Here is an 86033-nt window from a genome sequence, read left to right on the forward strand (position 1 = left end):
CGGTGGCGCCGAGAGGGGCGGGCACCGGGGCGGGTTCACTCGACGCCGACGCCGACGCCGACGCCGACGTCAGCAGCCGCAGCCACCGCCCCAGCGTCCGGCGCAGTTCCCCCTCCGGTACGACCGCGTCCGCCGCCCCCGCCGCCACCTGGGCCTCGGCCGTGTACGCCGACGGGTCCGCGTCCGGCGGCCGGACCCGGGAGCCCGCGAAGCCCACCTGGGCGCCGGGGAGGGCGAGGACCACATCGGCACCCGCGCCGAGGGTGGCCCAGCCGCCGCCCGTGGTGGGGTCGCGCACCACCGCGATCTGGGGCAGGCCGGCCTCCCGGGTCAGCGCCGACTGCCGTGCCACGCGCTGGAGTTGGGTCAGCGCGAGCATGCCCTCCTGCATCCGGCTGCCGCCGGTGGCCACCAACGGGACGACGGGCAGCCGGTGTTCACGCGCGTACGCGTACGCCGCCTCCAGCCGGTCGCCGGTGCGTTCGCCCAGGGAGCCGCCGAGGAAGCCGAACTCGAAGGCGATCAGGACGGCCCGGGTGCCCTCGACGTGCGCGGTGCCGCAGACGACCGACTCCTCCTCACCGGTGCGCTCGGCGGCACGGGCGCGCGAGGCGCCGTAGCCCTGCCAGCCGAGCGGGCCGTCTGGCTTGGACTGCCGTGCGGGGTAAGGGATTTCGGCGAAGTCGTCGGCGACCAGGGCGACGACCTCGCGGGCGGAGGGGCGCTCAGGCATGCAGGGCCCGCTTCATGATCTTCCCCATGTCGTTGCGGGGGAGCGCGGTCAGGTGGTGGAGGACCCGGGGCCGCTTGTGCGGCGCGAGCCGGCCGGCCACGTGGTCCGCCAGCTCCTCCAGCGTCGGCGGCGACTGCGGATCGGCCGGGACGATCCACGCCACGATCCGCTCGCCCAGATCGGGGTCCGGCTCCCCGGTCACGGCCGCCTCCCGCACCCCCGGGTGCTCCAGGAGCGCGTTCTCGATCTCACCCGCCCCGATCTTGTACCCCCCGCTCTTGATCAGGTCGGTGGCCTTGCGGCCGACGATCCGGACATAGCCGTCGGCGTCGCGGACCGCCATGTCCCCGGTCCGGAACCAGCCGTCCGCCGTGAACGCGGCCGCCGTCGCGTCCGGCCGGTTCAGGTACTCCGTGAACAGGTTCGGGCCGCGCACCTGGATCTCGCCCACCGTCTCGCCGTCGTACGCCGTGATCGGCGTGCCGTCCTCCTCCACCAGCCGCAGCTCCACGCCCGGCAGCGGCACGCCCACGGTCCCGGCGCGCGGCTCGCCGTCCGCGCGGACGCTGGTGTTCATGAGGGTCTCCGTCATGCCGTAGCGCTCGACGACCCGGCGGCCGGTCGCGGCCGCGATGCGCTCGTGGTCGTGCACCGGGAGCGCCGCCGAACCGGAGACGAGCAGCCGGGCGTGGGTCAGCGCCTTCACCAACTCCGGGTCCTCCGCCAGGGATTCGGCGATGCGGTGGTACATCGTCGGCACGCCGAACAGCATGGTCGCGCCGGCGTTCAGCTCGCGGGCCACGCCGTCGGTGCCGAAGCGGCCGAGGTGACGGACCGAGCCGCCGCGCCGGAGCGGGCCGAGGATGCCGAGGACCAGGCCGTGGACATGGAAGAGCGGCAGGCCGTGCACGAGGACGTCGTCCGCCGTCCACTGCCAGGCGTCGGCGAGGGCGTCCAGGGTGGTGGCGACGGCCCGGCGGGGGATGACGGCACCCTTCGGCGGCCCGGTGGTGCCGGAGGTGTAGACGACGAGGGCGGGGTCGCCGTCCTGGGCGCGGCTGTCGGGGGCGGCCCCGGTGGTGCCGTGCACGTCGACGTCGACGCGCTCCAAGTGGCTCACTGCTGACGGGAGTTCGGCGCCGGGTGCGGCGAGCAGCAGGCCCGGCGCGCTGTCGTTCAGGATGTGCCCGAGCTCCTTCTCCCCGGACTTCGGGTTGAGCGGCACCGCGGCCGTGCCGGCCTCCAGCGCCGCCACCACGGCCACCGCGGTCTCCAGTTCCGGGGTCGCCCAGACGGCCACCCGCTCGTACCGCGCGAGGGTGCCGGCCAGCGCGCCGGACGCGGCGGCGAGTTCGCCGTACGTCAGGGAACGGTCACCGAACCGCAAGGCGGGACGGTCCGCCGCGGTGCCGCCCGGCTCGGTGCCCCTGAGGGCCGGGAAGAGAGAGGTCACGCTTCACAACTCCTTAACCGTGGTCGCCTGTCGGTCCTACCCGAATCCCGGCACGACCATCACCAGCCACACCACCGCGGGCACCACCGCCACCACGATGCCCCCGTAGATCATCAGCTGCCGGAAGAACCGCTCGCGGTCCACGTCCGGTGCCGCGGCCAGCACCAGCGCGCCGTTCGTCGAGAACGGGCTCACGTCCACCACCGTCGCCGACACCGCCAGCGCCGCGACCATCCCGACTGCCCCTATCTCCCCCTGCGCGAGGAACGGCACCGCCAGCGGGATGAGCGCGCCCATGATCCCCACGGACGAGGCGAACGCCGAGACGATCGCGCCGATGTAGCACAGCAGTACGGCGGCCAGCAGCGGGACGCCGATGCCGCCGACGCCCTCACCGGCCCACTTGATCGTGCCCATCTCGTCCAGGACGCCGACGTAGGTGAGGACACCGCAGATCAGCAGGACCGTGGACCAGGCGATCTGCCCGACCGCCCGGCGGCTGTCGTCCGGCCAGACGGCGCTCAGGAGCACCGCGAGGGTGATCGACGTGAGGCCGGCGTCGAGATCGAAGGCGAGGACGGCGACGACGAGGGCCACCAGGGCGACGAGGGTGGCGGTGCGGGCGGGGGAGAGGCGGACGGGGTCGGGGGTGTTCGGGCGGTCGGACACGGCGGTGGCGGTCGTGGTGCCGGTGGGGGTGGGCTTGAGGCCGGTGCCGGTGCCGGTGCCGGTGCCCGTGCTTGTGCCTGTGCCTGCGCCTGTGCCTGCGCCTGTGCCTGCGCTGGTGTCCGTGCCGGTGGCTTTCGGGTCACCGGAGCCGGTGCCACCGTTCCCGTCCACCGGCACCGCCTCCTGCGACCACAGCTTCAACCCGCCGAACAGCACGAACATCACGCCCGCGATGACGAGGTTGGTGATCAGCGAGGCAAGGAAGAGGAACACCTCGTTGCCCGGGAGGTGCTCGCGCTCGACGATGCCGTTCACGATCGTGCCGTAGATGCTGATCGGTGAGAAACCGCCGCCCTGGGCGCCGTGCACCACCATCGCGCCCATCAGCAGCGGGCTGATCCCGTACCGCGCGGCGAAGCTCAGCGCGATCGGCGCCACGATCGCCACCGCGGCCGGGCTGACCGCGCCGATCGCCGTCAGCGCACCGGTGATCGCGAACATGACCCAGGGGATCAGCGCCACCCGTCCGCGCACCAGCCGGATGGACGCGTGGACCAGCCAGTCGGTGGTGCCGTTGGCCCGTGCGATGGCGAACAGGTACGTCACGCCGACCAGCACGACGAACAGGTCGCCGGGGAAGCCGGCGAAGATCCCGTCCGCGTCGAGGTCGGCGACGAGCTCGCCCACCGCGAAGGCGGCGGCGAAGGCGAGGGCGCCCATGTTGACGGAACGGGTGGTGGCGATGACGAACACCACGACCAGGACGAGGATCGAGATGAGTTCGGGGGACATACGGGCTCCCGTCTTTGGGCCCCGGAGCGATTGGTCAAGTGGCTGAGCCACTCAGCCACTGGGGGATGGCTGGTTAGCGTGGTGCGGGGCGGGCCGGAGGTCAAGAGAGCGCACAAAATTGGCTCAGCCACTTTGCCAATCGGCCGCTTATCCACACGGCCAATTGACCGGCTATGGGGGTGTTACTCTCCCGACGAACGAGAGGGGGACCCGTGACCGACGCCCTGCGCCCCATGTCCAAGCCACGCCTCTACGAGCAGGTGCTGGACCGGCTCCGCCAGTACGTCACCGAGGCCGGGCTCCGGTCCGGCGACCGGCTCCCGCCCGAACGCGACCTGGCCACCCGGCTCGGGGTCAGCCGGGCCTCCGTGAAGCAGGCGATCGTGGTCCTGGAGGTCCAGGGACTGGTCGAGGCGCGGCACGGCGGGGGGACGTATCTCGTCCGGGACAGCCTCGACGTGGAGCCCGTCGAGCGGATGGTCGAGCGGCGCCGGCGCCTGCCCGACGTCCTCGACGCCCGCGAGGCGCTGGAGACCAAGCTCGCCGAACTGGCCGCCGAACGCCGTACCGACGAGGACCTGTTCGCGATGCGGACCGCGCTCGCGAAGATGGCGGGCGAGATCGAGGACGGCGACCACGGCATCGAGGGTGACCGCATGTTCCACGCGGCGGTCACCGCCGCCGCGCACAGCGCCCTGCTCGCGGAGTTCATGCGCTCCATCGCCGACCAGATCGCCGAGAGCCGCACCGAGTCCCTCCGCCAGCCGCACCGCCCGGAGCGCTCCCTCGCCCAGCACCGGGCGATCCTCGACGCGATCGCGCTCCAGCGCCCGGGCCAGGCGGCCTCGGCGATGCGCCGGCACGTCCGCACGGTGGCGAAGGTACGGCTGCTGGACTGGGAGCCCGAGGCCGCCGAGTAGCGGCGACCGGGTCACCGCCGGGCGGCCGGATCGCCGCCGGGCGGCCGGGTCACCCCTGGGCAGTCGGGTCACCGCCGGGCGGTCGTGTCGCGGCCGGACAGCCAGGTCACCGCCGGGCGACCGAGTCACCGCCGGACGGTCGGGTCACCGCCGGGCGGCCGCCAGCACCTCCGCCACCACCCGCGGCAGCGACCCCGGATGCAGGAACAGGAAGAGGTTCGGCTCGACCAGTTCCAGTTCCATCACCCGCGGCCGCCCGTCCTCCCCGTCGACGAGGTCCACGCGCGCGTACAGCAGTTCCGGCGCCTCCGGTACGGCGGCCAGGGCCTGCTCGGCGACGGCGACCTCGGCCGGGGTCGGGGCCCAGGGCTCCAGGCCCGGGTGGGCGACCTTGGCCGCGTCGAAGGCGGTGCCGGGGGCGAGGACCGCCCGTTTGCGGCTCGCGTGCAGCAGCCGGCCCCCGAAGAACTGGAGCGCCCGCTCGCCGCCCGCGTCGATACCCCGCATGTAGGGCTGGACCATCGCCGTGAGCCCCTCGGCGTGCATGCGCTCCAGGTGTCGTACGGCGTCCTCGTGCTGCTCGGGCGTGTAGCGGGCGGCGTAGCGCGCGCCCGCCCCGGAGGTGGGCTTGACGACGTACTCGTGGTCGCCGGGCAGGTCGGCGGGGTCGCCCGGTGTGAGATAGCGGGTCGGCACCACCGGCACGTCCGCCCGGGCCAGCTCCCCGAGGTAGCGCTTGTCGGTGTTCCAGCGCACGACCTCCGCCGGGTTCGCGAGCCGGGTCGCCTTGCCGCACCGCTCGGCCCACGCCACGAACTCGGCCGCCCGCCAGCTGTAGTCCCAGGTGGAGCGGATGACGGCCAGGTCGTAGCCGGCCCAGTCGACGGAGTCGTCGTCCCAGCACACGGCCTGCGCGTCCGCGCCGGCCTCCCGCAGCGCGGCCACCAGCACGGGCAGGTCGGCGTCCTTGCTGGGTTCCGGTCGGGGGTCGTAGGTGACGAGGGCGACTCGGGGCACGGCGGGTTCCTTTCCCAAAGGGGGCGTCGGGCAGGCTAACCGCGGCCGGGGGAACCGCGGCAACCCCTTTACCTTCCCCCTGGGTGAAGCCCCAGCATCGGGATCGAGGAACACGGGATCGAGGAGGAGACCGGATGGAGTGGCTGACGATCGGTGCCTTCGCGCGGGCGTGCCGCCTGTCGCCGAAGGCGCTGCGGCTCTACGACGAGCTGGAGCTGCTGCGTCCGGCCCGCGTCGACCCGGGGTCGGGCTACCGCTACTACACCCCGGCCCAGCTGGAACAGGCCCGCCTGGTGGCGTGGCTGCGCCGCCTCGGGATGCCGCTGGCCCGTATCCGCACGGTGTGCGCCCTGCCGTCCGCCGCGGCCGCCGGCGAGATCAGGGCGTACTGGGCCGAGGTGGAGGCGGAGACGGCCGTACGGCGGGACCTCGCCGCGTTCCTCGTCGACGAGCTGACGGCGGCACCGAGGAAGGACACCACCATGCTCGAACTGCGTTACTCCGCCCACTCGGACCGCGGCCGGGTCCGCGCCGCCAACCAGGACACGGCGTACGCGGGCGCCCGCCTCCTCGCGGTCGCCGACGGCTACGGGCCGGCCGGCGCGCCCGCCAGCAGTGCGGCCGTGGCGGCCCTGCGGTTCCTGGACAGCGCGGAGCTGCTGGCCGGCGACGTCCTGAACGTCCTGGAGGACGCCGTGCACGGGGCGAGCGAGGCGGTACGGGACGCCGGCGACGGCACCGACGAGAACGGCACCACCCTGACCGCCCTGCTGTGGACGGGGTCCCGCCTCGCCCTGGTGCACATCGGCGACTCCCGCGCCTATCTCCTGCGCGGCGGCGCGCTCTTCCGCATCACCCACGACCACACGGTGGTGCAGTCGCTGATCGACGAGGGCCGGCTGACCGCCGAGGAGGCCGTCACCCACCCCCAGCGGGCACTGCTCCTCAAGGCCCTCAGCACCGCGGCGCCCGACGTGCGACTGCATGACGCGGAACCCGGCGACCGCTACCTGCTCTGCTCCGACGGCCTGTCCACGGTCGTCCCCGACGCCACAGTCCGCGACCTCCTCACCACCGCCCCCGACCCCGAGGCGGCCGTACACGCCCTGACCGACGCGGCGAACGCGGCCGGTGGCCCGGACAACGTCAGCTGTGTGGTGGCGGACCTGGTGGCCACAGCACCCTGACGACTGACAGCATCACGCCCATGTCGCTCTCCGGAACGGACGCGTACGACCGGGAGACCGGCCTCCCGCCGCTCGTCGTGCGAGCCCTCGCCGCGGCCCGCGTGCACGGCTTCCCCTACTCCTGCCGGCCCGAACAGGGACGTCTGCTGCGCGCCCTGGCCGGCGGGGCACGCGAGGCGATCGGGGAGACGGGCACCGGGTGCGGGGTCGGGCTCGCGTGGCTGGCGGCGGGGGCGCGGGACGGCGTACGGCTGATCAGCGTCGAGCGGGACCCGGACCGGGCGCGGGTGGCCGCGGAGGTCTTCGCCGACCGCCCCGATGTGCGGGTCCTGCACGGCGACTGGACCCGCGTCGCGGCCGACGCCCCTTACGACCTCCTGGTCCTCGACGGCGGCGGCACCGGCAAGACCCCCGACGACACCCCGGCCGATCCGGCGCGCCTTCTCGTCCCCGGCGGCAGGATCGTCGTGGACGACTTCACCCCGGCGACGGACTGGCCTCCCCGGCACGGCGGGTCCGTGGACCGGCCCCGGCTGTACTGGCTGGAGCACCCGGCCCTGGACACGGTCGAGATCCCCCTGGCGGCGGACCTGGCCACGCTGGTGGGGACGCGGCGGCGGGGCGGGGTCAGCGGAGGGTCCATCTCTGGAGCAGGCCCCAGGTGAACTCGGCTACCACCTCGCGGCGGACCCCCTCCTCGTCCGGGGCGGTGAAGGACAGGCCCCAGCGGGTCGGGGCCGTGCCTTCCAGGGGGCGGGCCGGGGCGAAGGCGCGGGCCGCCTCGTCGACCGTGCAGGACCACGGGGTCAGGTCGGCGAGGGTGCGGAGGGTGGGACCGGTCGCGGCGGGCGCCCGGATCAGCCACTCGTTCCAGACGGCGCCCGTCGGGGCCAGAAGGACCTCGAAGCGCAGGTCCGGCCAGAGCGGGACGGGCCACAGCCAGGCCTCGCACTCCAGGTCGCCCACCTTGCGGGTGAGGACGGTCTCCGGGGGGCCGAGGACCGAGCGGTAGCGGGAGGCGGCGGCGCGGGCGCGCGGGGAGCGGACCATCGCCTGCCAGCGCCGGTTGGCCTCCCGCATGTCCGCGATCGAGACACCCAGGGCGCGCCGGGCGTCCTCCACGGGGCCGGGGTTGTGGTCGGCCATGCGGCGCAGCAGGACCAGCTGGAAGTCATGGACGGTGAAGGGACCGGCCGGGGGCTTTCCGGAGGGCATGGTCCCCATCCTCCCCGACGGCACTGACACCGGGCCTGCGGCCGTCCGGGAGGAAGAGCACCGAGTTGATGTACCGCGGGCGGTGCAGAAAGGGCAGCACCCGGCGCAACAGCCCCTGGGAGACGACGTACGAGGCCCGCTCCTGGTGCGCCTCCAGGGGGAAGCCGGACAGCGGGACCCAGGTGGCGCGGGGCAGCACCCAGCCGTCGTAACCGAGCAGCGAGAGGTACGTCACCACCGGGGCGATCGGCTGGATCCGGGACTCCAGCTCGACGAAGAGCGCGGGCCGGTCGCGCGAGAGGATGCCGGTCGCCCCGCGCAGCACCGCCAGCTCGCTGCCGTCCACGTCGATCTTGATGAACCCGACGTCCTTCAGGGCCAGTTCGTCCAGCGTGACACAGCGGACGTTCAGCGCCCGGCCGTGGATGTCCCGCCGGACCAGCGAGGACACCCCGCGGTCGCCCTCGTCGCCGGGCGGCAGCCACAGCCGGGCGATCCCCGGCCGGTCGGCGGCGGCGGCCTGCACGACCCGGACGTTCGCCGGGGCCGCCGAGGTCAGCAGCCGGGCCAGATGCGGCACCGGCTCGACGGTCACCACCCGCCGCGCCCGCCCGGCCAGCCGCCGCGTCCACGGCCCGTACCAGCCGCCCACGTCCACGGCCGTACCGCAGCCCGCCGGGCACAGCTCGGCCAGCCGGGCGAGCTCCGGCTCGAAACGCGGGTACACGGCCCGGGCGGCCGCCGCGACGAGCCGGGTGGGCAGCAGGGGGGCCACTCTCGCCGCCCAGGTGCGCGCAGGTCGGGTCATGGAATCATCCCGGGGGTCTGGGGGGAACCCCCGGTACAGCGGCGCAGGAGGTCCTCGTGCTCGTCGTCGGTGACCTGCTCACCGGAGGCCGGCAGCAGCTGCGGGATGCCGTCGACGATCGGGTAGCGGCGCCGCAGCCGCGGGTTGTAGAGGGCCTCGTCCGGCGGTACGAGATGCAGCGGGCCCTTGTCGAGCGGGCAGGCCAGGATCTGCAGCAGCGGGTCGTCGGGGTTCATGGGGGTGTCAACTCCTTGGCACCGATGGGGGGTTGAGGAGCCGGATCGTGCTTGGGCATGGCCAGCAGTACGGCGACGGCGAGCACCGTGCCCGCGAGGCGCAGCGCGAGCCGCAGCGGGTCGTGGGGCAGGGACTCGCCGAACGAGAGCGTGCCGAGCACCGCCGTGTACAGGCAGGTCACCGTCGTGCACACCGGCACGATCAGCGAGGCCCGGCAGCGCTGGAGCGCCGCCTGCGACATCACCAGGCCGAACGCCCCGGTGAACAACAGGAGATACGGATACGGGGAGCGCAACAGCTCAACCACCGCGCTACCCAGCCCACTTGAGGTGAGATAGCTCGAAACCCCTTTGATCGCCAGCGAGCTGACCCCGTACAGCAGGCCCACGGCCACGCCGTACTCGACACCGGTCGTCGGCATGCGGTGCCGGTGCCGGGTGCGCCGCTCGGCGGAGCCGTACAGCCACACCCCCGCCGCCAGCGACGGCACGCACACCAGCAGGATCAACGGGTAGGGCGCGTCCCGGCTGACCCGGTCCGAGCCCTCCTTCAGGGACAGCACGACCATGAGCAGGGCGAGCAGGATGGCGCCCAGCGCGTACCGCTCCCGCCCGGTGGTCTCCTCGCCCAGCAGCCGTGCCGAAAGGAGCACCAGCAGCACCAGACCGGAGACGAAGATGCCCTGCGCGGCCGCGATCGGCAGGGTCCGGTACACCGCGAGCTGCGCCCCGAACCCGGCCGCCAGCGAGAGTGACCCGCCGATCCAGAGCGGGCTGCGCAGCACCAGCCCCAGCAGTCGCGCCGGCTGCCGGATCGTCACCTCCGGAAGGGAGCTCAACGCCCGCTTCTCCAGCACGAATCCGAGGCTGTACAGGGTGTTCGCCAACAGGGCCGCCGCCACTCCCCACCACATGGGCCCCGCCCCCTAGGTCTTCCGGGCGTGCAGCAGCAGGATCGACGCGAGGGACGGTCTGGCACACGCCAGCCGGTCCAGCGCCCGCAGCGGACGCGGCACGCCGTGGAAGGGGGCCCCTTCCAGCCGTACGACCTCGAAGCCGGCCGCCGCCACGAACTCCCGCAGCGCTCGCGCCGTGTACAGCCGCAGATGTCCTACGACCTCCCGCCCCGGCCGCCCGTGGATCGCCCGCAGACTCACCTCCGAGAACACCGGCTGGACCCCGGCGAGGAGCAGCCCGCGGTTGTACCAGGCGGCCAGGTTCGGTGTGGACAGCATGAGATGGCCTCCGGGGCGCAGGACGCGGCGGATCTCGTCCAGCGCCGAGTCCGGGTCGACGAGATGCTCGACGACCTCGCTGAACAGCACGGCGTCGACCGAGCCGTCCCTGAACGGCAGGCCGGTGCCGCCCAGTTCACCCCGAATGGCGTACGGCAGCCTGGCGGCGGCCCGCTTGAGGGCGTCCTGGGACCAGTCGACGCCGACGATCCGGTGACCGGGCAGGAGCGGGGCGGCGGTGGCGGCCGCGGTGCCGTCGCCGCAGCCGATGTCGAGGACGGTGGCCGCGCTCGTGCCGGGCGCTCCGAGGGCCCTCGCGAGCATGCGGGCCTGGCGCAGGGAGCGGGGGGTGCCGGAGGCGACCGGGACGGCGGGGTCCTCGTAGAAGTCCCGGAGGCCGCCGCGGCGCGGGGGCGCGGTGGTGTTCACGGGGCCACCTCCGTGGTGTGCAGGTAGTGCTCGAACAGGTCCCGCAGATGGGCGCCGTCGCCGTGCCCGAGCAGGGCCCGCGACCAGCGCAGGGCGAGGTGCAGCCGGCCGGCGGTCGAGGCGGTCGTGACCGTGAGGCCGCGGGGCATCCTGGCGGGCGCCGAGAACCACACGGCGTGTGCGCGGCCGGCCTCCTCGCCGAAGTCCAGGGGGTAGGGGATGCGGCCGATGTTGCTGAGCAGGGTGGTGGAGGTCCAGGGGGCGGCGGCCCTGCGGAGACCTCTGGTGAGGGCCGCGCGCCAGGTCACCGGGGTGACGGGGGCGGTGAGGAGGCCCGCGCCGTGGCCGAGTTGGGGGCGGCTGAGGGACTTGAGGGCGCGGGTTCGCTGCGCCGTGCGGCGCAGGAGGTCGGGCATGTCCTCGGGTTTTCTCGTCAACTCCGTTGGCGAGAAGGGGACTTCCACCAGTCGGGTGCCGTTTCCTATCGGCATCGTCATGTCTCTGGGGCGGTCGTCCACGGGCATGGTGATGCGGAGGGGGCGGGGGGCTTCGCCGTGTTCCCTGTTCCAGTGGGCGATGGTCAGGGCCGTGGTGACCATGAGCTGGTCGTTGACGGTGTAGGGGGAGCCCTTGGGGCGGTGGGGGAGGGGGAGTTCGGTGACGAGGAGGCCGTTGCCGGGGGAGTTCTCGGGTGTGCCGGGTGCTACGCGGGCTGGGCGGGTCCAGTTGGAGGGGGTGTCCGTGGCTTGTGGCGGGTCCGGGGGGCGGATGGGGGCTGGGGTGGGGGAGTTGTCCTTGCCGCCGTAGATTTCCGCGGCGGTGGCGAGGATGCGGAGGCAGGCGGGGCCGTCCAGGGCTGTGTGGTTGATGGTGAGGAAGAGGACGGTTGTTTGTCGGCTGCGGGTGAGTGGGGGCTTGTCGCGCCCCGCGGCGGAGCCGCTAGTCGATACAGCCCCGCGCCCCCAAGAAGGTGGGTGCGGGCCTACCATGTCCGTCGCCTCGCTGCCCTCTGCCGGGCCCGCGCCCTCCACCACCTCCAGCCGTATCGGTGGGGACAAGGAAAGCGGAGGGGCCTCGACCAGGGCCCTTGTCCTCGCGTCCCGCAATGCGTTACGCCCCGGAGCCGGAAAGGACACCACCTCCAAGTCCGGCTCCGCCGTCAGCTCCCACTCGTAGCGGCGGCGGTACCAGCCCCCCCGCGCCTCCCGCATCAGGATCCGTGGGTGTCGGTGCAGGGCCTCCGTGAACGCCTTCCTCATGCGTGCCGGGTCCAGGTGGCCCGGCAGGTGGACCTCGATGTGGACCGTCTCCGGTTCCTCCTCCTGGAGGCAGTGCCGGGAGACCTCGTCGACCACCGGGAACGGGATCCGTGCGGGAGTCGTCATGCGGGGTCGCCCCTTCCCTTCTCCACTTCGACCGGCGGCAGTTGCTGGGTCGGTGCCTCGGCGTCGGGGCGCTCCTCCCGCTCCCGCACACTCACCAGCGCCGCGAACAGGCCGAGCAGCGCCAGCAGTTGGGCCGTGTGGCCGAAGGCGCCCTCCGATGCGCCCACCGGCTCGCCCGCCCCCACCGCGGCGGCGATCCCGGCCCCCGCCAGGGAGACGAAGGCGATCGGGACCAGCCACGAATGGCGTCGGGAAGCAAGCACGGCCAGGGCCGGGACCAGCAGGGCGAACCAGCCGGCGATCACTACGCCCACCAGGGTGAGCGCCAGCACCCCGAGCCACACGCCCGGCGCCGGAGGCACCCGCTGCGGTTCGTCGGGGTTCGGGGAGCGCCTGCGCCACAGCACCAGGCCCACCAGGACCGCCAGGGCGACCCCGCTGCCGATCAGCGCGCCGTCGTACGTCGTGGCGGGTTCGTACGACAGCTTCACCGCGCCGCCCGCGCCCGCCGGGATCCGCCAGCCCTGCTGCCAGCCGTCCAGCCGTACCGGCGACAGCGTCCTGCCGTTCAGGGTGGCCTTCCAGCCGTCGTTGTAGTTCTCGTACGTCGTCAGGTACGAGGCCGCTCCCGAACCGACCGTGACCTCGCGCTTGTCGCCGAGCCAGTCCTGGATGCGCAACTCGCGGGTGAGCGCGGTGGGTTCGGCGACCGTGCCGCGGGTCAGGGTGAGGTCGGTGAGGACCAGTGGTCCGGCGTCACCGGCCTCGACGACGTGTTCACCGGAGGTTAGGGTCAACTCGGTGTCCGAGCCGCCGCCCTGACAGAGCGTCACCGTCAGCAGGCGGCGGTCTGTCAGGTCGCGGATCCGGCCCGACACGCCGGTCTGGTAGAGCTTGCCGTCGACCGCCACCACAGGTCCCTGTCCGCACGGCAGCGAGAACGTCCGGGTGGCCTTGGGCTGCGGGGTCCGGTACTGGTCGAGGGCCGGGAGGTACGCCTCCGTCAGGCCCACCGGGAGCTGGAGATCCTCGTCGGCGACCGGGTTGTGCAGGGTCAGCGGGGCCGTCTTGGTGATCGTGATGTCGAGGCGGTCGGTGGTGATCGCCGGGAAGCGCACCGCGCCGTTCTCGTCGACCCCGGCGACCGTCGCGCCGTCGGGCGAGGTGATGTCCACCTCGGTGGGACGGCTGGACAGGCCGCCCGCGGGCGCCAGCACCACCTCGGAGATGGGCTGTTTGCCGTTCCAGCTCAGGTGGATGGTGGGGCGGTCGCCCGCGATCCAGGCCGTCGTGAGGTCGCCGTCGGTGAGGTTGCGGGCGGACAGGCCGGTGCCGAGCGTGGCCGTGGAGTCGGCGGTCGCGGTGATGCGGTTGCGCTGGTCCGGGGCGACCTCGTACAGCAGCTTGTCTAGTGCCTCCCCGGACACCGGCACCGCGCTCGCCTTCACCGAGTACGTCCCCGAGGCCTCGGTGGTGAAGCGGCGGTGCAGGCCAGCCTCGGTGCCGGTCGGGGAGATCCCGGCCGGGTCGGGCACCCGGTGCAGGGAGACGGTCTCGGCGGCCGCGTCGGAGGAGTTCGCGTCGGTCGGCAGCCGCAGCAGCCGGGTCACCTGGACGCCGGGCAGGTCGATCTCCGAGAACCCGGCCCCGGCGAGCCCGGTCCGGCGCGCCACCGAGTCGGTGATGGTCAGCTTCATCCACCCCGTCCTCCCGGGCGGCGCCTTGATGCTCTGCGTCGAGCCGTCGGCGCGCAGGAAGCTGGTCCGCGACCCGTTCTCCGTCTCCACCCGCACCTTGGTCGCCGCCGACCGCACGCTCTCCTGCGGCAGCGGCGTGACCTTGAAGGAGGAGGGCATGTCGTACGCCGGATCGGAGAAGGCGATGCGCAGCCACTGCCCGTCCGGCGAGCCCGCCACGCCCTCCGCCCACGCGGTGTCCGGATTGCCGTCGAAGGCGTTGACCGGGTCGAACTGCGGGAGGTGGAACAGCCAGTTGCCGTACGAGGCCGCCGTCACCGAGCGGGCGCCGCGCAGTTCGGCGACCGTTTGGTGGTCGAGGCCCTTCGTCGGCAGGATCTGGTGCGGTTTCTCCCCGGCGTCCTGGGCGGCCCCGGAGGCGTTGCGCTCGTCGCTGGTGTACGTGTACGACGTGTTGGCGTTGACGAGCCCGAAGCGGGTGTCCGCGCGCCGCAGCCCGTCGCCGACGATCTGGAGCGCCGGGGTGCCGAGCCCGGGGTGGTTGTCACCGGTCAACACGGTGGCCCGGCCCCGCAGTTCGGTCGCCAGCGGCAGCAGCGACTCGGGGCCGCCGGACACCTGGGCGGTGTCGGCGACCGGCAGCAGACCGGTCTGTCCGGGCCGGGTCACGCTCTCGCTCGCCGGCCGGTAGATCTCCACCGCCCGCTGCCTCGGGTACAGCCCCTCGACCTGGAGCGGGGTGTCGTGGGCGATCCGGCCGCCCGTCATCAGCGGCCCGAGACCCGTCACCCGCTCGTAGCCGGACTGTTCGAGGGCCCGCTTGACGACCGAGGAGGACACGGTGCCGATCTGGTCGGGGTCGAGGTCGTTGCGGACGACGACGTAGTAGACCCCGGCCCGGCTCAAGTAGTCGGCGAGGCCCGGTATTTCACCGCCGGTCATCAGCGCCTGCTCGACCGCGTCCATGGCCCGCCGGTTGCCGGGGGTGCCGAAGGGGACGTAGTCCCGTTGCGCCCAGCGGGACTCGGCGAGGACGTCGAGCGGCTGGTCGATGGGCGAGCCCCAGGTGTAGATGCCGTGCGCGGTCGCGGGGACGACGAGGGCGCGTGAGTCGGGGGAGTACTTCTCCAGCCAGTCGGCCGTGGTGTGCCAGTACTTCGGCAGCTGCTGGAAGGAACCCGGGTTCAGGATCGAGCCGTTGAGATACGGCCACAGCAGTCCGGGCAGGATGAGGACGGCCGCGATCAGCGGGGCGTACCGGCGGCCCCTGACCTCTCTCGCCCCGCGCGTCTCGGCGGCCACCCCCAGCAGATGGGCGAGGCCCAGCACCAGCGCGAGGGCCAGGCCCGGCTGGAACTTGTAGATGTTGCGGAAGGGGGCGAGCCAGCCGTTGAGCCAGTCCTGCACCAGTCCGTGGAAGGGGGCGCCGAACGCGCCGCCGTACCCCGCGAGCAGCACCAGGACCGCGGTCAGCGCGGTCAGCACCAGCCAGCGCCGCTCGGGCATGTCCCGGCGCGCCAGGCCCGCGAGGCCGAGCCCGGCCGCGAACGCCGAGCAGAGGATCACGATCACCGAGGAGGCCACGGTCCAGCCGGCCGGCAGCCACGCCTCCCCCAGGTGCAGATAGGCGACCCAGTTGCCGGCGCCGCGCAGGGCCTCGGTCGCCGACATCGTCTCGGTCGTGGTCCGCGCGCTCTCGACGTACGGCAGGAAGTTCTCGCCGTAGACGCCGAGCAGCAGCAGCGGGATCACCCACCAGGCGGTCGCCAGGATCACGCCCGGCACCCACCAGGCGATCAGTTTGCGCTGCCGGGGGCCGGGTGGCCGGGACAGCAGGTACAGCCCGACCGGCAGCAGACAGGCGAGGGTGGAGGCCGCGTTCACGCCGCCCATGAAGGGGATGATCAGCGCCGAGCGCAGGGCGGCGATCCGGGCGCTGTAGCGCTCGTCGGTCAGCGGCAGCAGCACCCAGGGCAGGAAGGCGCCGGGCAGCGCGGCGGCGGAGGTGGAGCCGACGACGATCGTGAAGACGGGCCACAGCGCGTAGGCGACGGCGGCCAGCAGCCGGGAGGCGCCGTTGCCGACGCGCAGCCGCTCGGCGAGCCTGAGCGCGCCCCAGAACGCGACCGACACCACCAGCGACAGCCACAGCCGTTCCACCAGCCACACCGGCAACTGGAGGGCGTGGCCCAGCCAGTAGAACGGCAGCATCGGCCACAGATAGCCGACGTACTGGTCCTGGATCCCGCCGAAGGACCCCTGGTCGTGCCACAACTGCCCGAGATCGGCGAGGAACCGGCCGGGGTCCGTGGTGACGCCGAGCTTGGTGTCGAAGGTCTGCCGCCCCGGGTGCACCGCCAGGAACAGCACGAACACCACGGCCCAGAACCCCAGCAGCCAGCTCCGCGACCGGGGGCCCTCCGGCGGGCCCGACATGATCGCGGTGGTGGGTTCGGCTGCCGGAGGAGGGGCCTGGACCGTGGACGTCGTCATGGTGGACACCGCCGGAGGATGAGGAGGAGGTTCCAGGTGGCGACCTCGCGGATGCCGGGAGCCCTGACGACGGTCTCCGCGAGGAAGGGCCAGTAGCGGGAGCGCGCCGAGACGACCGTGACGTCGTCCCGCGCACGCACCAGCCGCAGGGTCGGGCCGATGTGCACGGCGAACAGGTTCTCGCCGAGGGTGTGCTTGGCGGCCTTTCCGGTACGGCGCCGGTAGCGGGCCCGGGCCCGCTCGGCACCCAGGTAGTGCCAGGGCGCCCACTCGTGACCGCCCCACGGGGACAGCCAGTTGGTGAACGACACGTAGATCAGCCCACCGGGCCGGGTGACCCGGATGAGCTCACTGAGAAAGGTCTGCGGATCGGCCACGTGCTCCAGCACGTTGGAGGAGAAGGTGACGTCGGCGACGGCGTCGCGCAGGGGCAGCAGATAACCATCTGCGATCACGGCGGAGTCGGGCGGCTTGTCTCCCAGTTCGCGTGGATCGGGTTCGAAGAGATATGCGTGCCCTCCTCGACGCCGGAACTCCTCGGTGAAGTACCCGCCACCACCACCGACGTCCACGACGGTACGACCGGCGACGGGCCCGTCGTAGGCCTCGACCTGGTCCACGGCGTCACGAGCGAGCAGCGAATAGCAGGCATCGGGATCATCCTGCTCGTGCCGGAAGGCGCGAAGGAGATTCAGGGAACGTCGAAACGAGGGGTCCCTGAGATTTTGGGGGCGCGGGGCAGCATTGAATATGCGGCTACCGCCGCGTGCGCGCGACCAGCCACGACGGAGCCGCACCCGAGTCACGGCCCCCAGCCCCTCACCGCCTCGGAGGCAACCGCCCGAAACTGTCTGACAGTCCGATGCCAACGGAACCGCGCAGCCCGGTCACGAGCGGCCTTGCCCATCAACTCCCGGCGATGTGAGGACAGAGCCAACGTGCACCAAGCGGCGGCGAACGAGGACTCCCCCCGCGCCAGCACCCCCGTCTCCCCGTCCACGACGGAATCCCGCAGCCCGGGCACGTCGAAGGCGATGGTCGGCGTCTCCCGGGTCGCGGCCTCGGTCACCACCAGCCCCCACCCCTCGACGGCGGACGGGTGGAGCAGCAACCAGGCCTCGCACAGGAGCCGGTGCTTCTCGGCCTCGGACACATGCCCGGTGAACTCCACACCGGGACCGGCGAGTTGCTCCAGGCGGGACCTCTCAGGACCGTCGCCCACGATCACCAGCCGTCCCCCGGTCACCGGCCGCACCCGCTCCCAGAGCCGCAGCAGCAGATCGATCCGCTTGTACTCGACCAGCCGGCCCACGGCCACGAACAGCGGTTCCGGCGAGCGCCGCACCAGCGGCTCCGGCTCCTCGACGCCGTTGTGCACGACCCGGATACGGTCCCGTTCGACGCCGATCGCCCGCAGCGCGTGGGCGGTCGACGGGGACACGGCCACCAGCAGACTCCGCCCGCGGGCCGCCGCACCGGCCAGCGCCCAGTGTTCGAGTCTTCGGCCGAGCCGCGCGGCAGGCGCCAAGGGGCCGCCGAACCGCATCTTCCACAGATCGGTGTGGACGTGGTTGACCAGGCACAGCGTGGGACCGCGGTGCCACAGGGGCGCGAGGTACGGCATGCCGTTGCACACCTCGACCAGCAGGTCGGTCTCGCCGACCTGGCGGCTGAAGGCCGTACGGGCGCGCAGGTAGTGCCCGAACTCGCCGCCCGCCGACACGACCCGGTAGTCCCGGTAGGAGGCGGGCCCGCCGCACAGCAGGGTCACCTGGTGGCCGAGTCCGGTCAGTCCGTCGGCAAGCCGGTCGACGAGCAGCTCGGAGCCGCCCGCGGCCGGGTTGTCGAGGTCGCGATGGGCGAGGAAGACGATGCGGCGCGGAGGTGGGGGGAGCGCCGGGGAGTGCTGTGAGGTGTGCTGCGAATGGTGCGATGAGGGTTGCCGTTGCGACGCCTGGGAAGGCGACCGCAGCGGATGGGGCACGTGCTGGGGCATGGGTGCTCCAACTCGTCTCAGGGTGCGGAACTCAGCGGTGTTTTCCGCCTGCTTGTGGGGGGACTGTGCGCTTTCTTGGATGTGGGTGTGGACGGGTTGTGCTGGGGTGGGGTGGCACAGTTTTCGCCCACAGGTTCGCCGTGGCTACTCACGCACGTGACAATTTCCGGGCTTATTAGAGCTGACGTCCAGTCACATCGTGAGGACGGGCTCGGGCGTATCGCTCATATCGGTGGACTCGGGGCGCCTGCGCCCCCGTACCACCAAAACGCCCCCCACGGCAGCCAGTACGAATCCAGCCACAGCAGCCCCGATCGGCAACGTCTCACCCACCGCGCGCAGTTGTCCGCTGTCCCGCTTGGCGAGCCGTACCGCGTCCTTCTGGGTCGCGGTCGTGAACGCGATCTTCCGGCTGTCCAGCAGGACCACGGCGTCCTTCTTCGAGCCGGGTGCCCGCAGCGTGCGCTTGGGGCCCACCTGCGCGTAGACGACCCGGCCGGTGCGCTGGTCCACGACCAGCTCGATGCCATGGTTGGAGTACCACTCCTCGGCCAGCACCTGCGGCCGGTCGGGTTCGTCCACGATCGTGCCCGGCACCAGCCGGGTCCCGACCTTCGCCGGGGCGACCGTGCCGGTGAACCGGTAACCCGTGTACCCCTGAACCTTCTTCGTACCCCGGTAGTGCAACGTCACCGTGGATCCCAGGGAGTTGTCCCACCACTGGTAGGAGCGTCGCTGCACGTCGAAGGGGAACTTCAGATAGGCCTCGCCCTCGATGTACGGCTTCTCGCCGCAGCAGTGCACCGGCTTGGTGGTCCTGCGGTCCATGACCCAGCGGTGCGGGATGAACTCCAGGGCGTCGTGGGGATCGGCGGCCGGCAGGGACTTGTCGGTGTCGACGGTGGTGGTCACGTCCCACACCGCGGCCCGGCCGCTGCGCTCGCTGTCCTCGACGTTGCCGCGCACCCGCTGGGTGACGGTGATCCGCTGGTCGGGGACGGTCTTGACCTGTTCGGTGTCGAAGACGCTGCCCGTGCCGCGGTAGACGGCGGTCTGGTCGATGTCGATCGGGTTCACGGCGGCGCGCGGTTCCACGTACCACGCGAGCAGGGGCGCCAGTACCAGCAGAAAGGTGCCGAGTCCCAGCAGAATCAGGGAGATTGGAGAGGCTGTACGGCGCATCCGGACACTCCAGGGGCGTGAGATGACGGAGTTCGGGCCGCTCTATGGGCCGGAGACCGTAGGCGTATCGGCACGGGGTGTCAACGTCTTGACGGATTGTCAATCGGCTGTCGACACTGGGTCGACAGGCAGGGTGGGTACCGGGCCGGGTTCCGGGTGGGGACGTACGCCGGATCGAGCCGCTCGAGAGAGGCTGTGCCCTGCGATGTCCAGACTGCTCGCCGCCGCACTGACCGTCGTGGCCGCCGCACTGCTCGCCCTCGGTGCCGCGCTCGGCATCGTCGCGCTGCTGGAGGCGACCCCCGAGCAGCCCAACACCCCCTTGATCACCTACGAGCAGACGGACCAGGGGAGTTGACCGGTGGCCGCCCGTCCGGCAACCGTGAACACCCGCTCGGCCTGGCACGACGTCCCGCGTCCGAAGGTGCGCCGGTTCGCCGCCATCGCCATGTCCGAGGCCCCCTCGCTCGCGGAGGAGATCCTGCGCGAGATCCGCCGTGAGTACCCGCATCTGCCGGTCGTCCTCGACGAGTCCGGCGAACCGATGGCCCTGGTCGGCATCCGCCGCGCGATCGAGGTCTTCGTCCAGCACCTGGAGACCGCGGAGGGCCGCCCGACGGTCCCCCCGGGCGTCTTCCAGGAGTTCGGCCGGGGAGAGGGCCTGAACGGCCGCAGCCTCGACTCCCTCCAGGCGATCTACCGCATGGGCGTACGCCTGGCCTGGCGCCGCTTCGCCGACATCGGGCAGCGGGTGGAGATCCCGCCGCCGGCGATGTACGAGCTGGTCGACGCGGGTTACGAGTACCTGGACGGCCTGGTTGACCAGTCGGTGCGCGGGTACGCCGAGGCGGCGGCCCGGCAGGCCGGCGAGCGGCTGCGTCTCCAGCGCCGCCTGATGGAGCTGCTGCTGGCCGACCGCCACCACGGCGACCCGGCCGAGGCCCTCACCGAACGCGCGGCCCGCATCGGCTGGCCGCTGCCGAGGAAGGTCGCGGTCGGCGTCCTGCTGCGCCCGGCGCGCGAGGCGGTGCCGCCCGCGGTGACCCAGGGCGTCCTGCTGGACATGGACTACGAACAGCCCCGCATGGTCGTCCCGGAACCGGACGCGGCCGGCCGTCCCGAACTCCTGCACCGGGCCCTGACCGGCTGGTCGGGCGCGATCGGCCCCCCGGTCCCGCTCGCCGACGCGGCGAAGTCCCTGCGCTGGGCCGAGGCGGCCGTACACCTGATGGAACGGGACCTGCTGCCCACCGGCGAGGTCCTGTACTGCACGGAACACACCGAGGCCCTGGTCCTCCTGCAACCGGAGGAGCTGATAGACGACCTGGCCCTGCGCTGCCTCTCCCCCCTCCAGCACTGCGGCCCCACCCACGCCCGCCGCCTCGCCGAGACCCTGCTCGCCTGGCTGGAGACCCGCGGCGGCGCCCCGGAGGTGGCCGCCCGCCTGGGAGTCCACCCCCAGACGGTCCGCTACCGCTTACGCCAGATCCGAGAACTGTGGGGCGACGAGATAGACGACCCGGACCGCCGCTTCGAACTGGAACTGGTCCTACGGGCCCGCCGCCTGCGGGGGGAACTGGCCTGAGCGACGCAGTGTGACGTGCCGCACACGGAGTGGGTCAACGCGCTGCCTGCCCATTGCCCGCGGAAACCGCATGTCGCTAGCCTGTGTTCGTTATGCCGATCGTCTGTTGAAATTTCGAACGCAGACGCCTTAGACACCATAGAGAGGGGGCCGGTTGTGGGACGCCTCGTACCTGCCGTGACCCGGGCTCTCGACATTCTCGAGCTCTTCCTCGACGGGGACGGCACGCTCTCCGCCCCCGACATAGTGCGCCGGCTCCAGCTGCCCCGCACCACCGTTCATGAGCTGGTGACCACTCTGGCCGCTCGTTCGTACATCGTCCAGGTGCCGGGCCAGCCGGGACGCTACCGGCTCGGGGTGCGGCCGTACCAGCTCGGCAGCCGGTACGCCGAGCAGCTCGACCTCGCCGCCGAGGGGCAGCAGGTCGCCCGGTCCGTCGCCGAGACCTGTGACGAGACCGTGCACGTGGCGATCCTGGAGGGCACCGACGTCATCTACATCGCCAAGGTCGACTCGACGCACGCGGTGCGGATGGTCTCGGCGGCAGGGCGCCGGCTCCCGGCCCACTGCACCTCCGTCGGCAAGATGCTCCTCGCCTCCCTCCCCGACCCGGAGCTCGCCTCCCGTATCCCGGAGGGCGTCCCGCTGGTCGCCATGACGCCCAACAGCATCACCGACCCCGGCGCCCTGCGCACCGCCCTGGACGAGATCCGGCAGCGCGGCATCGCCGTCGAGACCCGGGAGTCCAACCCGGACGTCTCCTGCGTGGCCGCCCCGGTCCGCGACCGCACCGGCCAGGTCGTCGCCGCGCTGTCCATCTCGGTGCCGATGATCCGCTGGAGCGACGACCGCCGCGGTGAACTGGAGCAGCTCGCCGCCAAGGGCGCCGCCGAACTCTCCGAGCGCCTCGGCCACCGGAGCATGGCATGACCCAGTTCAGCACGTACGACGTCGCCGTCCGGGCCGAGGCCACCCTCGGCGAGGGGCCCACCTGGGACGCCGCCGGGAACCGGCTGCTGTGGATCGACATCCTCGGCGCCCGGCTGCACACCTACGACCCCGCCACCGGCGGCCGCACGGTCCGCGTCCTCGACCAGCACATCGGCGCCGTCAAGCCGCGCGCGGCCGGCGGCCTCGTCCTGAACCTCCGCGACGGCGTGGCCGTCCTGGAGCCGGACGGCACCTTCCGCTGGCTCCACCACGAGCCCGTCCCCGGCCGCCGCGCCAACGACGCCGCCGTCGCCCCCGACGGCTCCCTCTGGGCCGGCACCATGCGCTACGACGAGGCGCCCGGCGGCGGCACCCTGTCCCGGATCACCGCCGACGGCACCCACACCACCGTCCTCGACGACGTGGCCGTCAGCAACGGCACCGGGTGGAGCCCGGACGGACGGCTCATGTACTACGTCGACTCGCCCACCCGGCGCGTCGACGTCTTCGACCACGACGGCGGCCGGATCACCGGGCGCCGCACCTTCGTCGAGATCGAGGACGGCGCCGGCTTCCCCGACGGCCTCACCGTCGACGCCGACGGCTGTGTGTGGGTCGCGCTGTGGGACGGGGCAGCGGTACGCCGCTACACGCCCCAGGGTGCGCTGGACCGGGTGATCGCCCTGCCGGTCCCGCGCGTCACCGCCTGCGCGTTCGGCGGCCCCGACCTCACCGACCTGTACGTCACCACGGCCCGGGTGGGCCTCACGGCACCGCACCCGGTGGCGGGCTCCCTGCTGGTGGTCCCGGCTGCGGGCAAGGGCCTGCCGCAACCGCCCTTCGCCGGCTGACCAACAGAGCTGACGAACAGAGCCCACGAACACAGGCGCCACCGGCGTCGGCTACTGCAACCCCGCCCGCTTCAACTCCTCCGCGCTCAACGGCGGTTCGGCCAACGGCTCCTTCAACGGCCCCACCGCCGCCGCCAGCAGCACGGAAGGCGTCAGCAGCACCTCCGCCCGCCGCTCCAGCGACGTCACGTCGGTGACGCGGCGGGCGATCCGGCCGTTGCCCGTGGCCGTGCGCATGAGCCGGGAGACGTACCCGGCCACCAGCCGGTCCCGTCGGGTCGGCCCGCCCTCCGTCGCCCCCGGATAGAACACGTCCTGCCCGGTGGCCAGGTCCCAGGCCGCGCCGACCGGCCGGGCCACCGCCTTCTGCACCCGGCCGGACAGCCCAGCGGACCCGGCCCCGTACCGCCGCGTCAGGTCCCGCAGGAGCAGCGCGCTCTGGGCACCGACGGCCAGGCCGTGGCCGTAGACCGGGTTGTAGGCGGCCAGCGCGTCGCCGAGCACCGTGAAGTTCTCCGGCCAGGCCGGCATCCGCTCGTAGAAGTACCGCCGGTTGACGGTGGTCCGCGTGACGGAGACACCCGACAGCGGCTCCGCACGGGCTAGCAGCTCGCCGATCAGCGGATGCCGCAGCTCCTCGCGGGCGAAGCGCACGAAGTCGTCGTCGGCCGCGGACGGCTCCCCGCCGCGCGTCCCGTTCAGGGTGACGATCCACCGGCCGTGCTCGATCGGCAGCAGGAACCCGGCCCGTCCGGGGCCCTTCACCCGCGGGTCGGGCTGCACGTTGACGACCGGGAAACTGTCCCGGGCGGCCTCGGGAGCGAGGTAGAGCCGGCTCGCGTACACCAGCCCGGAGTCGACCTCCCGCCGCTCCGGCGCGGGCAGCCCGAGCTCCGCCAGCCAGCGCGGCGCTCCCGAGGCCCGCCCGGTCGCGTCCACGACCGTCCCCGCGCCGAGCGTGCGTTCGCGGCCGTCGCGCTCCCTGACCCGGACGCCGGTGACGGCCTTCGCGTCGCCGACCAGGCCCAGTACCTCCGTGCCGGCGAGCAGCTCGATCCGCTCGTCGGCCAGGACCCGCGCCCGGACCGTCGCGTCCAGCAGGTCCCGGCCGGCCAGGATCACGTGGTGGGACTCCGGCCAGCGCCGGAACCAGCCGTGCTGCGAGAGGACCACCATGTCCGTCGTCACCGGCGCCCGGCGCGCCCCGGCGGCCAGCAGCGCCTCGGTGACGCCGGGCAGCAGCTCCTCCAGGGCCCGCACCCCGCCCGACCACAGCATGTGCGCGTGCCGGGCCTGCGGCAGCCCCTTGCGGGGTGCCGCCTCCGTGGGCAGCTCGTCGCGCTCGACCACGACGACCCGGTCCACGGTGTCCGCCAGCGCGGCCGCCGCGAGCATGCCCGTGTGGGATCCCCCGAGGACGACGGCGACGCGGGCGGGGGACGGGTGCTCGCCCGTGCCGCTCAGGTCCGCCGCCCGACGTCCACGCCGGTCATCGCTGCCGGCCTGCGTTTCTGCTGGGGGTCCGGGAGTCGTCCCCCGGGAAGACGCGGTACTCATGCGTGGACATGCTCTCTGCCGGGACAGCCGCGCGGGCGCGGACCGCCTTGATCTCGTCGGGGCTGTGCAGGACCTCGGACACGGCCTGGATCTCCTGCAACAGGTAGGTGGTGTCCGGCTCGCCGGTGCCGGCGCCGGGCGCGGAGCTCCGCTCGCTCTCGACGGCGTCCAGCAGCGTCACGGCGGCGGCGAGCGCCTGGGCCCGGCCGCGCTCGTGCCCGAGGGCGAGGGCGGCGTCGTAGGCACGCACCCGCAGGTCCTCGTCGAGGAACCGGGAGAGCTGGAGGAGCGCGTCGCGGATGTAGGTCTCGCGGCGGATCAGCCGCATCTCGGGGGTGGCGCGCAGCGCGAGCGGCTCCCGGCTGCCCGCGACGGTCCGCATCAGCCGGGCCAGGGGCCGCAGGCTCCGGTGCCGGCGGCGGACCAGCCAGCGCTCCTGGAGGTACTGGCCGGCGTGCGGGACGATGAACCCGATCGCGACCAGGGTGGCGGCGATACAGGCGGCCGAGGGCGCGATGTTGGTGTTCAGCCAGTCCAGGTCGTGGCCGGTCCAGCGGGCCACCACGGCGGTGAACTTGGCCGCGCTGAACAGCAGGTTGGTCGCGAAGCCGACCCCGAGGAAGCGCAGCCCCCAGCGCAGCCAGCCGTCGAGGCCGTCGGTGCGGATCCAGTTCCACACGAGCCGGGTCGTGATCGAGCAGGCCACCGCCTGGGCGAGCAGATAGAGCAGGATCTCCTCGCGCATGAAGGGCGTACTGGCGTAGTAGGTGTCCAGGTCCCGGATCTGCTCCACGGGGACGTCGGCGAGCGCGAACAGCGTCCACAGGGCGACCACCACCCCCGCGTACACCCAGACCACCCAGCGGGTCGCGCGGCGCGTCTCGGCCGAGCGGTCGGTGAGGCCGTTGCGCCAGTGCACCACCAGCAGCAGCCAGGACGCGGACAGCGCGGTGATCAGGGAGTACACCCAGGGGGCCGCGATGTTCGGGACGCCGGTGACCCGGTTGGTCCAGGCGATGGTGCTGGGGGCGGCGCAGGCGAACACCGCGCAGGCGAACAGCAGCAGACCGCCGACCGCGCGCAGCAGCGGGTCCCGCCACAGCTTGAGGATGCTGGGCAGTTTGATCACCAGGGCGGCGGTGAGGACCAGGCCCGGGAGCCAGTAGGAGATCTGGAGCCCGGTGATGGAGGCGGCCAGGTCGGGGTGGGCCGCCGTCACGAGGCGGGTCGTCGTTTCGGTGCGGGTCACCGCGTGCCGCCTCCGCGGTAGCCGAGCGAGCGCTGGACCGGGTCGGGCCGGCTGCCCGGGCCGCGGGCCGACACGAACGGCCGGAAAGCGGCCGCCAGTCGGTGCCCGAAGTCGTCGGCCTCGGCCTCGTCCGCGGCCCGGGAGCCGTTGCGGGCGGCGACCGTCAGGGCGACGGAGTCCCAGCCGGACCGGCTCGCGATGGCGTCGGCCGCGGCCGCGTGGTGATGGGCGTGGCCCGCGTGCAGATGCCACAGCTCATGGCCGAGGATGACCAACTGCTGCACCTCCTCGGCGCGTTCCTCCACGATGACGAGGTCGAAGTCCTGGAACTCCACCCACAGCCCGGTGACCGCGATCTCGTCGGGGAAGCGCTCGAAGCGCAGGTCGACGGGGCGGCCACCGCGACGGGCGCTCATCTCCTGGCACAGGGCCCGGCACAGCTCGGGCACGTCGGCCGGGGGACGGGGCCTGGCCCGGACCGCGGTGGTGAGGTGGGAGACCAGATCGCGCATGGCCGGGGTCGCACGGGTGCGCCGCAGCGCCGAGGCGATCCGGGCCGCACTTCTGCGCGCGCCCGCGATGTCCATCCCACCCCCTGAACCTTCCCGCCGCCGTAGGACGGGCTGTTCGAGAGTACGCGCCCCGAAGTGTCCCGTCACGCGATCCCATCCTGCTGCACACCCCATTGACTGGGAAGCGCTTCCTGCCTACGGTCCCGTTCGAAGTGACGATCACAATTCGAGATACCGAACCCTTTGGGGGCGCGGGGAACTGCGCGACCAGCCACCAACCACCCGCGGACAACATTCGACCCGAAAGGCCCAGATGAGCACCGCCCGCTTCACCCTCGACCCCGCCTTCAGGATCGGCGAGGTCAACCCCCGCCTGTTCGGCTCCTTCGTGGAACACCTCGGCCGCTGCGTCTACACCGGCATCTTCGAACCCGGCCACCCCACGGCCGACGAAGCGGGCCTGCGCCAGGACGTTCTGGAGCTCGTGAAGGAACTCGGCGTCACCGCCATCCGCTACCCCGGCGGCAACTTCGTCTCCGGTTACAAGTGGGAGGACTCCGTCGGCCCCGTCGAGGACCGCCCGCGCCGCCTCGACCTCGCCTGGCGCTCCACCGAGACCAACCGCTTCGGCCTCTCCGAGTACATCGCCTTCCTGAGGAAGGTGGGTCCCCAGGCGGAGCCCATGATGGCCCTCAACCTCGGCACCCGGGGCGTCGCCGAGGCCCTCGAACTCCAGGAGTACGCCAACCACCCGCAGGGCACGGCCCTGTCGGACCTCCGGGTCTCCCACGGCGACAAGGATCCCTTCGGCATCAAGCTGTGGTGCCTGGGCAACGAGATGGACGGCCCCTGGCAGACCGGCCACAAGACCGCCCAGGAGTACGGCCGGATCGCCGCCGAGACGGCCCGCGCGATGCGCCAGATCGACCCGGACGTCGAACTCGTCGCCTGCGGCTCCTCCAGCCAGTCCATGCCGACCTTCGCCGCGTGGGAGGCGACGGTCCTGGAGGAGACGTACGACCTCGTCGACCACATCTCCCTGCACGCCTACTACCAGCCCGAGGACGGCGACCTCGACTCCTTCCTGGCCTCCGCGGTCGACATGGAGTCCTTCATCGAGAACGTGGTCGCCACCGCCGACCACATCGGCGCGAAGCTGAAGTCGAAGAAGAGGATCAACCTCTCCTTCGACGAGTGGAACGTCTGGTACATGTCCGAGTGGCACGAGATCGAGAACTCCGGCGCGCGGGACTGGGCGGAGGCCCCCCGCCTCCTGGAGGACAACTACAGCGTCCTGGACGCGGTCGTCTTCGGCTCGCTCCTGATCGCCCTGCTGCGCCACGCCGACCGCGTCACCGTCGCCTGCCTCGCCCAGCTGGTCAATGTGATCGCCCCGATCCTGACCGAGCCGGGCGGCCCCGCCTGGCGCCAGACCACGTTCTTCCCGTTCGCCCAGGCCTCGAAGTACGGCCGCGGCGAGGTCCTCGACGTCCGGGTCGACTCGCCGACGTACGAGACGAAGAAGTACGGCGAGACGGACCTTCTGCACGCCACCGCGGTGCGCGCCGAGGACGGCTCGGTGACCGTCTTCGCGGTCAACCGCAGCCAGTCGCAGGCCCTGCCGCTCGAAGTCGCCCTGAGCGGCCTCGACTTGACGGACGTCGTCGAGCACAGCGTCCTCGCCGACGCCGACCCGGGCGCCCGCAACACCCTCGACGAGCCCGAGCGGGTCGCCCCGCACGCGGCCGAGGGCACCGCGCTGAAGGACGGCACCCTCACCGCCGTACTGGAGCCGCTGTCCTGGAACGTGATCCGGCTCGGCTGAGCCGGATCCCCGAGGGCGTCAGCAGGTTTCGCGCAGGAAACCGGCGGCGCCCTCGGGCACGACGTCCGGGTCCCGGCGCACCACGCTGAGGGTGCTGCTCCAGTCGGCGCACGCCGTGGCGAGGCCCTTCCTGGTGTACTCGACCACGAGGACGTGGCCGCCGAAGGCGTCCGCGAACTCGCCGCACTCCTCGTACTCCGCGCACTCCTCCACGACGGCGAAGTCCAGGCCCACCGACGTGTGGTCGGAGAGCAGCTCCGCGGTGTTCTTCTGGGCGACGGCCAGCCCCTTGGCGTGGGCGTGCGCCGCCAGCAGCTTCATCAGGGCGGTGGCCTGACCGGCTTTCAGATACGACGGGAAGCGGGTGAAGGAGTCGTAGTTGTCGGGCTCCACGGCCCGGTAGCCCTTGGCCGCGCAGGCGTCGATCCAGGTGCCCAACTGGGCGGCGATACGCTCCCGTTTGGCGGCCGTACGGATGTCCAGGACGGCCTCGTCCCAGTCCTTGTCGTAGACGACCTTGCCGTCGGCGTCCCGCAGCAGCAGGTCGGCGTCCCAGTGGCTCTCCTCGCCCGCGTCGGCCTGGTAGGCGTTGATGTTGCAGATGTTGTAGAGCCCCCGCGCGGGGGCGTCCTCGTAGCTGCGGCTCACCACCCGGACCCCCGCCGCCGGGGGATACGCGCCGCCGATCTGGTAGTCCCACGGCACGTGCTTGGGCGGGAGGGCCACGGCGGCGGGGGCGGTGGCCGCGGGGGCGGTGGCCCTGCTCTCGGTGGCCGTCGGCCCGCTCGATGACGATGACGATGACGGCGACGGGCTGTCGCTGTCCGACCCGGCCCGCACCGCCGCGATGCTCAGCCCGGTGACGGCCAGGGCGGCGACGAGCCCGACCAGGACGCGCCGCCGGGGCCCGCGCCGCGAGACCGGCCGGCCGGTCCTCGTGGGGTCGGACGGCCCGGACGAAACAGGCACGGGCGAAACCGGTACGGACGGCACCGGCACGGCGGGATCCGGTGCGGCAGGGTCCGAGGGTGTCTCCGTGTCCGGCAACGCCCTGAGCAGCTCGTGCAGTTCACCCAGTTCGGGCCGCGCTCCCGGGTCCTTGTCCAGGCAGCGCTCGGCGATGCTCCGCAGCGGTTCCGCCACCCCGTCCAGGGCCGGCGGCTCGTACATGACCTGGTAGCCCGTCAGGTAGGGGCTGCTGCCGTCGAAGGGGCGGTTGCCGGTGGCCGCGTAGACCAGCAGGGACCCCAGCGAGAAGACGTCCGAGGCGCCGGTGACCTCGCGCGGCGCGGCGAACTGCTCCGGGGACATGAAGGGCGGGGTGCCGATCAGCCGCCCGGTCATGGTGAGCGCCTCGTTGTCGACGGCGTAGGAGATGCCGAAGTCGATGACCCGGGGCCCGTCCTCGGCCATCAGGACGTTGCTCGGCTTCAGGTCGCGGTGCACCATGCCGACCCGGTGGATGTCCCGCAGCGCCTCGACGAGGCCCAGCGCGAGCACCCGCAGCGCGCTGCCGCGCAGCGGGCCGTCCTGGGTCACGATGTCCGCGAGGGTGCGGCCCGGGACGTACAGCGTGGCCATCCACGGCTGCGGGGCGTCCGGGTCCGCGTCCACCACGGGGGCCGTGAACGCCCCGCTCACCCGGCGGGCCGCCGCGACCTCCTGCCGGAAGCGGGTGCGGAACTCCTCGTCCAGCGCGAACGCGGGATGCACCAGCTTGACCGCCACCTGCCGCCCGGATTCCGAACGGCCGAGGTAGACGATCCCCATGCCGCCGCTGCCGAGCCGGTCGACCAGCGTGTAGCCGCCGATGGACTCCGGATCGCCGGGGCTCAGCGGCATCGCGGGTCACCTTTCCCGAGTAGGGGGTGCTCGAAGTTCCCGAGGACGGGTGCTCGAAAGTTCAACGACATCAGGCTAGCGGCCGGGGGATTCCACCTCCGTGACCGGTACGCCTCCGGCCGACGTCCCCAGCAGCCGCAGCCGTACGTCCCCGGGCCCGGACTCCGTGCTCCCGTCGGCCAGGACCGCCAGGGCCAGGGTGTTGGTGCCCCGGGTGCGCAGGATGCCGTTGGGCAGGACGAAGGTGTGCTGCGGGCCCACGTCGTTGACGTACTGGCCCATGTTCCAGCCGTTGAGGAAGATCTGGACGCGGTAGGCGCGCTTCGGGTCGTCGTCGAGGACGAGACCGACGGAGGCGTCGATGCCGGCGTCCACGCCGAGCCGGAACGTCGTCCGGTACCAGGTGACCCCCTGGCGCCGGTCGGCGCGCGGCAACTCGGCGGGCTCCCAGTGCTCTTCGTCGAAGCCCGGCAGATGCCAGCCCTTGCGCTCCCCGTACAGCCCGCCGTTGTTGAGCGGCCCGCGCACCGGGTCCGGTGCCGTCTCGCCCTGGATGCGCCAACTGGCCTTCGGGGAACCGCCCTTGAAGGTGACCGCCGTCAACCCCCGGGCCACCTTGTGGGAGTCGGCCGACCTGCCGTCCATGTCGTGGGCCATGCGCCGGACCAGGACCGACAGCACGCGGGGTGACTCCCCGGCGGGGCGGGGCGTCTCGAAGGTGGCCGTGGCCGCCCAACTCCCCTTCCTCGCCGTGGACTTGTCCGGCACCGGCATCCGGTGCGTCCCCAGCGGCTCGCCGTCCAGCCACGCCATCAGCAGCCCCTGCGTGCCGGTGCTGTAGGACAGCGACACCGACTCCAGGTCCGCCGCGTCCGTCAACCGAGCCCGGTACCAGACGTCGCCGTAGTGGAAGCCGTAGTCGTCGGCGAACAGGACCGGCCCGCCCCTCGGGACCGGGGTGGTGCTGTACGAGCCGGTGCGGTCGGCCGTTGTCCAGCCCGAGTCGTCGTAGTCCGGGAGGGCCTCGAAGTTCTCGGTACGGCGCCGCCAGCCGCCCAGCGCGGGCAGCCGCACCTCGCCCACGGCGGGGATGGGGAGCTGCCCCGGGACGGGCGGCATCTCGGCGCGCAGGCTGCCCATCGGGGTGATCGAGGTGCGCAGCGGGCGCCCGTTCCAGGTGATCCGGCCCAGGCCCCGCGGCCCCCACACCTCCATGCCGGTGCCCTCGACGGTGTCGCCGGTCAGGTGGGCGGTCACACCGTCCAGGGTGGCCTCGCGCAGCAGCGAGGGGCCGTAGACCAGGACCGTGCCGGTCGGGGTGTCCAGCGGGAAGAGCCGCAGCGCGCCGGGGTCGTCGGCGAAGATCAGCAGCAACGGGGTGTCGCCGCTGCCGCCGCCCTCGATCCGCACCCGGGCGAGACCCCCGACGCCGATCGGCGTGGTGATCCTGAGGACGCCGAGGTCGTAGTTCCACGCGGGTTCCGCGTCCCCGCGGGTGACCAGCGGCTCCTCCGGGCATTCGAGCAACACCTGGGCCATCTCGCCGTGCGGGGCCGTGAACACGGCGACGTTCATCCGGCCGGCCTTGAGGAACATCATCGGCTGCGCGGTGGCGAACTTCAGCGTACGGCCGCCCAGTTGGAGGTTGGCGGTGAGCAGCCGGGCGTCATGGGGGGCGACCGTGAACGCCACGTCGATCCCGGCGTCCGGGATGGTCGTGGTGATCGGCGCGTCGGTGTCGTTGCGCACCACGTACACCTGGGAGCCGGTGTCCGGGTTGGTCAGGTGGTACACCTTCAGCCGCTCGTCCGCGGCCCGCACCGCGTCCGCCCGGTCCAGCTTGGCGAGGTCCGGCACGGTCCGCAGGAGATGGCCGAGCTGGTGCAGGGGGGCGAGCTTCGGGGTCTGCCGGCGGGCCTCGTCGATCGCCGCCCCGTAGTCGTACGACGTGTAGACCTGCGGGGCGGGCAGCCAGCCCCACGAGGCGCCGCCGAAGGTCATGTAGACGTTGTGCACGGTGATGCCGTTGGCGAGGTTGGTCAGCTGGAAGCGCCGCTCGTAGGCCGCGTCCCGGCTGTACCGGGCCTCGGCGTACCCCTTGCCGTCGAAGGTGGCCCCGCCCCACGGGTCGAACCAGCCACCGCCGAACTCCGGGATGAACCCGGGCGTGCGCGGACTGGCCGTCGCCCCGCCCTTGAGCCCGCCCACCCCGAAGTGCCCCCAGTCCGGGGGCACTTCACCGGGCGCGGGATAGCCGTCGAAGCCGTACAGCCAACCGCCCTCCTCGCCGCCGGTGTTGAAGGAACCGGGGGCCCAGTAGCCGTTCCTGCCCTTGTCGTTGTGGAACAGCGGTACGTCGATCCCGTCGGCGCGCACCTTCTTGTACAGGTGGGACATGTAGTCCTGGCCGAGCGGCTCGTCGACGAAGGCGTCGTACTCGTTCTCGATCTGGTAGAGCAGGACCGTGCCGGTGCCCTTGGTGAACAGGTGCCGGGCGGCGATCGCGTTCACCGCGGTCAGCCACTCGTCGACGTACGACAGATAGGTCGGGTCGGAGGTGCGGGCCCGGCCGGCGGTCGTGGCGAGCCAGCCCGGGAAACCGCCGCCGTCGACCTCGGCGTTGATGTACGGGCCCGGGCGCAGGATCACGTACAGGCCGGTCTCGGTGGCCGTGCGCAGGAACAGGTCGAGGTCGCGGACGCCGGTGAAGTCGTATTGGCCGGGACCGGGGGAGTGGTAGTTCCAGGCCACGTACACGCTCACCGCGTTGAAGCCGTGGGCGCGCATCTTCTGCAGGACGTCCCGCCACAGCGACGGGCTCGGCAGCCGGAAGGGGTGCATCTCGCCCGACCACAGCACCAGACGGCGGCCGTCGACCAGCAGGGAGTACTCGTCGAAGCCGACCGTGTGCCGGGTCCGGTCGGCCGCGGGCGCGCCCGGCGCCGGCCCGGTGGGCACGCTGTGGGAGGCGTACGCCCGGGTGGTCTCCCCACCACTGCCGCTCAGCGCGAAGCCGAGCGCCGTGGTGCCGGCGAGGGCGCTGAATGTACGTCTGCTCAGCTCCAAGGGAGCGCCTCCTGGTCGTGCCTGTCCTCGTGTCCGTGCCCGGCCCGTCCGCCGGGCTGTGAGTGGTGAGGCCATTGTGGTGTGGCCATTCTCTATGGCCGGACGCCGCACAATTGTCGTATGAGGATCTCTGCGCGGGCGGACTACGCGGTACGGGCGGTGCTGGAGCTCGCCGTGAGGCGGGACTCGGAGCCGGTGAAGGCCGAGGCCATCGCCGCGGTCCAGGACATTCCGCACAAGTTCCTGGAGGGGATCCTCGGTGACCTCAGGCGCGGCGGGATCGTCGACAGCAGGCGCGGCGGGGGCGGCGGCTACCGGCTCGCCCGCGAGGCCTCGGCCATCACCGTCGCGGACGTCATCCGTACGGTGGACGGCCCGATCGTGTCGGTGCGCGGCGAGCGCCCCACCGGACTGGAGTACACCGGCTCCGCCCAGCCGCTGCTCCCGCTGTGGATCGCCCTGCGCGCCAATGTCCGCAAGATCCTGGAGGGCGTCACCATCGCCGACATCGCGGGCGACGCGCTGCCGGAGCCGGTGAAGCGGCTCGCGGCCGAGCCGGCCGCCTGGGAGAACCCCTGATTCCGGCCAACTGCACCTGCTGACACGTGAGTTGAGCCAATGCCGGAATGGCTGGAGTTCGCTCTGGCGGCACCCCAGGGCGCTCCCTACGATTCCCTCGCCGCGGTGCTTCACAGAAACCACACAGGTTCTCCACGCTTCAACATGTCAGCGCAGAGGAGAGACCCCCCATGGCAAGTGGACTGCTCCTGGGCGGCGCCGTAGCCGCTCTCGTCACCGCGGCGGTGCCCGCGCACAACCCGTCCGGCGGGTTCGTCGACCCGCCCCCGGACAAGATCGTCATCAACGTCGCCACGGTGAACGGCTCCGGCTGTCCCGCGGGTACGGCGGCCGTCGCGGTCTCCGAGGACAACACCGCCTTCACGGTGACCTACAGCGACTACCTCGCCCAGGTCGGCGGCAACTCCGACCCCACGGCGTTCCGCAAGAACTGCCAGCTCAACCTGATCGTCCATGTCCCGCAGGGCTTCACGTACGCCATCGCCAGCGCGGACTACCGGGGCTTCGCCTCGCTCCAGTCGGGCGCGAGCGCCGTCCAGAGAGCCTCGTACTACTTCCAGGGCTCCTCGCAGACGGCCTTCAAGACCCACAACTTCACCGGCGCCCTCAACGACAACTGGCAGGCGACCGACACCACCGACTGGGCCCAGCTGGTCTGGGCACCCTGCGGGGTCCAGCGCAACTTCAACATCAACACGGAGATCCGTGTCAACGCCGGCTCCTCCTCGCCGTCCAAGGTCAGCTTCATGACGATGGACTCGACGGACGGCGACATCAGCACCATCTACCACATGGCGTGGAAGGAGTGCCCCGGCAAGTGACCGGCCGTCGGTGAGACAGGGGCCGCCCGCCACCTCCTCGGGGTGGCGGGCGGCTCGGTGGGTCACGGGGGCGCAGGCGCCAGGGTCACTTCTCGACGCCGAGGGTCAGGGTGCCGGAGTAGCCGGCGGAGGGTGAGCCGCCCAGGGCGGTCAGGGTCAGGAGCCCGGACGCGGCGCCGCCGTCGTCGTAGATCGAGTCCTGGGCGAGGGTGGTGCGGGGGACGGTGTTGGCCGAGTACGGCGAGAGCGCGCCGACCCTGGCGGTGACCGTCTCGTCGAAGAAGAGCTGGCCGGTGTGGAGCTCGGTGCCGCCGGTGAAGGAGCCGTCGGGGGTGAGCGTGACGCCGATGTGCACCTTGACGTGGATGTGGACGCAGCGGCCCCGGTACCAGCCCGGGTAGACCGTGGTGATCGCGGCGACGCCGCCGGAGTCGGTGAGCACGCCGCCGCGCAGGAAGGTGCCGCTGTCGGGCTCGTCGTGGCCGTTGTTGCCGACGTAGCCCGAGTACTCGCCGAGCGCGTCGCAGTGCCAGATCTCCACGAGGGCGCCGCTGATCGTGGCGCAGGTGTCGTCGTCGACGACCGTGAGGGCGAGCTTGAGCGGGAAGCCGGTCTTGCCCTCGGTGATGTCGGCGCGGACGTACTGGCCGTCGAGGTAGTAGGGGCCTTCGGTCAGCTCCTTGGTGAGGGTGCAGACGGCCGCGGCGGCGACGGGGGCGGTGTGGGGGGACGCCTGGGTGTCGGTGCCGGGGCTGTCGGACGCGGCGGCGCCCACGGCGAGGGTCGCTGCGGTGGCGCTGGTGGCGAGGAGGACGGTCCGGCGGCCGAGGGGGGTCTGAGGGGTCTCGTTCATGGGGGTGTCTGTCATGAACACGGCACCGTAGAAACGCTCGCTGTTGATGGGCTGTCAGTTCGGCAAAAAGAGGGGCGGTCAAGTTTCTTGCGAGACAGGTTGCGCGGTCGGGAGGGATGGGCGCGGTACCGTACCGGGGCGTATGCCGACAAGGAGGGTAAATGGGGCTTACCGTGCGGGTCGAACGGCGCATCGCGGTGGACTTTCCCGGCCGGGAGGGCGAGGTGGTGGGGGATCTCCTCACCGAACTGGTCAACCACCTGACCGACCGGGGCGACCAGGAGGACAAGGAACGCATCGCCGCGGCGACCCTGCTGTGCGGCCAGGGCCGGGTGGACCGCCTGCTCGACGCCGTCCAGCTGGCCAAGGAGGACTGGCGGGACGTGCTGGTGGGGGCGGGTCTGGCGGACTCGGGGTGGAAGGAGCGGCTGGAGGCGGACTTCGGTCCTGAGAGGTGACGCTCGGGTGAGCCGGCGCGGGCGCCGTCAGGCTCCTGCGCCCGGGTCACCCGTGAGGTGGGCGAGGAAGTCGGTCCAGGGGGCGGGGGAGGTGGTGAGGCGGGGACCGCGGGGGTTCTTGGAGTCGCGGATGTGGATGGTGGCGGGGGTGAGGGCGACCTCTACGCAGTCGCCGGAACCGCTACTGCTGTAGCTGCTCTTGAACCAGGCCGGTTCGGAGGTGCTCATAGATCTCCTCGCATCCGTCGCAACAGGCTTGCCGAGTCGGTGATGGAGAGCGCCTGTGAACGCATCCTGGCATACCTGCTCTGGAGCACGCTGATCACTTTGCGGTCGGAGATGAGCAGCCCGCTCTCCGGGGCCTCGGTGTAGGCGAACCACCTGTTCTGCGGGGTCTCCAGCAACTGCATGGGCCCGTGCAGCCCGGCGTGCGACGGCCGCACCAGCGGCATGACCTGGATCTCGACGTTCCGCAGCTCGGAGACCTCCAGCAGGTGATCGATGAGCTCTCGTGTGGTGTCCGCTCCGCCCGTGCGGCGGAGGAGCACGTGTTCCTCGACGATGAAGCTGTACGCGGTGTTCGGCCGCTCCCGCAGCAGCCGTTGCCGTTCCATCCGTGCCGTCCACTGCGTCTCGATCTGTTCGTCGTCCAGCAGCGGGAGCTCGTCGACGAACAGCTGCCGTGCGTACGCCTCCGTCTGCAACAGACCCGGAACCAACCGGCATTCATACGTGTACAGCGTGATCGCGGACGCCTCCAGCCCCGCCCACTGCCGAAACCACGCCGCCAGCCCGGGTTGCCGGGCCAGCTTGGGGAACGACCTGCGCAACGCCCCCGTGTTCCCCGTCGCCTCCTCTCCCCGCTCCACCAGCACCAGGTCCGGCATCCTGCGGCCCAACTCCACGGACGCCACCGTGTGTTTGGAGAACCCCACCAGATCGCCGAACTCCTCCCTGCTCAGTCCCGAATGCTCCCGCAGGGCTTGAAGCACCGCCCCGAAGGTCCGCATGCTGTCCGAGGACTCCGGCTCACCGCCACCATCGACCACAGTCGGTCACCTCCCGGGATCATGGTCACGGTCCGTCACGCGTACTGTCCAGTCCGTGACCGCGTACGCTGCCGCAGCGTACGCGGTGTCGACCTGGAGAAGTTGCCCTCAAGGGCGCCAGATTGGGCCCATGACAGCGCCTCCCACACCTCGACAGCCGGTGACCGTACGTACGTTCACCCAGCGACTCAGCGCGACCCCGCGGGGCGCCCGCCTCGCCCGGCACCTCGCCCTGAACCAACTGCGCGAGTGGGGTCTGCCCTACGACGCCCCGGCCTCCGAAGCGGTCGCCGTGATCGTGGCCGAGCTGGCGGCGAACGCGGTCACCCACGGCCGGGTCCCGGGCCGGGACTTCGAGCTGCGGCTCTCCCTGGTCACCGGCAGCGTGCGGATCGAGGTCACCGACACCCGCGGCGAGCCGCTTCCGGCCGTACGACCGCCCGGTCCCCTGGACGACGGCGGCCGCGGTCTCCTCCTCGTGGAGGCGCTGGCCGACCGGTGGGAGGTACTGGACCGGGAGCCGCCGCCGGGCAAGACGGTACGGGCGGAGGTGGATGTGGTGGGGTGGCTGGGTCTGGTCGGGCGGGCGGGCTGAACGCCTGCTCGGTGAGGTGCCGTCGGTCATCCGGCCGCCCCCTTACATCCGAGGTAATCGCCCCCGCCGCACCCCCGTGCCAGGCTCGTCTTCGTACCCAGCCCGAACCGCCGACCGCCCGGGAGGACCCCATGACCGCCTACGCCATAGCCCACCTGCGCGAGGCTCGTCCGCACCCCGAGGTCGCCGAGTACATCGAGCGCATCACCGGGACCTTCGAGCCGTACGGTGGCCGCTTCCTCGTGCACGGGACCCAGCACGAGGTGCGGGAGGGGGAGTGGCCCGGGCACGTCGTGGTGATCGGGTTTCCCGGGATCGGTGAGGCGCGGGCCTGGTGGGAGTCGGACGCGTATCAGGAGATCGCGCCGCTGCGTTCGCGCCACATCCAGGGCGACATCATCCTCGTCCAGGGCGTTCCCGACGGTTACGACCCGGCGGTCACCGCGAAGGCCCTGCGGGACGCGCTCCCGTCGTAGGCCGTACTCCCGTGGCTCGTGGGGCTGTTGGATACTGGGGCGGCCGACGTACGGAAGGGGGAGGTTCGGGTGCCGGACGGACGTGAGGTGGATCAGGGGGAGTTGCTGGGTGTCGCGAAGGACGAGGAGCGCGCCCGCAGCCTGCTCCGCGCATTGCGCACCCTGAGCACCGGGCCCGACCCGAAGCTGCGGGAGATGGCGAACGGCGTGCTGCGCGGAAACCTCTCCGCCGAACAGGCCTTCACCGACCCGGAGTACACCGCCGCGCTGTTCTCCGGCGCCGACAAGGTCCGGCGGGCGGGCGAGCGGCGGTCCGACGCCGAGGCCCGCGAGGCCGGCGCCCGCTTCGGGGAATGGCAGCGGGCCCGGGACGCGGAGCAGGAACGCGAGGAGCAGGACTCCGCAGGACGGGACCCGGAAGGGCAGGACGGCGACGGGCGAAACGGCGATGGGCGGGACCGGGAGCGGCCCGGTGCGCCGGGTGGTCTGGCCCGGCCCGCTTCCCGCCGGTCCGAGGGCCCCTGGCGGCACACCGGCCTGAGCGGCCCAACCGGCCCGCACGGCGTGGGCGGTTCGAACGGGCTCATCGGCTGAGGTGGTCCCGGCCGAGCCCGACCGCCTCCTCGGCCCGGACGACCCTCGCGACCCCGGCGGGCTCCGCGACAACGCCTTCGGTCCTCGCTGAACCTCCCTCTCGCCGACGGCACTTGACACACCCGCCCCCGTCGACAACCCCTCTCTCTCCGGTAACGGCAGCAAATCCCCGTCCCCGTAGTACAGTTCGGCCGTCGTCAGCGTGACCTGAAATGGTCCTGCCAAGACAAAGGGGGAACGCGCATGGGGGTCGTGCTGCCCGACGAGGCGGCCTGGGTGCTGGACCTCATCGGCGTCGAGTGGCCCAACGTCGACGAGGACGACTATCGCGACATGGCCGACGGCCTGCGCTCGTTCGCCTCGCAGATGCGGGCCGGCAAGGACGCCACGGCGGGCGTCGTCCGGGAGTTCCTGGAGGGCAACGAGGGCATCGCGACCGCCGCCTTCCAGCAGCACTGGGGCAAGGTCAGCGACGTACACCTGGAACGGCTCGGGGAGGCCGCCGACCTCGGCGCCATGGCCCTCGACGGGGCCGCCGTCGCCGTGGCCGGTGCCAAGGTGGCCGCCATCGTCCAACTCGGCATCCTCGCCGCCGAGATCATCGCCGCCCAGGCCGCCGCGCCCTTCACCCTCGGGCTCTCCGAGGTCGGCGCGCTCGGTGCCACGCAGGCCACCCGGCTCATCGTGCGGCGGCTGCTGAAAGAAGCCGAGCAGATGCTCGTGGAGGAGCTGATGTCCGTCGCCATGGGCCCCGTCTACTCCGCGCTCGGCACCATGGCCACCGACCTCGTCCTCCAGCTCGGCGCCAACGCCGTGGGGCTCCAGGACGGTTACAGCCCCGGCAAGACCCTGCGCGCGGGCACCGAGGGCTTCCAGGAAGGGCTCGACGGCACCACGGGGACCTTCACCCAGAAGGGCGGCGCCGCGTGAGCGACACCGTACGCAGCGACAAGGACCTCCACGACCGGCTCGCCGACCGGATCACCTCCCAGGCCGACGAGCACGAGTCCGGCGCCCGCCCCCATCTGCGCCGCAGCCGCGCCGGGTTGAACCGCACCCGCGGCAAGGGCGCCCTCGCCGCGGCCGTCGAGACCGGGGCGGAGAAGATCCTCAAGGCCATCGAGGAGGCCGAGGACCAGCTCCACAAGCACCTCCAGGACGTGTCCAAGGGTGTGCGCGCGATGGGCGACAACCACGCGCGCAACGACAAGAACATCGAGACCATGCTCCAGAGCATCGTCAAGCGCTCCCGCGACCAGGACGCCGTACGGGACGGCGGCGGCATCGGCAAGGACCGGCCCGACACCACCAAGGACGCGCACACCGTCACCCTGGAGTGGAAGCCCGGCATGCCCAAGCAGGCCTTCGAGCGCAAGGCACGGGCCCTTCAGCGGCTCGGCGAGGAGGGCAAGCTCTTCAAGTTCAAGGGCAAGACCGAGGACTACCGGGACAAGAAGATCACCTCGGACTACAAGGGCGCGCTGGAGGCCCTGATCCGCCGGAACCACAAGGACGACCCCGACTTCGCCGAAGAGGCCGCGGTCGCCGCCCGTAAAATGCAGCCCGACCACGTCAACGAGCTCCAGACCGGCGGGCCGGACGCGTGGCGTAACCTGCGGATGCTCGACCGGACGACGAACTACGACATCGGCACGCAGCAGATCCGTCCGCAGATCAAGGATCTTCCGGACGGCAATCCGATCAACATCGACATCAAGTGGTGGCCAGATGACTAGCGGGAGCCCGGGATCGCCCCGTCTGACCGAGACGGTCGACGCCCTGCGGAGGGCGCTGGCCGAGAGCACGGACGTGCTCGGGGCCACGCTCGGCGGGACGCTCGACGAGGCCACCGCGGCCGAGGCGGCGGCGGACGGGGTGCCGCGCCCCTACCTGGACTTCTGCCGGGTGCTGGACGGCGTGAGCTGCGGGCCCTCCGTGCAGCTCTTCGGCTTGGAGGAGGCCGAGGAGCACCAGTTCTACTGCGAGCCCGTGGTCGACTCGCCGCTGCCGCTGTCCCCGGAGAAGCTCTACTGTGTCGGGATGATCCAGGAGGCCCCGGTCTTCCTCGACCGCGCGGACGGCGGTGTCCTCGGCGCGCCGGAGGCGGGCCCCGACTGGGTGGACGCGGAGCGCTTCGAGCAGCTGGCGTCCGGGATCGAGGAGTTCTTCCTCGACCGGCTGGCCGACCCCGTCGAGTACCGGCGGCTCGCCCTGGTCGACGACGAGCTGGTGGAGTACGACGACTGGCTGAAGCTGCTGCGACGCGCCGGCCTCGGCGGCTGACGCGGGACGGAAGGGGAGAAGGGGACGCATGGCCACCCATGACGAGATGACGGAGCTGTTCGGCGCGGACCGCGTGGTCACGCTGGACCGTGCCGTCGCCGAGGAGCACGGACTGTCCGAGGCCGACGCCGAGGTGCTGTGCGAGGTCGGTGTGCCGAGGTTCGTCGACGTCCTGTTCACCCTGGACACCGCCGACGAGGGGCCCGACCCCTTCACCGTGGTGCCGGTCGCCGCGGGCGGTGAGGAGACGTACATCCTGGTGCTGGGCGGCCCCACCGACGACCCCTCGATGCGCTACTGCCTCGACCTGGACCGCGGCTACGTCGTCCTCATCTCCTTCGACGACGAGCCGCGAGCCGAGATCGCCAACCGCACCCTCGCCGACCTCGTCGAGTTCCTGTACCGCTTCGCCCTGCGCGGCAAGCACCTGGAGCGGGCCGCCCCCCAGGACCGCGCCCCGTACACCGACAAGCTCGTCGAGTACCTCAGGGCCCGTGACCCGTACGCCTTCGCCCAGCCGGACAGCTGGTGGTCGATGGTCTTCGAACAGGTCGGCTGAGCCCTACGGCTCTCAGCCGACCTGCCCCATGCCCGCCGCGTTGGGCCAGCTCTGGGCGTTGGGCCAGCCGGTGGCAGGGGCCGTCGACAGCTCCTCCGGTCCGGTCGGTGCCGGTGCCGTCATGCCCCGTACCTGCGCGGCCGTGAGTCCGCCACGGGCCGGCACCCCGGGGGGCGTCGGGCCGCTCGGCGCGCCGAAGGGCATCGGCGCGGGAGCGGGCGGGGCGGGGGCCGGCACCGGCATGGGGGCCGGAACCGGAACCGGAGCGGGCGCCGGGGCGGGAACCGGTGTCGGCATCTGGGCCGGCATCGGCATCCCCGCCCCCATCGACTGAGCCCCCATCGACTGCACCGCCATGGGCGGGGCCGCGGCCACCGCGACCGGCTGGGCGACCGGCATCGGCATGCCGACCCCCGCGGCCGAACCGCCGACGGCCATCGCCGCGAGACCCTGCATTCCCGCCCCGTTGGTCTGGCCGACCAGCCGGTCCACTGCCGCCGTACCCGAGCTGTAGCTGGTCCCTTGAGCGAGCTCGGGCACGGCGGCTCCCCTCCTGGTCCCGTAGAGCACCTGTTCCAGGCCGGACACCAGGCGACGCACGTCCACCTGGGGGCGCACCACGAGCCGCAGGAAGCGGCTGGACGAACCGATCTTGTTGCCGCACTCGCGGACGAGGATGCGGTGCTCGGTGAGCATCCGGTCCCGCACCACGGTGCCCTCGGCGCCGACCGGCAGGCGCACGAAGAGGAAGTTCCCCTGCGAGGGGTAGACGGTCAGGCCGGGCAGCGCGGCGAGCTGGCTCGCCATGTCGAGACGGTCCCGGCGGACCTGGTGGAGGCTCTGCGCGTACTCGGCGCCGTGCTCCTTGAGCATGAACACCACGTACTCGGCGAAGGCGTTGAGGTTCCACTTCGGCAGCATCGAGCGGACCCGGCCGGCCAGCGCGGGGTTGGCGACCATGTAGCCGAAGCGGATGCCGTGCAGGCCGAAGTTCTTGCCGAGGCTGCGCAGCACGATGACGTTGGGCCGGATCATCGCCTCCTGGACCACCGACGGCTCCTGCTCGGCGTCGGCGAACTCCAGGAACGACTCGTCGATGACGATGAGGTCCAGGTCGGCCATGGCGTCCATGAACTGCACCAGCGCGTGCTTGTGCAGGAAGCCGCCGTCGGGGTTGTTCGGGTTGCAGATGACCGCGACCCGCGTGCCCCGGGTGCGGATGAACTCGGCGTACTGCGCGAGGTCCAGGGCGAATCCGCTGGACTCCTGGAGCGGGAACATGTCGACCCGCTTGCCGGTCTCCATCGGCTGGTCGGTCCAGCGGCCGAAGGTGGGCACCGGTATGGCGAGCGACTCGCGGACCAGCAGGTGGTCGATCCAGGTGATCAGTTCGGTCGAGCCGTTGCCCATCGCCACGGCCTGCGGCGGGAGCTGGAGCAGGTTGCACAGCTCGGCGGTGATCGTGTCGGCGCTGCTGGGGTAGTAGGTGATGATGTCCTTCAGCCGCGCGGCCATGGTGTCCATCATCGCCGGAGTGGGGAAGTAGGGATTGCAGGGGATACAGAAGTCCACCGGCCCCGTCCCGTCGCCGCCCTCACGTGCCAGCGCCGCCATGGACGGGCTGTGCGCAGCCGTGCTGCGGAACAACGAGGTGACGTTGTCGGCCATGGAACCTCCGTATGGGGCGGGCCCGGCGGGGACGACCGGGCCCGTCGTCATTGGGTGGCCCGCGCGGGGGAGCACGGGCCGCCTCTACATACGGATGTCTGCGTGGCGCTGTTCAACGGGTGTGAAAGAAGTGTGAGTTCGGGAACCCCGGTCCCGGACTCGGCGTCTTACGTCCCGGACCCGGCGTCCGACCAGGTCAGGCGCCGAACGAGTGGATCGTCGTCGTCCGGTACGTCTGTCCCGGGCGCAGCACCGTCGAGGGGAACGACGGGTGGTTCGGCGAGTCCGGGAAGTGCTGTGTCTCCAGGCAGAGCGCGTCCCCCTGACGGTAGGTGCGGCCGGACGGGCCGACCAGGGTGCCGTCGAGGAAGTTGCCCGAGTAGAACTGGAGCCCGGGCTCGTTGGTCGCGATCTTCAGGGTGCGGCCGGAGTGCGGGTCCCGCAGGCTCGCCACGTGCTCCGGCTTGGCCGTGATCCCCTTGTCGAGGACCCAGTTGTGGTCGAAGCCCTTGGCGGTGACCAGCTGGGGGTGGCCGGTGCGGATGTCCCGGCCGATCGCCTTGCCCTTGCGGAAGTCGAAGGGGGTGCCCGCGACCTTCGCCAGCTCACCGGTGGGGATCAGACCCGAGTCGGTGGGCGTGTAGCGGGAGGCGGCGATCCTCAGCTCGTGGTCCTCGATGGTGCCGGTGCCCTCGCCGCCGAGGTTCCAGTACACGTGGCTGGTGAGGTTGACCACGGTGGCCTTGTCGGTGCTGGCCTCGTAGTCGATCCGCCAGTCGCCGTGCCGGGTGAGGGTGTACGTCACCTTCACCTTCAGCGTGCCCGGGTAGCCCATCTCGCCGTCGACCGAGGTGTAGTGCAGGTGCAGGCCGACGTCCGAGCCCTTGGTGAAGGGCTCGACGTCCCACACCCGCTTGTCGAAGCCCTGGGTGCCGCCGTGCAGGCTGTTGACCCCGTCGTTGACGGAGAGCTGGTAGCTCTTGCCGTCCAGGGTGAACCGGCCCTTGGCGATGCGGTTGCCGTACCGCCCGATCAGCGCGCCGAAGTACGGGGTCTTGGCGACGTAGTCCTCGATGTTGTCGAAGCCCGCCGAGACGTTGGCGTAGTGACCCTTGCGGTCCGGGATCTCCAGGGACTGCACGACACCGCCCCAGGACAGGACCTTCAGCCGCGTGCCGCCGTTGGCCAGGGACCAGATGTAGACCTTGGTGCCGTCGGCGAGCTTGCCGAAGAGCTTCTTCGTGGGGTTCTTGCTGCTGGAGGCCTCAGCGGTGCCTCCGAGCGCGGTGGCGGCGATGCCCGCGGCCGCGGCACCCGCCATGACTGTGCGTCTGTTCAGTTCCATCTAGCGGCTCCTGTGAAGGAAGCGGGCCCCGCCGGTGGTTACGACGGGGCTCGAGATGAGTTACGAACCAGACTTGCGCTTGTTCCATACGTCGAACCCGACCGCGGCCAGCAGGGCGAGGCCCTTGATGACCTGTTGCCAGTCGCTGCCGACGCTGAGGAGGTTCATGCCGTTGTTCAGCACACCGAGGACGAGACCACCGATGATCGCGCCGAGGACGGTACCCACACCGCCGCTCATGGACGCGCCACCGATGAACGACGAGGCGATCGCCTCGAGTTCGAAGTTCAGGCCCGCCTTCGGCGAGGCCGCGTTCAGACGGGCGGCTACCACCAGACCCGCCAGGGCCGCGAGCACGCCCATGTTCAGGAAGACAAGGAAGGTGACCTTCTTGTCCTTGACGCCGGACAGCTTCGCCGCCGGCAGGTTGCCGCCGATCGCGTAGATGTGCCGGCCGAAGACCGCGTTGCGCATGACGTAGCCGTAGCCGACCACCAGCACCCCGAGGACGATCAGGATGATCGGCGCGCCCTGGTAGCTGGCGAGCAGCATCGTGACCGCGAGGATCGCCGCGGCGATCGCGACGAGCTTGAGCAGGAAGGCGTTCCTGGGCAGCACGTCCAGCGCGAACTCCTGCTGGCGCTTGCGGTCGCGGACCTCCTGGTAGATCACGAAGGCCAGCAGCGCGAAGCCGAGCAGCAGGGTGAGGTTGTGGTAGTTGGTGTCCGGGCCGACCTCGGGCAGGAAGCCGTTGCCGAGCTTCTGGAGCCCGTCCGGGAAGGGGCCGAGGGTCTGGCCCTCCAGCAGGATCTCCGTCAGACCGCGGAAGAGCAGCATGCCCGCCAGGGTGACGATGAACGACGGTATGCCGAGATACGCGATCAGATAGCCCTGTACCGAGCCCGCGACCCCGCCCACCACCAGGGTCAGCGCCAGCGCGATCGGCCAGGCCACGTCGTGCTGCACGGTCAGCACGGCCGCGAAGGCGCCCACGAACGCGGTCAGTGAACCGACCGACAGGTCGATGTGCCCCGAGATGATCACCAGCATCATGCCGATCGCGAGGATCAGGATGTAGCTGTTCTGGAGCACGAGGTTGGAGACGTTGCGCGGCAGCAGCAGGTCACCGTCGGTCCACACCGCGAACAGCGCGACGATCAGACCGAGGGCGATCAGCATGCCGTACTGCCGCATGTTGCGGCGCAGTCCGCCGATCATCAGCTGGAGCAGGCCCTCGCCCGAGGACGACCCCCCGCCCTTGCCCGGCGGTGCCGCCGCCGGAACCTTCGTCACATCGGTGCTCATCGCGTTACCTCTTTGTCCTTCGTCATCTGGCGCATCAGCACTTCCTGCGTGGCCTCGGCCCGTGGGACCTCACCTGTGAGCCGTCCCGCGGCCATGGTGTAGATGCGGTCGCACATGCCGAGCAGCTCCGGCAGCTCGGAGGAGATGAAGACGACCGCCTTCCCCTCGGCGGCCAGTTGGTCGATGACCGTGTAGATCTCGTACTTGGCGCCCACGTCGATCCCACGCGTGGGCTCGTCCAGGATCAGCACCTCGGGACCCGCGAAGATCCACTTGCTGAGGACGACCTTCTGCTGGTTGCCGCCGGACAGCCTGCCCACCGTCTCGAACACGGTCGGCGCCTTGATGTTCATGGACTTGCGGAACCGCTCGGAGACCTTGCGCTCCTCGTGCTCGTCGACCACACCGCGCTTGGAGACCTTGTCCAGCGCGGTCAGCGAGATGTTGCGGTTGATGTCGTCGATGAGGTTGAGGCCGTAGTGCTTGCGATCCTCGGTGACATACGCGATGCCGTGCCCGACCGCCTCGGAGACGGTCTTGGTACGGATCTCCTTGCCGTCCTTGAAGACCTGGCCGCCCGCGTGCCGGCCGTAGGTGCGCCCGAACACGCTCATCGCGAGTTCGGTGCGCCCCGCGCCCATCAGGCCCGCGATGCCGACGATCTCGCCGCGGCGCACCTGGATCGACACGTCGTCGACCACCTTGCGCTGCTGGTCGATCGGGTGGTGCACGGTCCAGTTGCGGATCTCGAGGGCCGGGGCCGCGTCCGTCTCCCCCTCGTACGGCGTGCGCTCGGGGAAGCGGTGGTCGAGGTCGCGGCCGACCATGCCCGAGATGATCCGGTCCTCGGTCGTCTCCGGGGCCTTCACGTCCAGGGTCTCGATCGACTTCCCGTCGCGCAGGATCGTGACCGAGTCGGCGACCCGGCGGATCTCGTTGAGCTTGTGGGAGATGATGATCGAGGTGATGCCCTGCTTCTTCAACTCCAGGATGAGATCCAGGAGTTTGCCGCTGTCCTCGTCGTTCAGAGCCGCGGTCGGCTCGTCGAGGATGAGCAGCTTCACCTTCTTGGAGAGCGCCTTGGCGATCTCCACCAGCTGCTGCTTGCCGACACCGATGTCGGTGATTCGGGTCTCCGGGTGGTCGCTCAGACCCACCCGGCGCAGCAGCTCGGTGGCGTGCTTGAGCGTCTCGTTCCAGTTGATGAATCCGCCGGAGGCGTGTTCGTTGCCGAGGAAGATGTTCTCCGCGATCGACAGGAACGGCACCAGGGCCAGTTCCTGATGGATGATCACGATGCCGTGCTGCTCGCTCGCCCGGATGTCCTTGAAGGAGACGACCTCTCCCTCGAAGAGGATGTCGCCCTCGTACGTGCCGTGCGGATGGACGCCGGAGAGCACCTTCATCAAGGTGGACTTCCCGGCGCCGTTCTCACCGCAGATGGCATGGACCTCGCCCTGACGGACGGTCAGAGTGACGTCCGACAGCGCTTTGACACCGGGAAAGGTCTTGACGATCGAGCGCATTTCCAGGACGGGTCCCGCCATGGGCGTGCCTTTCAATCAGGGGATGGGCCTACGGGGAGGTGGCTCGACTAGTTGAGGTCGCTCGCCTTGTAGAAGCCCGTGTCGACCAGTTCCTTGGTGTAGTTGGTCTTGTCGACGCTCACCGGCTGGAGCAGGTAGGCCGGGACGACCTTGGTGCCGTTGTCGTACGTCTTGGTGTCGTTGACCTCGGGCTTCTTGCCGTTGAGGACGTCGTCCACCATGGTCGCGGCGACCTTGGCGAGCTTGCGGATGTCCTTGTAGACCGTCTGCGTCTGCTGGCCCGCGATGATCGACTTCACCGAGGCGAGCTCGGCGTCCTGACCGGTGATCACCGGGAGCGGCTTGCTCGCGGAGCCGTAACCGTCCGACTTCAGCGCGGCGATGATGCCGATGGAGATGCCGTCGTACGGCGACAGGACCGCGTCGACCTTGCCGCTGGTGTACGTCGAGGTGAGGATGTCCTCCATGCGCTTCTGGGCGGTGGCGCCGTCCCAGCGCAGGGTGGTGGCCTGGGTCATCTTGGTCTGGCCGGACTTGACCACGAGCTTCTTGCTGTCGAGGTACGGCTGGAGCACGCTCATCGCGCCACCGAAGAAGTACTTGGTGTTGTTGTCGTCGTTGGAGCCGGCGAACAGCTCGATGTTGAAGGGGCCCTTGCCGCTCTTCAGACCCAGCTTGTCGACGAGGTAGGTGGCCTGGAGCCGGCCGACCTTCTCGTTGTCGAAGGAGGCGTAGTAGTCGACGTTCGGCGTGCCGAGGATCAGCCGGTCGTAGGCGATGACCGGGATATTGGCGTCCTTGGCCTGCTGGAGCACGTTGTTGAGCGACTTGTTGTCGATCGCCGCGATGATCAGGCCCTTGACTTTCTGCGTGATCAGGTTCTCGATCTGCGAGACCTGCTGGTCCGGGTCGTCCTCGCCGTAGACCAGCTTGGTCTTGTAGCCCTTGGCCTGGAGCTCCTTGACGACGTTGTTGCCGTCGGCGATCCAGCGCTCGGAGGACTTGGTCGGCATCGCGATGCCGATGGTGCCTCCCTTGGCGCTTCCGGTGTCTTCCTTGCTGCCGCCCTCGCTGTCCTGGCCGCAGGCGGTGAGGGTCAGGGCGAGGGAGGCGGCGCCGGCTATGGCGGTGAGTGCGGCTCGACGAGTACGCATGATCATCATCCTTGATGTCGGGTCGGGCTCGGTCTTGATGGGGCGGGGACGCTCTGGCAAGGAGGTGCGGGCTCTGACCGAGAGGAAAGACGTGTGGGATTGTGTGTGGCTGCGTCGTGTTTTGTGAAGGGGCGGCGCCCGGAACGTTATGAGGGTGTTCCGAACCGCTGCAGCGCGCCCGGCAGCCTGGAGCCGAGCGGCGCCATGTCGCCGTCCGCTCCGTGCCGGGCGAGCAGGTCCAGGGCGAGCCGCCCCCGACGCACCCGTTCCCGGGCCGTGTTCAGGGTGAGATCGCGCAGGTGGTGGCCGTAGGGGTAGATCCCCGGGGCCTTGGACAGGCCGAACTTGAGGTACAGCGGCGCGCCGCGCCGGATCAGTTCGGCGACCTCGTACATCCGCACATAGCCGCCGAGGTCGTCGGGCGCTTCGATGTACATGTCCATCGGAGCGGCCGACACCCGCCGGATCTCGGTGAGGTGATCGAGCGTCAGATCGCTGGGCACATTGATGGAGTCGGCGCCCAGGTTCTCGTAGACCGCGAACGCGGCCGGATTGACCGGACCCACGAGCGCGCTCAACTTCAGTGTGGTGTCGGCCGGGACGATCCCGGCGGTGCGTGCCCGGTGCAGGGTCCACAGCACGCCCTCGTCGGCGACGAGGAGGCACTTGACGCCCAACTCCGTTGCCCGGACGGCGTCTTCGACACAGCCGGCCACGGCGTCGAGACCGCGGGCCCGAAGGCCCCCGCCGCCCGAGTCGGTGCGCACCGAGCCGCCGATGTCCCAGGTGCCGCGCGGCCCGGTGAACAGGCAGAGCTCGATGTCACGTTCATCGGTCGCGTCGACCATCTCGGTGATCTCGGCGTCGGTCAGCATCCACACGCCGCTGCCCTGGCTGATCCGGTGGATCGGCACGTCGAGCCGCGAGGCTTCCTTGAGGACGACGGCCAGTGCCTCCGGACCCTCGCACGAGGGGATCTCGGTGCGCCAGCGGCCGCCGCCGGGGAAGGTGTGCGGCGAGGCGTCGGCGGGGTCGAGGGCGGGCGCACCCAGGCCGAGCGCGGTGAGCGCCGGCTCACCGGGTCGGCGGGCCGCCGAAGCGGAAGCGTCGGTCGTCACAAGCTGTCCTTCGTGTTCGATATGTCGGACGAGGTTCGCGGCTCAAGTCGTGCGGGGCTTGGGGTACGCCGGTGCGGGGTGGTCAGGTCACCCCGTACCGGCGTACGTCTAGGGGCGGAGCAGCACCTTCCCGACCTGTGGATCACCGGACCCGACCAGCTTGATCGCCTCGGCGAACCCGACCAGCGGCAGCTCGTGCGTGACCAGTCTCAGCGGATCCAGCAGGCCGGCCCCGAAGACCCGCACCGTGTGCGCCCAGGCGTCCGGCGGGGCACCGAAGACGGTGTGCACCTCCAGCTGCCGTACCACCAGGTCCGTCGGGTCGAGACCCTCTGCGCCCGGCGCCGGGATGCCCGTCAGGACCAGGCGTCCGCCGCGCCGCAGCAGCGAAGCGGCGGTACGCGCTGCGGACGCGGACCCGGCGGTCTCGATGACGACGTCGAAGTCGTCGGGGAGCTCCTGGTCCTTCATACGGAAGTCGTCGGCGCCGAAAACTTTCGAAAGCTCCGCCCGGTCCGGCCTCGTCCCTACCATGAGCAGCTCGGCCGGCGAGTTCGCCTTCAGGAACTGAACGGCGAGCATCCCGAGCGTCCCGGTCCCCACGACCGCCACCCGCTCGCCGGGCAGGGCGTTCGCCTTGAGCGCGGCCGCCGCGATGCAGGCGGCCGGCTCCAGCAGGGCGGCCGCGGTCAGATCGGCCTCGTCCGGCAGGATGTGCAGCAAACGCGCAGGCAGGGTGAGTGTGGTGGCCATCGCACCCGGCTGGGTAAACCCGGTCTCCTCGTACCCCGCGGTGCACAGGGTCGTCTCGCCCGCGTGACAGCGGTCGCAGACCTGGCAGTTGCGGAAGCCCTCCCCGACGACCTTGCGGCCGACGAGAGTTGAAGGCACACCCGCACCGACCGCCTCGACCGTCCCGGACCACTCGTGGCCGGGGATCAGGGGGTAACGGACGTATCCCTCGGGCCGGTTGCCCTGGTACACCTCGCGGTCGCTGCCGCAGATGCCGACGGCGTGGACGCGCACCAGGGCCTCACCGGCGACCGGCTCACGAGGGGTGTGCTCCTCGAGCCGGTGCTCGCCGGGCGCCTCGATGACGACCTGAGCGCTCACTGGGTGCCCTTCGGCTTGCGCTGCTCCCAGCCCTCGGCCCACAGGTCGAAGCGCGCCTGCTGCTGCGGGAACTCGGCGGCCGCGTCCACGTCCAGCTCGACACCCAGACCGGGCGCGTCGGAGAGGTGGAAGTAACCGTCCACGACCTGCGGGGCGCCCTTGACGACCTTCTTGATCTCCGCGTCGGCGAAGTCGTTGAAGTGCTCCAGGATCTTGAAGTTCGGGGAGGTGAACCCGACCTGGAGGGAGGCGGCGGTCAGCACCGGGCCGCCGACGTTGTGCGGGGCGACCAGCATGTAGTGGGTCTCCGCGGTGGCGGCGAGCTTGCGGGTCTCCCAGATGCCGCCGATGTGGCCGACGTCGGGCTGGATGATGTCCACGGCCTGGCTCTCGAAGAGCTCGCGGAACTCGATGCGGTCGTGGATGCGCTCACCGGTGGCGACCGGGATGTCGACCTTGGCGGCGACCTTCTCCAGCGCCTTGAGGTTCTCCGGCGGGACCGGCTCCTCAAGCCACGCGGGCTTGAAGGGGGCGAGGTCCTTGGCGAGCCGGACCGCGGTCGAGGGCGAGAAGCGGCCGTGCATCTCCAGCATCAGCTCGGCGTCCGGACCGATGGCGTCCCGTACGGCCTCGATGAGCGAGACGGCGTACAGGCTCTGCTCGTGGTCCAGCTCGAAGTGGCCGGTGCCGAAGGGGTCGATCTTGAGCGCCTTGTACCCGCGCTCCATGACCGCCTGCGCGGCCTTGTGGTACGCCTCGGGCGTGCGCTCCGTGGTGTACCAGCCGTTGGCGTACGCCTTGACCTTGTCGGTGACCTTGCCGCCCAGGAGCTGCCAGACCGGCACCCCGAGCGCCTTGCCCTTGATGTCCCAGCAGGCCATCTCGATCACCGCGATACCGGACATCACGATCTCGCCGGCCCGGCCGTAGTCGCCGTACTTCATCCTCTTGACGAGGTCCTCGACAGCGAACGGGTCGGAGCCGAGAATGTGATTGGCCTCGGCCTCGCGCAGGTAGCCGATCAGCGCGTCGGTGTGTCCCAGCATCCGGGTCTCGCCGACTCCGGTGATGCCGTCGTCGGTGTGCACCTGGACGTACGTCAGGTTGCGCCACGGCGTCCCGACCACGTGTGTGCTGATTCCGGTGATGCGCACGGCGGTTGCCCCTCGTTGCTTCGTCGGCTCGGTGACGGCTGTTCGAAATTTCGTCACACGTTCGAAATGCTGACGTGACAGTAAGGAGGGGGTGAGGGGAGTGTCAATGGGTCGAACGCATAACGGTTTCGACACTGCTTTCGATACGACTTTCGACGTCGGTTTCTGGGAGATCGGGAAGGATGCCCGAACGGTCCCTGGCGCAACCCTCAACTCGCCACGCCGGAACGGGTGGTTCAACACACAACCTTCACAGGCGCGACTAGGAAAGCCACGTCGGAGGAACTTAGTCTTCCCGCGACATGGACTACTGCGACCCGTGCCGACGGCACCTCAACGGCGCCCTCGCCTGCCCGGGGTGCGGCACCTCGATGGAAGAGCTGCGCGCGAGACCCCCGCACGTGCCGCCCCAGACCCACCCGCAGAATCCTTCGCCGCCCCCGGCGTACATGACGTACGGCCCGGAGGCTCACTACGACCCCGGCACGACGGCCTCCCACGCGGGCGCGTACGCGTCCCCTGAGGTGCCGGTAGGGGTGTACACCGACGGCGGATACGGCCCGGGCGCGGTCGCCGCGTACGAGGGGAACGCCGGGGGCACTCACACCGAGCCCTACTCCGGGGCTGATCCGGGCTCGGGCTCCGGTTCCGGTACTGATCCCGGCGCCAGTGCCTCCGGCGCCGTAGACGACCCCGCGAGCGGCACTCCCGTCGAGGCGGCGGAGCCGGTCGGCGGTCGGGCCTCGCGGCGACGCGCGCGGGGGCGTGGCGCCGAGGATATGGAGCGCACCGAGGGTCCCGCCCCCTCCGATGCCCCCGAGGGCGACGACGGGGACGACGACCACGACGAGGACGCCGATGCCTCCGCCGGCGGTGCGAGCCGGCGTGATCGCAAGGCCGCCGCCCACCGTCGGCGCCGTCGCCGGACCCTGCTGATAGCCGCCGGCTTCGTGCTCGCAGCCGGCGGTCTGAGCCTCGCGGAGCTCGGCATGGACGCGCCGGGATCCTCCCCCCGACCGGCCGCGGCGGGCGGTGCCTCGGCCGAGGGCGGGGCCTCCCCGGACGCGAGCGAGTCGACGTCCAGGGCCACCGACTCCAGCGGAGCCGTTCCGACGGCGTCCCCCTCGTCGAAGGCCTCCGCATCCCCGTCGGCCTCGGCGTCCAAGAGTGAGGAACCGAGCCGGAGCCCCGACACCCAGTCGTCGAGCACGGGACCCGCCGACGCGTCGCCCCCTCCGGCCACAGCCACGGCCACGAACGGCGGCGGCTCGGCCCCCACGGCCACCCCCACGACGGCGAACCCGAGCCCGGACCCGTCCCCTTCGCAGTGCGAGCGCTTCCTGTGGTGGTGCACATAAGGGGCGGGTCGGCCTGAGATTCGTCCGCGGCCCGGTGGGGGCTGATCGCGCAGTCCAGGCCGGCCTCAGCTGCAACCCCCTAGGGGCGCGGGGAACTGCGCGACCAGCCACAACGCACCCGCACCCGGCAACGCGCAGAACCCGGCACCCCCGCCGGAGGCCTACGCGTCGCGCATCCGGGTGAGCAGATCCCGAAGAGCCTCCCGCTCCCCCTGCGACAACCCGGCGAGCGGCTCCCGGGCAAACCGCAACCCCTCCCGCAGCGACCGGGCCACCCCCACCCCCGCCTCCGTCGCCACGGCGACCTTCACCCGCCGGTCCGCCGGATCCGGCCGCCGCTCCACCAGCCCCCGCGCCTCCAGCCGGTCCACGATCCCGGTGACATTGGACGGCTCACACTTCAGTTTCTGGGCCAGCTTGCGCATGGGCAGCGGTCCGAGGGACAGCAGACTCAGCAGCCGCGCCTGCGCCCCGGTGAGGGCGTGCTCCGCGGCCGCGTCCTCGTAGTCCGAGTAGAAGCGGGCCACCACGTCCCCGATGAGCTCCACGACTTCCATCGTCAGCGCGTCGGGCCGGGTCTTGTGAGGAGTCGACATGTCCTCCAGGGTACCCCGTTACTTGACAACCTGAAATATTCAGAGGCATGGTTGTTTCAGGTACTGAACTAAATCGCACCGCAGTGAACCCGAAAGGCTCCGTCATGATCAACCGCGAATGGCACCTGCTCAGCCGTCCCGTCGGCTGGCCCAAGCCCGAGGACTTCGCCCTGGTCGAGGCGGAGGTCCGGCAGCCCGGCGAGGGTCAGATCCTGGTGCGGAACAAGTACCTCTCCGTCGACCCGTACATGCGCGGCCGGATGAGCGCCGCGAAGTCGTACGCCGCCCCCTTCGAGCTGAACAAGGTCATGCAGGGCGGCGCGGTCGGCGAGGTCATCGCCTCGAACGCGGAGGGCGTCGCCGTCGGCGACCACGTCCTGCACTTCAACGGCTGGCGCGAGTACGCCACCTTCGACGCCAAGCAGGCCGTCAAGGTCGACGCCGACGCCGCGCCCCTGTCGACCTACCTCGGCGTCCTCGGCATGACCGGCCTCACCGCCTACGCCGGCCTGCTGCGCACCGCCTCCTTCAAGGAGGGCGACTCGGTCTTCGTCTCCGGCGCCGCGGGTGCCGTCGGCAGCCAGGTCGGCCAGATCGCCAAGCTCAAGGGCGCCTCCCGGGTCATCGGCTCGGCCGGCTCCGACGAGAAGGTCAAGCTGCTCGTCGAGGAGTACGGCTTCGACGCGGCCTTCAACTACAAGAACGGCAAGGTCAGCGACCAGCTGCGCGAGGCGGCCCCGGACGGCGTCGACGTCTACTTCGACAATGTCGGCGGCGACCACCTGGAGGCCGCGATCGGGCAGCTCAACCAGGGTGGCCGGATCGCGATCTGCGGGATGATCTCGGTCTACAACAACACCGAGCCGGCCCCCGGCCCGCGCAACCTCGCCCGGCTGATCCAGACCCGCGGCCGCATCGAGGGCTTCCTGGTCGGCGACCACTACGACCTCCAGCCCCAGTTCGTCTCCGAGGTCGGCCCCTGGGTGGCGTCCGGGCAGCTCAAGTACCGCGAGACGGTCGTCGAGGGCATCGAGAACAACCTGGAGGCGTTCCTCGGGGTCCTGCGCGGTGACAACACCGGAAAGATGATCGTCAAGCTGTGACCCTGTGCTGAACTTCCGGCATGCGGTAACTTCTTTCCGAATCCCGCCGTCGATCGTGGGCGCGAGTCGCGGTGGACCGAGGAGGAAGACAACCGCATGCCGGAAATCCAGCAGTCCGACGTCCTGTACACCGCCGTCGCCACCGCCGAGAACGGCCGCGACGGCCGGGTCGCCACCGACGACGGCCGGCTCGACCTGGTCGTCGACCCGCCCAAGGAGATGGGCGGCAGCGGCCTCGGCACCAACCCCGAGCAGCTCTTCGCCGCCGGGTACAGCGCCTGCTTCCAGGGCGCCCTCGGTGTCGTCGCCCGCCAGGAGAAGGCCGACATCTCCGGTTCGACGGTCACCGCCAGGGTCGGCATCGGCAAGAACGCCGACGGCTTCGGACTGATCGTCGAGATCTCGGCGACCCTCCCGAACACCGACGCGGCCACGGCCCGGGGCCTCCTGGAGAAGGCCCACCAGGTCTGCCCGTACTCGAAGGCGACCCGCGGGAACATCACCGTGACGCTCGCCTGACGCACTCGTTGGTCGGACAAGGCGCGGGCGGCACCCCTGGACGTGGGGTACCGCCCGCGCTCGTGTCGTACGACAGGGGCCCGCCCGGCGCACGGCCCCAGCCGCCACACCGCGGGGCCGCCCGGCGCACGGCCCCAGCCGCCATACCGCGGGGCCGCCAGGCGCACGGCCCAGCCGTCATACCGCCGAGGCCGCCCGGCGCACGGCCCCAGCCGTCACACCGCGGGGCCGCCAGGCGCATGGCCCAGCCGTCATACCGCCGAGGCCGCCCGGCGCACGGCCCCAGCCGTCACACCGCGGGGCCGCCAGGCGCATGGCCCAGCCGTCATACCGTCGAGGCCGCCCGGTGCACGCCCCCGCCCTCACACCGCCAGAGCCGCCCGGTGCACCGCCCTGACGAGCCGCTGGTTCTCCGGCGCCGACCCTCCCGGGAACGCCATCCGGCGCCGGGTGTAGCCGTAGGCCAGGCCGCTGCGGGGGTCGGCGAAGGCCTGCGAGCCGCCGGCGCCGCTGTGCCCGAAGGCGCCGGCGCCGAGGAACGGGTGGGTCATGTCGGCCGTGGCCTGGAAGCCCAGCCCGAAGGACCGGTGGGCTCGGGAGACCAGGTCGTAGCCGATGGAGTGGATCTGACCCACCTCCGCGATGGTGTCCGGCTTCAACAGGGGCGGACGCTCGGCGACTTCGCTGATCGCCGCCGCGTACATCCCGGCCAGACCGCGCGCCGCCGCCACCCCGCCCGCCGAGGCCGGCCCCTTCGCGCGCACGGCACGGGAGTTGGCGTGGTCGAGGAGCTCCTGCGGCTGAGCCGCCTGAAGGTTGAAGGCGATCGAGGTGAGGGTGTGCGGCCCCGTCGGCGCCGCGTCGAGCAGGGCCCGCTGCTCGGCCGTCGGATCCATCGGCTGCACGGAACGGAACCGCGGCTCCAGGGACTCGGGCAGCCCGAGATGGAAGTCCAGCCCGTACGGCGCCCGGATCCGCTCCTCGTACACCTCCTGGAGGGTGCGGCCGGTCGCCCGCCGGACGATCTCACCGGTGAGCGCGCCGATCACGTAGGCGTGATAGCCGAAGGCGGTGCCGGGCCGCCAGAACGGCTTCTGGTCCGCGAGCCGTTCCGCCATCGCCCGGTCGTCCGCCAGTTCCTGCGCGCTGAAACCACCGTCGATGCCGACCACACCGGCCCGGTGCGCCAGCAGCTCGCGCAGGGTCAGCTGCCCCTTGCCCTCGGCCCCGAACTCCGGCCAGTAGTAGGTCACTTTGCGGTCCAGCTCCAGCGTGCCCTCCTGGACGAGGAGCGCCACCACCAGATGCGCGGCCCCCTTGGTCGACGAGAACACGCCGTAGAGGGAGTCGGCCCCGGCATCCGCGCCGGCCCACAGGTCGACGACCCGCCTGCCGTGCACGTAGGCGCACAACTGTCCCTCGTAGTCCGGCCGTTCGCCGTCCACGAAAGCGGCGAACTCCTCGCGCACCGCCTCGAAGCCGTCCGCGACGGTGCCGTGGATCTCCTGCGTCATCCGCTCTCCTCAACTTCAGCCGCTGCTCGCGTGCGCCATGGTGAACAAGGCCCGTCCGACCTGGGCGAACTCGCCCTTCGGATGATCCCTGAAGAGCGGCTCGGTGCCGAACAGGACGGCGTGCCGGCCGCTGACGACCGAGGCCCGCCCGGCCGCGGCGGCGGGGCCGCCGGAGCCGTCCGGCAGGGACCGCCAGTGCCCGGGGACCAGCCGGTGGCCGCCCGCCGAACGCCCCGCGATCTCCACGCTCACCCGGTCGCCGAGCCCCTGGATCTCGGGATCGGGGGTGAGCACCTGCTCGCGCGGACAGCCGCGGACCGTGCCGGTGCGGTCGGTCGTCGGCTCGCCGAGCGCCCGCCGGGCGGCGCTCTCCGGGGCCCGGGCCAGGCCCTGGTCCCCGGCGCTCTCCCGGGTGACGGGCTCAGCGCTCTCCCGGGCGACGGGCTCGGGATCCGCACTCGCCGGGTGCGGGGTGAACGACAGCGTGAGGGTGGCGGCGATGAGCAGGACGGGTCTCGCAGAAACGGTTCTCGTGTGGTGCACGCGTACCTCCTCCGGAGCTTCCTGAGATCGGTACGGCGAGATGTACCTGTTCGACTCAACAGCAACACGAGGGAGTCGGTGGCGCGGATGCCCCGGATGGCGCATCCCGGGCCGCCCGGACGGGGCATGCTGTGGTCGGCGGAAGCGGGCGGCGGCAAGTCCCACAGGAGAAGCCCATGGCGACAATCCCTTCCATCCCCAGCAGGACCGACCTCCTGCGCATGGCACGCAACACCACCGACATCACCGGCCAACTCCTCGACACGGCGGGCAACATCACCCGGATAGCGATCAACACCTTCGACCCGAAGGACGGTTCGGGCCCCGAGGTGCTGCGGGTGCTGCGCGAGACCACGGCCGAACTGGCCGAGGCGAGCGCGTCCCCGCAGGCGCAGGAGGCCTTCTACCGGATCGTCGACACCCTCACCCGGCTCGGCACCAGCGGCGCCCCGCTGGCCGTGCACCCGGTCAGCGAACCGGCCCGGGTGCTGCTCGCGGCGCTCGGCGACAGCCTGCTCCCCGTCCTGGACGCGGTGGAACCGGCGGTCGAGGAGTTCGCTGCCGCGCTCGGCGAGCTGGTCGAGGCCACGTCTCCGCTGCTCCCCGCGACGGCGGGCGTGGCCGCGGGAGTGCTCCTCGCCCTCACCCCGCTGATCCGTGCGGCGACCGACGTCCTGCGCGACGCGAGCCCCGAACTGCGGCGCATCGCGGACGCCTTGACCGCCGCGCTGGCACCGCTGATGCCGTTGCAGGTGGCGCTGGCCGAACGGGCGGCGGAGGCCGGCGCCGGTGTCGTACGCGCGACGCTGCCCCCGCTGGCCGACCTGACGGACGCGGCGGCGGCGACCGCGAAGGCGGCCCGGCCGGTGCTGATCGCGGGGGAGGAGCTGTTCGTGACCGGTCTGGAGCGCCTCCAGCCGGCGCTGCTGGCCGCCGCGTCCCGCGCCGGCGGGGTGGCGCGGGCCATCGCGGTCAGGGTGTCCGCGGCGGTCTCGCCGGCCGCGGAACAGGGGGTGGTGGTGGCCGTGACCCCGGTCTGACGGGCACCCGATAGGGTCTGACCATGCGTGATCTCGGGGCGGGCTTCCACTATCTCCTGAAGGGCCAGCGGTGGGTGGCCCGGCACGGCAAGCAGTACGGCTTCGGACTGATCCCGGGCCTGATCACCCTGGTGCTGTACGTGGGCGCCCTGGTGTCCCTGGCGACCTGGGGCGAGGACATGGTGTCCTGGGCGACCCCCTTCGCGGACGACTGGTCGAGCCCGTGGCAGGGCCTGTTCCGGGGCTTCCTCGCGGTCCTCCTGTTCGCCCTGGCCCTGCTCCTCGCGGTCCTGACCTTCACGGCCGTCACCCTCCTCATCGGCCAGCCCTTCTACGAGAGCCTCTCCGAGAAGGTCGACCGGGACGTCTCCCCGGACGGCACGGCCCCCGAGTCCGGCCTCCCGCTCTGGCGCGAGCTGTGGATCTCCGCGAGGGACAGCCTGCGCATCGTGATCCGGGCCGCCCTGTGGGCCGTCCTCCTGTTCGCCCTCGGTTTCATCCCCCTGGTCGGTCAGACGGTGGTCCCCGTGCTCGGCTTCTTCGTCACGGGCTTCTTCCTCACCGAGGAACTGACGGCGGTGGCCCTGCAACGCCGCAACATCGACCTGCGGGCCCGCCTCACCCTCCTCCGCTCCCGCAAGACCCTCATCTGGGGCTTCGGCACGCCCCTGGGCCTGTCCTTCCTGATCCCCTTCGTCGCGGTGTTCCTGATGCCGGGAGCGGTGGCGGGAGCGACCCTGATGGCACGGGAGCTGCTGGGGGAGGAGACCCGGGAGGGGGACGAGGAGGACGAGGAGGAGCCGGTCCCCGGCCGGTAGGCAGTCCCCCCGGAGCCGTTACGCCCCCACCGCCACCGAGACGATCGCCCGCACCTGCGCGATGATGTCCAGCCGGTTGCGCACGAACCCCGGATCGGTCACCGCCCCCGTCGCGGGATCGGTGTTGCCCGCCCCGAACTCCAGCACCGGCGTGTGCACATGGCCGCCCGGCAGGTCGTCATGGCGCCCCAGCCGGTCGCGCAACAGCGTGGCCCGGTAGGCGATCTCGTTGGAGAGGTAGTTCCCGCCGCCCCCGGACCGCGCGGTGGACCCCGCCGTCGGCCCGTCCGGACGGACGACCGGGTCGGTCCCTCCCGCCGGGATCTCGGTCACGCTCGTGTTGTCGTAGACGGGGAACCGCCCGGTGTCCGCGTCCAGGATCGCCTTGTACGGCAGGGTGGTCGTCGTCCACTGCGGCTGCGAGGCCGGATCGGAGACCGGCACCGTCCCGGTCACCCCGATGTTGTCGTTGTCCGGGAACCCGCCCCGCCAGGCCCCGTTGGTCCGCTCCACGTCGAACCGCCCCACCCGCCCCTGGCTCACGGTCGTGAAGAGATCCACCTTCTTCAGATACGGCCGCAGCGCCCGCTCCACGGTCCGGTCGGTGAAGTCCTGCCACCGCACGGGGAACACGACGGTCTCCACCCGGGCCGGCCCCTTCGCCGTCTCGATCACCGTCCCGTCGAGGGCCAGCGCACTCGCCCCGGACGGATTGGAGATCCGTATGTCCCGGTCCAGCGTGAACGGGTCGAACCCGGTCACCAGCACCCGCTTCAGCCGGTCCCCACCCGGATACCGCACCGAGGTCTGCCCCCGGGAGTTCCGCTCCAACGCGTCGATCAGCGCGGAACGTTGCACCTCCGACAGCCCGAACGACGGCTCCCAGGTTCGCACTTCACGGGTCATGCCCAACCGGGCCCAGTACAGCGGCCGGTCGTCGTCCCGGCTCAGATCCCCGCCGGCCGGCCCCCGCCCCTGCGCCCGGTCCACGGCCCGCCGCCACAGCCCGGACCCCTCCCGTACGACGACCTTCCGGGCCTCCGCGTAGGAACGCGCCGCCCCGAGCGCCCGGGTGAAGCGCTGCGTCACCGCGTCGAACCCGGACCGCTCCAGGATCTCCCGCGGTACCGCCCGGTCGAGCCGCTGCTCCTCCACCGTGGGTGAGGGCACCGCCTCGGCCGCCACCGCGGTCGTGGGAGCCACCGGCCCCGCCAGCAGAACCAGTCCGAGCATGCCGATCCGAACACGTAGAGAAGTCAAGGGAGTTCGGGTCCTTCCGTCGCTGTGGGGCGCGAGTGGTACGGGACCTGGGCAGTATCGCGTGACGGAAGTGGTCCACGCCATGGGGAGTCTCGTGGCGGCGGTACCGGCGGGCGGGTGATACTGCCGCCCATGAAGGCAGCCAACCTGGGCGTTCTCTTCCTCATCGAGCTGGGCGCCCTGGCGGGTGCCGCGTACTGGGGTTTCACCCGGGACGTCGCCACCCCCTTGGCCTGGCTGCTCGGCCTCGCCGCACCCGCCGTGCTGATCGTGCTGTGGGCGCTGTTCGGGGCGCGGAAGGCGCGCTACCCGGTGCGTGGCGCGGCCCGTGTCGGTTTCGAGGCGCTGTGGTTCGGGGCGGGGGTGCTCGCTCTGCTGGCCGCCGGCGACACCGGCGGGGCGGTCACGCTCGCCGTGCTCGTGGTGGTGAGCAAGTCCCTGGCCGCCAAGTGGGGGCAGTAGCAGTCAGGTTCAGACTTCCTCGCCCAGCAGGTGCACGAAGTCCCGGAAGGCCCCCGGCATGTCCACCGACTCCGGGTCCAGCAGCCACTGGTACTGGAGGCCGTCCATCACGGCCACGAGCAGCGGGGCGGTGCGTTCCGGGGTGAGGCCGTTGGGGAGGCGGTCGCCGTACGCCGCGCGCAGGGCGGCCGCCATGGACGCGCGCACCCGGGTGTAGCGGTCGGTGAAGTACTCCCGGGCCGGATGCCCCTCCGTCACGCTCTCGCCGAGCAGCGCCGAGAAGGTCTGGATGATCCCGGGCCGCATCGCGTTGTACTCGACGAGCGAGGTCAGCAGGTCCACCCGCCAGCCGCCGCCCGGCACGGCGTCCCACTTGTCCCGCTCCTCCAGCACCGCGACCAGCAGCGCGTCCTTCGTCGGGAAGTGGTGCAGCAGCCCCTGCTGGGTGAGTCCCACCCGCTCCGCCACCGCCGCCAGGCTCGCGCCCCGGTAACCGCGCTCGGCGATCACCTCCAGGGCCGCCCGGACGATCTCCGCCCGACGGGCCTCGCTTCTGGTCCTGCCGCTCATGGCGTCACCGTACGGCATCCCCGAAACCTGAATATAACAGCAAGGTAACGAAACCTACCGTTCACCAGGTAATCGATGCACGATGAGAGGACCGCACGGACGTCAACGAGGAGGCACCCCCATGGCGGCACCCGACACAGCGGCCGACCAGGCCCGCGAGGCCGCCGTCGAGGCGGCCCTGGCGGCGCTCGACCTGGACGCCAAGGCCCGGCTCCTGGGCGGCCAGGACATGTGGTCGCTGCCCGCGCTCCCGGAGATCGGCCTGCCCTCCCTCGTCATGTCCGACGGCCCGATCGGCGTCCGGGGCGTGCGCTGGAGCGCCGACGACCCCTCGATCGCCCTGCCCTCCCCGACCGCGCTGGCCGCCTCCTGGGACCCGGAACTCGCCCGCAGGGCAGGCCGGCTGCTCGCCCAGGAGGCCCGCCGCAAGGGCGTCCACGTCCTGCTCGCCCCCACCGTGAACCTCCACCGCTCCCCGCTCGGCGGCCGCCACTTCGAGGCCTACAGCGAGGACCCCTACCTCACGGGCCGGATCGGCGCCGGGTACGTGACCGGCGTGCAGGAGGGCGGCGTCGGCACCACCGTCAAGCACTTCGTCGCCAACGACGCCGAGACCGACCGCTTCACGGTGAACAACCTGGTCTCCGAACGCGCCCTGCGCGAGCTCTACCTGGCGCCCTTCGAGCACATCGTGGAGAACGCCCACCCGTGGGGCATCATGACCGCCTACAACACGGTCAACGGCACGACGATGACCGAGCACCACCACCTCGTCAACGAAGTCCTGCGCGGCGAATGGGGCTTCGACGGCTACAACGTCTCCGACTGGATGGCCGCCCGCTCCACCAAGGCCGCCATCGAGGGCGGCCTCGACGTCGCCATGCCCGGCCCGAGGACCGTCTACGGCGAACCCCTCGCCCAGGCCGTGCGGGACGGCCGGGTCGAGGAGAGCGCGGTCGACACCGCCGTACGCAATGTGCTGCGGCTCGCCGCCCGCGTCGGCATCCTGGCCGGCGCCGAGCCGGTGGTCACCGAGCTGCCCCCGGCGGTCGACGGCGAGGCGCTGGCCCGCGAGATCGCCCGCCGCTCCTTCGTCCTGGTCCGCAACCAGGGCGCGCTGCCCCTGAAGCCGGGCACCGTCGCCCTCAGCGGCGCCGCCGCCCGGGACGCCCGGGTCCTCGGCGGCGGCTCCGCCACCGTCTTCCCGGACCGGATCGTCTCCCCGCTGGACGGCCTCACCGCGGCCCTCCCCGAGGGCTCGGTGAGCTACGCCGTCGGCGCCGACCCGAACACCGAACTCGCCATCGCCGACAAGGGGTTCAGCCTCCGGGCGATCTGCCGGGACGCGGCCGGGGCCGTCCTCGGCACCCGCTCCGCCCCCAACGGCCAGCTCCAGTGGATGGGTTCCGACCTCCCCGAGGGCGTCACCCACGACCGCCTGCACACCGTCGAGCTGACCGGCACCTTCACCCCGCGCGAGAGCGGCTCGCACACCTTCGGCATCAAGGGACTCGGCGCCTTCAAGCTGGCCGTGGACGGCACCACCTACTACGACGACGTCCAGAGCACCGACAAGGACGACCCGTTCGTCTCCTTCTTCGGCGCCCCCGAACCCCGCGCCGAGGTCGAACTCACCGCGGGCGAGCCCGTCGAGATCTCCCTCACCCACGTCGTCGACCTCCCCGACGACCTCCCGATGAAGGTCGTCGGGTTCGCCCTCGCCCACCTGGACCCGCAGCGCGACCCCGACGAGCTGATCGCCGAGGCCGTCGAGGCGGCCCGGCACGCGGACACCGCTGTCGTCGTGGTCGCCACCACCGACCGCGTCGAGTCCGAGGGCTACGACCGCAAGGACCTCACCCTGCCCGGCCGGCAGGACGACCTGGTCCGCGCGGTCGCCGCCGCCAACCCGAACACCGTCGTGATCGTCAACTCCGGCTCCCCGGTGGAGCTGCCCTGGCGCGAGGACGTCGCCGCGATCCTGCTGAGCTGGTTCCCCGGCCAGGAGGGCGGCGCGGCCCTCGCCGAGGTGCTGACCGGCGCCCACGAACCCGGCGGCCGGCTCCCCACCACCTGGGGCACCCTGGCCGACGCCCCGGTCACCCGGGTCACCCCGGCGGACGGCGAACTCCCTTACGAGGAGGGAGTCTTCATCGGGTACACGGCCTGGGAGAAGGCGGGCCGCACCCCGGCCTACCCGTTCGGCCACGGCCTCGGCTACACGGAGTGGACCTACGAGTCCGTCGAGGTCCAGGGCGCCACCGTCCGGGTCCGGCTGCGCAACTCCGGCACCCGCGCGGGCCGCGAGGTCGTCCAGATCTACCTGGCCCCCGCCGAACCCGACGCCGAACGCCCCGCCCGCCGGCTCGCCGGGTTCGCGGGAGCCGAGGCCGGCCCCGGCGAAAGCGTCGAGGTCACCGTGGAGATCCCGCGCCGGGCCTTCGCGATCTGGGACGAGAAGACCTCGTCGTGGTCGCATGTGAAGGGTTCGTACGAAATCCAGATCGGACGCTCGATCGAGGACCGCCGGGTCACCGCGACGATTAACGTCTGATACCAGGGGGCGCGGCCCCCGCACAAGCAGCCCCGGCCCGGGACCTGACCCCTGGGCCGGGGCTCGTCTCTTGTACCGGCTGTAGCGGCTGTAGCGGCTGCAAAAGCCCTACCGGCTGGAGAACCCGTACACCGTCTCCGACCGGTACACCTCACCCGGCCGCAGCACCGTGCTCGGGAACTCCGGACGGTTCGGGGAGTCCGGGAAGTGCTGGGTCTCCAGCGCGATGCCGTCGCCGGGCGTGAAGGGCTCGGGGAGGTGGTCGGCGGTGTAGAGCTGGAGCCCCGGCTCGGTGGTCGCCACCGTCAGCACCCGCCCCGACGCGGGGTCGTACAGCTCGGCCACCTCGACGGCCTCGGCGGTGATCCCCTTGTCCAGCACGAAGTTGTGGTCGTACCCGGCGCCGACCTTGCGGACCTCGCGGAAGTCGAACCGGGTGCCCGCGACCTCCTCGACCCCCGTCGGGATCAGATCCGCGTCCACCGGCGTGAACCGCGAGGCGTCGATCCGCAGTTCGTGCCCGCCCGCGTTCCCGGAACCGGCCAGGTTGAAGTAGCTGTGGTTGGTCAGGTTCACCAGGGTCGGCGCGTCGGTGACCGCCTCGTAGGAGATCCGCAGCGCCCCCGACTCGTCCAGCGCGTAGGTCCCGGAGACCTCCAGGCGGCCCGGGAAGCCCTCCTCGCCGTGCGGGCTGACCCGGCTCAGCCGCACCCCGTGCTCACCGGCCGGCTCCATGTCCCACACCCGCTTGTCGAAGCCCTGCTCGCCCCCGTGCAGGGAGTTGGGCGCGTTGTTGGCCGCGAGCGCGTACGTCAGCCCGTCCAGCTCGAAACGGCCGCCCGCGATCCGGTTCGCGTACCGCCCGATGAACGCCCCGAGATACGGACCGGCGTGCTCCAGATACCCGTCCAGCTCGGCGAACCCCAGCACCACGTCCGCGGTCCGCCCCTCCCGGTCCGGGACCTCGACCGACTGCACGATCCCGCCGTAGGACAGGATCCGCACGCGGACGCCCGCGCGCTCCAGGGTCCAGCGGTGGACCGGTGTGCCGTCGGGAAGTGTGGCGAAGAGTTCGTTCATGTGCGGAACTTTAAGTCACGGCCGTGACCTTGCGATATGCGATCTCCGCCAGCCGGGCCTGGCCGTTCACACTCGGATGGAACCAGTCCCAGTGACTGAGCTGGTCGGTGCCGAAGCGGTAGTCGTACACCGCGCCGCCGTCGTACCGGCAGTGCGCGTCCTTCGCGCACACCTGCTTCAGTACGGCGTTGTACTCCTCCACCCGGTCCTGCACGGTGTCCCGCCGCTCGGTCGCCGCCGCGTCCAGGGCGTCCGCGTCCGCCAGCATCGACGGGCACACCCCCAGCTTCCACACCTGCTTGCCCAGCGGGTTGGTGCGCCCCTGGGACCACAGCCGCTTGAGGTTGGGCACGCTCGCCACGTACACCTGCGCCTTGGGCGCCTTGGCGCGCAGCACGCTCAGCGCGTCCTCGAACCCGGCCCGGAAGTCGGACACCGATGTCATCGCGGCCGTGGAGTCCCGGCAGGCGTCATTGGCACCCACCATCACCGTCACCAGCGCGGGCGCGCGCGAGGCGGCCTGGGACATCTGCGCCGACAGATCGGCCATCCGCGACCCGGACACCGCGTAGTTCCAGCTGCGCTCGGCCGCCTTCGCCTTCCCCAGCAGCCGTACGGCCAGCGAGTCGACCTGCGCGCTGCTCCCGGTGGCCCAGGACACGTCGGGACAGTCCGTCAGGACCCCGCACGCGTCGAAGCCGCGGGTGATGGAGTCCCCGACGGCGGCCAGCGAAGCCGGGCTGCTGTCCCAGGCCGGGGTCGGCTTCGGCGAGGGCTTGGCCTTCTGGGTCGGTGCCGCGGAGTCGCCGCCCACGGCGTCACAGCCGGCGACGCCCACAAGGGCCGCGGTCAGGACGGCGACGACGGCCCGCGAGCGGAGGCCCTGCTTGCGCATCCGTGGAGTTCCCCTCGTGAAATGGTGGTCCTCTCATAACAACGCACACGAGTTCCCGACGGCCCCGAGGGAACGATCGGGACCCGTACTAGCGTCCTGCCGGGTGAATGGCGGGCGTTTCGGGGCACCGGGACGGACGGTACGTCACACTCCTTGCGCCGCCGCACGGTAGCCTCGCCATCAACGTGGCCGGCCGGTGTGGCCGCCATGCCGGCCAGCAAGACTTGTCCCGCTCTGCCCGGAGGTCCCGGTGACGACACGTGGAGTTCTGTACGTGCACTCCGCGCCGCGCGCGCTGTGCCCGCACGTCGAGTGGGCGATCGCCGGGGTGCTCGGCACGCGCGTCAACCTCGACTGGATCCGGCAGCCGGCCGCGCCGGGCACCTGGCGCTCGGAGTTCTCCTGGAAGGGTGAGGTCGGCACCGCGTCCAAGCTCGCGTCGGCCCTGCGGGGCTGGCATCTGCTGCGCTTCGAGGTCACCGCCGAGCCCTGCGCCACCGCCGAGGGCGAACGCTACAGCTGCACCCCCGAACTGGGCATCTTCCACGCGGTCACCGGCATCCACGGCGACATCCTGATCCCGGAGGACCGGCTCAGGGCCGCCCTGACCCGCTCCCAGCGCGGTGAGACCGACCTGGAGGCAGAGCTCGCGAAACTCCTGGGCAAGCCCTGGGACGACGAGTTGGAGTCCTTCAGGTACGCGGGCGAGGGCGCCCCGGTCCGCTGGCTGCACCAAGTGGTGTGAGTTCTCCGTACACGTGAAGGGCCCCCACCGCTCGGTGGGGGCCCTTCAGTTGCGTACAGACGCTTCTCAGACCGTCCGGAACGCCAGTACCACGTTGTGCCCGCCGAAGCCGAACGAGTCGTTCAGCGCGGCGATACGGCCCTCCACGGGCAGCTTGCGGGCCTCGCCGCGGACCACGTCGGCGTTGGCCTCCGCCTCCGGGTCGAGGTTCTCGACGTTGATGGTCGGCGGAGCCACCCGGTGGTACAGGGCCAGCACCGTCGCGACCGTCTCGATGCCGCCGGCACCACCCAGCAGGTGACCGGTCATCGACTTGGTCGCGGAGACCGCCATGTGGTCCGCGTCGTCCCCGAACACCTTCCGCAGCGCCTTGAGCTCGGCGATGTCACCGGCCGGCGTCGACGTGGCGTGCGCGTTGACGTGCACGATCTCCGCCGGGTTCAGGTCGGTGTTCTCGAGCAGGTGCTGGAGGGCGGCCGAGATGCCCCGGCCCTCCGGCTCGGGCTGCACGATGTCGTGGGCGTCGGCGGAGATGCCCTGGCCGACCGCCTCGGCGTAGACCCGGGCCCCGCGCTTGGCCGCGTGCTCCGCGGACTCCAGCACGACCACACCCGCGCCCTCGCCGAGGACGAAACCGTCGCGGGCGGTGTCGTAGGGACGCGAGGCGCCCTGCGGGTCGTCGTTGTTCTTGGACATCGCCATCATGTTGCCGAACGCGGCGATGGGCAGCGGGTGGATCGCCGCCTCGGTGCCACCGGCGACCACGATGTCGGCGCGGCCGGTGCGGATCATCTCGATGGCGTAGCCGATGGCCTCGGCGCCGGAGGCGCACGCGGAGACCGGGGTGTGCACGCCCGCACGGGCGCCCACCAGCAGGCCCACGTTGGCCGAGGGGCCGTTCGGCATCAGCATGGGGACGGTGTGCGGGGAGACGCGGCGGACGCCCTTCTCCTTCAGCACGTCGTACTGGTCGAGGAGGGTCGTCACACCGCCGATGCCGGAGGCGATGACGGCGCCGAGGCGGTCCGGGTCGACATCGCCGACCGAGCCCTCCTCACCGGCCTTGCCCTCGAAGCCCGCGTCGGCCCACGCCTCCTTGGCGGCGACCAGCGCGAACTGTGCCGAACGGTCGAGACGCCGGGCCTGCGGCCGCGGAATCACCTCGGTCGGCTCCACGGCGACGGGCGCCGCGATACGGACCGCCTGGTCGGCGGCCCACTCCTGCTCCAGGGGCTTGACGCCGGACTTGCCGGCGACCAGACCCTCCCAGGTAGAGGCTGCGTCGCCACCCAGCGGTGTGGTTGCGCCGATACCGGTGACGACCACGGTGCGATTGGTCGGGCTCACGGGAAATCTTTCTCCAACGGTACGAGGATTAAGCGGCGCCACCGCCGGGTGGCGGGGCCGGTCAGCGTCCGGCCCGAGCAGGGACTCAGGCCTGGTGCTTGAGGATGTAGTCGGTCGCGTCGCCGACCGTCTTGAGGTTCTTGACGTCGTCGTCGGGGATCTTGACGTCGAAGCGCTCTTCGGCGGCGACGACGACCTCGACCATGGACAGCGAGTCGACGTCCAGGTCGTCGGTGAAGGACTTGTCCAGCTGGACGTCCTCAACCGGGATGCCGGCGATCTCGTTCACGATGTCGGCGAGACCGGCGACGATCTCTTCCTGAGTGGCGGCCATGTTGGCGCTCCTTCGTTTTCTTATCCAGAGGGTTGGCAGTGCTTCCCGTCCCGGACCGCATGATCCGGCACGGAGTGCCTAGGGGAGGGTAACGACAGTGGCGGCGTAGACGAGACCCGCCCCGAATCCGATGACGAGCGCGGTGTCGCCGCTCTTCGCCTCACCGGTCGCCAGAAGCCGCTCCATGGCGAGCGGGATCGAGGCGGCCGAGGTGTTGCCGGTGGTGCGCACGTCACGCGCGACCGTGACGTGCTCCGGCAGCTTCAGCGTCTTCACCATCGAGTCGATGATCCGCTCGTTGGCCTGGTGGGGAATGAAGACGTCCAGCTCGTCCGGGCTGATCCCGGCCGCGTCCAGCGCCTGCTGGGCGACCTTCGCCATCTCGAACACGGCCCAGCGGAACACCGCCTGGCCCTCCTGCGTGATCGCAGGGAACTTGTCCGTGGAGCTGTCGTACTCGTTCCACGCCACGGTCTGCTTGATGGTCTCGGACTTGTCGCCCTCGGAACCCCAGACCGTGGGGCCGATCGCGGGCTCCTGCGAGGGGCCGACGACGACCGCACCGGCACCGTCGCCGAACAGGAAGGCGGTGGCCCGGTCCTCCAGGTCGGTCAGGTCCGACAGCCGCTCCACGCCGATCACGAGGACGTACTCCGCGCTGCCCTCGACGATCATGCCCTTGGCGAGGGTGAGGCCGTAGCCGAAGCCCGCGCAGCCCGCCGAGATGTCGAAGGCGGCGGCCTTGTCCGTGCCCAGCTTGTCGGCGATCTCGGTCGCCACGGCCGGCGTCTGCTTGAAGTGCGAGACGGTCGAGACGATCACGCCGCCGATCTGCTCGGCGGAGATCCCGGCGTCGGCGATGGCCTTGCCGGACGCCTCGATCGACATGGCGGCGACGGTCTCCTCGTCGTTCGCCCAGTGCCGGGTCTGGATGCCGGAGCGCGAGCGGATCCACTCGTCGGAGGAGTCGATGGTCTCGAGGATCACCTCGTTGGGCACGACCCGGGTCGGGCGGTAGCCGCCGACCCCGAGGATGCGCGCGTACGGGGCGCCCTTGCTGGGCCTGATCTTCGACATGCTCTCGTGCTCCTTCTCAGGCACCGTGCTCGGCGATGAGCTCGCGAGCAGCGTCGAGGTCGTCGGGGGTCTTGAGCGCCAGCGTCTTCACACCGGGCAGCGCGCGCTTGGCGAGGCCGACCAGCGTGCCGCCGGGGGAGACCTCGATGAACGCGGTGGCGCCGAGCTCCTTGAAGGTCTCCATGCACAGGTCCCAGCGGACCGGGTTGGCGACCTGGCCGACCAGCCGCTCCAGCACCTCGGCGCCGGTGGCGACGGCCTGGCCGTCCTTGTTGGAGACGTACGTGACCGTCGGGTCGGCCGGCGTCAGATCGGCGGCGGCCTTGGCCAGCGCGTCGACCGCGGGGGCCATGTGGTGCGTGTGGAAGGCGCCGGCGACCTTCAGCGGGACGACCTTGCGGACGCCCTCGGGCTTGTCGTCGTTCAGCGCGGCGAGCTGCTCCAGCGTGCCCGCGGCGACGATCTGACCCGCGCCGTTGACGTTCGCCGGGGTCAGGCCCAGCTTCTCCAGGTGCGCGACGGAGACCTCCGGGTCACCGCCGAGCAGCGCGGACATGCCGGTCTCGGTGATCGCGGCGGCGTCGGCCATGGCCAGACCCCGCTTGCGTACGAGGGTGAGGGCGGCGGTGTCGTCCAGGACGCCGGCGAAGGCGGCGGCGGTGATCTCACCGACACTGTGCCCGGCGACCGCGCCGGGGGCGAGGTCGGAGATGGCACCGAGTGCCGAGGCGGACAGGATCCCGGCGGCGACCAGCAGCGGCTGGGCCACCGAGGTGTCGCGGATGGCGTCCGCGTCGGCCTGTGTGCCGTAGTGGGCGAGGTCCAGTCCGATGGCGTCGGACCACGCGGCGACGCGGTCCGCGGCACCGGGGAGTTCGAGCCAGGGGGTCAGGAAGCCGGGCGTCTGGGCGCCCTGGCCGGGAGCGACGAGTACGAGCACTCTCACACTCTCTCTTGAGGGCGGCCCAAGCCGCCCGTGGGGACAAGGACGAAGAACATGAGGGGGTTTTGTTGGCCCCCGACAAAAGCCTAGGGCTGGTGATCTCCGTCGGCCAGACGCCCCAGGATGAGCGCGATCCGCAGGGTGAACGCCGAGCGTACATCGGAGGGCGACCAGCCGGTGACGTCAGTCACACGTCGAAGCCGGTAGCGCACGGTGTTGGGATGCACGAACAGCATCCGGGCCGCGCCCTCCAGACTGGACGCCTGTTCGAGGTAGACGGAGAGCGTCTCCAGGAGCGCGGAACCGGCCTCCTCCAGCGGTCTGTAGATCTCCTCCACCAACTGCTCGCGCGCACTGGGATCACCGGCCATCGCGCGTTCCGGAAGCAGGTCGTCCGCCAGCACCGGGCGCGGGGCGTCCTGCCAGGCCGAACACGCCTTGAGCCCGGCGGCGGCGGCCTGCGCGGACCGGGTCGCGGCCAGCAGATCCGGTACGACGGGACCGGCGACCACCGGTCCGGCCGCATAGGGCCCGATCAGCGACTTGGCCACGGCGAGCGGGTTGTCGCTGCCGCCCGCGATGACCACGAGCCGGGCCCCGAGCACCCCGGTCAGCACCTGGAGCTTGGCGTGCCGGGCGGCTCGCCGGATCGCCTCGACGGTCAGCTCGGAGTCACCGTCGGGGGCGGTGCCGAGGACCACGCACACGTGCTCCGGGGCGTTCCAGCCCAGCGCCGCCGCCCGGCTCACGGCCCCCTCGTCGGCCTCCCCGCTCAGCACGGCGTTGACGACCAGCGACTCGAGGCGGGCGTCCCAGGCACCGCGTGCCTCGGCGGCCTGGGCGTAGACCTGGGCGGTGGCGAAGGCGATCTCGCGGGCGTAGACGAGCAGGCCCTCCCGCAGCACGGCCTCGTCACCGGGGGCGGCGACCTCGTCGATCGCGGACTCCATGACCTCGATGGTGGTGCGCACCATCTCCACGGTCTGGCGCAGCGTGATGGCCCGGGTCAGCTCCCGGGGAGCGGTGCCGAACACGTCGGTGGAGATGGCCTGCGGGGCGTCCGGCTGCCGGAACCACTCGGTGAAGGCCGCGATACCGGCCTGGGCGACCAGCCCGATCCAGGAACGGTTCTCCGGGGGCATCGCCCGGTACCACGGCAGCGTCTCGTCCATCCGCGCGATGGCCTGCTGGGCGAGCGACCCGGACGACTTCTCCAGCCGCTTCAGGGTCGCGGCGTGGGCATGGACGACGGACGCGGCGGGATCGGACTTACGGAGTTCGGGTTCGGGCACATGGACAAGACTGCCTTATCCGGACGTCAGTACGCGCCGCCGGGTACCGACTCCACCACCACCTGCGGCCGGTCCCGGGTCTACCGTGGTCCCGTGACGGACGTGTGGCGCGCTGCGGAGCGCTATCCAGGTGGGGATCCCGGGGCCGGTATCGAGTCGTGGCACGCGTTCTCGTTCGGGCCGCACTACGACCCCGACAATCTGCGGTTCGGGGCGTTGATCGCCTGCAACGAGGAGCGGCTCGTGCCCGGTGCCGGGTTCGACGAGCATCCGCACAGCCACACCGAGATCGTCACCTGGGTGGTCGAGGGGGAGCTCACGCACCGCGACTCCACCGGGCACGAGACGGTCGTACGGGCCGGTGACGTGCAGCGGCTCAGCGCCGCCGGGGGCGTGCGGCACGTCGAGCGCAACGACGCCGGCACCCCGCTGACCTTCGTGCAGACCTGGCTGGCCCCCCTGGAGCCGGGTGGCGAGCCGTCGTACGAGATCGTCCGCGGGATCGCCGACTCGACGCCGTACGCGATCCCGGAGGCGGGCGCGCTGCTGCACGTGCGGCGGCTGGCCGCGGGGGAGCGGACCGCGGTGCCGGACGGGCCGTTCGTCTACGTCCATGTCGTGCGCGGTGAAGTGCGGCTGGACGGCGAGGAGTTGGGCCCGGGCGACGCGGCCCGGGTCACCGACGCGAAGGAACTGGACGCGGTGGCGGTGACCCCGGCCGAGCTGCTGGTGTGGGAGATGTCCTAGAGGCCGGCGAGGACGGCGTCGGTGAAGGCGGGCCAGGCCTCGACCGCCCAGGGCCCGAAGGCGCGGTCCGTCAGCGCCACGCAGGCCGCCCCCGCGTCCGGGTCGATCCACAGGAACGTACCGGACTGGCCGAAGTGCCCGAAGGTGCGCGGCGAGGACGAGGAGCCCGTCCAGTGCGGGGACTTGGAGTCCCGGATCTCGAAGCCCAGGCCCCAGTCGTTGGGGTTCTGGTGGCCGTAGCCGGGGAGCACGCCCTTGGTGCCCGGGTACTGGACCGTCATGGCCTCGGCGACGGTACGCGGGTCCAGCAGCCGCGGTGCCTGCACCTCCGCCGCGAACCTCAGCAGGTCCTCGACCGTCGACACACCGTCCTTCGCCGGGGAGCCCTCCAGGGACGTCGACGTCATGCCCAGCGGCTCCAGCACCGCCTGCCGCAGATACTCCGCGAACGGGATGTCCGTCGCCTTCGCGAGGTGGTCGCCGAGCTGCTCGAACCCGGCGTTGGAGTACAGCCGCCGCTCCCCGGGCGGGGCGGTGACCCGGTGCTCGTCGAAGGCCAGCCCCGAGGTGTGCGCGAGCAGATGCCGCACGGTCGATCCGCTCGGCCCGGCCGGCTCGTCGAGCTCGATCGCCCCCTCCTCGTACGCGACGAGAGCCGCGTAGGCCGCGAGCGGCTTGGTGACGGAGGCCAGCGGGAAGCGGTGGCCCACCGGACCGTGGGTGCCGAGGACGGTGCCGTCGGCCCGCACCACGCCCGCCGCGGCGGTGGGAACCGGCCAGTTCTCGATCAGCGTGAGGCTCTGCAAGGACATGCCGTCGAGCCTAAGCCGCTCAGAGCTTGAGAATCATCGTGGGGTCGGGCTTGTGCACGAACCCGAGCGAGACGTAGAGCGGCTCGGCCGCCGCGGACGCGGTCAGCATGACCTGTCCGGCACCCCGCTCGCGGAACCACTCCAGCAGTTCGTCCATGCACGCGCGTGCGTACCCGCGCCGCCGGGCGCCCGGGTCGGTCGCGACGCTGAAGACGTACCCGGCGAGCCCGTGCGGGTTGCCCGCCTTGCCGATCCGGTAGTCGACCGTCCCGGCCACCAGCGCGGCCAGCGCCCCCGGCCGGTCCGGGTGGTCGACGACGAAGGCCGCGAAGTCCCCGTCGGCCTCGCCCAGTTTCCTCCGCAGCGAGGGCAGCGCCTCGGCGTGCCACGCCGTGGAGGCGTCCCCGCCGGGCAGGTCGTCGATCATCACCTGGCGCAGCCGCAGTACTTCCCCGGCGTCCTCGGGCAGGGCCCGGCGTACGAGACTCATGCCCCGCACGCTAGCCATACGATCCGTGTGTCGTCCTGCCGATTTCTTACCGGTACCGCTTGCTTGGAGTGCACTCCAAGGCCATAGCGTTGAGGCCATGACGGTGATGGAGACCACGAGTACCAGGACCGACAGCTGTGCCGCACCGCCGCAGGCCCACCGGCGCCCCGACGGCCAGGACAGTTACACGATCAGCGAGGTCGTAGCCTTCACCGGCCTGACCGCGCACACCCTGCGCTGGTACGAGCGCATCGGCCTGATGCCGCACATCGACCGCTCGCACACCGGCCAGCGGCGCTACAGCAACCGCGACCTCGACTGGCTCGCCTTCGTCGGCAAGCTCCGGCTCACCGGCATGCCGGTCGCCGACATGGTCCGGTACGCGGAACTCGTGCGGGAGGGCGACCACACCTTCCGGGACCGCTTCAAGCTCCTGGAGGCGACCCGCCGGGACGTACTGACCCGGATCGCGGAGCTCCAGGACACCCTCGCCGTACTGGACCACAAGATCAGCTTCTACGCCGAGGCCGATCGCGCCGACTGGGAGAAGGAGAAGGCAGGATGACCGACAGCAGGATCCCCACCGCACGACTGGGCGAGAACGGCCCCGAGGTCGGTGTCCAGGGACTCGGCTGCATGGGCATGAGCTTCGCGTACGGCCCCCCGGACGCGAAGGAGTCCCGCGCCACCCTGGAGCGGGCCCTGGAGCTCGGCATCACGCTCTACGACACGGCGGACGCCTACGGCCGGGGGGAGAACGAGAAGTTCTTGTCCCCGTTCTTCAAGGCGCACCGCGACGAGGTCGTGATCGCCACCAAGTTCGCCCTGTCGATCCCGCCGGACGACCCGACCCGCCGGATCATCCGCAACGACCCGCCGTACATCCGCCAGGCCGTCGAGGCGAGCCTGAAGCGCCTGGACGTCGACGTGATCGACCTCTACTACATGCACCGGCGCGACGAGAACGTGCCGATCGAGGAGTCCGTCGGCACCATGGCCGAGCTGGTGCGCGAGGGCAAGGTCAAGCACCTGGGCCTGAGCGAGGTCACGGCGGGCGAGCTGCGCGCGGCGCAGGCCGTCCACCCGATCGCCGCCGTGCAGTCGGAGTGGTCCCTGTTCAGCCGGGACATCGAGGCCCAGGTGGTCCCGGCCGCCGGCGAACTGGGCGTCACCCTCGTCCCGTACTCCCCGCTCGGCCGCGGCTTCCTCACCGGCTCCTTCACCAACGCCGAGAAGGACCTCACCGCCGACGACTTCCGCCGCGGGCAGCCCCGCTTCACGGGCGACAACGCGGCGGCCAACGCGGCCCTGCTGGAACCGATCCGCGCGGTCGCCGCGGCCCACGGCGTCTCGACCGGCCAGGTTGCCCTGGCCTGGGTCCAGCAGCAGTCCGAGATCCACGGCCTCCCGGTCGTCCCGATCCCGGGCACCCGCAAGCCCAGCCGGGTGGAGGAGAACGCGGCGGCGACGCGCATCGAACTCACGAAGGAGGAACTGGAGCTGCTGGAGCCGATAGCCGGCCAGGTGTCAGGAGACCGGTACGCCGACATGCGGTTCTCATCGGCGGGCCGCGAGTAGGTCAGAGCTCCGCCAGCAACTCCGCCTTCTTCACGGAGAACTCCTCGTCGGTGACCAGACCCGCCTGGTGCAGTTCTCCGAGGTGACGGATGCGCTCGGCGATGTCCGCGGGGTCCCGGCGCGGCGTGCTCGCGGCCGGGACCGCTGCCGCCGGCCCCCGCTGCCGTACGGCCGCCAGGACCGCCGCCGCGAAGGGCAACGACTCGTGCACGGGCCCGTATCCGAGCCCGAAGACCACCGCCGCCGGGTCCTGGTCCGCCTGCACCGGCCCCGGCTCCCCGCGCAGCAGCCGCAGATGCCCCTCGAAGACCTCCGGCGACCGCCACTCGACGCCCGTCAGCTCGGAGACCGGGAAGCTCTGGTCCCCGGCCTTCCACTTCGCGGACGACGCGCCCGTCCAGAACCACCGGAAGCCGACGGTACGGCCGTCGAAGCTCGCCTTCCCGTCGTACGCCTTGAACTGCAACGGCACCTCGGGCGCCGCGACCAGGAATCGTTCCGCCTGCTCGTCGTCGTCCTTCAGCAGCGCGCGCAGCTCGTCCGCGTAGTACTCGGCGAGCGTCTCCTTGTCCGCCGGCAGCACCAGCCGGTACGGATCGCACCCTTCCTTCAGCTGCCCCGCCGCCGCCTCCATGAGCGGATCCGCCCCCGGCCGCGGCACGGCGTGCAGGACCACCGTGCCCCGCTTGCCGGGAGCCAGCGTCACCCCGGAGATCGCCTCCAGGGGGATTCGTCGTTCCCCCAGCGCCTGGAAGAGCTTCGGTGTGCGAATCCCCCGTTCGTAGCGGATGAGCACGGAGTCGGACTCGAACTCCCAGGCGGCATGAAATCCGGCCAGTACGTCACCCATGCGGGTCATCGTATGCGGCACGAGCTCCTTCGTCCCTCCTCGCGCAGACCGCAGTTCCTGCAGTCTCTACGCGCGTCCGGCCGTGGCCGTGCCGGACAAACCGGCGCGGCAGGCTTCGTCCTCGTGGGCGCAGGCCACCGAGCGGTATGCGCCAATGCCGATCTCGGCGAAGTTGAACAGGCTCTCCGTTCCGGGCTCGAAGTAACCGGCGTGACCGTCGGCGCCCCGCGCGGACAGCACGCGCGCACCGAACGCGGAGGACACCGGGTCGGCCCCGTGGCCGAGCCCGCCGACCTCCAGGTACGGCACGTCCTGGATCCAGTCGTCGGCGTCCCGCATGGCCCACACATGCGCGGAGGTGTGCAGGTGGGAGGCGTTGGCGACCCGCATCCCGGGGCTGCCGGCCACCGCGATGTCGGCCACCCGGCCGGGCAGCGTGTGCGCGGCGACCCCGCACACGACCGAGCCGTAGCTGTGGCAGAACAGCGAGACGGGGGTGGCGCCGGGCAGCGCCCGCACCAGCGCGTTCAGCCGTACGGCGCCGTCCTCGGCGCGCATCGCGGTGGCCGAGTCGATGCCCAGACCGGCGGGTGCGGTGTAGTCGGCCCAGGCGATCACCGCCGTGCGCGTGGACGGGCTCGCGGCGCGCTCGGCCTGGTAGAGGGCCTTGGCCATGCCGACCGGTGCGGACCAACTGCGCTTGGTGCGCTGGAAGGTGAGCAGGTCGGTGTCGACGCCCGGGACGATCACGGAGACCCGCTCCGCCGTGCGCAGATCGCCGAAGACCTCGGCGATGCGGCCGGAGCCGTCGGGGTCGAAGGCGAGGATGTGGCGGTCCGGGGCGGTCAGCGCCTCGAAGCGCTGCATACGGCGGCCCGCCTCCTGCTGACCGGCCTGCGTGAGCCGGGTGTCGTGCATGCGTTCACGCTCGACGGCACGGGCCTGGAGCAGTGCGAGGCGGTTGGCCTGGTAGCGCAGTCCGACCGGCGCGCCGTTCATGTTGCCGACCGCGAGCGGGTAGCGCTGGGCGAGGCGGACGCGGTCCTGCGAGGTGAGCGTGGCGAAGAACCGGGAGAGCAGGGCGGGGGAGGTGTCCGGGTCGGGCAGCCGGTGTCCGTGGAGGCGGCCGTGCGTCCAGGAGTCGAGGGAGGCCTGGAGCGGGGTGGCCTCCCGCTCGTTGCGCAGCGCGGTCCATCCGGTGGTCGCCAGCATCACGAACACCACGGCCAGCGCGAGCAGTGCGCGCCAGACGTTGAGTTGCGGGGAGGTGTCGAAGGAAGTCACTGAAAGGACACACTAGGAGAACGGGACGGTCTCGGGTTAATCGAGTGACGGGTATCACGTTTTGGTGTAAGGGAGCCACTTGCCCGCCAGGGCCGGTCCCAGCAGTTCGAGGTGGGAGACCGTCAGCTCCCGCATGGCCTCCAGGCTGAAGTCCCCGTCCGTCAGCCACTGGCGCTCCGTCACCCGCATCACCCCGCTGAAGGCGGCCACCGTCACGCGCGGCCGCGGGTCGGTGTCCGCGTCGAGACCCTCGCGCTCGGCGAGCACGCGCGCGAGAGTGTCCTCGGCCTCCACGGAGCGCCGCAGATGAGCGGCGAGCAGGACGGGCGTCGACTCGATCACCCGGTACAGGGCGAGGTACCGCTCCACCGGCACGACCGCGTCGACGACCTCGTGCAGGGTGTCCCAGCCCTCCAGCACGGCCTGGCGCAGCGCCTCCAGCGGGGGCTCGTGCGCGGGGCGCGCGCGGACGGCGTCGACGAAGTGCGCGACGGTCATCTCGTCGAGCGCGAGGGCCGCGTCCTCCTTGCCGGCGAAGTAGCGGAAGAAGGTGCGCTGCGAGACGCCGACGGCGTCGGCGATGTCGTCGACGGTCGTGCCCTCGTAGCCGCGGGTGGTGAACAGTTCGATGGCGACCCGGAGCAGTGCCTCCCGGGTGCGCTGCTTCTTGCGTTCGCGCAGTGTTTCCATTGGTGTCAGTTACCGACTTGTGAAATGGTTTGTCAATTGTCAGTGGCTGTCACTAGCCTCGAACGCATGACTAGTCAGACCACCCTCGACAAGACGGGGCCGGGGGACGGGCCGTCCCCGTCGGATCAGGCGCCCGCCTCCGGGCTGCGGGGCCACCCGTGGCTCACCCTCCTGACCGTGGCGGTCGGCGTCATGATGGTGGCCCTCGACGGCACCATCGTGGCCATCGCCAACCCGGCCATCCAGGCCGACCTCCAGGCGAGCTTCGCGGACGTCCAGTGGATCACCAACGGCTACTTCCTCGCCCTGGCGGTCGCCCTGATCACCGCGGGCAAGCTCGGTGACCGCTTCGGCCACCGTCAGACCTTCCTGATCGGTGTCGTCGGCTTCGCGGCCGCCTCGGGTGCGATCGGGCTGTCCAGCTCCATCGCCGCGGTGGTCACCTTCCGCGTCTTCCAGGGTCTGTTCGGCGCGCTGCTGATGCCGGCCGCGCTCGGTCTGCTGCGGGCCACCTTCCCGGCCGAGAAGCTGAACATGGCGATCGGCATCTGGGGCATGGTCATCGGCGCCTCCACCGCCGGCGGCCCGATCCTCGGCGGTGTCCTCGTCGAGCACGTCAACTGGCAGTCGGTGTTCTTCATCAACGTGCCGGTGGGCGTCCTCGCACTGGTCCTGGGTGTGCTGATCCTGCTCGACCACCGTGCGGAGAACGCCCCGCGCTCCTTCGACGTCCTCGGCATAGCCCTGCTGTCCGCCGCCATGTTCTGCCTGGTGTGGGCGCTCATCAAGGCGCCGACCTGGGGCTGGGGCGACGGGCTGACGTGGACGTTCATCCTCGCCTCGGTGGCGGGCTTCGGGCTGTTCGCCTTCTGGGAGACGAAGGTCAAGGAGCCGCTGATCCCGCTCGCCCTGTTCCGCTCGGTGCCGCTGTCGGCGGGCGTGGTGCTGATGGTCCTGATGGCGATCGCCTTCATGGGCGGCCTGTTCTTCGTGACCTTCTACCTCCAGAACGTGCACGGCATGAGCCCGATCGACGCCGGCCTCCACCTGCTTCCCCTCACCGGCATGATGATCGTCGGCTCCCCGCTCGCGGGTGTGCTGATCACCAAGCTCGGCCCGCGCATCCCGCTGGCCGGCGGTATGGCGTCCGTCGCGATCGCCATGTTCGGGATGTCCACGCTGGAGACGGACACCGGCAGCGCGGTCATGTCGCTGTGGTTCGCGCTGCTCGGCCTCGGCCTCGCGCCGGTGATGGTCGGCGCCACCGAGGTCATCGTCGGCAACGCGCCCATGGAGCTGTCCGGTGTGGCCGGCGGACTCCAGCAGGCCGCGATGCAGATCGGCGGCAGCCTCGGTACGGCCGTGCTGGGCGCCGTGATGGCCTCCAAGGTGGACGGCGACCTCGCGGGCAACTGGAAGGACGCGGGGCTGCCCGCGCTCACGCCGGCGCAGCTGGACCAGGCGTCGGAGGCGGTGCAGGTGGGTGTGGCGCCGGTGGCCAAGGGCACCCCGCCGGAGGTCGTCGCGAAGATCACCGATGTCGCCCACGACACCTTCATCTCCGGGATGAGCCTGGCGTCGCTGGTGGCCGCCGGGGTCGCCGCGTTCGCCGTGCTGGTGGCGCTGCTGACCAAGCGGGGCGAGAACGCGGAGGCGGGCGCGGGCGTGGGGCACATCTGAGGAAAGCCGCAGGTCACGACTGACGGGATGTCAGCGTTCTTCCCCTATCAGGGTGAAGGGGCTAAAGATTTCTCGCACCCGGTACGCGCCGCAGGTCACAGTAAGTCAAGCCCTCCGCACGGCACGCTGTGTGTGACTGGGGAGGGCGGACGGCGCTGCGGCGCGCTGCCGGAGGGGGGCGGCGCGCCGCAAGGCCGGAGGATTATCGGCCGGAACGGGGGTACTCGCATCGTTGAACCCGAGACGAACCCAACCAACCAAGGGTGTCAGGGAGTTGATGATGGCGGGCTTGGGACACGGAACGCGCAAGTACCCCCGATCACGTGGCCGGACATGGTCACGGAGCGGGCCGGATCGCGCGACGCTCGGAATCATCGGAGTCATCTGCGCAGTCGCCGGATTCTTCGTGCTGGGGATCATCCTCGGCCCGGTGGCGATGGTCTGCGGTTGGCTCGCCATGGGCCGTACCTGGTCGGGCGGCGGCAATCGTGCCTGGCCGGCCCTGGTCGCCTTCGTACTGGGCGCCATCGACACGCTCCTGGCGATCATCTGGCTCGTCGGAGCGGCCACCCCGGGCAGCGGGTTGTTCTGACCCGGGGCGCGTGAGGGAAGGGCCCCCGGTGGGACGACCGGGGGCCCGTCCGCGTCCGGAGCCGGGACCCCTCAACCCCCGACGGATGCCTTGCGCAGGGCCGCCACCTCTGCCCGTAGGGCCCGTACTTCCTCTGTCAGGGCCAGGATCGCCTCCGTCTGCTGGCGTTCCTCCACGTCGTCCTTCTCGAAGCGTTCGATGAACCAGGCGGCGATGTTCGCGGTCACGACACCCAGCAGGGCGATGCCGGACAGCATCAGACCCACCGCGATCACCCGGCCCAGGCCGGTCGTCGGGGCGTGGTCGCCGTAGCCGACTGTCGTCATCGTCGTGAAGGACCACCACACCGCGTCACCCAGTGTCCGGATGTTCCCGTCCGGGGAGTCCCGTTCCACCGACAGCACCGCCAGCGAGCCGAACATCAGCAGCCCGACGACCGCCCCGCCCACGTACGTCGTCACCCTGATCTGCGAGGCCATCCGCGCCCGCCGCCCCACCAGCAGGAGCGTGGAGACCAGCCGCAGCAGCCGCAGGGGCTGTATGAGGGGGAGCACCACGGCGCACAGGTCCATCCAGTGCTGCCGTACGAACCCCCGGCGGTCCCGCGACAGCGACAACCGCATCAGGTAGTCGACCGCGAAGACCCCCCACACCACCCACTCGACCACCGTGCACGCCGCAGTCAGCGAATGCCCCGCCGAGGTGTCCACGATCGGCACGGCATAGGCCACGGCGAACAGCACCGCGAGCGCCAGAAGGGGCCGCTGGGTGTGCTGTTCCCAACGGCCCTGCGCCGACAGTTCTTCCATGCCCGCATCGTAGAGAAACGATGGAGGGCGGCAGGGCCGTAGGCCCACCGCCCTCCAGGGGCGCGGGGAACTGCGCGACCAGCCCCCACGCACCCGCAGCCGAACGACTACGCATCGCCTCCAGCCGCACCGGGGTCGGCCGCCGACACATCCAGCAACTGGTACCGGTCGATCGCCTGCTTCAGCACCGACCGGTCCACCTTCCCCTCCCGCGCCAGCTCCGTCAGCACGCCCACCACGATCGACTGCGCGTCGATGTGGAAGAACCGCCGCGCCGCCCCCCGGGTGTCCGCGAAGCCGAACCCGTCCGCGCCCAGCGACTGGTACGTCCCCGGCACCCACCGCGCGATCTGGTCCGGAACCGACCGCATCCAGTCGGACACGGCCACGAACGGACCCTGCGCCCCGGCCAGCTTGCGCGTCACGTACGGCACCCGCTGCTCCTCCTCCGGGTGCAGCAGGTTGTGCTCCTCGCAGGCCACCGCCTCGCGCCGCAGCTCGTTCCAGGAGGTCGCCGACCAGACGTCCGCCTTGACGTTCCACTCCTCGGCGAGGATCTTCTGCGCCTCGACCGCCCACGGCACCGCCACACCGGACGCGAGGATCTGCGCCGGGATCGACCCCGACACCCCCTCGCTGAAGCGGTAGACGCCCTTGAGGATGCCCTCGACGTCCACGTTCTCCGGCTCGGCCGGGTGCTGGATGGGCTCGTTGTAGACGGTCAGGTAGTAGAAGACGTCCTCGCTGTCGGGGCCGTACATCCGCCGCAGACCGTCCTGCACGATGTGCGCGATCTCGAACCCGAACGCCGGGTCGTACGCCACACACCCCGGGTTGGTCGAGGCAAGCAGCTGCGAGTGGCCGTCCGCGTGCTGGAGCCCCTCACCGGTCAGCGTCGTACGGCCCGCGGTCGCACCCAGCACGAAACCGCGCGCCAGCTGGTCGGCCATCTGCCAGAACTGGTCACCGGTGCGCTGGAAACCGAACATCGAGTAGAAGACGTAGACCGGGATCAGCGGCTCGCCGTGCGTCGCGTACGCCGAACCCGCCGCGATCAGCGAGGCCGTGCAGCCCGCCTCCGAGATGCCGTCGTGCAGCATCTGACCCGTCGGCGACTCCTTGTACGCCAGCAGCAGCTCCCGGTCGACCGACTCGTACTGCTGCCCGAGCGGGTTGTAGATCTTCGCGCTCGGGAAGAACGAGTCCATGCCGAAGGTGCGGTACTCGTCCGGCGCGATCAGTACGAAGCGACGCCCGATCTCCTTGTCCCGCATGAGGTCCTTGAGCAGGCGGACGAAAGCCATCGTCGTGGCGATCGACTGGTGCCCGGAGCCCTTCTTCACGGTCGCGTACGGCTTGTCGTCCGGCAGCGCGAGCGGCTTGGCGCGCACCACGCGCGTGGGGACGTAACCGCCGAGGCCCTGCCGGCGGTCGTGCATGTACTGGATCTCCTCCGAGTCCCGGCCCGGGTGGTAGTAGGGCGGCGCGCCCGACTCCAGCTCCTTGTCGGAGATCGGCAGGTGCAGCCGGTCGCGGAAGCCCTTGAGGTCGTCGACCGTCAGCTTCTTCATCTGGTGCGTGGCGTTGCGGCCCTCGAAGTTGGGGCCCAGCGTCCAGCCCTTGACGGTCTTGGCGAGGATGACCGTCGGCTGGCCGGTGTGCTCCACGGCCGCCTTGAAGGCCGCGTAGATCTTCCGGTGGTCGTGACCGCCGCGGCCCAGGTGCAGGATCTGGTCGTCGGTCATGCCCTCGACCATCGCGCGCAGCCGCTGGTCGTCACCGAAGAAGTGCTCGCGGATGTACGCCCCGGACTCGGTGGCGTAGGTCTGGAACTGGCCGTCCGGAGTGGTGTTCATCCGGTTGACCAGGATGCCGTCGCGGTCCTGCGCGAGCAGCGGGTCCCAGGTGCGGTCCCAGATCAGCTTGATGACGTTCCAGCCGGCGCCGCGGAAGACCGACTCCAGCTCCTGGATGACCTTGCCGTTGCCGCGCACCGGGCCGTCGAGGCGCTGGAGGTTGCAGTTGACGACGAAGGTCAGGTTGTCCAGGCCCTCGCGGGCGGCGATGGTCAGCTGGCCGAGCGACTCCGGCTCGTCCATCTCGCCGTCGCCGAGGAACGCCCACACATGGGACTTGCTCGTGTCGGCGATCCCGCGCGCGTGCATGTAGCGGTTCATCCGGGCCTGGTAGATCGCACCGATCGGGCCGAGGCCCATCGACACGGTCGGGAACTCCCAGAAGTCCGGCATGAGGCGCGGGTGCGGGTACGAGGACAGGCCGTACGGCGCCTTCGACTTCTCCTGGCGGAACGCGTCGAGGTTGGCCTCGCTGAGCCGGTCCAGCAGGAACGCGCGCGCGTAGATGCCCGGGGAGGCGTGACCCTGGAAGAAGACCTGGTCGCCGCCGTCGCCCTCGTCCTTGCCGCGGAAGAAGTGGTTGAAGCCGACGTCGTAGAGGGAGGCGGAGGAGGCGAAGGTGGCGATGTGGCCGCCGACGCCGATCCCGGGACGCTGGGCGCGCGAGACCATGACGGCCGCGTTCCACCGGGTGGCGTTCAGGATCTTGCGCTCGATCTCCTCGTTGCCCGGGAAGAACGGCTCGGCTCCGGTCGGGATGGTGTTCACGTAATCCGTGCTGCGCATCTCGGGCACGGCCACGCGCTTCTCGCGGGCCCGCTCGATGAGCCGCAGCATCAGATAGCGGGCCCGCTGCCGGCCGCGCTCGTCCACGGCGGCGTCGAGGGAGTCGAGCCACTCCTGGGTTTCCTCGGGATCGAAGTCAGGAACCTGACTCGGAAGGCCGCCAATGATGATCGGGTTGCGATCGGATCCGGAAGCCACGCTGTTCCTTACCTGTCAGAGGGCCGTATTTCTGTGTGTCTGCACCGCTCCCCATCGTGTACCTCGGGGGGCCAAACGTCATCTCTACTCCGGGGTAACCCGAGGTCCTGTACCCGGGTATGGTTCCCAAACACGCAAAGAGGGCAGAAAGGTGTGGCATGCGTCACGAGGTGGCCGCGATGATGTGCCTGTAGTTGCGGTGACACGTCCGGAACGTCACCGTTTCGGCGGTCGGAAACGCCGGGTACTTGCGCGATCCGCCCCGCCCGTGTGGACTACGGCCATTGCCTCGCGCACGCGCGTGGCTGAGACATACCCAAAGACAAGATCAGGAGGCACCCCGTGAGCGCGACCGCGGACCACGCGGAGACGAGCCCTGCCGTGAGGCTGGGGTTCCAGCCCGAGCAGGTGGTCCAGGAGATCGGCTACGACGACGACGTAGACCAGGAACTCCGCGAGGCCATCGAGCAAGTCATCGGCAGCGACCTGGTGGACGAGGACTACGACGACGTCGCCGATGCCGTGGTGCTCTGGTTCCGTGACGAGGACGGCGACCTGACCGATGTACTGGTGGACGCCACCACGTACATCGAGGAGGGCGGCTCGATCCTGCTGCTGACGCCGAAGACCGGCCGGGACGGCTACGTGGAGCCGAGCGACATCTCCGAAGCCGCGACGACGGCAGGCCTGTCCGCCTCCAAGAGCGTCAGCGTGGGCAAGGACTGGAGCGGCAGCCGGCTGGTGACGCCCAAGGCGGCCAAGTCCAAGAAGTAACCCCGTGGGACCGGACGGGCCGGTATGACCGGCCCGTCCGCTTCCGTGCGGTGATCGCTGCGTAGGGTGGCCGAGTCACTCGAACAGCCCCTCCGAAGGGACATCCTCGCGATGGCGATCCAGGTAGGCGAAAAGGCCCCCGACTTCGAGCTCAAGGACAACCACGGCCGGACCGTGAAGCTGTCCGACTTCCGCGGCGACAAGAACGTCGTGCTGCTCTTCTACCCCTTCGCCTTCACCGGTGTGTGCACCGGTGAGCTGTGCGAGCTGCGTGACAACCTTCCGCAGTTCACCGACCGCGACACCCAGCTGCTCGCCGTCTCCAACGACTCCATCCACACCCTGCGTGTCTTCGCCGAGCAGGAGGGCCTGGAGTACCCGCTGCTCAGCGACTTCTGGCCGCACGGCGAGGTCTCCCGCGCCTACGGCGTCTTCGCCGAGGACAAGGGCTGCGCGGTGCGCGGCACCTTCGTCATCGACAAGGAGGGCGTGGTCCGCTGGACCGTCGTCAACGCCCTGCCGGACGCTCGCGACCTCAACGAGTACGTCAAGGCGCTCGACACCCTGTGATTGTTCGCCTCCAGGGACTGCGTGGGGCGGGAACCCGTCACTAGGATCGAATCGTTGATCCGGCAGCATCACAACCAGCAAACCTATGGAGGACTCGTGGGAGTCAGCCTCAGCAAGGGCGGCAACGTATCGCTGACCAAGGAGGCCCCGGGCCTGACCGCGGTCATCGTCGGTCTGGGGTGGGACGTCCGCACCACGACCGGCACCGACTTCGACCTGGACGCCAGCGCGCTGCTGCTGAACGCGGCGGGCAAGGTCGCCAGCGACGCCAACTTCGTCTTCTTCAACAACCTCAAGAGCGCGGACGGCTCGGTCGAGCACACCGGCGACAACCTCACCGGTGAGGGCGAGGGCGACGACGAGCAGATCAAGGTCAACCTCGCCGGTGTCCCGGCCGACGTCGACAAGATCGTCTTCCCGGTCTCGATCTACGACGCCGAGAACCGCCAGCAGTCCTTCGGCCAGGTGCGCAACGCGTTCATCCGCGTCGTCAACCAGGCCGGCGGCGCCGAGATCGCCCGCTACGACCTCTCCGAGGACGCGTCCACGGAGACCGCCATGGTCTTCGGGGAGCTGTACCGCAACGGCGCGGAGTGGAAGTTCCGCGCCATCGGCCAGGGCTACGCCTCGGGCCTGCGCGGTATCGCCCAGGACTTCGGCGTCAACGTCTAGGACCACCCCTGGTGGTCACATCCAGGACCACCCCTGGTGTCCGCGTCCGGCGCCGCACGG

At 71.2% G+C, this 86033-nt stretch carries 83 protein-coding genes; 34 read left to right on the top strand and 49 right to left on the bottom strand.

Annotated elements, in window-relative coordinates; translation table 11 throughout:
• From ACFULQ_RS20485 to ACFULQ_RS20495, 3 genes are all read right to left on the bottom strand, one after another.
• Positions 1–733 (bottom strand): carboxyl transferase domain-containing protein (locus tag ACFULQ_RS20485; protein WP_383545946.1); only part of this gene is annotated, 733 nt, incomplete at its 3' end.
• Positions 726–2186, bottom strand: coding sequence for an acyl-CoA synthetase (locus tag ACFULQ_RS20490; RefSeq protein WP_383545947.1), 1461 nt, complete (start codon positions 2184–2186; stop codon positions 726–728). The genes ACFULQ_RS20490 and ACFULQ_RS20485, both read right to left, overlap by 8 nt.
• Before the next feature lie 36 nt (positions 2187–2222).
• Entirely contained in the window at positions 2223–3647 is a 1425-nt protein-coding gene (locus ACFULQ_RS20495; RefSeq protein WP_383545949.1) for an SLC13 family permease, read from the bottom strand.
• A 212-nt stretch (positions 3648–3859) separates the two neighbouring features.
• Between ACFULQ_RS20495 and ACFULQ_RS20500 the strand changes: the two genes are divergently transcribed.
• Positions 3860–4567, top strand: a complete 708-nt coding sequence (locus ACFULQ_RS20500) for a FadR/GntR family transcriptional regulator (RefSeq protein WP_383545950.1) — start codon at positions 3860–3862, stop codon at positions 4565–4567.
• Between the two features lie 144 nt (positions 4568–4711).
• Here ACFULQ_RS20500 and ACFULQ_RS20505 read toward each other — a convergent pair whose 3' ends face one another.
• Entirely contained in the window at positions 4712–5584 is an 873-nt protein-coding gene (locus ACFULQ_RS20505; RefSeq protein ID WP_383545952.1) for a RimK family alpha-L-glutamate ligase, read from the bottom strand.
• Positions 5585–5718: 134 nt separating this feature from the next.
• Here ACFULQ_RS20505 and ACFULQ_RS20510 point away from each other — a divergent pair, with 134 nt between their 5' ends.
• Positions 5719–6771 (top strand): MerR family transcriptional regulator, encoded by a 1053-nt coding sequence (locus tag ACFULQ_RS20510; RefSeq protein WP_383545954.1) that lies wholly within the window; start codon positions 5719–5721, stop codon positions 6769–6771.
• A gap of 20 nt (positions 6772–6791) precedes the next feature.
• Positions 6792–7436 carry an O-methyltransferase gene (locus ACFULQ_RS20515; RefSeq protein ID WP_383545956.1) on the top strand — a complete coding sequence of 215 codons (645 nt, stop codon included), beginning with the start codon at positions 6792–6794 and terminating at the stop codon, positions 7434–7436.
• Here the strand turns inward: ACFULQ_RS20515 and ACFULQ_RS20520 are convergent.
• From ACFULQ_RS20520 to ACFULQ_RS20565, 10 genes are all read right to left on the bottom strand, one after another.
• Complete coding sequence (locus ACFULQ_RS20520) at positions 7399–7995, bottom strand: hypothetical protein (RefSeq protein WP_383545958.1); 597 nt, start codon at positions 7993–7995, stop codon at positions 7399–7401. The genes ACFULQ_RS20515 and ACFULQ_RS20520 overlap by 38 nt on opposite strands.
• A complete protein-coding gene (locus tag ACFULQ_RS20525) occupies positions 7943–8794 on the bottom strand; it encodes an FkbM family methyltransferase (RefSeq protein WP_383545959.1) in 852 nt (283 codons plus the stop codon). The genes ACFULQ_RS20520 and ACFULQ_RS20525 overlap by 53 nt, the downstream gene beginning before the upstream one ends.
• Entirely contained in the window at positions 8791–9030 is a 240-nt protein-coding gene (locus tag ACFULQ_RS20530; RefSeq protein WP_383545961.1) for a Trm112 family protein, read from the bottom strand. The genes ACFULQ_RS20525 and ACFULQ_RS20530 overlap by 4 nt, the downstream gene beginning before the upstream one ends.
• Positions 9027–9932 carry a hypothetical protein gene (locus tag ACFULQ_RS20535; RefSeq protein ID WP_383546072.1) on the bottom strand — a complete coding sequence of 302 codons (906 nt, stop codon included), beginning with the start codon at positions 9930–9932 and terminating at the stop codon, positions 9027–9029. Before ACFULQ_RS20535 ends, ACFULQ_RS20530 begins: the two co-directional genes overlap by 4 nt.
• 24 nt (positions 9933–9956) lie before the next feature.
• Positions 9957–10694, bottom strand: coding sequence for a methyltransferase domain-containing protein (locus ACFULQ_RS20540; RefSeq protein ID WP_383545963.1), 738 nt, complete (start codon positions 10692–10694; stop codon positions 9957–9959).
• Positions 10691–12079, bottom strand: a complete 1389-nt coding sequence (locus tag ACFULQ_RS20545; RefSeq protein WP_383545964.1) for a condensation protein — start codon at positions 12077–12079, stop codon at positions 10691–10693. The genes ACFULQ_RS20540 and ACFULQ_RS20545 overlap by 4 nt, the downstream gene beginning before the upstream one ends.
• The gene (locus ACFULQ_RS20550; protein WP_383546073.1) at positions 12076–16269 is read right to left on the bottom strand and encodes an alpha-(1->3)-arabinofuranosyltransferase family protein; all 4194 of its coding nucleotides are present in this window, start codon (positions 16267–16269) and stop codon (positions 12076–12078) included. Before ACFULQ_RS20550 ends, ACFULQ_RS20545 begins: the two co-directional genes overlap by 4 nt.
• Positions 16266–17021 carry a class I SAM-dependent methyltransferase gene (locus ACFULQ_RS20555; RefSeq protein ID WP_383546075.1) on the bottom strand — a complete coding sequence of 252 codons (756 nt, stop codon included), beginning with the start codon at positions 17019–17021 and terminating at the stop codon, positions 16266–16268. The genes ACFULQ_RS20550 and ACFULQ_RS20555 overlap by 4 nt, the downstream gene beginning before the upstream one ends.
• A gap of 50 nt (positions 17022–17071) precedes the next feature.
• A complete protein-coding gene (locus tag ACFULQ_RS20560) occupies positions 17072–18265 on the bottom strand; it encodes a glycosyltransferase family 4 protein (protein WP_383545966.1) in 1194 nt (397 codons plus the stop codon).
• Between the two features lie 192 nt (positions 18266–18457).
• A complete protein-coding gene (locus tag ACFULQ_RS20565) occupies positions 18458–19447 on the bottom strand; it encodes a DUF3068 domain-containing protein (protein WP_383545967.1) in 990 nt (329 codons plus the stop codon).
• Between the two features lie 205 nt (positions 19448–19652).
• On the opposite strand from ACFULQ_RS20565, the gene ACFULQ_RS20570 reads away from it, so the two are divergent.
• From ACFULQ_RS20570 to ACFULQ_RS20585, 4 genes are all read left to right on the top strand, one after another.
• Positions 19653–19805, top strand: a complete 153-nt coding sequence (locus ACFULQ_RS20570) for a hypothetical protein (RefSeq protein WP_185092818.1) — start codon at positions 19653–19655, stop codon at positions 19803–19805.
• 3 nt (positions 19806–19808) lie between these two features.
• The gene (locus tag ACFULQ_RS20575; RefSeq protein ID WP_383545970.1) at positions 19809–21032 is read left to right on the top strand and encodes a PucR family transcriptional regulator; all 1224 of its coding nucleotides are present in this window, start codon (positions 19809–19811) and stop codon (positions 21030–21032) included.
• Positions 21033–21188: 156 nt separating this feature from the next.
• The gene (locus ACFULQ_RS20580) at positions 21189–21962 is read left to right on the top strand and encodes an IclR family transcriptional regulator (protein WP_383545972.1); all 774 of its coding nucleotides are present in this window, start codon (positions 21189–21191) and stop codon (positions 21960–21962) included.
• Positions 21959–22813: an SMP-30/gluconolactonase/LRE family protein gene (locus tag ACFULQ_RS20585; RefSeq protein ID WP_383545974.1), complete on the top strand. Its 855-nt coding sequence runs from the start codon at positions 21959–21961 to the stop codon at positions 22811–22813. The genes ACFULQ_RS20580 and ACFULQ_RS20585 overlap by 4 nt, the downstream gene beginning before the upstream one ends.
• Positions 22814–22864: 51 nt before the next feature.
• On the opposite strand, the gene ACFULQ_RS20590 is transcribed toward ACFULQ_RS20585, so the two are convergent.
• From ACFULQ_RS20590 to ACFULQ_RS20600, 3 genes are read right to left on the bottom strand one after another with little or no spacing between them, the layout of a single operon-like run.
• The gene (locus ACFULQ_RS20590) at positions 22865–24370 is read right to left on the bottom strand and encodes an FAD-dependent oxidoreductase (RefSeq protein WP_383545975.1); all 1506 of its coding nucleotides are present in this window, start codon (positions 24368–24370) and stop codon (positions 22865–22867) included.
• A complete protein-coding gene (locus ACFULQ_RS20595; RefSeq protein ID WP_383546077.1) occupies positions 24303–25589 on the bottom strand; it encodes an MAB_1171c family putative transporter in 1287 nt (428 codons plus the stop codon). The genes ACFULQ_RS20590 and ACFULQ_RS20595 overlap by 68 nt, the downstream gene beginning before the upstream one ends.
• A 26-nt stretch (positions 25590–25615) precedes the next feature.
• Entirely contained in the window at positions 25616–26206 is a 591-nt protein-coding gene (locus tag ACFULQ_RS20600) for a toxin-antitoxin system, toxin component family protein (RefSeq protein ID WP_383545977.1), read from the bottom strand.
• Positions 26207–26444: 238 nt separating this feature from the next.
• Between ACFULQ_RS20600 and ACFULQ_RS20605 the strand changes: the two genes are divergently transcribed.
• Positions 26445–27956 carry an alpha-N-arabinofuranosidase gene (locus ACFULQ_RS20605; protein WP_383545979.1) on the top strand — a complete coding sequence of 504 codons (1512 nt, stop codon included), beginning with the start codon at positions 26445–26447 and terminating at the stop codon, positions 27954–27956.
• A gap of 18 nt (positions 27957–27974) precedes the next feature.
• On the opposite strand, the gene ACFULQ_RS20610 is transcribed toward ACFULQ_RS20605, so the two are convergent.
• Positions 27975–29798 carry an endo alpha-1,4 polygalactosaminidase gene (locus ACFULQ_RS20610; RefSeq protein WP_383545981.1) on the bottom strand — a complete coding sequence of 608 codons (1824 nt, stop codon included), beginning with the start codon at positions 29796–29798 and terminating at the stop codon, positions 27975–27977.
• Positions 29799–29873: 75 nt separating this feature from the next.
• Positions 29874–32864: a beta-galactosidase gene (locus ACFULQ_RS20615; protein ID WP_383545983.1), complete on the bottom strand. Its 2991-nt coding sequence runs from the start codon at positions 32862–32864 to the stop codon at positions 29874–29876.
• A gap of 120 nt (positions 32865–32984) precedes the next feature.
• On the opposite strand from ACFULQ_RS20615, the gene ACFULQ_RS20620 reads away from it, so the two are divergent.
• Entirely contained in the window at positions 32985–33443 is a 459-nt protein-coding gene (locus ACFULQ_RS20620) for an RrF2 family transcriptional regulator (protein WP_383545984.1), read from the top strand.
• 170 nt (positions 33444–33613) lie between these two features.
• Entirely contained in the window at positions 33614–34264 is a 651-nt protein-coding gene (locus ACFULQ_RS20625; RefSeq protein WP_383545986.1) for a DUF4360 domain-containing protein, read from the top strand.
• A gap of 85 nt (positions 34265–34349) precedes the next feature.
• Here the strand turns inward: ACFULQ_RS20625 and ACFULQ_RS20630 are convergent, their stop codons facing one another.
• Positions 34350–35132, bottom strand: a complete 783-nt coding sequence (locus tag ACFULQ_RS20630; RefSeq protein ID WP_383545988.1) for an intradiol ring-cleavage dioxygenase — start codon at positions 35130–35132, stop codon at positions 34350–34352.
• 146 nt (positions 35133–35278) lie between these two features.
• Here ACFULQ_RS20630 and ACFULQ_RS20635 point away from each other — a divergent pair, with 146 nt between their 5' ends.
• On the top strand, positions 35279–35575 hold the full coding sequence (locus tag ACFULQ_RS20635) for a hypothetical protein (protein ID WP_383545989.1): 297 nt from the start codon (positions 35279–35281) through the stop codon (positions 35573–35575).
• 27 nt (positions 35576–35602) lie between these two features.
• On the opposite strand, the gene ACFULQ_RS20640 is transcribed toward ACFULQ_RS20635, so the two are convergent.
• Entirely contained in the window at positions 35603–35803 is a 201-nt protein-coding gene (locus ACFULQ_RS20640; protein ID WP_383545991.1) for a DUF397 domain-containing protein, read from the bottom strand.
• Entirely contained in the window at positions 35800–36585 is a 786-nt protein-coding gene (locus ACFULQ_RS20645) for a Scr1 family TA system antitoxin-like transcriptional regulator (RefSeq protein ID WP_383546079.1), read from the bottom strand. Before ACFULQ_RS20645 ends, ACFULQ_RS20640 begins: the two co-directional genes overlap by 4 nt.
• Before the next feature lie 169 nt (positions 36586–36754).
• Between ACFULQ_RS20645 and ACFULQ_RS20650 the strand changes: the two genes are divergently transcribed.
• The 7 genes from ACFULQ_RS20650 (at position 36755) to ACFULQ_RS20680 (ending at position 41131) form a co-directional block, all read left to right on the top strand.
• Positions 36755–37219 (top strand): ATP-binding protein, encoded by a 465-nt coding sequence (locus tag ACFULQ_RS20650; protein ID WP_383545993.1) that lies wholly within the window; start codon positions 36755–36757, stop codon positions 37217–37219.
• A gap of 131 nt (positions 37220–37350) precedes the next feature.
• A complete protein-coding gene (locus ACFULQ_RS20655) occupies positions 37351–37695 on the top strand; it encodes a DUF1330 domain-containing protein (protein WP_383545995.1) in 345 nt (114 codons plus the stop codon).
• Between the two features lie 69 nt (positions 37696–37764).
• The gene (locus tag ACFULQ_RS20660; RefSeq protein WP_383545997.1) at positions 37765–38289 is read left to right on the top strand and encodes a hypothetical protein; all 525 of its coding nucleotides are present in this window, start codon (positions 37765–37767) and stop codon (positions 38287–38289) included.
• 243 nt (positions 38290–38532) lie between these two features.
• Positions 38533–39219: a hypothetical protein gene (locus ACFULQ_RS20665; RefSeq protein ID WP_383545999.1), complete on the top strand. Its 687-nt coding sequence runs from the start codon at positions 38533–38535 to the stop codon at positions 39217–39219.
• Positions 39216–40025: a hypothetical protein gene (locus ACFULQ_RS20670; protein WP_383546000.1), complete on the top strand. Its 810-nt coding sequence runs from the start codon at positions 39216–39218 to the stop codon at positions 40023–40025. Before ACFULQ_RS20665 ends, ACFULQ_RS20670 begins: the two co-directional genes overlap by 4 nt.
• The gene (locus ACFULQ_RS20675; protein WP_383546002.1) at positions 40018–40572 is read left to right on the top strand and encodes a hypothetical protein; all 555 of its coding nucleotides are present in this window, start codon (positions 40018–40020) and stop codon (positions 40570–40572) included. The genes ACFULQ_RS20670 and ACFULQ_RS20675 overlap by 8 nt, the downstream gene beginning before the upstream one ends.
• A 28-nt stretch (positions 40573–40600) precedes the next feature.
• Positions 40601–41131, top strand: a complete 531-nt coding sequence (locus tag ACFULQ_RS20680; RefSeq protein ID WP_383546003.1) for an SUKH-4 family immunity protein — start codon at positions 40601–40603, stop codon at positions 41129–41131.
• 12 nt (positions 41132–41143) lie between these two features.
• On the opposite strand, the gene ACFULQ_RS20685 is transcribed toward ACFULQ_RS20680, so the two are convergent.
• The 8 genes from ACFULQ_RS20685 to ACFULQ_RS20720 form a co-directional block, all read right to left on the bottom strand.
• The gene (locus ACFULQ_RS20685) at positions 41144–42799 is read right to left on the bottom strand and encodes a pyridoxal phosphate-dependent aminotransferase (RefSeq protein ID WP_383546005.1); all 1656 of its coding nucleotides are present in this window, start codon (positions 42797–42799) and stop codon (positions 41144–41146) included.
• A 196-nt stretch (positions 42800–42995) separates the two neighbouring features.
• The gene (locus tag ACFULQ_RS20690) at positions 42996–44144 is read right to left on the bottom strand and encodes an aldose epimerase family protein (protein ID WP_383546007.1); all 1149 of its coding nucleotides are present in this window, start codon (positions 44142–44144) and stop codon (positions 42996–42998) included.
• 60 nt (positions 44145–44204) lie between these two features.
• Positions 44205–45449 (bottom strand): multiple monosaccharide ABC transporter permease, encoded by a 1245-nt coding sequence (mmsB, locus tag ACFULQ_RS20695; protein WP_383546009.1) that lies wholly within the window; start codon positions 45447–45449, stop codon positions 44205–44207.
• On the bottom strand, positions 45446–46996 hold the full coding sequence (gene mmsA, locus ACFULQ_RS20700) for a multiple monosaccharide ABC transporter ATP-binding protein (protein ID WP_383546011.1): 1551 nt from the start codon (positions 46994–46996) through the stop codon (positions 45446–45448). The genes mmsB and mmsA overlap by 4 nt, the downstream gene beginning before the upstream one ends.
• Positions 46997–47043: 47 nt before the next feature.
• Complete coding sequence (gene chvE, locus ACFULQ_RS20705) at positions 47044–48150, bottom strand: multiple monosaccharide ABC transporter substrate-binding protein (RefSeq protein WP_383546012.1); 1107 nt, start codon at positions 48148–48150, stop codon at positions 47044–47046.
• A gap of 146 nt (positions 48151–48296) precedes the next feature.
• Entirely contained in the window at positions 48297–49268 is a 972-nt protein-coding gene (locus ACFULQ_RS20710; protein WP_383546014.1) for a hypothetical protein, read from the bottom strand.
• A 108-nt stretch (positions 49269–49376) separates the two neighbouring features.
• A complete protein-coding gene (locus tag ACFULQ_RS20715) occupies positions 49377–50381 on the bottom strand; it encodes a zinc-binding dehydrogenase (RefSeq protein ID WP_383546015.1) in 1005 nt (334 codons plus the stop codon).
• Positions 50378–51535, bottom strand: coding sequence for a mandelate racemase/muconate lactonizing enzyme family protein (locus tag ACFULQ_RS20720; RefSeq protein ID WP_383546017.1), 1158 nt, complete (start codon positions 51533–51535; stop codon positions 50378–50380). The genes ACFULQ_RS20715 and ACFULQ_RS20720 overlap by 4 nt, the downstream gene beginning before the upstream one ends.
• A gap of 302 nt (positions 51536–51837) precedes the next feature.
• Between ACFULQ_RS20720 and ACFULQ_RS20725 the strand changes: the two genes are divergently transcribed.
• A complete protein-coding gene (locus ACFULQ_RS20725) occupies positions 51838–52893 on the top strand; it encodes a hypothetical protein (RefSeq protein ID WP_383546019.1) in 1056 nt (351 codons plus the stop codon).
• A 161-nt stretch (positions 52894–53054) separates the two neighbouring features.
• On the opposite strand, the gene ACFULQ_RS20730 is transcribed toward ACFULQ_RS20725, so the two are convergent.
• Positions 53055–53489 (bottom strand): MarR family winged helix-turn-helix transcriptional regulator, encoded by a 435-nt coding sequence (locus tag ACFULQ_RS20730; RefSeq protein ID WP_383546021.1) that lies wholly within the window; start codon positions 53487–53489, stop codon positions 53055–53057.
• A gap of 104 nt (positions 53490–53593) precedes the next feature.
• On the opposite strand from ACFULQ_RS20730, the gene ACFULQ_RS20735 reads away from it, so the two are divergent.
• The gene (locus ACFULQ_RS20735; RefSeq protein WP_383546023.1) at positions 53594–54592 is read left to right on the top strand and encodes an NADP-dependent oxidoreductase; all 999 of its coding nucleotides are present in this window, start codon (positions 53594–53596) and stop codon (positions 54590–54592) included.
• Between the two features lie 96 nt (positions 54593–54688).
• On the top strand, positions 54689–55111 hold the full coding sequence (locus ACFULQ_RS20740) for an organic hydroperoxide resistance protein (RefSeq protein ID WP_383546024.1): 423 nt from the start codon (positions 54689–54691) through the stop codon (positions 55109–55111).
• Between the two features lie 362 nt (positions 55112–55473).
• Here the strand turns inward: ACFULQ_RS20740 and ACFULQ_RS20745 are convergent, their stop codons facing one another.
• Both ACFULQ_RS20745 and ACFULQ_RS20750 read right to left on the bottom strand, forming a co-directional pair.
• Positions 55474–56625, bottom strand: a complete 1152-nt coding sequence (locus ACFULQ_RS20745; RefSeq protein ID WP_383546026.1) for a serine hydrolase domain-containing protein — start codon at positions 56623–56625, stop codon at positions 55474–55476.
• A 15-nt stretch (positions 56626–56640) separates the two neighbouring features.
• Positions 56641–57168: a hypothetical protein gene (locus ACFULQ_RS20750; RefSeq protein ID WP_383546028.1), complete on the bottom strand. Its 528-nt coding sequence runs from the start codon at positions 57166–57168 to the stop codon at positions 56641–56643.
• A gap of 176 nt (positions 57169–57344) precedes the next feature.
• On the opposite strand from ACFULQ_RS20750, the gene ACFULQ_RS20755 reads away from it, so the two are divergent.
• Both ACFULQ_RS20755 and ACFULQ_RS20760 read left to right on the top strand, forming a co-directional pair.
• Complete coding sequence (locus ACFULQ_RS20755; RefSeq protein ID WP_383546030.1) at positions 57345–58208, top strand: hypothetical protein; 864 nt, start codon at positions 57345–57347, stop codon at positions 58206–58208.
• A gap of 23 nt (positions 58209–58231) precedes the next feature.
• Positions 58232–59026, top strand: coding sequence for an EI24 domain-containing protein (locus ACFULQ_RS20760; protein ID WP_383546032.1), 795 nt, complete (start codon positions 58232–58234; stop codon positions 59024–59026).
• Between the two features lie 18 nt (positions 59027–59044).
• Here ACFULQ_RS20760 and ACFULQ_RS20765 read toward each other — a convergent pair whose 3' ends face one another.
• Positions 59045–60286 (bottom strand): pyroglutamyl peptidase, encoded by a 1242-nt coding sequence (locus ACFULQ_RS20765; RefSeq protein ID WP_383546034.1) that lies wholly within the window; start codon positions 60284–60286, stop codon positions 59045–59047.
• Between the two features lie 132 nt (positions 60287–60418).
• Here ACFULQ_RS20765 and ACFULQ_RS20770 point away from each other — a divergent pair, with 132 nt between their 5' ends.
• On the top strand, positions 60419–60748 hold the full coding sequence (locus ACFULQ_RS20770; RefSeq protein ID WP_383546036.1) for a YrdB family protein: 330 nt from the start codon (positions 60419–60421) through the stop codon (positions 60746–60748).
• Positions 60749–60757: 9 nt separating this feature from the next.
• On the opposite strand, the gene ACFULQ_RS20775 is transcribed toward ACFULQ_RS20770, so the two are convergent.
• Entirely contained in the window at positions 60758–61336 is a 579-nt protein-coding gene (locus ACFULQ_RS20775; protein ID WP_383546037.1) for a TetR/AcrR family transcriptional regulator, read from the bottom strand.
• 103 nt (positions 61337–61439) lie between these two features.
• Here ACFULQ_RS20775 and ACFULQ_RS20780 point away from each other — a divergent pair, with 103 nt between their 5' ends.
• Positions 61440–63872 (top strand): glycoside hydrolase family 3 protein, encoded by a 2433-nt coding sequence (locus ACFULQ_RS20780; protein WP_383546039.1) that lies wholly within the window; start codon positions 61440–61442, stop codon positions 63870–63872.
• A 108-nt stretch (positions 63873–63980) separates the two neighbouring features.
• Here the strand turns inward: ACFULQ_RS20780 and ACFULQ_RS20785 are convergent, their stop codons facing one another.
• Positions 63981–64952 carry an aldose epimerase family protein gene (locus ACFULQ_RS20785; protein ID WP_383546041.1) on the bottom strand — a complete coding sequence of 324 codons (972 nt, stop codon included), beginning with the start codon at positions 64950–64952 and terminating at the stop codon, positions 63981–63983.
• Between the two features lie 10 nt (positions 64953–64962).
• The gene (locus ACFULQ_RS20790) at positions 64963–65847 is read right to left on the bottom strand and encodes an SGNH/GDSL hydrolase family protein (RefSeq protein ID WP_383546043.1); all 885 of its coding nucleotides are present in this window, start codon (positions 65845–65847) and stop codon (positions 64963–64965) included.
• Positions 65848–66097: 250 nt separating this feature from the next.
• Between ACFULQ_RS20790 and ACFULQ_RS20795 the strand changes: the two genes are divergently transcribed.
• Positions 66098–66592: a DUF3145 domain-containing protein gene (locus ACFULQ_RS20795; RefSeq protein ID WP_123760473.1), complete on the top strand. Its 495-nt coding sequence runs from the start codon at positions 66098–66100 to the stop codon at positions 66590–66592.
• A gap of 66 nt (positions 66593–66658) precedes the next feature.
• Here the strand turns inward: ACFULQ_RS20795 and fabF are convergent, their stop codons facing one another.
• The 5 genes from fabF to ACFULQ_RS20820 all read right to left on the bottom strand — a co-directional run bounded on the left by fabF (position 66659) and on the right by ACFULQ_RS20820 (position 71585).
• Positions 66659–67939 carry a beta-ketoacyl-ACP synthase II gene (gene fabF, locus ACFULQ_RS20800; RefSeq protein WP_123760472.1) on the bottom strand — a complete coding sequence of 427 codons (1281 nt, stop codon included), beginning with the start codon at positions 67937–67939 and terminating at the stop codon, positions 66659–66661.
• Between the two features lie 85 nt (positions 67940–68024).
• Positions 68025–68273 carry an acyl carrier protein gene (locus ACFULQ_RS20805; RefSeq protein ID WP_007381745.1) on the bottom strand — a complete coding sequence of 83 codons (249 nt, stop codon included), beginning with the start codon at positions 68271–68273 and terminating at the stop codon, positions 68025–68027.
• Positions 68274–68351: 78 nt separating this feature from the next.
• Positions 68352–69350: a ketoacyl-ACP synthase III gene (locus ACFULQ_RS20810; RefSeq protein ID WP_383546045.1), complete on the bottom strand. Its 999-nt coding sequence runs from the start codon at positions 69348–69350 to the stop codon at positions 68352–68354.
• A 16-nt stretch (positions 69351–69366) separates the two neighbouring features.
• Positions 69367–70290, bottom strand: a complete 924-nt coding sequence (locus ACFULQ_RS20815) for an ACP S-malonyltransferase (protein WP_383546047.1) — start codon at positions 70288–70290, stop codon at positions 69367–69369.
• An 89-nt stretch (positions 70291–70379) separates the two neighbouring features.
• Entirely contained in the window at positions 70380–71585 is a 1206-nt protein-coding gene (locus tag ACFULQ_RS20820; protein WP_383546048.1) for a PucR family transcriptional regulator, read from the bottom strand.
• A gap of 93 nt (positions 71586–71678) precedes the next feature.
• Here ACFULQ_RS20820 and ACFULQ_RS20825 point away from each other — a divergent pair, with 93 nt between their 5' ends.
• On the top strand, positions 71679–72332 hold the full coding sequence (locus ACFULQ_RS20825; protein ID WP_383546050.1) for a pirin family protein: 654 nt from the start codon (positions 71679–71681) through the stop codon (positions 72330–72332).
• On the opposite strand, the gene ACFULQ_RS20830 is transcribed toward ACFULQ_RS20825, so the two are convergent.
• Both ACFULQ_RS20830 and ACFULQ_RS20835 read right to left on the bottom strand, forming a co-directional pair.
• Positions 72329–73144, bottom strand: a complete 816-nt coding sequence (locus tag ACFULQ_RS20830; protein WP_383546051.1) for a serine hydrolase domain-containing protein — start codon at positions 73142–73144, stop codon at positions 72329–72331. The two genes, ACFULQ_RS20825 and ACFULQ_RS20830, sit on opposite strands and share 4 nt — an antisense overlap.
• Before the next feature lie 19 nt (positions 73145–73163).
• A complete protein-coding gene (locus tag ACFULQ_RS20835; RefSeq protein ID WP_383546053.1) occupies positions 73164–73634 on the bottom strand; it encodes a GNAT family N-acetyltransferase in 471 nt (156 codons plus the stop codon).
• A gap of 97 nt (positions 73635–73731) precedes the next feature.
• On the opposite strand from ACFULQ_RS20835, the gene ACFULQ_RS20840 reads away from it, so the two are divergent.
• On the top strand, positions 73732–74199 hold the full coding sequence (locus ACFULQ_RS20840) for a MerR family transcriptional regulator (RefSeq protein WP_383546055.1): 468 nt from the start codon (positions 73732–73734) through the stop codon (positions 74197–74199).
• Positions 74196–75212 carry an aldo/keto reductase gene (locus ACFULQ_RS20845; RefSeq protein WP_383546057.1) on the top strand — a complete coding sequence of 339 codons (1017 nt, stop codon included), beginning with the start codon at positions 74196–74198 and terminating at the stop codon, positions 75210–75212. The genes ACFULQ_RS20840 and ACFULQ_RS20845 overlap by 4 nt, the downstream gene beginning before the upstream one ends.
• Position 75213: 1 nt before the next feature.
• Here the strand turns inward: ACFULQ_RS20845 and ACFULQ_RS20850 are convergent, their stop codons facing one another.
• The 3 genes from ACFULQ_RS20850 to ACFULQ_RS20860 are packed head-to-tail and all read right to left on the bottom strand — an operon-like array spanning position 75214 to position 78036.
• Positions 75214–76071 (bottom strand): DUF4429 domain-containing protein, encoded by an 858-nt coding sequence (locus tag ACFULQ_RS20850; protein WP_383546080.1) that lies wholly within the window; start codon positions 76069–76071, stop codon positions 75214–75216.
• A 57-nt stretch (positions 76072–76128) separates the two neighbouring features.
• Positions 76129–77346, bottom strand: coding sequence for an alpha/beta hydrolase (locus ACFULQ_RS20855; protein ID WP_383546059.1), 1218 nt, complete (start codon positions 77344–77346; stop codon positions 76129–76131).
• A gap of 54 nt (positions 77347–77400) precedes the next feature.
• Positions 77401–78036 carry a TetR family transcriptional regulator gene (locus ACFULQ_RS20860; RefSeq protein ID WP_383546060.1) on the bottom strand — a complete coding sequence of 212 codons (636 nt, stop codon included), beginning with the start codon at positions 78034–78036 and terminating at the stop codon, positions 77401–77403.
• A gap of 66 nt (positions 78037–78102) precedes the next feature.
• Here ACFULQ_RS20860 and ACFULQ_RS20865 point away from each other — a divergent pair, with 66 nt between their 5' ends.
• Complete coding sequence (locus ACFULQ_RS20865) at positions 78103–79716, top strand: MFS transporter (protein ID WP_383546062.1); 1614 nt, start codon at positions 78103–78105, stop codon at positions 79714–79716.
• 277 nt (positions 79717–79993) lie between these two features.
• On the top strand, positions 79994–80308 hold the full coding sequence (locus ACFULQ_RS20870) for a small hydrophobic protein (protein ID WP_383546082.1): 315 nt from the start codon (positions 79994–79996) through the stop codon (positions 80306–80308).
• Positions 80309–80379: 71 nt separating this feature from the next.
• Here ACFULQ_RS20870 and ACFULQ_RS20875 read toward each other — a convergent pair whose 3' ends face one another.
• Entirely contained in the window at positions 80380–81117 is a 738-nt protein-coding gene (locus tag ACFULQ_RS20875; protein WP_383546064.1) for a potassium channel family protein, read from the bottom strand.
• A gap of 107 nt (positions 81118–81224) precedes the next feature.
• Entirely contained in the window at positions 81225–83957 is a 2733-nt protein-coding gene (aceE, locus tag ACFULQ_RS20880; RefSeq protein WP_383546066.1) for a pyruvate dehydrogenase (acetyl-transferring), homodimeric type, read from the bottom strand.
• A 342-nt stretch (positions 83958–84299) separates the two neighbouring features.
• On the opposite strand from aceE, the gene ACFULQ_RS20885 reads away from it, so the two are divergent.
• From ACFULQ_RS20885 to ACFULQ_RS20895, 3 genes are all read left to right on the top strand, one after another.
• Positions 84300–84731 (top strand): DUF3052 domain-containing protein, encoded by a 432-nt coding sequence (locus tag ACFULQ_RS20885; protein ID WP_020116104.1) that lies wholly within the window; start codon positions 84300–84302, stop codon positions 84729–84731.
• Positions 84732–84842: 111 nt separating this feature from the next.
• Positions 84843–85301, top strand: coding sequence for a peroxiredoxin (locus ACFULQ_RS20890; protein WP_383546068.1), 459 nt, complete (start codon positions 84843–84845; stop codon positions 85299–85301).
• A gap of 96 nt (positions 85302–85397) precedes the next feature.
• Positions 85398–85973, top strand: a complete 576-nt coding sequence (locus tag ACFULQ_RS20895) for a TerD family protein (RefSeq protein WP_383546070.1) — start codon at positions 85398–85400, stop codon at positions 85971–85973.
• Positions 85974–86033: the final 60 nt, after the last annotated feature.

This window comes from Streptomyces sp. NPDC057253 (genome assembly GCF_042669125.1).
Lineage (GTDB): Bacteria > Actinomycetota > Actinomycetes > Streptomycetales > Streptomycetaceae > Streptomyces.

Coding starts and splice junctions, on each gene's coding strand:
- ACFULQ_RS20495 (WP_383545949.1), bottom strand. CDS start 3,647: ATGTCCCCCGAACTCATCTCGATCCTCGTCCTGGTCGTGGTGTTCGTC.
- ACFULQ_RS20510 (WP_383545954.1), top strand. CDS start 5,719: ATGGAGTGGCTGACGATCGGTGCCTTCGCGCGGGCGTGCCGCCTGTCG.
- ACFULQ_RS20515 (WP_383545956.1), top strand. CDS start 6,792: ATGTCGCTCTCCGGAACGGACGCGTACGACCGGGAGACCGGCCTCCCG.
- ACFULQ_RS20520 (WP_383545958.1), bottom strand. CDS start 7,995: ATGGGGACCATGCCCTCCGGAAAGCCCCCGGCCGGTCCCTTCACCGTC.
- ACFULQ_RS20525 (WP_383545959.1), bottom strand. CDS start 8,794: ATGACCCGACCTGCGCGCACCTGGGCGGCGAGAGTGGCCCCCCTGCTG.
- ACFULQ_RS20530 (WP_383545961.1), bottom strand. CDS start 9,030: ATGAACCCCGACGACCCGCTGCTGCAGATCCTGGCCTGCCCGCTCGAC.
- ACFULQ_RS20545 (WP_383545964.1), bottom strand. CDS start 12,079: ATGACGACTCCCGCACGGATCCCGTTCCCGGTGGTCGACGAGGTCTCC.
- ACFULQ_RS20550 (WP_383546073.1), bottom strand. CDS start 16,269: ATGACGACGTCCACGGTCCAGGCCCCTCCTCCGGCAGCCGAACCCACC.
- ACFULQ_RS20560 (WP_383545966.1), bottom strand. CDS start 18,265: ATGCCCCAGCACGTGCCCCATCCGCTGCGGTCGCCTTCCCAGGCGTCG.
- ACFULQ_RS20565 (WP_383545967.1), bottom strand. CDS start 19,447: ATGCGCCGTACAGCCTCTCCAATCTCCCTGATTCTGCTGGGACTCGGC.
- ACFULQ_RS20570 (WP_185092818.1), top strand. CDS start 19,653: ATGTCCAGACTGCTCGCCGCCGCACTGACCGTCGTGGCCGCCGCACTG.
- ACFULQ_RS20585 (WP_383545974.1), top strand. CDS start 21,959: ATGACCCAGTTCAGCACGTACGACGTCGCCGTCCGGGCCGAGGCCACC.
- ACFULQ_RS20590 (WP_383545975.1), bottom strand. CDS start 24,370: ATGAGTACCGCGTCTTCCCGGGGGACGACTCCCGGACCCCCAGCAGAA.
- ACFULQ_RS20600 (WP_383545977.1), bottom strand. CDS start 26,206: ATGGACATCGCGGGCGCGCGCAGAAGTGCGGCCCGGATCGCCTCGGCG.
- ACFULQ_RS20605 (WP_383545979.1), top strand. CDS start 26,445: ATGAGCACCGCCCGCTTCACCCTCGACCCCGCCTTCAGGATCGGCGAG.
- ACFULQ_RS20610 (WP_383545981.1), bottom strand. CDS start 29,798: ATGCCGCTGAGCCCCGGCGATCCGGAGTCCATCGGCGGCTACACGCTG.
- ACFULQ_RS20620 (WP_383545984.1), top strand. CDS start 32,985: ATGAGGATCTCTGCGCGGGCGGACTACGCGGTACGGGCGGTGCTGGAG.
- ACFULQ_RS20625 (WP_383545986.1), top strand. CDS start 33,614: ATGGCAAGTGGACTGCTCCTGGGCGGCGCCGTAGCCGCTCTCGTCACC.
- ACFULQ_RS20630 (WP_383545988.1), bottom strand. CDS start 35,132: ATGACAGACACCCCCATGAACGAGACCCCTCAGACCCCCCTCGGCCGC.
- ACFULQ_RS20635 (WP_383545989.1), top strand. CDS start 35,279: ATGGGGCTTACCGTGCGGGTCGAACGGCGCATCGCGGTGGACTTTCCC.
- ACFULQ_RS20640 (WP_383545991.1), bottom strand. CDS start 35,803: ATGAGCACCTCCGAACCGGCCTGGTTCAAGAGCAGCTACAGCAGTAGC.
- ACFULQ_RS20645 (WP_383546079.1), bottom strand. CDS start 36,585: ATGCGGACCTTCGGGGCGGTGCTTCAAGCCCTGCGGGAGCATTCGGGA.
- ACFULQ_RS20650 (WP_383545993.1), top strand. CDS start 36,755: ATGACAGCGCCTCCCACACCTCGACAGCCGGTGACCGTACGTACGTTC.
- ACFULQ_RS20655 (WP_383545995.1), top strand. CDS start 37,351: ATGACCGCCTACGCCATAGCCCACCTGCGCGAGGCTCGTCCGCACCCC.
- ACFULQ_RS20665 (WP_383545999.1), top strand. CDS start 38,533: ATGGGGGTCGTGCTGCCCGACGAGGCGGCCTGGGTGCTGGACCTCATC.
- ACFULQ_RS20675 (WP_383546002.1), top strand. CDS start 40,018: ATGACTAGCGGGAGCCCGGGATCGCCCCGTCTGACCGAGACGGTCGAC.
- ACFULQ_RS20680 (WP_383546003.1), top strand. CDS start 40,601: ATGGCCACCCATGACGAGATGACGGAGCTGTTCGGCGCGGACCGCGTG.
- ACFULQ_RS20685 (WP_383546005.1), bottom strand. CDS start 42,799: ATGGCCGACAACGTCACCTCGTTGTTCCGCAGCACGGCTGCGCACAGC.
- ACFULQ_RS20690 (WP_383546007.1), bottom strand. CDS start 44,144: ATGGAACTGAACAGACGCACAGTCATGGCGGGTGCCGCGGCCGCGGGC.
- mmsB (WP_383546009.1), bottom strand. CDS start 45,449: ATGAGCACCGATGTGACGAAGGTTCCGGCGGCGGCACCGCCGGGCAAG.
- mmsA (WP_383546011.1), bottom strand. CDS start 46,996: ATGGCGGGACCCGTCCTGGAAATGCGCTCGATCGTCAAGACCTTTCCC.
- chvE (WP_383546012.1), bottom strand. CDS start 48,150: ATGCGTACTCGTCGAGCCGCACTCACCGCCATAGCCGGCGCCGCCTCC.
- ACFULQ_RS20725 (WP_383546019.1), top strand. CDS start 51,838: ATGGACTACTGCGACCCGTGCCGACGGCACCTCAACGGCGCCCTCGCC.
- ACFULQ_RS20730 (WP_383546021.1), bottom strand. CDS start 53,489: ATGTCGACTCCTCACAAGACCCGGCCCGACGCGCTGACGATGGAAGTC.
- ACFULQ_RS20735 (WP_383546023.1), top strand. CDS start 53,594: ATGATCAACCGCGAATGGCACCTGCTCAGCCGTCCCGTCGGCTGGCCC.
- ACFULQ_RS20740 (WP_383546024.1), top strand. CDS start 54,689: ATGCCGGAAATCCAGCAGTCCGACGTCCTGTACACCGCCGTCGCCACC.
- ACFULQ_RS20745 (WP_383546026.1), bottom strand. CDS start 56,625: ATGACGCAGGAGATCCACGGCACCGTCGCGGACGGCTTCGAGGCGGTG.
- ACFULQ_RS20755 (WP_383546030.1), top strand. CDS start 57,345: ATGGCGACAATCCCTTCCATCCCCAGCAGGACCGACCTCCTGCGCATG.
- ACFULQ_RS20760 (WP_383546032.1), top strand. CDS start 58,232: ATGCGTGATCTCGGGGCGGGCTTCCACTATCTCCTGAAGGGCCAGCGG.
- ACFULQ_RS20770 (WP_383546036.1), top strand. CDS start 60,419: ATGAAGGCAGCCAACCTGGGCGTTCTCTTCCTCATCGAGCTGGGCGCC.
- ACFULQ_RS20775 (WP_383546037.1), bottom strand. CDS start 61,336: ATGCCGTACGGTGACGCCATGAGCGGCAGGACCAGAAGCGAGGCCCGT.
- ACFULQ_RS20780 (WP_383546039.1), top strand. CDS start 61,440: ATGGCGGCACCCGACACAGCGGCCGACCAGGCCCGCGAGGCCGCCGTC.
- ACFULQ_RS20785 (WP_383546041.1), bottom strand. CDS start 64,952: ATGAACGAACTCTTCGCCACACTTCCCGACGGCACACCGGTCCACCGC.
- ACFULQ_RS20790 (WP_383546043.1), bottom strand. CDS start 65,847: ATGCGCAAGCAGGGCCTCCGCTCGCGGGCCGTCGTCGCCGTCCTGACC.
- ACFULQ_RS20805 (WP_007381745.1), bottom strand. CDS start 68,273: ATGGCCGCCACTCAGGAAGAGATCGTCGCCGGTCTCGCCGACATCGTG.
- ACFULQ_RS20810 (WP_383546045.1), bottom strand. CDS start 69,350: ATGTCGAAGATCAGGCCCAGCAAGGGCGCCCCGTACGCGCGCATCCTC.
- ACFULQ_RS20830 (WP_383546051.1), bottom strand. CDS start 73,144: ATGTCCTTGCAGAGCCTCACGCTGATCGAGAACTGGCCGGTTCCCACC.
- ACFULQ_RS20835 (WP_383546053.1), bottom strand. CDS start 73,634: ATGAGTCTCGTACGCCGGGCCCTGCCCGAGGACGCCGGGGAAGTACTG.
- ACFULQ_RS20840 (WP_383546055.1), top strand. CDS start 73,732: ATGACGGTGATGGAGACCACGAGTACCAGGACCGACAGCTGTGCCGCA.
- ACFULQ_RS20845 (WP_383546057.1), top strand. CDS start 74,196: ATGACCGACAGCAGGATCCCCACCGCACGACTGGGCGAGAACGGCCCC.
- ACFULQ_RS20850 (WP_383546080.1), bottom strand. CDS start 76,071: ATGACCCGCATGGGTGACGTACTGGCCGGATTTCATGCCGCCTGGGAG.
- ACFULQ_RS20860 (WP_383546060.1), bottom strand. CDS start 78,036: ATGGAAACACTGCGCGAACGCAAGAAGCAGCGCACCCGGGAGGCACTG.
- ACFULQ_RS20865 (WP_383546062.1), top strand. CDS start 78,103: ATGACTAGTCAGACCACCCTCGACAAGACGGGGCCGGGGGACGGGCCG.
- ACFULQ_RS20870 (WP_383546082.1), top strand. CDS start 79,994: ATGATGGCGGGCTTGGGACACGGAACGCGCAAGTACCCCCGATCACGT.
- ACFULQ_RS20875 (WP_383546064.1), bottom strand. CDS start 81,117: ATGGAAGAACTGTCGGCGCAGGGCCGTTGGGAACAGCACACCCAGCGG.
- ACFULQ_RS20890 (WP_383546068.1), top strand. CDS start 84,843: ATGGCGATCCAGGTAGGCGAAAAGGCCCCCGACTTCGAGCTCAAGGAC.